General features: G+C 45.3%; 119 protein-coding genes (2 of these 119 cut by a window edge). 61 read left to right on the top strand and 58 right to left on the bottom strand.

From position 1 onward, the window contains the following. Window positions 1-124: the 5' end (the start) of an exonuclease domain-containing protein gene (locus AZI86_RS03235; RefSeq protein ID WP_061835033.1), read on the bottom strand. It extends 704 nt beyond the left edge of the window; the window shows 124 of its 828 coding nt (coding positions 1-124); its start codon is at window positions 122-124; its stop codon lies off the left edge, out of view. A 110-nt stretch (window positions 125-234) separates the two neighbouring features. On the opposite strand from AZI86_RS03235, the gene AZI86_RS03240 reads away from it, so the two are divergent. Beyond that, complete coding sequence (locus AZI86_RS03240) at window positions 235-918, top strand: TorF family putative porin (protein WP_061833660.1); 684 nt, start codon at window positions 235-237, stop codon at window positions 916-918. On the opposite strand, the gene AZI86_RS03245 is transcribed toward AZI86_RS03240, so the two are convergent. Next, window positions 890-1,870: a flagellar motor protein MotB gene (locus tag AZI86_RS03245; protein ID WP_061833661.1), complete on the bottom strand. Its 981-nt coding sequence runs from the start codon at window positions 1,868-1,870 to the stop codon at window positions 890-892. The two genes, AZI86_RS03240 and AZI86_RS03245, sit on opposite strands and share 29 nt — an antisense overlap. A 64-nt stretch (window positions 1,871-1,934) precedes the next feature. Next, window positions 1,935-2,801 carry a flagellar motor stator protein MotA gene (gene motA, locus AZI86_RS03250; RefSeq protein ID WP_081111765.1) on the bottom strand — a complete coding sequence of 289 codons (867 nt, stop codon included), beginning with the start codon at window positions 2,799-2,801 and terminating at the stop codon, window positions 1,935-1,937. Between the two features lie 125 nt (window positions 2,802-2,926). Here motA and AZI86_RS03255 point away from each other — a divergent pair, with 125 nt between their 5' ends. Further along, a complete protein-coding gene (locus tag AZI86_RS03255) occupies window positions 2,927-4,738 on the top strand; it encodes a protein-disulfide reductase DsbD family protein (protein ID WP_061833662.1) in 1,812 nt (603 codons plus the stop codon). Window positions 4,739-4,794: 56 nt separating this feature from the next. Here the strand turns inward: AZI86_RS03255 and AZI86_RS03260 are convergent, their stop codons facing one another. Next, on the bottom strand, window positions 4,795-5,295 hold the full coding sequence (locus AZI86_RS03260; protein ID WP_061833663.1) for a hypothetical protein: 501 nt from the start codon (window positions 5,293-5,295) through the stop codon (window positions 4,795-4,797). Window positions 5,296-5,401: 106 nt separating this feature from the next. Between AZI86_RS03260 and AZI86_RS03265 the strand changes: the two genes are divergently transcribed. The 9 genes from AZI86_RS03265 to rfaE2 all read left to right on the top strand — a co-directional run bounded on the left by AZI86_RS03265 (window position 5,402) and on the right by rfaE2 (window position 12,304). Then, the gene (locus AZI86_RS03265) at window positions 5,402-6,466 is read left to right on the top strand and encodes a hypothetical protein (RefSeq protein WP_061835035.1); all 1,065 of its coding nucleotides are present in this window, start codon (window positions 5,402-5,404) and stop codon (window positions 6,464-6,466) included. Next, window positions 6,421-7,299 (top strand): pseudouridine synthase, encoded by an 879-nt coding sequence (locus AZI86_RS03270; RefSeq protein ID WP_061833664.1) that lies wholly within the window; start codon window positions 6,421-6,423, stop codon window positions 7,297-7,299. The genes AZI86_RS03265 and AZI86_RS03270 overlap by 46 nt, the downstream gene beginning before the upstream one ends. Beyond that, complete coding sequence (locus AZI86_RS03275) at window positions 7,299-8,189, top strand: DMT family transporter (protein WP_061833665.1); 891 nt, start codon at window positions 7,299-7,301, stop codon at window positions 8,187-8,189. Before AZI86_RS03270 ends, AZI86_RS03275 begins: the two co-directional genes overlap by 1 nt. Before the next feature lie 68 nt (window positions 8,190-8,257). After that, entirely contained in the window at window positions 8,258-8,554 is a 297-nt protein-coding gene (locus AZI86_RS03280; protein WP_253715649.1) for a hypothetical protein, read from the top strand. A 136-nt stretch (window positions 8,555-8,690) separates the two neighbouring features. Next, complete coding sequence (locus AZI86_RS03285; RefSeq protein WP_061833667.1) at window positions 8,691-9,362, top strand: hypothetical protein; 672 nt, start codon at window positions 8,691-8,693, stop codon at window positions 9,360-9,362. Further along, window positions 9,355-10,251 (top strand): 50S ribosomal protein L11 methyltransferase, encoded by an 897-nt coding sequence (locus AZI86_RS03290; protein ID WP_061833668.1) that lies wholly within the window; start codon window positions 9,355-9,357, stop codon window positions 10,249-10,251. Before AZI86_RS03285 ends, AZI86_RS03290 begins: the two co-directional genes overlap by 8 nt. Next, window positions 10,248-11,018 carry an RsmE family RNA methyltransferase gene (locus tag AZI86_RS03295; protein WP_061833669.1) on the top strand — a complete coding sequence of 257 codons (771 nt, stop codon included), beginning with the start codon at window positions 10,248-10,250 and terminating at the stop codon, window positions 11,016-11,018. Before AZI86_RS03290 ends, AZI86_RS03295 begins: the two co-directional genes overlap by 4 nt. Window positions 11,019-11,030: 12 nt before the next feature. Beyond that, window positions 11,031-11,828 (top strand): RDD family protein, encoded by a 798-nt coding sequence (locus AZI86_RS03300; protein ID WP_061833670.1) that lies wholly within the window; start codon window positions 11,031-11,033, stop codon window positions 11,826-11,828. A 5-nt stretch (window positions 11,829-11,833) separates the two neighbouring features. After that, window positions 11,834-12,304, top strand: coding sequence for a D-glycero-beta-D-manno-heptose 1-phosphate adenylyltransferase (gene rfaE2 / locus AZI86_RS03305; RefSeq protein ID WP_061833671.1), 471 nt, complete (start codon window positions 11,834-11,836; stop codon window positions 12,302-12,304). On the opposite strand, the gene AZI86_RS03310 is transcribed toward rfaE2, so the two are convergent. From AZI86_RS03310 to AZI86_RS03340, 7 genes are all read right to left on the bottom strand, one after another. Continuing rightward, window positions 12,305-13,039 (bottom strand): hypothetical protein, encoded by a 735-nt coding sequence (locus AZI86_RS03310; RefSeq protein ID WP_157684611.1) that lies wholly within the window; start codon window positions 13,037-13,039, stop codon window positions 12,305-12,307. A gap of 41 nt (window positions 13,040-13,080) precedes the next feature. Then, window positions 13,081-14,142, bottom strand: a complete 1,062-nt coding sequence (locus AZI86_RS03315) for a hypothetical protein (RefSeq protein WP_061833673.1) — start codon at window positions 14,140-14,142, stop codon at window positions 13,081-13,083. A 172-nt stretch (window positions 14,143-14,314) separates the two neighbouring features. Next, complete coding sequence (locus tag AZI86_RS03320) at window positions 14,315-14,686, bottom strand: YkgJ family cysteine cluster protein (RefSeq protein WP_061833674.1); 372 nt, start codon at window positions 14,684-14,686, stop codon at window positions 14,315-14,317. An 11-nt stretch (window positions 14,687-14,697) separates the two neighbouring features. Further along, on the bottom strand, window positions 14,698-15,837 hold the full coding sequence (locus AZI86_RS03325; protein WP_061833675.1) for a polysaccharide deacetylase family protein: 1,140 nt from the start codon (window positions 15,835-15,837) through the stop codon (window positions 14,698-14,700). A gap of 7 nt (window positions 15,838-15,844) precedes the next feature. Beyond that, window positions 15,845-17,266 carry a hypothetical protein gene (locus AZI86_RS03330; RefSeq protein ID WP_096000874.1) on the bottom strand — a complete coding sequence of 474 codons (1,422 nt, stop codon included), beginning with the start codon at window positions 17,264-17,266 and terminating at the stop codon, window positions 15,845-15,847. Between the two features lie 120 nt (window positions 17,267-17,386). After that, a complete protein-coding gene (locus tag AZI86_RS03335; protein ID WP_061833676.1) occupies window positions 17,387-18,685 on the bottom strand; it encodes an O-antigen ligase family protein in 1,299 nt (432 codons plus the stop codon). Window positions 18,686-18,687: 2 nt separating this feature from the next. Then, on the bottom strand, window positions 18,688-19,239 hold the full coding sequence (locus tag AZI86_RS03340; RefSeq protein ID WP_061833677.1) for an SLBB domain-containing protein: 552 nt from the start codon (window positions 19,237-19,239) through the stop codon (window positions 18,688-18,690). A gap of 102 nt (window positions 19,240-19,341) precedes the next feature. Between AZI86_RS03340 and AZI86_RS03345 the strand changes: the two genes are divergently transcribed. Next, window positions 19,342-20,334, top strand: coding sequence for a hypothetical protein (locus AZI86_RS03345; RefSeq protein WP_253715651.1), 993 nt, complete (start codon window positions 19,342-19,344; stop codon window positions 20,332-20,334). Here the strand turns inward: AZI86_RS03345 and AZI86_RS03350 are convergent, their stop codons facing one another. Beyond that, the gene (locus tag AZI86_RS03350) at window positions 20,335-21,357 is read right to left on the bottom strand and encodes a hypothetical protein (RefSeq protein WP_061833679.1); all 1,023 of its coding nucleotides are present in this window, start codon (window positions 21,355-21,357) and stop codon (window positions 20,335-20,337) included. 153 nt (window positions 21,358-21,510) lie between these two features. Here AZI86_RS03350 and AZI86_RS03355 point away from each other — a divergent pair, with 153 nt between their 5' ends. Beyond that, window positions 21,511-22,794, top strand: coding sequence for an Hsp70 family protein (locus AZI86_RS03355; RefSeq protein WP_061833680.1), 1,284 nt, complete (start codon window positions 21,511-21,513; stop codon window positions 22,792-22,794). On the opposite strand, the gene AZI86_RS03360 is transcribed toward AZI86_RS03355, so the two are convergent. From AZI86_RS03360 to folD, 4 genes are read right to left on the bottom strand one after another with little or no spacing between them, the layout of a single operon-like run. Continuing rightward, the gene (locus AZI86_RS03360; RefSeq protein WP_061833681.1) at window positions 22,791-24,092 is read right to left on the bottom strand and encodes a class I SAM-dependent rRNA methyltransferase; all 1,302 of its coding nucleotides are present in this window, start codon (window positions 24,090-24,092) and stop codon (window positions 22,791-22,793) included. The two genes, AZI86_RS03355 and AZI86_RS03360, sit on opposite strands and share 4 nt — an antisense overlap. A gap of 5 nt (window positions 24,093-24,097) precedes the next feature. Then, the gene (locus AZI86_RS03365; RefSeq protein ID WP_061833682.1) at window positions 24,098-25,192 is read right to left on the bottom strand and encodes an esterase-like activity of phytase family protein; all 1,095 of its coding nucleotides are present in this window, start codon (window positions 25,190-25,192) and stop codon (window positions 24,098-24,100) included. 1 nt (window position 25,193) lies between these two features. After that, the gene (locus AZI86_RS03370; RefSeq protein ID WP_061833683.1) at window positions 25,194-26,234 is read right to left on the bottom strand and encodes an aromatic ring-hydroxylating oxygenase subunit alpha; all 1,041 of its coding nucleotides are present in this window, start codon (window positions 26,232-26,234) and stop codon (window positions 25,194-25,196) included. A gap of 22 nt (window positions 26,235-26,256) precedes the next feature. Continuing rightward, window positions 26,257-27,117 (bottom strand): bifunctional methylenetetrahydrofolate dehydrogenase/methenyltetrahydrofolate cyclohydrolase FolD, encoded by an 861-nt coding sequence (gene folD, locus AZI86_RS03375; protein ID WP_061833684.1) that lies wholly within the window; start codon window positions 27,115-27,117, stop codon window positions 26,257-26,259. 191 nt (window positions 27,118-27,308) lie between these two features. On the opposite strand from folD, the gene AZI86_RS03380 reads away from it, so the two are divergent. The 7 genes from AZI86_RS03380 (at window position 27,309) to AZI86_RS03405 (ending at window position 30,537) form a co-directional block, all read left to right on the top strand. After that, a complete protein-coding gene (locus tag AZI86_RS03380) occupies window positions 27,309-27,590 on the top strand; it encodes a hypothetical protein (RefSeq protein ID WP_061833685.1) in 282 nt (93 codons plus the stop codon). 119 nt (window positions 27,591-27,709) lie between these two features. Beyond that, window positions 27,710-27,979 carry a Flp family type IVb pilin gene (locus AZI86_RS03385; RefSeq protein ID WP_061833686.1) on the top strand — a complete coding sequence of 90 codons (270 nt, stop codon included), beginning with the start codon at window positions 27,710-27,712 and terminating at the stop codon, window positions 27,977-27,979. Window positions 27,980-27,981: 2 nt separating this feature from the next. Then, window positions 27,982-28,326 carry a hypothetical protein gene (locus tag AZI86_RS03390; RefSeq protein WP_061833687.1) on the top strand — a complete coding sequence of 115 codons (345 nt, stop codon included), beginning with the start codon at window positions 27,982-27,984 and terminating at the stop codon, window positions 28,324-28,326. A 12-nt stretch (window positions 28,327-28,338) separates the two neighbouring features. Further along, window positions 28,339-29,070: a hypothetical protein gene (locus AZI86_RS03395; RefSeq protein ID WP_061833688.1), complete on the top strand. Its 732-nt coding sequence runs from the start codon at window positions 28,339-28,341 to the stop codon at window positions 29,068-29,070. Next, complete coding sequence (locus AZI86_RS19310; protein WP_172797985.1) at window positions 29,064-29,201, top strand: hypothetical protein; 138 nt, start codon at window positions 29,064-29,066, stop codon at window positions 29,199-29,201. Before AZI86_RS03395 ends, AZI86_RS19310 begins: the two co-directional genes overlap by 7 nt. Window positions 29,202-29,220: 19 nt before the next feature. Beyond that, complete coding sequence (locus AZI86_RS03400) at window positions 29,221-29,649, top strand: hypothetical protein (RefSeq protein WP_253715660.1); 429 nt, start codon at window positions 29,221-29,223, stop codon at window positions 29,647-29,649. Between the two features lie 9 nt (window positions 29,650-29,658). After that, window positions 29,659-30,537 carry a hypothetical protein gene (locus tag AZI86_RS03405; RefSeq protein WP_061833689.1) on the top strand — a complete coding sequence of 293 codons (879 nt, stop codon included), beginning with the start codon at window positions 29,659-29,661 and terminating at the stop codon, window positions 30,535-30,537. Here the strand turns inward: AZI86_RS03405 and AZI86_RS03410 are convergent. Both AZI86_RS03410 and AZI86_RS03415 read right to left on the bottom strand, forming a co-directional pair. Then, entirely contained in the window at window positions 30,526-31,788 is a 1,263-nt protein-coding gene (locus AZI86_RS03410) for an amidohydrolase (RefSeq protein ID WP_061833690.1), read from the bottom strand. The two genes, AZI86_RS03405 and AZI86_RS03410, sit on opposite strands and share 12 nt — an antisense overlap. Window positions 31,789-31,842: 54 nt before the next feature. Further along, window positions 31,843-33,831 (bottom strand): hypothetical protein, encoded by a 1,989-nt coding sequence (locus AZI86_RS03415; protein WP_061833691.1) that lies wholly within the window; start codon window positions 33,829-33,831, stop codon window positions 31,843-31,845. Window positions 33,832-34,050: 219 nt separating this feature from the next. Here AZI86_RS03415 and AZI86_RS03420 point away from each other — a divergent pair, with 219 nt between their 5' ends. From AZI86_RS03420 to AZI86_RS03430, 3 genes are all read left to right on the top strand, one after another. After that, a complete protein-coding gene (locus AZI86_RS03420) occupies window positions 34,051-35,157 on the top strand; it encodes a hybrid sensor histidine kinase/response regulator (protein WP_061835038.1) in 1,107 nt (368 codons plus the stop codon). A 75-nt stretch (window positions 35,158-35,232) separates the two neighbouring features. Further along, window positions 35,233-36,534: a pilus assembly protein gene (locus tag AZI86_RS03425; RefSeq protein WP_061833692.1), complete on the top strand. Its 1,302-nt coding sequence runs from the start codon at window positions 35,233-35,235 to the stop codon at window positions 36,532-36,534. Beyond that, on the top strand, window positions 36,531-37,652 hold the full coding sequence (locus AZI86_RS03430; RefSeq protein ID WP_061833693.1) for a CpaF family protein: 1,122 nt from the start codon (window positions 36,531-36,533) through the stop codon (window positions 37,650-37,652). The genes AZI86_RS03425 and AZI86_RS03430 overlap by 4 nt, the downstream gene beginning before the upstream one ends. Here the strand turns inward: AZI86_RS03430 and AZI86_RS03435 are convergent. Then, on the bottom strand, window positions 37,649-38,350 hold the full coding sequence (locus tag AZI86_RS03435; RefSeq protein ID WP_081111767.1) for a rhomboid family intramembrane serine protease: 702 nt from the start codon (window positions 38,348-38,350) through the stop codon (window positions 37,649-37,651). The two genes, AZI86_RS03430 and AZI86_RS03435, sit on opposite strands and share 4 nt — an antisense overlap. An 80-nt stretch (window positions 38,351-38,430) precedes the next feature. Next, a complete protein-coding gene (locus AZI86_RS03440) occupies window positions 38,431-38,874 on the bottom strand; it encodes a hypothetical protein (RefSeq protein WP_061833694.1) in 444 nt (147 codons plus the stop codon). 135 nt (window positions 38,875-39,009) lie between these two features. Here AZI86_RS03440 and AZI86_RS03445 point away from each other — a divergent pair, with 135 nt between their 5' ends. Continuing rightward, on the top strand, window positions 39,010-40,206 hold the full coding sequence (locus tag AZI86_RS03445) for a lactonase family protein (protein WP_081111768.1): 1,197 nt from the start codon (window positions 39,010-39,012) through the stop codon (window positions 40,204-40,206). Between the two features lie 3 nt (window positions 40,207-40,209). Here the strand turns inward: AZI86_RS03445 and AZI86_RS03450 are convergent, their stop codons facing one another. After that, window positions 40,210-40,980 (bottom strand): DUF1266 domain-containing protein, encoded by a 771-nt coding sequence (locus AZI86_RS03450; RefSeq protein WP_061833696.1) that lies wholly within the window; start codon window positions 40,978-40,980, stop codon window positions 40,210-40,212. 86 nt (window positions 40,981-41,066) lie between these two features. On the opposite strand from AZI86_RS03450, the gene AZI86_RS03455 reads away from it, so the two are divergent. Further along, a complete protein-coding gene (locus tag AZI86_RS03455) occupies window positions 41,067-41,723 on the top strand; it encodes a DUF4097 family beta strand repeat-containing protein (RefSeq protein WP_061833697.1) in 657 nt (218 codons plus the stop codon). Here the strand turns inward: AZI86_RS03455 and aspS are convergent. Then, a complete protein-coding gene (gene aspS, locus AZI86_RS03460; protein ID WP_061833698.1) occupies window positions 41,720-43,543 on the bottom strand; it encodes an aspartate--tRNA ligase in 1,824 nt (607 codons plus the stop codon). The two genes, AZI86_RS03455 and aspS, sit on opposite strands and share 4 nt — an antisense overlap. Before the next feature lie 173 nt (window positions 43,544-43,716). On the opposite strand from aspS, the gene AZI86_RS03465 reads away from it, so the two are divergent. Together AZI86_RS03465 and AZI86_RS03470 are read left to right on the top strand one after the other, a co-directional pair. After that, window positions 43,717-44,022: a polyhydroxyalkanoic acid system family protein gene (locus AZI86_RS03465; protein ID WP_061833699.1), complete on the top strand. Its 306-nt coding sequence runs from the start codon at window positions 43,717-43,719 to the stop codon at window positions 44,020-44,022. 9 nt (window positions 44,023-44,031) lie between these two features. Then, entirely contained in the window at window positions 44,032-45,147 is a 1,116-nt protein-coding gene (locus AZI86_RS03470) for a sigma-70 family RNA polymerase sigma factor (RefSeq protein WP_061833700.1), read from the top strand. Here the strand turns inward: AZI86_RS03470 and AZI86_RS03475 are convergent. The 14 genes from AZI86_RS03475 to AZI86_RS03540 form a co-directional block, all read right to left on the bottom strand. After that, window positions 45,144-45,677: a type II toxin-antitoxin system RelE family toxin gene (locus AZI86_RS03475; protein ID WP_061833701.1), complete on the bottom strand. Its 534-nt coding sequence runs from the start codon at window positions 45,675-45,677 to the stop codon at window positions 45,144-45,146. The genes AZI86_RS03470 and AZI86_RS03475 overlap by 4 nt on opposite strands. Beyond that, on the bottom strand, window positions 45,667-46,629 hold the full coding sequence (locus AZI86_RS03480; protein ID WP_061833702.1) for a hypothetical protein: 963 nt from the start codon (window positions 46,627-46,629) through the stop codon (window positions 45,667-45,669). The genes AZI86_RS03475 and AZI86_RS03480 overlap by 11 nt, the downstream gene beginning before the upstream one ends. A 5-nt stretch (window positions 46,630-46,634) precedes the next feature. Further along, window positions 46,635-47,420, bottom strand: coding sequence for a FliA/WhiG family RNA polymerase sigma factor (locus AZI86_RS03485; protein ID WP_061833703.1), 786 nt, complete (start codon window positions 47,418-47,420; stop codon window positions 46,635-46,637). Between the two features lie 61 nt (window positions 47,421-47,481). Beyond that, window positions 47,482-48,312, bottom strand: coding sequence for a MinD/ParA family protein (locus tag AZI86_RS03490; protein ID WP_061833704.1), 831 nt, complete (start codon window positions 48,310-48,312; stop codon window positions 47,482-47,484). Beyond that, window positions 48,309-49,751 (bottom strand): flagellar biosynthesis protein FlhF, encoded by a 1,443-nt coding sequence (flhF, locus tag AZI86_RS03495; protein WP_061833705.1) that lies wholly within the window; start codon window positions 49,749-49,751, stop codon window positions 48,309-48,311. The genes AZI86_RS03490 and flhF overlap by 4 nt, the downstream gene beginning before the upstream one ends. Continuing rightward, on the bottom strand, window positions 49,741-51,840 hold the full coding sequence (gene flhA, locus AZI86_RS03500) for a flagellar biosynthesis protein FlhA (protein ID WP_061833706.1): 2,100 nt from the start codon (window positions 51,838-51,840) through the stop codon (window positions 49,741-49,743). The genes flhF and flhA overlap by 11 nt, the downstream gene beginning before the upstream one ends. Next, window positions 51,840-52,901 (bottom strand): flagellar biosynthesis protein FlhB, encoded by a 1,062-nt coding sequence (gene flhB, locus AZI86_RS03505; RefSeq protein ID WP_061833707.1) that lies wholly within the window; start codon window positions 52,899-52,901, stop codon window positions 51,840-51,842. Before flhB ends, flhA begins: the two co-directional genes overlap by 1 nt. Window positions 52,902-52,930: 29 nt before the next feature. Beyond that, a complete protein-coding gene (fliR, locus tag AZI86_RS03510; RefSeq protein WP_061833708.1) occupies window positions 52,931-53,710 on the bottom strand; it encodes a flagellar biosynthetic protein FliR in 780 nt (259 codons plus the stop codon). A 1-nt stretch (window position 53,711) separates the two neighbouring features. Then, the gene (gene fliQ, locus AZI86_RS03515; protein WP_061833709.1) at window positions 53,712-53,984 is read right to left on the bottom strand and encodes a flagellar biosynthesis protein FliQ; all 273 of its coding nucleotides are present in this window, start codon (window positions 53,982-53,984) and stop codon (window positions 53,712-53,714) included. Between the two features lie 9 nt (window positions 53,985-53,993). Then, window positions 53,994-54,743: a flagellar type III secretion system pore protein FliP gene (gene fliP / locus AZI86_RS03520; RefSeq protein ID WP_061835039.1), complete on the bottom strand. Its 750-nt coding sequence runs from the start codon at window positions 54,741-54,743 to the stop codon at window positions 53,994-53,996. Window positions 54,744-54,751: 8 nt separating this feature from the next. Continuing rightward, the gene (locus tag AZI86_RS03525; protein WP_061833710.1) at window positions 54,752-55,438 is read right to left on the bottom strand and encodes a FliO/MopB family protein; all 687 of its coding nucleotides are present in this window, start codon (window positions 55,436-55,438) and stop codon (window positions 54,752-54,754) included. 11 nt (window positions 55,439-55,449) lie between these two features. Next, a complete protein-coding gene (gene fliN, locus AZI86_RS03530; RefSeq protein ID WP_061833711.1) occupies window positions 55,450-55,830 on the bottom strand; it encodes a flagellar motor switch protein FliN in 381 nt (126 codons plus the stop codon). Window positions 55,831-55,843: 13 nt separating this feature from the next. Continuing rightward, window positions 55,844-56,845, bottom strand: coding sequence for a flagellar motor switch protein FliM (gene fliM, locus AZI86_RS03535; protein WP_061833712.1), 1,002 nt, complete (start codon window positions 56,843-56,845; stop codon window positions 55,844-55,846). Window positions 56,846-56,854: 9 nt separating this feature from the next. Continuing rightward, window positions 56,855-57,388: a flagellar basal body-associated FliL family protein gene (locus tag AZI86_RS03540; protein WP_061833713.1), complete on the bottom strand. Its 534-nt coding sequence runs from the start codon at window positions 57,386-57,388 to the stop codon at window positions 56,855-56,857. A gap of 239 nt (window positions 57,389-57,627) precedes the next feature. Here AZI86_RS03540 and AZI86_RS03545 point away from each other — a divergent pair, with 239 nt between their 5' ends. Next, window positions 57,628-58,941: a flavin monoamine oxidase family protein gene (locus AZI86_RS03545; RefSeq protein ID WP_061833714.1), complete on the top strand. Its 1,314-nt coding sequence runs from the start codon at window positions 57,628-57,630 to the stop codon at window positions 58,939-58,941. A gap of 4 nt (window positions 58,942-58,945) precedes the next feature. On the opposite strand, the gene AZI86_RS03550 is transcribed toward AZI86_RS03545, so the two are convergent. After that, window positions 58,946-59,335, bottom strand: coding sequence for an MAPEG family protein (locus AZI86_RS03550; RefSeq protein ID WP_061833715.1), 390 nt, complete (start codon window positions 59,333-59,335; stop codon window positions 58,946-58,948). Between the two features lie 111 nt (window positions 59,336-59,446). Here AZI86_RS03550 and AZI86_RS03555 point away from each other — a divergent pair, with 111 nt between their 5' ends. Further along, complete coding sequence (locus AZI86_RS03555; RefSeq protein WP_061833716.1) at window positions 59,447-59,971, top strand: DUF4142 domain-containing protein; 525 nt, start codon at window positions 59,447-59,449, stop codon at window positions 59,969-59,971. Window positions 59,972-60,048: 77 nt separating this feature from the next. Here the strand turns inward: AZI86_RS03555 and AZI86_RS03560 are convergent, their stop codons facing one another. Then, complete coding sequence (locus tag AZI86_RS03560) at window positions 60,049-61,074, bottom strand: HNH endonuclease (RefSeq protein WP_061833717.1); 1,026 nt, start codon at window positions 61,072-61,074, stop codon at window positions 60,049-60,051. 375 nt (window positions 61,075-61,449) lie between these two features. Between AZI86_RS03560 and AZI86_RS03565 the strand changes: the two genes are divergently transcribed. Beyond that, entirely contained in the window at window positions 61,450-62,487 is a 1,038-nt protein-coding gene (locus AZI86_RS03565) for a S66 peptidase family protein (RefSeq protein WP_061833718.1), read from the top strand. 4 nt (window positions 62,488-62,491) lie between these two features. Here AZI86_RS03565 and AZI86_RS03570 read toward each other — a convergent pair whose 3' ends face one another. Continuing rightward, window positions 62,492-63,343, bottom strand: coding sequence for an inositol monophosphatase family protein (locus tag AZI86_RS03570; RefSeq protein WP_061833719.1), 852 nt, complete (start codon window positions 63,341-63,343; stop codon window positions 62,492-62,494). A 121-nt stretch (window positions 63,344-63,464) separates the two neighbouring features. Between AZI86_RS03570 and AZI86_RS03575 the strand changes: the two genes are divergently transcribed. From AZI86_RS03575 to AZI86_RS03585, 3 genes are all read left to right on the top strand, one after another. Beyond that, window positions 63,465-64,298, top strand: coding sequence for an SPOR domain-containing protein (locus AZI86_RS03575; RefSeq protein WP_253715671.1), 834 nt, complete (start codon window positions 63,465-63,467; stop codon window positions 64,296-64,298). A 150-nt stretch (window positions 64,299-64,448) separates the two neighbouring features. After that, a complete protein-coding gene (locus AZI86_RS03580) occupies window positions 64,449-65,171 on the top strand; it encodes a hypothetical protein (RefSeq protein WP_061833721.1) in 723 nt (240 codons plus the stop codon). Then, window positions 65,161-66,909, top strand: coding sequence for a LamG domain-containing protein (locus AZI86_RS03585; RefSeq protein WP_061833722.1), 1,749 nt, complete (start codon window positions 65,161-65,163; stop codon window positions 66,907-66,909). The genes AZI86_RS03580 and AZI86_RS03585 overlap by 11 nt, the downstream gene beginning before the upstream one ends. Here the strand turns inward: AZI86_RS03585 and AZI86_RS03590 are convergent. From AZI86_RS03590 to AZI86_RS03600, 3 genes are all read right to left on the bottom strand, one after another. Continuing rightward, on the bottom strand, window positions 66,887-67,894 hold the full coding sequence (locus AZI86_RS03590) for a pectin acetylesterase-family hydrolase (RefSeq protein WP_061833723.1): 1,008 nt from the start codon (window positions 67,892-67,894) through the stop codon (window positions 66,887-66,889). The genes AZI86_RS03585 and AZI86_RS03590 overlap by 23 nt on opposite strands. A gap of 84 nt (window positions 67,895-67,978) precedes the next feature. Beyond that, window positions 67,979-68,563 (bottom strand): hypothetical protein, encoded by a 585-nt coding sequence (locus AZI86_RS03595; protein ID WP_061833724.1) that lies wholly within the window; start codon window positions 68,561-68,563, stop codon window positions 67,979-67,981. Then, complete coding sequence (locus tag AZI86_RS03600; RefSeq protein ID WP_157684612.1) at window positions 68,560-69,909, bottom strand: hypothetical protein; 1,350 nt, start codon at window positions 69,907-69,909, stop codon at window positions 68,560-68,562. The genes AZI86_RS03595 and AZI86_RS03600 overlap by 4 nt, the downstream gene beginning before the upstream one ends. Window positions 69,910-70,094: 185 nt before the next feature. On the opposite strand from AZI86_RS03600, the gene AZI86_RS03605 reads away from it, so the two are divergent. Together AZI86_RS03605 and AZI86_RS03610 are read left to right on the top strand one after the other, a co-directional pair. Beyond that, window positions 70,095-72,401, top strand: a complete 2,307-nt coding sequence (locus AZI86_RS03605) for an ATP-dependent helicase (RefSeq protein ID WP_061833726.1) — start codon at window positions 70,095-70,097, stop codon at window positions 72,399-72,401. Window positions 72,402-72,488: 87 nt separating this feature from the next. Continuing rightward, window positions 72,489-72,932, top strand: a complete 444-nt coding sequence (locus AZI86_RS03610; protein ID WP_061833727.1) for a hypothetical protein — start codon at window positions 72,489-72,491, stop codon at window positions 72,930-72,932. 35 nt (window positions 72,933-72,967) lie between these two features. Here AZI86_RS03610 and AZI86_RS03615 read toward each other — a convergent pair whose 3' ends face one another. Further along, complete coding sequence (locus tag AZI86_RS03615) at window positions 72,968-73,801, bottom strand: flagellin (RefSeq protein WP_061833728.1); 834 nt, start codon at window positions 73,799-73,801, stop codon at window positions 72,968-72,970. Window positions 73,802-73,905: 104 nt separating this feature from the next. Then, window positions 73,906-75,183 (bottom strand): KamA family radical SAM protein, encoded by a 1,278-nt coding sequence (locus AZI86_RS03620; RefSeq protein WP_081111772.1) that lies wholly within the window; start codon window positions 75,181-75,183, stop codon window positions 73,906-73,908. Window positions 75,184-75,416: 233 nt separating this feature from the next. Between AZI86_RS03620 and AZI86_RS03625 the strand changes: the two genes are divergently transcribed. Further along, a complete protein-coding gene (locus AZI86_RS03625; RefSeq protein ID WP_061833729.1) occupies window positions 75,417-76,850 on the top strand; it encodes a hypothetical protein in 1,434 nt (477 codons plus the stop codon). A 246-nt stretch (window positions 76,851-77,096) separates the two neighbouring features. Here AZI86_RS03625 and AZI86_RS03630 read toward each other — a convergent pair whose 3' ends face one another. Beyond that, window positions 77,097-78,479 (bottom strand): hypothetical protein, encoded by a 1,383-nt coding sequence (locus AZI86_RS03630; RefSeq protein WP_061833730.1) that lies wholly within the window; start codon window positions 78,477-78,479, stop codon window positions 77,097-77,099. A gap of 10 nt (window positions 78,480-78,489) precedes the next feature. Further along, a complete protein-coding gene (locus tag AZI86_RS18970; protein WP_081111773.1) occupies window positions 78,490-79,062 on the bottom strand; it encodes a co-chaperone GroES in 573 nt (190 codons plus the stop codon). 87 nt (window positions 79,063-79,149) lie between these two features. On the opposite strand from AZI86_RS18970, the gene AZI86_RS03640 reads away from it, so the two are divergent. After that, on the top strand, window positions 79,150-81,441 hold the full coding sequence (locus AZI86_RS03640) for a transglycosylase domain-containing protein (protein WP_253715673.1): 2,292 nt from the start codon (window positions 79,150-79,152) through the stop codon (window positions 81,439-81,441). Here the strand turns inward: AZI86_RS03640 and AZI86_RS03645 are convergent. The 3 genes from AZI86_RS03645 to AZI86_RS03655 are packed head-to-tail and all read right to left on the bottom strand — an operon-like array spanning window position 81,438 to window position 84,229. Then, on the bottom strand, window positions 81,438-82,418 hold the full coding sequence (locus AZI86_RS03645) for an MBL fold metallo-hydrolase (RefSeq protein ID WP_061833732.1): 981 nt from the start codon (window positions 82,416-82,418) through the stop codon (window positions 81,438-81,440). The genes AZI86_RS03640 and AZI86_RS03645 overlap by 4 nt on opposite strands. A 54-nt stretch (window positions 82,419-82,472) precedes the next feature. Continuing rightward, on the bottom strand, window positions 82,473-82,706 hold the full coding sequence (locus AZI86_RS03650; protein ID WP_157684613.1) for a 2Fe-2S iron-sulfur cluster binding domain-containing protein: 234 nt from the start codon (window positions 82,704-82,706) through the stop codon (window positions 82,473-82,475). Window positions 82,707-82,714: 8 nt separating this feature from the next. Continuing rightward, a complete protein-coding gene (locus AZI86_RS03655; protein ID WP_157684614.1) occupies window positions 82,715-84,229 on the bottom strand; it encodes a sensor histidine kinase in 1,515 nt (504 codons plus the stop codon). Window positions 84,230-85,110: 881 nt separating this feature from the next. Between AZI86_RS03655 and AZI86_RS03660 the strand changes: the two genes are divergently transcribed. The 3 genes from AZI86_RS03660 to AZI86_RS03670 all read left to right on the top strand — a co-directional run bounded on the left by AZI86_RS03660 (window position 85,111) and on the right by AZI86_RS03670 (window position 89,894). Continuing rightward, window positions 85,111-86,388, top strand: a complete 1,278-nt coding sequence (locus AZI86_RS03660; RefSeq protein WP_061835042.1) for a radical SAM/SPASM domain-containing protein — start codon at window positions 85,111-85,113, stop codon at window positions 86,386-86,388. Window positions 86,389-86,512: 124 nt separating this feature from the next. Further along, a complete protein-coding gene (locus AZI86_RS03665) occupies window positions 86,513-88,381 on the top strand; it encodes a CHASE2 and HATPase_c domain-containing protein (RefSeq protein WP_253715675.1) in 1,869 nt (622 codons plus the stop codon). Further along, entirely contained in the window at window positions 88,374-89,894 is a 1,521-nt protein-coding gene (locus AZI86_RS03670; protein WP_061833735.1) for a sigma-54-dependent transcriptional regulator, read from the top strand. The genes AZI86_RS03665 and AZI86_RS03670 overlap by 8 nt, the downstream gene beginning before the upstream one ends. An 87-nt stretch (window positions 89,895-89,981) precedes the next feature. Here the strand turns inward: AZI86_RS03670 and AZI86_RS19155 are convergent, their stop codons facing one another. Next, window positions 89,982-90,143 (bottom strand): hypothetical protein, encoded by a 162-nt coding sequence (locus AZI86_RS19155; protein ID WP_157684615.1) that lies wholly within the window; start codon window positions 90,141-90,143, stop codon window positions 89,982-89,984. Here AZI86_RS19155 and AZI86_RS03675 point away from each other — a divergent pair. Together AZI86_RS03675 and lspA are read left to right on the top strand one after the other, a co-directional pair. Beyond that, complete coding sequence (locus AZI86_RS03675) at window positions 90,134-90,652, top strand: hypothetical protein (RefSeq protein WP_253715678.1); 519 nt, start codon at window positions 90,134-90,136, stop codon at window positions 90,650-90,652. The genes AZI86_RS19155 and AZI86_RS03675 overlap by 10 nt on opposite strands. A gap of 28 nt (window positions 90,653-90,680) precedes the next feature. Further along, window positions 90,681-91,187, top strand: coding sequence for a signal peptidase II (gene lspA, locus AZI86_RS03680; protein ID WP_061833737.1), 507 nt, complete (start codon window positions 90,681-90,683; stop codon window positions 91,185-91,187). A 12-nt stretch (window positions 91,188-91,199) separates the two neighbouring features. On the opposite strand, the gene AZI86_RS03685 is transcribed toward lspA, so the two are convergent. Both AZI86_RS03685 and AZI86_RS03690 read right to left on the bottom strand, forming a co-directional pair. Beyond that, the gene (locus tag AZI86_RS03685) at window positions 91,200-91,736 is read right to left on the bottom strand and encodes a response regulator transcription factor (RefSeq protein WP_061833738.1); all 537 of its coding nucleotides are present in this window, start codon (window positions 91,734-91,736) and stop codon (window positions 91,200-91,202) included. A gap of 9 nt (window positions 91,737-91,745) precedes the next feature. After that, window positions 91,746-92,960, bottom strand: coding sequence for a sensor histidine kinase (locus tag AZI86_RS03690; protein ID WP_061833739.1), 1,215 nt, complete (start codon window positions 92,958-92,960; stop codon window positions 91,746-91,748). 144 nt (window positions 92,961-93,104) lie between these two features. On the opposite strand from AZI86_RS03690, the gene AZI86_RS03695 reads away from it, so the two are divergent. The 6 genes from AZI86_RS03695 to AZI86_RS03720 are packed head-to-tail and all read left to right on the top strand — an operon-like array spanning window position 93,105 to window position 97,623. Beyond that, window positions 93,105-93,695, top strand: a complete 591-nt coding sequence (locus AZI86_RS03695; RefSeq protein WP_061833740.1) for a hypothetical protein — start codon at window positions 93,105-93,107, stop codon at window positions 93,693-93,695. A gap of 11 nt (window positions 93,696-93,706) precedes the next feature. Beyond that, window positions 93,707-94,315 (top strand): hypothetical protein, encoded by a 609-nt coding sequence (locus AZI86_RS03700; RefSeq protein ID WP_061833741.1) that lies wholly within the window; start codon window positions 93,707-93,709, stop codon window positions 94,313-94,315. Then, complete coding sequence (locus AZI86_RS03705) at window positions 94,312-95,364, top strand: hypothetical protein (protein WP_061833742.1); 1,053 nt, start codon at window positions 94,312-94,314, stop codon at window positions 95,362-95,364. Before AZI86_RS03700 ends, AZI86_RS03705 begins: the two co-directional genes overlap by 4 nt. Before the next feature lie 8 nt (window positions 95,365-95,372). Continuing rightward, complete coding sequence (locus tag AZI86_RS03710) at window positions 95,373-96,245, top strand: metal ABC transporter substrate-binding protein (RefSeq protein WP_061833743.1); 873 nt, start codon at window positions 95,373-95,375, stop codon at window positions 96,243-96,245. Beyond that, window positions 96,242-96,814, top strand: coding sequence for an ATP-binding cassette domain-containing protein (locus AZI86_RS03715; protein WP_061833744.1), 573 nt, complete (start codon window positions 96,242-96,244; stop codon window positions 96,812-96,814). The genes AZI86_RS03710 and AZI86_RS03715 overlap by 4 nt, the downstream gene beginning before the upstream one ends. Continuing rightward, window positions 96,811-97,623, top strand: a complete 813-nt coding sequence (locus AZI86_RS03720) for a metal ABC transporter permease (RefSeq protein WP_061833745.1) — start codon at window positions 96,811-96,813, stop codon at window positions 97,621-97,623. Before AZI86_RS03715 ends, AZI86_RS03720 begins: the two co-directional genes overlap by 4 nt. Here AZI86_RS03720 and AZI86_RS03725 read toward each other — a convergent pair. Then, a complete protein-coding gene (locus AZI86_RS03725) occupies window positions 97,608-99,038 on the bottom strand; it encodes a cyclic nucleotide-binding domain-containing protein (protein WP_061833746.1) in 1,431 nt (476 codons plus the stop codon). The two genes, AZI86_RS03720 and AZI86_RS03725, sit on opposite strands and share 16 nt — an antisense overlap. 104 nt (window positions 99,039-99,142) lie before the next feature. Here AZI86_RS03725 and AZI86_RS03730 point away from each other — a divergent pair, with 104 nt between their 5' ends. The 12 genes from AZI86_RS03730 (at window position 99,143) to AZI86_RS03785 (ending at window position 108,885) form a co-directional block, all read left to right on the top strand. Further along, on the top strand, window positions 99,143-99,877 hold the full coding sequence (locus AZI86_RS03730; RefSeq protein ID WP_061833747.1) for a prolipoprotein diacylglyceryl transferase: 735 nt from the start codon (window positions 99,143-99,145) through the stop codon (window positions 99,875-99,877). Window positions 99,878-100,020: 143 nt separating this feature from the next. Next, the gene (locus AZI86_RS03735) at window positions 100,021-100,746 is read left to right on the top strand and encodes a hypothetical protein (RefSeq protein ID WP_061833748.1); all 726 of its coding nucleotides are present in this window, start codon (window positions 100,021-100,023) and stop codon (window positions 100,744-100,746) included. A 72-nt stretch (window positions 100,747-100,818) separates the two neighbouring features. Continuing rightward, window positions 100,819-101,049: a DNA gyrase inhibitor YacG gene (locus AZI86_RS03740; RefSeq protein WP_061833749.1), complete on the top strand. Its 231-nt coding sequence runs from the start codon at window positions 100,819-100,821 to the stop codon at window positions 101,047-101,049. A 140-nt stretch (window positions 101,050-101,189) separates the two neighbouring features. Next, window positions 101,190-101,462 (top strand): HU family DNA-binding protein, encoded by a 273-nt coding sequence (locus tag AZI86_RS03745; protein WP_061833750.1) that lies wholly within the window; start codon window positions 101,190-101,192, stop codon window positions 101,460-101,462. 103 nt (window positions 101,463-101,565) lie between these two features. Next, the gene (pfkA, locus tag AZI86_RS03750) at window positions 101,566-102,555 is read left to right on the top strand and encodes a 6-phosphofructokinase (protein WP_081111774.1); all 990 of its coding nucleotides are present in this window, start codon (window positions 101,566-101,568) and stop codon (window positions 102,553-102,555) included. Window positions 102,556-102,679: 124 nt separating this feature from the next. Further along, the gene (locus AZI86_RS03755) at window positions 102,680-103,801 is read left to right on the top strand and encodes an ABC transporter substrate-binding protein (protein WP_061833751.1); all 1,122 of its coding nucleotides are present in this window, start codon (window positions 102,680-102,682) and stop codon (window positions 103,799-103,801) included. 16 nt (window positions 103,802-103,817) lie between these two features. Continuing rightward, a complete protein-coding gene (locus AZI86_RS03760; protein WP_061833752.1) occupies window positions 103,818-104,720 on the top strand; it encodes a branched-chain amino acid ABC transporter permease in 903 nt (300 codons plus the stop codon). After that, window positions 104,720-105,691 (top strand): branched-chain amino acid ABC transporter permease, encoded by a 972-nt coding sequence (locus tag AZI86_RS03765; protein WP_061833753.1) that lies wholly within the window; start codon window positions 104,720-104,722, stop codon window positions 105,689-105,691. The genes AZI86_RS03760 and AZI86_RS03765 overlap by 1 nt, the downstream gene beginning before the upstream one ends. Next, complete coding sequence (locus AZI86_RS03770) at window positions 105,672-106,448, top strand: ABC transporter ATP-binding protein (RefSeq protein WP_061833754.1); 777 nt, start codon at window positions 105,672-105,674, stop codon at window positions 106,446-106,448. Before AZI86_RS03765 ends, AZI86_RS03770 begins: the two co-directional genes overlap by 20 nt. Continuing rightward, entirely contained in the window at window positions 106,445-107,152 is a 708-nt protein-coding gene (locus AZI86_RS03775; RefSeq protein ID WP_061833755.1) for an ABC transporter ATP-binding protein, read from the top strand. The genes AZI86_RS03770 and AZI86_RS03775 overlap by 4 nt, the downstream gene beginning before the upstream one ends. Then, window positions 107,149-107,868 (top strand): DUF3750 domain-containing protein, encoded by a 720-nt coding sequence (locus tag AZI86_RS03780; RefSeq protein ID WP_061833756.1) that lies wholly within the window; start codon window positions 107,149-107,151, stop codon window positions 107,866-107,868. The genes AZI86_RS03775 and AZI86_RS03780 overlap by 4 nt, the downstream gene beginning before the upstream one ends. An 84-nt stretch (window positions 107,869-107,952) precedes the next feature. Beyond that, window positions 107,953-108,885 carry a hypothetical protein gene (locus AZI86_RS03785; protein WP_061833757.1) on the top strand — a complete coding sequence of 311 codons (933 nt, stop codon included), beginning with the start codon at window positions 107,953-107,955 and terminating at the stop codon, window positions 108,883-108,885. On the opposite strand, the gene AZI86_RS03790 is transcribed toward AZI86_RS03785, so the two are convergent. Together AZI86_RS03790 and AZI86_RS03795 are read right to left on the bottom strand one after the other, a co-directional pair. Next, window positions 108,882-110,237: a sensor histidine kinase gene (locus tag AZI86_RS03790; RefSeq protein WP_061833758.1), complete on the bottom strand. Its 1,356-nt coding sequence runs from the start codon at window positions 110,235-110,237 to the stop codon at window positions 108,882-108,884. The genes AZI86_RS03785 and AZI86_RS03790 overlap by 4 nt on opposite strands. Next, window positions 110,227-110,907 (bottom strand): response regulator transcription factor, encoded by a 681-nt coding sequence (locus AZI86_RS03795; RefSeq protein WP_061833759.1) that lies wholly within the window; start codon window positions 110,905-110,907, stop codon window positions 110,227-110,229. The genes AZI86_RS03790 and AZI86_RS03795 overlap by 11 nt, the downstream gene beginning before the upstream one ends. Before the next feature lie 152 nt (window positions 110,908-111,059). Here AZI86_RS03795 and AZI86_RS19160 point away from each other — a divergent pair, with 152 nt between their 5' ends. Next, entirely contained in the window at window positions 111,060-111,230 is a 171-nt protein-coding gene (locus AZI86_RS19160; RefSeq protein WP_157684616.1) for a hypothetical protein, read from the top strand. Window positions 111,231-111,313: 83 nt separating this feature from the next. Here the strand turns inward: AZI86_RS19160 and AZI86_RS03800 are convergent, their stop codons facing one another. The 3 genes from AZI86_RS03800 to AZI86_RS03810 form a co-directional block, all read right to left on the bottom strand. Then, window positions 111,314-112,726: a sensor histidine kinase gene (locus AZI86_RS03800; protein WP_061833760.1), complete on the bottom strand. Its 1,413-nt coding sequence runs from the start codon at window positions 112,724-112,726 to the stop codon at window positions 111,314-111,316. Next, complete coding sequence (locus AZI86_RS03805; RefSeq protein WP_061833761.1) at window positions 112,707-113,381, bottom strand: response regulator; 675 nt, start codon at window positions 113,379-113,381, stop codon at window positions 112,707-112,709. Before AZI86_RS03805 ends, AZI86_RS03800 begins: the two co-directional genes overlap by 20 nt. 243 nt (window positions 113,382-113,624) lie before the next feature. Continuing rightward, a protein-coding gene (locus tag AZI86_RS03810; protein WP_061833762.1) for a flagellar hook protein FlgE crosses the window boundary here: on the bottom strand, window positions 113,625-114,314 show its 3' portion. The gene runs 594 nt beyond the window's last position; the window shows 690 of its 1,284 coding nt (coding positions 595-1,284); its start codon lies beyond the right edge, outside the window; it ends in the stop codon at window positions 113,625-113,627.

The following is a 114,314-nucleotide window of genomic DNA, read 5'->3' on the forward strand; positions in this document are numbered from 1 at the left end:
CTTGTCCTTGAAACCATTTTACCGCCCCAAATTCCACGACATCATGACCAATGGGATAAGCTCCACTGGTTTCCGTATCGAAAGCGACAAAGGAATATTGATTTAACGGCAGATCTAGATTCATAGAGACGACAGAATACATTGTTCTTCGCTTTTGGTCCAGTTCCCCGCCCCCGATCCTCGTGATTTCTTTGTTTTTCAGGGCGCGGTAGTTCACAATAAAGCGAACTATCTATGCGAAGATACATTGCTTTTATCTCTATTCTAATTTCATCATGGTCCGCCCTAGGGGCTGAAACCAATTCACCCACATTTGCACTAACCGGTGATGTAACCCTGACATCTCATTATGTAGAGAACGGATTGTCCCAATCCGACAAGTCCCCCGCATTGCAAGGATCCTTCTGGTTTAACTTCGGGCCGCAATTTCGACTCGGACTTTGGGGGTCGAACACCAACTATCCGGGCAGCGATGATCATTTTAATCTGCGTGGCATGGCGGAAATCAAAGTGGCCTTTTCGCAAACAAGCCACATGGCCGTTTCGTACCAACAAAGCCAGTTTTACAACGGCGGCGAGCATAACGGGAACATCTTAGGCTTGCACGTGGGTTTTATGACCGACTATCGAATCTCTTACGAAAGCATGAGTAACTGGGAGGCCACAGAAGCTCGCTCCGCTCGCGTGGGCTTTGGTCGCACGTTCAACGTTTTTAGTACTTGGAAATGGGATAACGAAATCGGTTACAACGATCCGAAAGCTTTAAACTTCAATCCCTATTTTGATGCTAAGACAGCGATTGGTACAAAATGGAGTGTAATCTATTTTGAAGGCGCCCTTACCGGAACCAGCGAAAGTTCCCAGTTTGATGGCGCCGGAGATTTCTTTTTTATTCTGAGTGCGAAGACGGATCTTTAATTCCCGTCTCTTCTTTTAAATGCTCATCCACTTGTCGCTTCAACGCTTCGCCTTGAGTTTCTTTTGCTGACGGAGCTGATGCTTTTTTACGATTGCTGACTTGATTCACGAAATTGTCATACACCGACATATCTACTCGAGAAGGCCCAAACAAAGCATCTAACTTACGCGGCTTACGTCCGTCGGAAGTGATTTCCTTCTGAGAAATTTTAATACGGATGAAGCCCACAAGCTTGGCCGGATCAATCTCTCCACGCTTTTCTTTGACGTTAATACCACCATCTACGGTGACAGTATTACTTTCAAGAGAAGCCAAGATCTTATTTCTTACGATATCAAAACGCTCGGACGCTACTTTATTCGCTGACATCACACTGCTGTCCGGAACCGCTTGCACGAAAAGTCCGGAAGTGATTTTAATATCTGCATCTTTAAGTCCCGTTGTAACACCTTTGATTTTATCCATCACCGACACGAATTTTGAATTCGGTTGAGCACTGCCTCTTTCAAAAAGCATGTAATCCGGAATATCAAAATCAAATCCATCCGGAGTGACAACGACGTTTTTCGCCACGTCGGTCATCTTGTCTGCCATATAAGCCGCCACCACTTTTGTCGACCCCATGTCTAACAAATTTGGCGTTTTATCCGCAGGCTCCATAAAGCTTTGGAACGCTTTTAGTGGCTCATTTAAAAGATCCAAGAAAAGTTTTTCTAAGGTGATTTCAGTCCCGAAGTTATAAAAGTTGTATTCAATAATTGACGGTGTCGAGAAATAATCAGAAACAGCTTTTTTTGTTTCTTCAGATTGTCCAACGATCCACATGACCAGGAAGAATGCCATCAAGGCGGTCATGAAGTCGGCAAGAGCCACCTTCCAGGAACCCCCGTGACCACCGCCTCCAGAGACGATGATCTTTTTAATGACGATTGTTTGTTTCTTCTCTGCCATATTTCCTCAATAATTCAGTTCAGCCTGCGCGCCGTCCGGCGCTCCGGCATCCTCGCCGCGGGCGTTAAGCTGCCTTTTTAATTTCTTTCGTGGCTTTATCTACTTCAGCAAATGTGGGTCTTTCTTCTGGCATGATCGAGCGGCGTGCGTACTCAACACACACGATCGGAGGTGCCCCCCGTTGCAACGCTACGAGTGCAGCTTTAATACAACCTAAGTAACGACCTTCTGCTTCGATATCTGCCGCAATTTTTGTCGCCGTAGGTTCAATCAAACCGTAGGCGCAAAATACCCCTAACATCGTTCCCACAAGGGCATGGGCAACGTATTCCCCGATGACTTCCGTACCGGCCGTCAAAACACCCATCGTCTTAACGATACCAAGAACGGCGGCAACGATCCCTAGCCCCGGGAACCCCCCGGCAACCGCGGCAATCGCATGTTGGGCTAGATGTTCTTCGGCGTGAATACCTTTGATATCCGCATCCAATAAATCATCAACGTCATAGGGGGAAAGTTCTGCCGACAAAGTCACCTTCATCGTGTCGCAAAGAAAATCCACCGCGTGATGGTTATGCATGAAACTTGGATACGCTTTAAAGATTTCAGACTTTTCTGGTTCCTCAACGTGTTTCTCGATACCTTGAGGGCCTTCTTTACGAAATGCTTGGAACAACTGGAAAAGCATTTGTAGAAGCTCAATATAATCTTTTTTCTGAGGACCCTTCGCCGTCATCGCCTTGATGGAGAGTTTAAATCCCATCTTAACGATCTTCATTGGATTGGCGATCACATAACCACCGAAGGCCGATCCCCCGATGATGACCATTTCTAGTACGGCAGCTTCGATGATGACGCCCATTTTACCGTGACCGGCAATGTAGCCCCCGAAAACTGTCGCAAATACGATAATAATACCGACAAAACCCATATTGTTGTTCCTCTTCAGTTCCTCTATCGGATCTCATTGTGGTAACATTGAGTCATGGGTGAAAGAACTTGGCAAAAGTCGAGAGTAAGACTAACTAAGAACTTCGACTTAGATGAAGGATCAGCATGAATTTCGGGCGCGTTATCATCTTAATTATCAGCTTATTGGTTTTCACTAGCCCTAAGGCTTGGTCGCAAGTTCCCAACACCCGCGTGAATGAGAAAGACCCTCTCATCGCCAATCTTCAGGTCTTTCCGCAAGACTGGGCCCCGGGGCAAGGCGGCAGCATTAAAATTGAAATGACACTGCCCGATGGTTTCCATGCTTATGAAGATCAGTTTCGCGTCGTTATTTTAGAGCCCGATGGATTTCAAGTGGCTCCTTTTAAGATCGAGCCGCTCAAAAAATGGTATGATAAATTCTCGAAAAAAGATCGCACGGGAATTGAAAAGAAAGCCACTCTCACCGCGCATATTGAGGCTCCGAATCGTTTTTTAAAAAAATATAAAAGCTTAAAAATCGAACTCACTTACCAAGCTTGCTCCGAACAGTTCTGTCTGTTCCCGACTTCAAAAATCATCGATGCCCCCATCACGGTGAGCCCGGTTGAAGGCGAGATGCAAATCACCGCGGCCCCGGAAGTGACCCACACGCCGACGACCTCGTTTTTTGGCAGCGAAAATTTTAACAAGTATTTAGGTTCTAGCATTTTTGCGGGGCTTATCTTTGTTTTCTTTGCCGGGTTATTTACCAGTTTCACCCCTTGTATCTTCCCCATGATTCCCATCACTTTGGCGGTCTTAGGCAATCATTCGCAGAATAAATCACGTCTGCAAAATTTTATTACGTCGCTGATTTATGTTTTGGGTATTGCTACGACCTATTCCATCTTAGGCCTGATAGCGGCTTCAACCGGGGGACTGTTTGGTGCAAGCCTCGGCAGTCCGATCGTTTTATCGGTGGTGTGTGTGATTTTCTTAGCGATGGCTTTAAGCATGTACGGCCTCTTTGAAATTCAAGTGCCGGCTTTTATTCGCAATCGTTTGGGGCGCACATCGCAAAAACAGAACTTGGGTGGCGCTTACCTGACCGGTATGTTTGCCGGTATTGTCGCCAGCCCTTGCGTGGGACCAGTTCTGGTGGCCATTTTGACTTACGTGGCTTCGACCCAAAATAAATTCTTAGGTTTTATCTATCTGTTCACGTATGCCTTGGGTTTGGGTCTGATCTTTATTGCCTTGGGACTTTCAAATCAATTGATGAAGTCGTTGCCTAGATCTGGCGCTTGGATGAATGGATCTAAATTTATTTTGGGCAGTTTGATGATGGTGGCATTTTATTACTATCTCAATCTTCTTTTGCCAGAAAGATTCTTTGATTTGGCCCTGGGGTTGGGCTTGATCGTGATCGCCAGCGTGTTTGGCGCCTTCTTACCAAATAAGGCTTCAATGTTCGATCATGTTCGCAAAGGCTTAATGCAAGCCGTCCTTATTGTCGGCATCGGACACCTGGTGTTTTCGGCCTTTGATCTGCGACCCTACATGCGCAGCCGCATGATGGCCGCCGACAGTCTTAACAAAATTCAAAAATTAGATTGGAAAGATTATTCCGACGAAGCCCTGGCGGAAGCCGCGAAACTGGGAAAACCCGTCATTATCGATTTTTGGGCTGAATGGTGCATGGCTTGTCACGAGATGGAAGAAAAAACTTTCACCGATGCTCGCGTACAGGCTTTGGCCGGCAAATATGTTTTATTGAAATTCGATGCAACTCAAGATTCAGAGATGCTCAAAAAACTGCGCAAGAAATACCGTATTCAAGGTTTACCAACCATTTTATTTTTTAATCCTCACGGTGTGTGGATCGATGCTTTGACGCTCACTGAATTTGAAAAAGCCGATGCTTTTGTGAAGCGCATGGAAAAAGCGGGTCAGTAAAAATAAAAAGGCTTCGTCAAAAACGAAGCCTTTTTATTTTAATTCAGCTTAAAAAACTACAAACGCTTCAGACGTGCGATTTCCATTTTGGCTTCATTCAAAGCCGCTTGGCTGGCTATCATTTGCGCTTCTTTTTCCGCCAACAATTTTTGCAGATGATTCATGCGCACTTCAAAACTTTTTACGATGTTGTTGTGGCGATCCACCATTTCTTGCACTTTAAGATCAAGAGCGCGACGTTCGTTAACCTTCGCGGACAACATAGAAATTTTTTGACCCGCTTCTGTCGCAAGGCCGTTGTGGCTTTGTTCTAAGCGAGTTAAAAGAGAAGCCTGTTTTTCAAATTTTACGTTGGACGTTTTAATCCATTCGTTGACTGAGCCTACGATCTTTTCCAACTGGTTATGAAGATTCTGGTTCTGAGAACGCAGCTCGAAAATCTGGCGATCGGTGTTAAGATAGTTTGAATTATTGCCTAGATTCGCAGCAGCATCGGCTGGGGAACTTTTAACGACCTTCTTTTCGCCAAACAATTCCGGATTCAGTTCTTTTTGCATAATGACCCCTTCCGTGGACTTCAAAAAAATTCTCTCCAAAACAGTATATTTTCTCTGGACTAAAAATTCAAATGTTCATACTTTAGCGGCGAAGGAAGGATTTCACGTGCTTAAAGTTGGACAACTCATAAAATTTGTAGCTCAACTCAATCCGCAGAACACTCCAACGCGTCTTTCCTTTTATAATTTCCTGAATGGCTTCCCACATCCTGACGACGAATTATCCTCTGAATTAATCGAAATGTTTTTTGCCTATTGCATGGATTATCCGCACTGGGCTTCGAATAAACAGCAGGTCGGTTCTGAAGTTCAATTTTTGTTAGAGCATTTTAATAGTTTCTATCAGCAGAAATTTGATCTCAGCTCCATTCGTTTTCCGCAAACCCAACAGCTCATCGAAATCGAACATTTGGCTGATTTCGTGGATACCGTGACATCCTACGTTAAGACGCTATGCGGCGAAAAAGACAAATTCCGGGTCCTCCCGGATCAGAACAAGCGTGTTGTCGTCATTGTTTTGCGCGAAGACCGCAGCCTTGAGGTCCGCAGTTTCGACAAAAAATTTGTTATCCGTCACGGAAAACTGGAGCCTTTACGTAAAGATCTTGTTCTTTACTATACACCCGACTTGGAACTAAGCCCGGAGCACACCCATAAGCTTGAGGTCGCTCCCTACATCACTGGGCAATTTACAATTCTGAATGACCGAGTGAACGGCTGCCTTTTGCGTGGCTACGTTTTCCAAAAGCTTCAGGAATTTAAAAACGAACCTTTGCAAGAGCAAACGCGCCTTTTGTTCCCCATTAAGCGCCTAGAACAATTCTTCGTCGACCGCCGATCAGATCCCTATTATCAGGATTTGATCAGCCAGCTTGAGCGCACAACAGCCTTGGTTCAACAAGGTGACTCTGAGGCCTCAAATTGGTCTTCGATCGTCTTAAATAAGGCCGAAACGGCCTTAGATAATGTCTTTTTGGGAGATAAACTCATGACTCTTTTAGTGCGTGATTTACGTCATGCCCTTGGAGAATCTACCCTACGCAAGAAAATCTCCTCTTCTGAGCTCTCTAGTGATATGTTGTCGGTTCAATTACCAGTTCAACCGAATACTGAGGCTGATGAAGAATGTCTGAAAATAACTCCACTCAAAGGGTACGACTTAACAAACTAATCGCGGATAGCGGACTGGCGTCTCGTCGCCATGCAGATCGCATGATCGAAGAGGGCCAAGTCACCGTTAATGGCAAACGCGTGTACGAATTAGGCATCAAAGTTGATCCTCAAAATGACCGTATCGTGGTCGATGGTAAAGCTCTTCGCAAAGCCCTGACTCAAAAACTTTATGTGATCTTAAATAAACCTAAAGGCGTCTTAACAACGATGGATGATCCTCACAATCGTCCGACGGTGGCTGAATATCTTGCCGGCGTCCCGGGCCGCGTGTTCCCTGTGGGGCGTCTGGACTGGGATTCTGAAGGCATGTTGATTTTGACAAACGACGGTGACTTCGCCAACAAGGTCATGCATCCGAAAGCCGAAGTTACCAAAACTTATTTAGTGAAATTAGATGGCAAACCCGAAGCACACCATATAGAAAAACTAAAAAAAGGCGTTTCGATCGTCGGTGGTCGCGTGTCGGCTCGTCATATTGAAAAAGTAAAAAAATCAGGCGATAAAAAATCTGATAAATACGAATGGTATAAAATCATCATCACTGAGGGTAAAAACCGTCAGATTCGTCAGATGTTTGCCAAAGTAGGTTTTGACGTTTTAAAACTGCAACGTGTGGCGATTGGTCGTTTGCGTATGGCCGCTTTAAAACCGGGTGAACTTGTTTTCGTTAATGAAGCCGCGATTGAGCGTGTCTTCTTGGCGGACAATCCCGATGAGTTAAAAACAAAGCGTACTTACAAAGGACGCGCGCCGGAACAAAAAAACGTACAGAAGAAATCTGCCAACAAAAAACCAGCTAGCAAAAAGCTGTTCAAATCTAAAGACGAATAATGATGAACCCAAGGCTTCGCGGCACCATTGAAATTTCAATTGCCAGCGCCTGTTTTGGGTTTTTAGGTATTTTCGGCAAATGGGCCTTTCAAAATGGCCTTTCCGTCGGCGAACTTCTTTCTTATCGCTTCACTCTAGCCGCGCTTTTAATTTGGATCTTCCTTCTTTTATTCCGTCCTCAATGGGTGCGATTAAGCTTCAAGCAAACCGCCATCGCCGCACTCTTGGGAATTTTCGGTTACGCATTTTTTTCGACCCTTTATTTCGAAGCCGTTCAGGGCTTAAGCGTCACTCTTGCAGCCCTTTTGCTTTACACCTATCCATTTTGGGTGAATATCTTTTCCCACGCATTTACGCATGACAAAATTTCTCGCAAAGAAGCCTTATGTTTGGTGATGGCATCGATCGGTTTGGTCTTACTGCTCTGGGGTCACATCGAAGTTCACAACGCTTGGGCAATTTTAATGGGACTGGGGTCGGCGATCAGCTATGCCGTGTATGTGATGTTATCAGGTCGATTGCAAAAAACGGTAAGACCCGTTTCTTCGGCCCTTTATGTCATCACATTCGGTGCGTTGGCCTTGGCCCTTTTCCATCAACCCCCGTTTGGACAAATTCGTAATCTGACCGAAGTTCAGGCTAGCTCCATTATTGGTTTAGCGGTCATTTGTACCGTGATTCCTTTGATCTTAGAATTAGCTGCGCTTCAAAAACTGCGCAGTAAAGAAGTGGCTTTATTAATGATGATCGAACCGATCACGGCCGCTTTGATGGGCGCCATGATCTTTCATGAGTCTTTGAGCCTGCGCCAATTAGCGGGCGCCCTTTTAATCGCCATCGCTTTATTCCTGAATACGACCGCGAAATCCCTGTCTCAAACCGAGACTTAAATCTGCGTAACGCCACCTAAATATCCCGAAGAATTATTCCGATAAGTAGAGCATCTCGGAGGTTGTTCGTGAAAAGACTACTCATTCTGTCCGTTCTGGTATTGAGCACGGGTTGTTCTATGGAGGCATCTCTAGAGTCTCTGACCGATGTCGTCGAGACATTTTTAGATCCCGCAAAAACCACAGGTTTAGTTTCTGGCTCTACCCAAACGGGTACTGCGACTTGCGTATCGGGTCCTTGTGATGGCGTCACTTATCAAGTTCAAAGTACAGTGGGTAACTATATGTCTGGTATCGAACAAGGTACGACCGACAATTCTTATAAAGTATATAGTTCCGTTCAAGGTGCCATCGTTTCTCAATAATTGATATTCTTATACCTAGGTCCAGAGCTGCTTTAGCTCCGGACCGCAGGTCCTGCGCTCTGCGGCCGTCCGGCCCTAAAGTTTCAAAATAAGACAGCCGATAGAGCATTCAGACAAACCAAGGAAAGGTTTTCTTATGACACTTCTATTAACGCTGTTGTTAGGCTTCACGATGAAGTCCCACGCGCAAGACATGTCGGTCGTAGATGTTCGACGGAATATCACCATGTCAGAGACAGACACTGTTTATAAAGACTTCTATATAAACGCAGGTCCTTCTTCCGGCTTAAAGAAAAACTTGGTCGTCACGGCGGTTCGCAAAGTGAATATTCGCGATGCCAGTGGGGCTAATGCCGTCGGCGAAATCCTTGTTCCGGTGGGACAATTAAAAGTGATTGCGATTTACGACCGCGTGGCCGTAGCCCGTGAGTTCACCCTGCTTTCACGCGACGAATTACCCATGCTTGAACAAAGTGGCATTATGAGCGGTGATCGTATCGATCTTAAAGGTTCTTTCATCGACACTTCAAAACCCAAAAAACGCAATGTCAGTGCCGCCGAAGCCAACTCGCCGGTGATTGGGATTGCCATTTCTACACCGACTCCGGGCACCGCTCCGGCCACGGCCCCCGCCATGGCGGCCGAAGAAATCGATGCTCCAGCAAGTATGCTCACACCAAACCCTGTAGTTTCTGCAAACGCAGCGGCCGAAAAAGTATTAGCTCCGGCGGCGTCCAAAGCCCCTCAGGCCGCTACGGAAACTCTTGAAAAAACGGCGGATTCTGGTAACACCTCACTCCATGAGTGAGAATAATTATTTCCGTGTTCGTTTAAGCCAAGTTCCCGCTGAACTTGAAGACATCATCACCACACACTGTTTCGAATCAGGAGCTTCCGGCGTGACGGAGGCTCTTATTTTTACACAGCCTGATCTGACTTATGATCCGCAAATTTTGAACGTCCGCAATCACGAGATGGACGTTTTTTTTCCCGAAAATCCCCCTAAAGACTTCTTTGACGGCTTGACCGGCATCAATGCATTGATTCGCTGGAATATCTATGAAGAAGAAAACAAAGACTGGCTTGAAGAATGGAAGAAAGGCTTTAAACCTTTCAAATTGATTGGCGACTTCTGGGTTGTGCCTTCTTGGTTGCAACCACCTCCAGAATGCAAACATGCCATTTACATTGATCCGGGAATGGCCTTTGGGACCGGCACCCATGCGACCACTCAAATGATGGCCTTCTTTATTCATAAGCTCGCGGAAAAATATAAAAACAATATCGCCGATTGGGCCATGCTTGACGTGGGCACGGGCACAGCGATCTTAGCGATGCTGGCGCAAATGAGCGGCATGGGTCTTGTTGCCGGGATTGAAATTGATCCGGAAGCTCGCCGTGTGGCACGTGAAAATGTGAAACTGAACAAACTGCCAGAAATCGACATTCCAGAATCACAGCTTGAAGATATTCGCGAGCAATATGACCTGGTGGTCGCCAACATCATCGACGGTGTTTTGATTAATATTAAAAAAGATCTGATGCGCGTTTTAAAACCGGGTGGACATATGTTACTCACTGGAATTTTAGAAGAGCGTGATGATCATTTCTTTGAAAAATTCATCGAAGGCTCAGGCCTTACCGTCATTCGCCGCATTGAAAAAGACGAATGGGTTGGGTACTGGGTTCAGTCATGAGACGTTACTGGATTGAGAAAAAAGATCTCTTCCAAAGCCAAGTGAATTTCACGGGCGACGTCTTTCATCATATCTTTGATGTGTGTCGCCAAGAAGTGGGCTCTAAGTTTGAAGTTCTGACCGAAGACTCAAAGGCCTACTTTGTTGAAGTCACTTCTGTGACTAAAAAAAATGCCACCGCTCAAATTTTAGAAGAGCGCGTGATACCCACTTTAAAAGAACCACGCATTCATTTACTGCTTTCTATCTCACGCTTTCCGGTCATGGATGCGGTGATGGAAAAAGCGGTCGAGCTGGGTGTTTTTAGAATTCATCCATTTTTTTCTGAGTTCAGCTTCCTACGTAAGGGCGAAAAACTTTCTGACAACAAGCTCGAACGTTGGGATAAGATTGTTCGCTCGGCCACCCAGCAATCCGGGCGGGGCGATTTAATGAAAATTGAGTCGCCAATTCATTTTGATGATATCGCTGGACTGATTAACCGAAATCAGGGGCACGCGGGTCTATTTGCATACGAGGGAAGTGACCAAATCCCGACTCTCGGCATCAAAGATTATGTCACGAAAATCAAATCTGCTTATCCGGAAGGCATTCGTGATCTCTGGATCATCGTCGGGAGCGAAGGTGGTTTTTCCCAGAAGGAAGTCCAGCGCTTTACAGACCTAGGCCTAGATCCAGTCACCTTGGGACCTCAGGTTTTGCGAGTTGAAACGGCTTGCATGGCCTTAGTATCAGTCCTAAAGTATGACTTTGATCTGATGTCTTAAAAAGGAGAAGGAATGGATCCCTTCGAAGAATTTGAGTTTAAGCCCCTCACGGATGGTCTAGGTTTTCACAAAAAGAAACCGGCAGCCAACAATGCGGCCGCAATGACTTCAATCGAAGAAACCAACCCGAAAGCAGATCCTTTTGCGAAAAATTCCCTAAAAACCAAAGGTCTTGAATTATTGGAAGAGCCAGGTGCAGACCCACTTCGTCCACCACTCCCTCGTAAAGGTCGCACTCCATTGCCAACCGCTCCAGGAAACTTAACTGAAGTCGGCGGTGATGGTTCTGCGGCCGTTGACGAAATTCTTAAGACGTTGCAAAAAAACCGCCGTCTTGATTTCGAAACACCGAAAGAAAAAATCTCTCAAACAACGCCTAAGCTTGAACTGAAAAAATCGGTATGGAGTTTTTCAGCCGCTATTTTAGATGCGATGTTAGTGGTTGCGGCCTCGTTGCTTTGCATGATCGTAGTTTTAGTAGCAACGAAAGCGGATCTTATCGGGAATCTTTCTAATCCTGATGGTCAAGGCATGCTTTATCTATCGCTGTTTAGCGTCTTTGCGGGTGTGTGCTTTATTTACCTTGTGGGCAATCGTGTTTTTGTCGGCTGCACTCCGGGTGAATGGGCCTTTGATCAATGTGTGGGTAAACCGGAAGAGCTCAATACCAGCTCTTACACTTTATCCGTCCTTGCGAGATCTTTACTTGTGATCGCGACAGGATTTATCACCCTACCAATTTTGTCTGTTTTGATGAATAAAGACATCGCCGGAAATATCACTGGCGCACGTCTGTTTAAGAAAGCTTAGTTTTCATGGGCCAAGTTCTTAGTCAGGATCAAATCCCATCTGCCTTGGCTCCTCTTCGTGCGCAAAATAAAAAAATTGTCTTCACCAATGGCGTCTTTGATCTTCTGCATGTGGGTCATGTTCGCTATCTTCAAGAAGCGAGCCGCTTGGGCGATGCTTTATTTATTGGGGTGAATGCCGATGCTAGCGTGAAGCGCCTTAAAGGCCCCACTCGTCCTATTCAAAATGAAAATGACCGTGCAGAGATCTTAGCTGCTTTAGGTGCGGTGGCTTTCACATGTATCTTTACTGAAGACACTCCGGCGAATCTGATTGAAATGGTTCGCCCTGATATCTTAGTCAAAGGTGGCGACTGGAAAATCGAAACTATTGTGGGCGCACCTTTTGTAATGTCTTATGGCGGCAAGGTCATGTCATTGCAATTTGTCGATGGCAAATCGACGACGAAAATTATTGAAAAATCTCAACTAGATTAATTAAAAACGAACGCCCAGCTTTCCGCTGTAAACGGTGTCGGTATAACGATCGACTTCCATGGCAAAGAATACTTTCGCAAAAGCGACATTAATACCAAATACGGAATGCACGTCATTGCGCGATTGTTCACGTGTTTCCTGGTCATCGGTGATACCGCTGGCCCCGCCAATGAATTTACCCACGGCGCGGATCGTACCACCACCTGCATAAATCGCGACGTTATCCATGGTCACGGTCGCGACCAGATCTCCCCCGAAAGTAGAGATATTCACTAAGTTTGAAAAATTCGCCGCCCCACCATACACGATCGTTGAAAGACTCAAAGGGAAAAAGCTAAATTCGTAAAATCCCCAGCGCACCTGCGCCCCGAAGTTTTGAAAATCGCGCCCCTGCACAGCCGGAGTAAAATACACGTAAGTATCGAAGTTATAGTAAATCCCCTTACCCAACGTCAGCGTGTAGTAATTGAATTCCCCTTTGTCTTTGGTCCCATCCCCTAAGACGGATAAATCTTCTAAAGGAATGAACTCGGTCGTCAGACCGATCTCCAAACCCTTGTAGCCACCCAATGGATAGGGATTATTGAGAATTTTTGAAGAAGAACCAAATCCAAGGATTTCAAGCGCACGGCCTTGATCCGTTTGACTCAAGTTTCTTGGCAATGAGTCCAAAGCTTCGGACGCCATCGGCAAAAAGAGCGCTATAAAAATAAAAATAGTCCTGACTGAAAACATCAGAACTATTTTGGCTTATTGGAGCTTTGGCTGTCCAGGAATTACAGTGACGCTACTGTGCTTTGCGGAAGTTGAGCGAGTGCATTAACCGCGATAGCTCTGATCGCTGCATCTGAGCTGTCTGCTAACTTGGCGAAAATATCATGAAACTGACCGTAACCAGACACCGAGTTCGTCGCTACGTTGCCGCGGGAAGTACGTGGGTCTGTCGATACCGGAGTTGTGCCATTTTTAGCATTTTGATATCCCTCAAGAATAACATCTGTCGCCATGGTCACGCTTGCTAAGTCGTTTGACTGTATAACGGCAGCTAAAATATTTAAGCGTCCTGAAGTCGCATAAGACTTAAGATATGATAAAGCACCGCTTTGTACTTCAGCAGGAAACTGTTCGTAATGCTGAGTCGTCACCATGAAACCTTGTGTGTTGTAGAAAGCTTTCGCCGCCACTAATCCCAATTTTTGAGTCTCAGTGTTATTGGATTTATAAAGACCATCCACAATACGATAGTATGTTTCAGCATCAACTTCTTTGCTTGAAAATGCTGCGATCAATTTTGATACATTGGCTGCCGTTGGTTCCGCCATCAACAGGGCGTACCACTGGTCACCAGACATGCCGTCAGCCTTATCACCTTTTCCATCAGCCGCTGCCGCCGCATTATTACCACCGTTATTTGCATAAGCCGCGCGAGCATTGCCCGCACCAAAGAATCCATCATCAGCCCATTTTTTTGTTGGGTTGCCTTCAACCGTGTTTACGCTAACTTTAGGCTTTTTAGCTTCTTCCGCTTTTTTAGCCACGGCCTTCGCCGCCGCTTTAGCAGCCGCGGCCGCCTGAGCTTTTTTAGCTTCTTCGGCCTTTTTCTTTTCTTCGGCTTTCTTTTTAGCAAAAGGATTGGTGTAAGAACGATCGACTTCGCGATCGCCTAAATCAAATAACGAAGCCAAAAAGGATTTCTTAATACGTGGCATTTCGTATGTGATGTCACCGCTTAAGATGGCGTTCTGTACAGGAGTCTTTAGGACATAACCCAGTCCACCAATCATGGTGATTGATAGTGCGAAGATCGCGATTTCGAGTTTTCTGTCTGTGAAGCCCATGTTAGCCTCCTGTTTCTTGATATAATCAAGAGCAGGGCTTGTGCCAGCCTAACTCGAATACAATGAATTTGTGCCTATTCCACTCTGAGACAAGGACAATCTTGCGCGTGCCAATGTATAAAAAACCGACAGTCCCTCTCTGAGACCGGGGGTTTTGCCCTCTGAAAAGGCCTTATTTTCCGGGGCAAAAACCGGGACGCGGCCCAATGGCAGGAAACTGGCGACACGTATCGGGACGCTTTTCATAAACGGTGCAAAGACGGGTTTTTGAGTCGAGATAAAGACAGTCACGATTGGCTTTTTGGGTGAGCATAAAAAGCTCCGTGCCCTGACGGTACGAAGTAATGATCCCTTCCCGAGTCAGGCGCTTGGCCACCTTTTTCACACTGCCCGCGGCCTCGTCTTCCGTCACCACCCCCAAACGGATCAAGTCAGACAAACGGATTTCCACGGGCATTGTACAACAACTGCCCGAGCACCCCTGGCATAATCCATTTTTATAAGGCCTCCACGTGGATGGCCGATCAACGTCAGCGTATTTCATGAGCGGGGATCTTACGGCTGATTGGGTTTACGCACAAGCTTGCTGTTATAGCGCGACTGTAAATCGGCGGGCTGAAGCAAAACAATGTTATAACCGCGGCTATAAACCTCTTTTAAAAACTGAGGCATAATCTCCGCCGTGCGGCGCTGGATATCATGGAAAAGGATAATTCCGCGTCCCGCACGTGCTACTTCCGATAAAGCTTTATTTAGAAGCTGCTCATTTGAAGTCGCGCGCCAGTCTTCACTATCCATATTCCACGCAAACTCACCCACCTGGCTGGTTTTTAAAAAGTCTTTTAACTGAGGTGAGGCTTCGCCATACGGAAAGCGGAAGAAAGGGTCTACCCAACCCAAAATACCGTGAATCACCTGATGAGCACCGCGGATCTCATTGGTCGCTTCCTCAAATGTTAACATATGGCCGTTTTTGCTTTGGCAAATCGCGTTTGAAGCCAAACACGCATGACTCATAGAATGCGAGCCGATCGAATGACCCTCGGCCGCAATCTTCTTAACGATTTGGGGATTCACTAAAGCGTTCTTACCTTGATTAAAGAAAATCGCTTTCGCATTTACTTCTTTTAAGGATTTCAAAATGCTTTCAGTGTGTTCGTTGCTGGGCCCATCATCAAAGGTCAGGACGATTTCTTTTGGAGCCACATCTCCTGACCACGCAAAGTATCCCATCGATGTATCGCGTTTTTGAATATTGTCAGGAAAGCGGAAACCCGCTGACCAATCCTTTTGTGCTACGTTGACCGTCAGGCCTGCGCGCTCCGATACGTAGTGGTCGTCCAATTTTTTTTGTAAAGCTTGTTTACACGGCGCCACTAAATATTGATTTTCAGATTTCTTTATTTCATTTTCAAAAAGTGTCAGCTCTAATGCCGAAAGACTTGAAAGGCCAGCGCAAATTTTTGCGCTCATGTCTTGTTCAGAAATTTCGCCATTTTTAACAGCCGCATTCCATTTTTCAAAAAGGATTTCGGGATTAGAAGGCGAACTTTCCCATTCTAAGAGGTTGGTGGCCGAGTGATTGTCGAGCACAGCTTGTTTCACGTTTTGGGAAACTTCGAAATTATTTTGGCAAGCCGCCAGGGTGCTAGCGGCCAAGACGCTGACTCCGAACTTAAGAAGTGCGTTTTTCATCGGGTACCTACTGTGTTACGTCTGTCCCCTGCCCAACGTTAAGAACATTCCAAGCAACACTTGAAGATTGCTCGGCCCCCTGTTCGGTTTCTTTTTTTGCTTCTGGTTTTTTCAAACTGAACTTAATCTTAGAATTCTCGATGATCACGCGCGGATCTACCGAATGATTATCAAAGATAACCAAGTTGCGGGAAGCTTGCGCCGTCACCACATGTGGGTTCCACAAATAACGGAAATAAATTAATAAAGAGCCAATAAATTGACTGAACAACAATGACAAAAGACCCAAGCTTAATAGACCAATTTGCGGTGCCGTGGTTTCCCAGCGAGCCCGTTCGATCACTTCAAAACGCGTATCAATCGAAAGTTTTTGCGCATCGAGCTTCGCAAGGCCCGAACTCAACTCTTTATATCGGTTGAATTCAAGTTCTGATTTCTTTTTCAGGTCTTCAACCATGGCTGCTTCAAATGGTAAAGACTTCGATTCTTTTTTAAGACGGTCAATCGAAGCTTGTACTTGCCCCAGCTTTTCTTGCAAAAGGCTGTTTTCAATTTTTAAAGCTTCGATACGTCCGCCCACACCGTAAAGGGAACTTTCCCTTTGGCCGGTCCGGCCATTGTTGAGGTATTCAATCATACGACGATTTTCAGAAATCTTAAGTTTGATTTCATTTGCACGAACCAAAAGATCTGAAACGTAATCACCCATTTTGCTGGCTGAAGCCAATGGCAAGACGTTACCGTCTTTGTTTTGCATTTCTGCAAGTTGTTTGCTGAAAGAAACTAGCTTTTGATCTGCATCTTCTTTTTGCTTCGCCATGAAATCTTCAACACGTTGGATTTCATCCAGCTCGCGCTGCTTTAGTTTTTCCGCCGCTAATTCAGAAGCCGCATTTGAAATAAATAATGACATCGCCTTATTCGGTGTTACCGCCGAAACTTTGATTTCAAAATCAGAATCCAATTGAACTTTCGTCCAACGATTCAACTGCTGAAACAAAGCCACCTTTTGTTCCGGGGTCGAAGCGTCATTCAAAAACTTTTCTTTAAAAACGTCGAAGCCTTCACGCTCTTCCATCGTAATTTTTGAACTTGCGCCACATTCTTCCAAACGCTGTAAAAGTGCTTCGTAAAACTCGCGCGTTTTTAGATACTCAATGTGTTTTGTTAAAAGACTGTTCCCCTTTTTTGACTCTTGTACTGATTTAGAAAGGCCAAAAAATTGGCTCGAGAATGCTTGCAGTGTTGAGTTCTGGGAATCGTTAATCACGATAGTGGACGAAGCAATAAACGGAACTTTTACGACGTAAACGGCTACACTTAAACCGAAAAGGCCCAAAGCAAAAACCAAAAACATACGCCAGTGTGACATATATAGTTTGATAATTTCACCTAATGTGAGTTCAGGCTCGATATGTTGATCGTTCATGAAAAAGATCCTCTCCAACGCTCGGTAGCGGTAAAGCATTGGTTTTGCCACTGATTTGTACCATTGACCCGTGTTTAATATGTAATGAGGATTAATACTTTGAAATTACTTCCGGGTTGTTCAATTTTTTGTCAGAGTCTGGTTTTGAATGGATCTTAAGGTGCTAGCCGCCACAAAACCGAAAACCATCCAATACATTCGGTCGGCCATCCCGCCAATCGACAAATGGACGTGATAGATCACCAAGATGGGGATGTGGGCCAACAAATAAATCGCAATCTGGCGCTTGGATATATCGGAAACCATAAGGGTTTTTAAAGCGCCAATAGTCATTATAAGAAGCGCAAAGCCACTTAAAGCTAAGAATGGCCACCCACCTATAACCCCGGCCGAAATGAAAATATTGTGAGGGTCTTTCATAGCATTATAGTTTGAGACGTCAACGTCGTTCCCGGCAGCGAATTTAGAAAGCAAACCATGGCCAAGCCACGGCTCCTCCATAAAAATTTCACTGCCCCGTTCGACCTCTTCCCATCTGGAAGCCACGCCGTCTTGGGCTTCTCGGTTTCCTAAGGAATTTTGTCCGGTAGCAATCCCTTGGGCAAATTCATAAACCGTCGGACCAAAAAAAAGGGTGAAAGTCACAAACAATGAAATGAAAGCAAATTTAAAAATACGCCCCTGATTGGATTGGGTTTTATGCATGATCATCGTCACCACAAAAGCCAACAACGCCGCCGCCGCCGAGGACCGAGTCCCCGTTAAAACCACAGCGACAAAGCTCGTAAAAATAATCAATGCATTCCAAATCTTATGTTTCGATTTGGTTTCAACTAAAAAAGTTCCTAGCGAAAAAACAAAAGCGATGGTCGCACAAGTCACCATGTGCGGAATATGTTTAAAGATGCCAATGAAGCGTCCCCCTTTAAAAACAGCTCCCGGCGCGACCAATAACAAAGCGAGCGAAATTAAAACTAGAGTGCCGGACCATCTTTGCACAAAACGCACAAAGTCTTCGGGGCTCCATAGGCTGGGAATGGCAACTCCATAAACCATGATCATGAAGATGGCCATGCCCGCCGCCCCCAACTGCAAGATGGTAGACTCTTGGGTGTTAACAAAGTGCGTTTGTAGAACCGTCTGTACAGAAAGGGTTAAGGTCAGCAAAAATAAAAAAAGCTTATAAAAAGGACTGAGCGAATAGCGATCGCGCACTTTCAAGAAAAGTAAAAGCAGCGGCACGCCGAAAAGCACACATAAAAAAACATTCACCACCGGATGCAGACCGGCCTGGAATAAGATGAACGAAAAATTTCGCGGGACCGGCAAAAAGCTTCCCAACGAAATCTTGGCAATAAAGATCATCGCGACCAGGGCTTTTATCAAAAATAAAATACGTCCGTCGCGAGCTTTGATCATTCTTATTTTCTTGAGTTGTTATCGATAAGGATGGCGGTCAAGGCAATACTTAAAATCATCGAAACCACCGTGATTCCCCGAGCTGTTTCATTGCTGACCCATGAAGTTCTGGGCGGAACATAGATAAAATCATCTTGTTGCAGTTTAAGATTGCGAGCGCCCCCGTATTTGATCAGCTTTTCGGCATCGATTTCAAAAGCGCCTTGGTATTCATTGATGGCTTTAGATTCCAGATTTGCCCAAGTTTTAGGCTCCATCTTGCGCACAAGAATCTCACCCAGGTCGCCCCCACTGGTTGTTCCCCCCGCCAAGGTGATCAACTTTAGAAGATCCGTGTTCGCCGGGATATAATAGATACCGGGACGGCCTACGGCCCCTAAAAGCTGCACATTGATCATGGATTCTTTGGGCGAAGATCGGTAAATGTATTCAGCGGACTGCTGCGGAGGCTTGATGTCGTTTAGCAGCCCAATATCTTGTGCCTGAGCCGTGGTGAGGCAGGTCATCATTGCGAATACAAAGGCCATGGTTAATCGTAAAAACTTAACGAACATTAGGAACCTCCAACAAATACCTCTACTGGACCTAAATCGAGAGCGGGTCGTCGTCAATAAATTTCGATGACTTGACTTCAGTCTGTGCTCACAATGGAGTCTATGACGAGTTCTTCTTCTGATCACGAAAAACTTTTTGATGAAATCTGCAGTAAACTTAATGAACTAAGCACTCATGGGTCTGGGGATGGTTTACCACCTCAACCTAAGTATGAGCAGATGCAAGTTCAAATGAAAAAATTCCATTCGGAGCTTCAAGGCTCTCAGGAAGTCCTACTAGAGAAAATTAAAACTCTAGAGAACGTTTCTTACGGGCCTGAAACGTTGGACTCGCAGCTAAAACAGCTCGCCGACCAGCTTTCAGCGGAACGTGCGAACAATACCAAACTTAGCACCGACCTTGCTAAGTCTTTAGAGCTGAGCTTACAGCTTCAACTTGAAATTCAAGGTCTTAAGGGCCGAGCTTTGCAAATGCAAAACGAAGAAAAAAAGTACAGCCAGGCTCTTTTTGATAAAACACGCGTATTGCAACGTGATCTTGATCTGAATCACGCCCTTAAAGAAGAAACGGCGATGGAGTTGGCAAAAGCCAAACACGCTTTCGCCAAAGAACAAGAACTTTGGGAACAACAACGTGATGTTTTTGAAGCAGACATCCAGGCTTTGAAAACACAAAAGTTCGATTTAGAGCAAGTTCTAGAAGAAACGCGCTCCACTTTGGCGGAACGCGAGGTCACAATCAGTTCATTGAATGAAGAGATCGAAAAGATCTCAACTGCATTTAACGAGGTTGAAACGTCCGCGGCGAAACAAAATGATGTTCTTAAAAATCTTATGAGTGTGGCTGAAACTAAGATCATTGAAATGAAATTGGCCTTAGATAAAAAATCTTTAGAAGCGCAAGACTATTACAGTCACTTGCAACAAGCTTTGACTCACCTAGGTGTTTTGAAGCAGGAAAATGCGGCTTTAAAAGAGTACGTGGCAAAATTGAACTATTACCACCAACAAACTCAGCAGGCCCAACAAGCCCAAATGGCGGTGGCGCACATGGCTCAGGCCCAAGCACAAGCTCAGGCCATTCCTCAGACTTAATTATTTTCTTGGAAGCTTCGGAAAGGCGCGATGACGTAAAACTTGTTGCGCCGTTTTTCCCTTCACTTTGTAGTAAGGGATGTTCGTTTTCACATCCCCCAAACCCATTTTCGTAAATGGATTTTTAGAATCTTTCCACGCCATCATGCCGGAAAAGAAATCAAAACGGCCCGTACCGGTAACTCCACGACCACGATCACGGATCACAAAGTAACCTGAGTGTTTTGATCCATCCGGCAGCTCCATGCCGACAACGCCCGGAATGTAAATAACTTGTCCTGGCTCATAAAGACTTAAATCCGCCGCTAAAGTATAAAACGGATCTAAACAGGCATTTTCGACGCCGAATCCATACTTGCAACTGTCTTTGATTTCAAAGAAACGGTCTTGGCCATTTCGAGCGCCTAGTACGTTAAAAGAACGCGTCACACCATCTTGAACAATGGCGCAAGATCCTTGCAAGCCACATTCTTTGGCCGTCTTTTCGCAAACTTTTAAAAGCTCTTTCCCGCCCGAAGCATGCATCATCGTGTCCTTTTCACACTTTGACTCGTCTTCGTTAAACACCGGAAAATAATAGATCGTAGGCTTTAAACGTCCCGGACCGGTGAAATCCGATTTTTCCGCCTCTGCTTTGGCCACGGGTTTTTCACTATCTTCTTTTTCTTCAGTGGGTTTCGCCACCCGAGATGTTTTTTTAGAAGGATCTCTTTCCGTTTTTGGTTTTACGGTCTCTTGTTTTTCAACTTCTTTATCATTGGAATTTTGCTCCACTTTCGGCTGTTCGGCAGTTTTATTTTCCGCAACAGTAGACTCTTGCACAGGAGCATTTTCAGCGGCTTGATCCGCGGCTTCTTCTTGGTCAGAAAACTGCCAAGGTCCACCGTCAGGAATCACCGAGTGTTCCGAAGCACTTCGCTCATTAGATTGCGATGGAAGAGCTTGAAATCCCTTGCTACACGCCACAGAACATAACAATAAGATTGCGATCAGTCCTTTCGAGTATGTATTCCGGGCTTTCATGGGATTCTCCTTTTTTAAGAATCTTCGAACGGCAGAATAACAGAATGTTTCCACAATGAAGGTCCCAAAGACCAGGTCTTGAAAAGAAGCTAAAAGAGGTGCCGTTAAAGGGCCTTTATTGAGAAGCGTGACAATATTTGCTAAGGTTTTGAAATGGCTACAGACACGATCCTCTCTATAGACTTTGGCACAAGCAATTCCCTGGTCGGCGCTCATCATGAAGGACGTCGTTATGAAGCTTTGCCTATTGATCCGATGGCCGCTGATCCTACAATGATGAGGACTCTTCTGTTTTTCCCCCATCCCGATCTTTGTTATTATGGTTCGGAAGCCATTTCCCAGTACATAGAACAAGACATGGAAGGACGCCTTTTTAGGTCGTTCAAATCCCATCTGCCCAACAAAAACTATCTGGGAACCATGCTGAATAATCGCATTCTGACCCTTGAAAGCTTGGTGGGAGTTTTTCTTTTAGAGCTAAAAAAACGGGCAGAGAAAATCTTGAACACCAAGATAGAAAAAGCCGTGATTGGAAAACCTGCACGCTATTCGATGGATTCCGTGGCTGATGGTTTTGCTCTTCATCGTATGCAAAAAGCCGCGGCTTTCGCCGGCTTTAAAGACGTGCAATTCGTGCCAGAACCTTTGGCCGCCGCTTTTGATTATCGCCGCAGTTTGAAGTCCGAAAAGATTGTCCTCATTGGTGACTTCGGCGGTGGTACATCGGACTTCACGGTGATTCGCTTACGCCCCGAGGGCTTTAAAAAAGAAGATGTGCTAGCCATCGATGGTTGTCCCCTTGCCGGTGACGCGCTAGACAGCGTTTTTATGAGCCATCGCCTCAGTGATTATTTTGGAGCAAAATCCCGATATCGCCTGCCGATGGGAAGCAATGTTTTAACGATGCCCTTAGCCGTCACTCAACGCCTGAATCATCCTGCTCACATTGTGCATCTTAAAGAAAAAGAAACTTACGAATTCATTCGCGAAGTAAAGAAATGCTCGCTAACGCAAAAAGATGCCGACGCCGTGGAACGACTGTTTGTGCTGATCGAAGATCAACAGATCTTTCCCTTTTTCGAATCAATTGAAAAAACCAAACGGGCACTTTCACAAGAACCGCAGACCGAATTCAAATTTAATTATCCGGGATTAGAGCTGACCGAACCGTTTACCATCGCACAATTCATCGAATGGTCCTCGCAAACAAAAGAAAAAATCTTTTCCGCTCTGGACCGCTGCCTAGAAACTGCGGGTCTAAAAACCGAGGATGTTGATCTGGTTTGTTTAACCGGCGGAACCGCCAAAGTGCCCTTTATCCAGAACGAGCTAGAAACCCGTTTTGGAAAAAATCGCCTGCAAACTCAAAGTCACTTTCACTCGGTTCTTTCAGGATTAACAGAATCGGCCAACTTTTGGTCCCAAGGCGTTCTTTAAACGTAGTGAACGTACATCTTTAAATAGAAACCCTCTGGAAACTGCATCAATGTCGGATGATCCGCGGCATGCCCACCACGCAGAACACTTCTGATTTCTGAGTGATTGCGGAGGGCCGCTTTTCTGATAGCATCGCGGAACTCTTCTTCTTCTAACAAACCCGAACAAGAACACGAGGCCACAAAGCCGTTCTTTTTTACGACACGGAAAGCCTGAGTGTTCATTTTCACGTAAGCATGTTTACCAATGGGAATATCTTTTTTGGATTTAATAAACGCCGGAGGATCGGCAATCACGATGTCGTAATGAGAAGCCGCTAACTGGGTGAGTCCTTCAGAAACATCCATTTCATGAACGATAACATTCGCGCCTTCACGTTCTGCGTTCTTTTTAGCAAAAGCCAATGCGGACTTAGAAACGTCGACGATCGAAACTTCAACATCAAATCCAAGGTGTCTTAATGCACGGGTGATCTGAGTCGACCAATGCCCGACGTAACAGCATAGATCTAAAACACGAAGGGTGCGCTTTTCTTGGGTTTTTGCCCAATTCTTAAAAAGATTCACCGCTAAATAAATATTGTGCGTTTGATCTAAAAAGAATCCGGTTTTTTGACCCTCTTTAAGATCACAGCTCATCGAAATCAAACCGTCGTCACCGGCCGCATTGAGCAGGATTTCAATATCACTGAGATCCATACCTTCAATGTCTTTGACCGTTTTGGGCTCTTCGACATTAAGGCCCTCAAGTTTACGAATATTGACGTCATTCCGAATAACCACCGCACTGTCTTGCCAAGCAAAGCTCGACAAACCTCGCTTGTGCGCTTTTTCAATCAAGCCTTTAAAGAAAGTTTCGGCTTCTTTTAAGGCTTCATTCATTCCGGCAGTCACTAACTGCGCGGCAAAGACCTGAGCCTGTTTGCCATTTTGGCGAACCAGGTAATAATCTAAAACCAAACCCGGAATGTAGTCAGATTCACCGAAAGCTAAGCGGAAACTGCCGCGAAAGCCCGCCGCTTTACGCACTTGCCACGCGTTTAAAATCTTATTCTGCAAAAAATCAAAACCCGTCGGTTGTTCTTCTTGGCTATTAAAACTTAAAGCACGAAACGCAATTAAAGAATGAGGATTCCCGTAACCGCGAGCCAAAAATTGACCTTTTGCATCTTGCAATTCGATCGGAGTTCCCGGAATCAAGCCCTTAGGGCTTTGTGAAAGTTCATTTGAAAACACCCACGGGTGCCCGCTGCGAATGCGCTTATCAGCACCTTGACGTAAACGCCATACAGTCATCATAAAAGTTATTCCCCTTCAACGGCGAACACGATCAGTTCCGTGATTTGTGTTTTGCTAAAATTATTATCTGACATCACCAGCAAAGTTTTTCGACCATCAGGTAAAATCGGTCCCCAAGCCAGTGCTTCAAAATTATCCACGGGCTTGTCTTTGCGTTGAGTTTTTAAATCCAGTTCAAAATCAATCAACTTCGTCTTTGTCGCCGGCGTCACTTTGGCGGGAACTAACTTTTCCATGCCGCTGATATCCGTCGCCTTAGAAAAATCAGCCAAGTAGATACCGATACTTGAAGTCCAAATTTTCTTAGGACTGATCTTCGCCCCCCGCTCCATCACCAAAATCTTGGTATCTGAAACGGCCAAAATTTCCGAAACCCCGCGGAAAATTTCTTTAGGCAGATTGTCCGTCATAAGCGCATCAATCTTATATGCGTATTCGGCGGTGACTTTAAACTTTTCACCTTTTTCGTATTTGATAATACGAATGAAATCACCCTTGTCTTCTTCGTTGGCAACCACATCTTGCTGCAAAGCTTTTTCAATGCCGGCAAAAACAAACTTCCCGTCAGGGCTTGCCGTCAAACCTTCAAAAGAAGCGTTGTTCTGCACGCCTTTAGTTTGCTTCCCCGTTTCTTCCGGCAAGAACTTGTCGGGGACCGGAAGATCTAAAAGCCATTTACCGGTGGCATCGATGTGAAAGATGCGCGACATCTCTCGCGGTTTAGCGTCGTTATTGCCTTCAGATGAAATTAAAAAAGTTCCGTCAAATAAACGAACCAAGCCTTCCGGATCAAGTCCCGGCTTTTTGCCATCTTTAAGTGGCAATCCCGACAACTCATGAACGGATTTGGGATCTAGCGTGATTTTCTTTTTATCAAGTTTCAGGGTAAACGCATAAAATCGTTCGTTGTTGATGCGCCCCTTGTCGTCGGACAAAGCATACAAAACACCGTCATGATACGCGATTCCCGAAAGACCGCCGATTTCAGTTTTTGCAAACTTGGTTCCGGTCTTAATCGCAGTCTCTCCAATGTACTCTAACTTCATCGCTTGCGCGGCATGCGCAAGTGTCAGAATCACAAAACAAACCAAGAACTTCATACTAGCTTCTCCAGCGAAGTTCGGTTTCTTTAACGGGATGATTGAAAGGACGTTTCGCTTCAAGACTATCATGGAATTCCGTTTTTAAAGCATAATACCATTTAGCTTGAGTATCGGCGTCTTTAATCAGCATCAGGCTTGGATCATATTGCAAACCCACCTGTTGCTTAGTGACCGCATCCATATCTTGCCCCAAGAATGTTTTAGAAAAGCTATTAATGGCCGGCTTCAGCAAGCTTAACCAAGGAATATTCCAGTAAGCCAATTGCGTGACTCGCGTGTTTTTATCATCCACCGGAGTTAATGCCGTGTAGGAATAAAAATGGCGAGTGCCGACTTCGATATGCTCAACACGGATACACGGCAAAGTGAAAGTAATCTCAGTGGTGGGTGCTCCGCCCAAAATTTTATAAGCTTTCGAGTTTTTTGAAGGCTGGTGGCGCACCATTTGAAATCCATAATCGACCGGCGCAAATTTTTTACGCTTTTCTAACATGGTTTTTTCTGAACGCCAGAACCAGCTTTTGTGCACGTAAGGCCCGTGAGCAGGATCCATCAATCCGATGACCGCATGGTCCACGTGACATGGAAAGTTCACGACCTGGCAGATATTTGGTTTTACATTCGCCGGAAAAGCTTCCATCACCGGAATTTTGGGAGCTAAAGAAACATCATAATCTTTATCGCCGACAAAAACCCAGATCAGACCTTGAGCTTCATGAACAGGATATGAACGGACTTTGATTTTGTTAGGATTTAAATCCTGACCCGGGCACAGCGAAGGAATTTCGGTACACATGCCGGAACCATCAAATTTCCAACCGTGGTAAGGGCACTCGATTGTATTTTCAACCACGCGCCCAAAGCTAAATGGAATACCACGGTGAGGACAGATATCGCGAATGGCGGAAGCTTTGCCTTCTTTATCACGAAAGAACACGATCGGCTCATTGAGGATTTTTCTTGATTGAGGTTTGTTACCAACAAGCTCGTGGCTTGGCAATCCCACATACCAAACATTTTTTAAAAAACCCGTGTACATAAATCTTAAATCCTAACGATTTCTAGTTTTTTAAACTCGCGCGTTTTTCTGCAAGCTCGCAAGTATTTTCAATCAGGGTGGCAATAGTCATCGGACCCACACCACCTGGAACTGGAGTGGCGGCTTTCACCCATCCTTCAAGTTCTTCGTAGCGAACATCGCCACACAGCTTTCCGCCAGGTCCCGCGCGGTGCATGCCCACATCGATGACGATAGCGTCCTTTTTGAAATCGTCTTTTCCTAACATGCGCGCACGTCCGGCGGCAACAACCACAAGATCTGCATTTAAAGTGTATTCCGAAAGATTCTTTGTTTTAGAGTGGCACAAAGTCACTGTGGCATTGGCTTCGGTCAAGAGCTGCGCCATAGGCTTTCCTACGATATTACTGCGGCCCACGACAACGGCCTTCATGCCTTCGACTGAAATTTTATAATGGCGTAAAATCTTCATGACTCCTTCGGGAGTGCAGGGCTTAACAAAAGGTTTGCCAGCAAAAAAGTATCCTAAGGAAGCATAAGTGAGTCCATCGGCGTCTTTCTCTGAAGCGACCAGACTTAACACCTCATCAGCACTTAAATGTGGTGGCAAAGGGAACTGCACCAAAATACCATCCACGTGATCATCCGCATTTAGACTGCGAATCATCAACGTTAATTCTGCTTGGGAAATATCCGCCGGAAGTTCATGCAACGTGGACGTCATGCCCACGGCCTCACAGGCAATTTTTTTATTTTTTACGTACACGTGACTTGCTGGATCGTCGCCAACTATGACGACGGACAAATGAGGAGCTCTCCCGTATTTTTGCGTGAACGCCTGAACACGCGGGACCAAAGATGAACGCACTTCGCCAGCCACTTCTTTACCATTAAGAACGAGCATGCAAGACCTCCCCATTTTTTGAGCCTTCAATCTGAGCCATTTGCCGAAGAAATTCAATAATTTAGTTGGCTTTTGTGTGCGGCAAAAACAGAGCTTTTACCCTTGTTTTTACGGCTTCCAACCCTATTTTATTCTTGCCTCGGCGTACCCGCCCGTTGTACAAACCCTTTAAAACATAGGGGATTTTCTAAATGGCTGAAAAAGTTAAGCTTTCCAAAGACGGCAGTTCCATTGATTTCGTTCAGTCCGACAACCTTCCAACGTCCCTAAAAAAATTCCGTCAAAGCCCCGAGATCGAAGGGTTCTATCGTTTTATCTTTGAAAATGACTTACAAAAAGAAGCATACGAAATCCTAGATCGTATTATTTTGCAGCGTAAAGCCAAAAAAGCCGATGCTAAAAAAGAAGCGCAAGCGGCCGCTAAAGAAGAAAAAGCCGCAGCCAAAGCTGCGACTAAAGGTAAAAAGAAATAAGCTTTTTTCCGAAAATTAATTTTTAAATAAAAAAAGGTCCGCTCTACGGACCTTTTTTTTATTTAAAATCTCCTTAAGCCTCCCCCGGCATTTGCACCCGTCGCCGCGCTGGAGGAACTATGAAAAAAAAATTAATTAAAAACCAATCCGGCCAAGGCTTAGTTGAATATCTTATCATCGTGGCCATTGTCGCCGTGGGCAGCATCGCCGTCATCAAAGCCGTTGGCGGAAATATCAACGTGCAATTTGCTAACGTCGCGCAAGCATTGGGTGGCAAAGAGTCTCGCAAAAAAGACGCTCACGAAGTTACTGAGACGATGTACAAAAAAAGAGACTTCGGCAGCTTCTTTGAAGGCGCCGTAAACTCGAAGTCCAATAAAGATCAGTAACCGTGAAATTGAATCGAAAGGGGCAAGGCTTGGTGGAAACTGTGCTAAGCCTGCCCTTAGTTATTTTGGTTGTGACCGGTATTGTGATCTTACTTCACCGTTCGCTGATTTTTCATATCGCCGATTACCAGGCGCATGAAGCTTTGATCTGCAGCCAAAGTGAAAGCACTCACTTTTGCGAACAAGAACTTCAAAATCGTTTGCGTAAAATTCTTTTATCGGGATCAACCTCTTCAGCGCTGATTACAAGATCCCTGCGGGGTGGCAACCAAGTTACCGTCACCATCCTTCTTAACCATGGGTGGAAAGATATCAGTCCACCGATTGAAATTAAAAAATCCCTTTAAAAGGACTTAGTCATGATTCGTAATCAAAAAGGTTTTGCGCTGGTCATGACGATGGCGTTGCTGCCCGCTCTTATCGCAGGATTCTTTCTTGCTTGGGCCGCCGTTGGATTTATCCAACAAGATTTAGCGCTTAAACATGCTTGCCGAGATCAGGGAATTACTGGACAGAAAAATGCAGGTGTCCTGTTAGAAAGACTTTTGAAATTAAATCCCGAAGCAGAAAATCTAAAAAGAAAACAGGCTCGTTTAAAAGTACAAATCGCAGCCGCCTTAGCTAAAGGAAATTTTCCACTGGCGGCCTCCCTGCGATCCCAACTATTCCTTGTCGATGCATCACGTTTACAGCTGGATATCAAACAACGCGGTCTTATCCATGAAAGCAATCGCGCGCTTTTCACGGCTCACAATCGCGGACGTGCCCAGATTCAGAAAAATCTCCAAGCCACGTCTTCGGTTTTTCTTCAGCTTAAACTTAAGAACATCCGCGGAAGTGCTCCGCAATTGGCGGTCCGTCCGGATTATCCGGACATCGCTCCGACATACAGCACCGTGTCCAACTTTTCGACCCAACAAGCCTTGGCGCACGAATGGCATTATAGCGCCGCGGTCGGTACACCGTTTTCGTATTTTCTTCCCGGAGAATTTGAATTTAAAAAAGCCTGTGCCGTCAGTTTAAAAAAGGAGCTTGTTAAATGGTCGCCGCAAATAATAAGGGGCAACTTCTCGTGGAAGTCGGTGTGGTAATACTGCTGATCGCATTGGTCGCCTTTGCCGCCTTGAATGAACTTAGCCAAAATCAAAAACCTTTTAAAAAATATCAATTCACCCGCGAGGATTCCCGTGCCCAAAAATATTCCGGCTCTAATAAAAAATAATCTGCTAATCATTGCCTTTGTGTTGTTCGGGCCAATTGCTTATTTTTCTCAAAGCTCCCCAGAAGAAAAAGAAGTCCCAACAAGTTTTGCTCTTCCGGAAGTCAAATCCGCTGACACCTTTATTCCGCGTGGTTTTGTCTTAGTCCCCATCGAGATGGCCAATGCCGAATCGCTTTCTTCTTTAGTGGGCGATGTTGGCGGCGTGGTGGATTTATATTTAGCAACCACCGATCGTCAAAAAGGCGGTCAAAAGGTTGGTTCGCGTTTAAAACTCTTACGCGCGCCTTTAAATCCTCAGCAGTATGCCGTCTTAGTAAAGGACAGTGAAAGTTCACGCATCTTACAACACCCAGGCCCTTTTGTGGCCGTCGTGCAAAACCCAGAAACCCGTGGCGCCGAAGTCACTACCAATGGTCCTTCGCGCGTCAAAATTGATTACCAAAACTAGAGGTCACTTATGAAAACTTGGATCTATGTCACGATTTTATTTTTAAGTTCGCTGTCTTCCGCAGAAACCGTTTTGGTCCGAGCCCCCTCATCTTCTCCATTTGCCTATGAGCTTTTCCTAAAACAGAAGCCTCAATTTATTTCTTATGTCGAATACCAACACCGAAAATTACAAACTCAAGGAAAACAAGAGGAAAAGATTTTCGCTTTGGCAGATTCGTTTCAAAGTTCTCCGGAATTAACTTTGATGCATCTCAAAGGCCTGCAAGCGGAAGCCCCTTGGACTTTGATGAGTTTGCGTTTTACTCGCGACCTCATCGAAAAATCTCTGCCCACGGCGAATGGAAATTTGCGCCGTGAATTGCAAAGCCTTTACTGTAAAACTGCCGTACTAATAAACGAAGGCCCGCTGGCGACAAACTGTCCAACACAATATATTTCGTTAGATATTTTAAGAAAGAAGTTTCCCAAAGCCGACAAAGTTCTTATCGAAACTTTAGGGTTTAGTTTGGCCGACCCCGCGAACCCCGTGATTGCCGCCCAGATGCGCTATCATTGGACATTTCTTTCTAACTCGGGAAAAGCCGTCACTTTCTATGGAACTTATGAACAGCTTTTTCAACAAAGTTTTACCTTCGCGGACAGTGTGAATGGAACTTGTGAGGGATTTACCACTGATTTTGACGATCTGACGGTGCAATCAAGTTCTCAAGTTTATTTTTCAGATACCTGTTTAAAAGGAAGTGCTCTTCCGGAAGGCTCAAAAACCAGTTGGATAAAAGAAGACCGCACGTGGTGGGTCGCGGCAGGCTTGGTGGTTTTAGGGGGCCTTGCTTATTCTTTAAAAGATAAAAAAGTGTCTATCACCGCGCCGGGATTAAAGTTCTAATCTGCGCCCGTCGAAAACGATTTCTTTAACGATGCCGTCTTCGATCACTGAATAAGAATCCGCAAAGTTTTTATCTGGATGAGAGTGTATAACCGCAATGTCGCCCGTGAATTTTTTAATTCCGGCAGCAACACTTTCATCTAAGGCTTTTTTATTGCGCCAAAAAGAGGGCGGCTCAACCGGAGCATCGCAACCAAAGGACATCGGAATCTGAGCATTCTTTAATGCTTCCCACGGAAAAACATAACGATATAAGTCGGACAATTTTTCTTTCAACCACACCTGATCGCTAAGCCAGTGACAGGGTTGCATATGACAACGCACATGCAAAGGCTTCATCATTTGAATGGTTTCTGGACGAAGAATTTGGGCGTGCTCTAAATTCAAACGTCCCACCGCCCCTGCCGCGGATATTTTACGAGCTAACGCCACCATATCATGGGCCGCTTGATCACCAATGACGTGCACCGAAAATTCTAACCCTGCCGCCCAAGTTTTTTTGATAACCTCTTCCACTTGCTCTAAAGGCCAAAGCGCCGAGCCTTGGCCTTCACTTGTTTTTCCGTAATAAGGTTTTGAAAGATAGGCCGTCTGCGATCCTAAAGTACCATCGTAAAAAAGCTTAATACCTTTCATGCGTAGGTACGAAGTCTCTGCTTTTTTTGCTTGTAAGCATAAGGCCAACATGTGATCTAAATCGTTCAAATCGTGAGTCGTATAGTTTTCCTCTAACGCTACGGTCAGCTCTTTTGAATCTGACATTTCGACTAAAAGATTCCACAAGGACTCTGAACACGTTAGATCACGCACATGCGTGAAGCCGCCTTTGTTATATTCTTTGCAGGCAGATAGGATGTGCGCGCGTTGTTGGGTTTTGGTGTAATTCGGCAACTGGTCCCAGGCGCGCAAGTGATCCTTTTCGATTAAAATTCCATTTTCAGATTGAATACCGAAATACTCTAATGCTTTCGAATTCACCCATGAACGATGTCCATCTTTACGTGCAAAGAAAACCGCACGATTTGGAAATAGCTTATCTAAAAGATCTTTATGGGGAGGTGTGGGCCAGTGTTTTTCATTCCAGCCAAATCCCACCAGCCATTCTCCCCGCAAAAATGCCGGGTTGTTTTCATCGACGGAGGCCAGGTCTTCCGCTTTTTGAAGCGAGCCTAAATGCAAACCCGAAGCGAACTGCCCTGTTGCAAGAAAATGTCCGTGGCTATCGTAAAGACGTGGGATCTTATAAAGCATAAGACCCTCTGTTTTAGCAGAGGGTCTTCGTATTTTTAAGTTATTTCTATGATTTTATCGAGCGGCTGGCAATCCGCCAGTACCTGTATTGATTCCAGACCCTGTAGAGCCTGGGATTGTTGAAAGGCCGCCTCCGATATAGCTGCCTCCACCAATACCGCCGCCAAGTCCGCCACCGATAGATCCACCGATGACACCACCGCCGTATTGAACTTGTTGGATGCGATATAAAAGCCCGTAAAGTTCTTGTTGAAGGCTAGCCACAACTTGCTGACGTTGCATTTGTTGTTGAACGTATTGCTGTTGTTGCTGCATGTACATTTGGTATTGCTGCAATTGCATTTGCATCATTTGTTGTTGCATGCCCATGCCGCCAATTTGCATTCCCATTCCTGGCATACCCATTCCGGCCAAGCCCATGCCCATACCCGGCATTCCCATTCCTGCCATGCCCATTCCCGGGATTGCACTTAGACCGCCGGCCATACCCATACCAGGATATCCCATGCCCATTCCTGGGTAGCCCATACCAGCCATACCCATACCTGGATAGCCCATGCCACCGGCCATACCCATACCTGGATAGCCCATGCCACCAGCCATGCCTAAACCACCGAATGCACCCATACCTGGGTAACCCATTCCAGCCATGCCCATTCCAGGATAACCCATGCCACCGGCCATACCCATACCTGGATAGCCCATGCCTGCCATGCCTAAACCACCAAATGCGCCCATGCCGGGGTAACCCATGCCGCCACCCATTCCTGGGAAGCCCATACCCATACCGCCGCCCATTCCGCCGAATGGACCCGCCATACCCCAAGGACCCATGCCTGGGTTGTACATACCGCCGCCCATTCCTGGGAAGCCTAAGCCCGCCATGCCATAAGGGTTGCCCCACATGCCAGCACCGTTCATACCACCGTAAGGACCCATCATTCCGTAAGGTCCACCATTATTTCCAGCACAACCGAAACCACCTTGGCCAATACCGCCACCCATGGCTCCGTAAATTCCGCTGCCGCCACCAACAACTTGGCCCATGCCCGTTGCGATCGCGCCTAATCCGTATCCGTAACCTTGAGCAGCCCAAGGATCCGTCGGCCATCCAATATTGGCATTGGCATTCGCAACCATTTTATTCGTTTTGTAACCCGCATACATCGACACCAAACCAAGACCGACGTTACCAACAACGGAAGCCCAGTCTGTTTGTGGTCGTTGATATTGGTACGAGTTGCCTTGAACCAAACAGTCTAAGCAAACGCCACCTTCAAGCTGTTCACGTCTTCTTTCCGCCGCTTCATCTCGCGCTTCTTGAAGCGCCATACGTTTATCTTCTTTGTATTCGTCGATATTTGCTTCTAAGTTTTCGATTTCCGTCTGAAGTTTTTGAGCAATGTAATTGTTGCGACGATATTCGGTGATTGCTTTTGTACAGTTCACCGGAGTTCCACGTCCAACTCGCACTCCACGACCGCCGTCACCACGTAAACTACTACATACGAATTCTTTATTTAGATCCCCGCGATCACGGCAAACGCGGCCCCACGTATCGGCATCAATGCCGTCATGAGTTTGCTTGCCGGCGTTGCTATCGATTCTTTGTCCACCTTGGGAGCCGCTAGCAACCACGCCGTCTTCTTCATCAACGGGAGTTGGGGCATCATTAGGACGACGATTTGGAATATAGTCTGCATATTCATGACAGCTAAATGCATTGTCCATGTGATTGAAAAGAGCATCAGTGTACTGGCCATCAACGGCTCTTTCGATTTCAGAACGAGAGCGCTTCACTTTAGTTTCGACACGTTTTAATTCAGATTTTTTCTTGTTAAGTTCTCGCTTAGTTTCTTCGATCGCTTGTTGCGCTTCACGAACGGCATCTAAATCGCTCGTTGCTCCTTGAGCAGCACCGTAGTCATACGGACAAGCTTGCATACCACCGTAAACACCCGCGCCCCACATTTGAGCTTGAGCTCCAACTGCAATACTCATCACGATTGTGAAGGGCACTACAATTCGCATCCATAACTTCATAAACGATCTCCCTGATAGGAAATAGACTTTATCATTAGTAATATCGTCAGGGAGAGAGACGGACTTGACTCATTCTTGAGCAAAAGTGTTGAAAGATTATTGAAACTAGACTTAAGTCGCCTTAAGAATCGTCCGTCTTTCCCGCTATCATCCATGACAAGCAACTAGCCCGTGCAAAATCCTTTGCACAGCTCTTTTTCAAATCCTACACTAGCTTACATGACGAAGCACACAATACTTTGTGTTGATGATGAAATAGATAATGTTGATGCGCTAGAAAGGCTCTTCCGCAAGAGGTTTACTGTCCTAAAGGCCACCTCAGGTAAGCAAGCATTAGCACTTCTCGACGAACATCCAGGCCCTGTGGCCTTGATCATCACCGACCAGCGCATGCCTGAAATGACCGGTGTCGAGTTTTTAGAAAAAACTCTGAATTCTCATCCTGATACAACTCGCATTCTTCTTACCGGCTACACGGATTTAGAATCCGTGATCACCGCCGTGAACAAGGGACAGATCTTTCGCTATTTAACGAAGCCTTGGGACCCGGTGGATCTTGCTAACACGGTCGATCACGCAATTGAAAGATTTGTTTTAGGCAAAGAACTAAAACAAAAAAATGCGGAACTCGCCAAAGCCTTAGAAGAGCTTAAAAGCTTGGACGTCGCAAAATCCAACTTCATGATCTTGATTAATCACGAATTAAAAACTCCTCTGACGTCAATTTTAAGTTTTGCGGCTTTGCTAGCAGAGTCTAACTTGGCTGACGAAGATAAATTGATGGTTCAACGAATCAACAAAAGTGCCGATCGCCTAAAAACTTTGGTGGACGACGTTTTACTTATCGTTCGCGCCGAAACCAATCAGCTTAAAATCGACAAACAAAGCACGGCCTTTGTTCGTTTTGATGATGGACTTAGCAAAGACGTTCAAGACTTGGTTCATAAAAAAAGTCAGAAGATCACGAGCCAACTTTTGCCCGTGCATGTCGAGGCCGATGTGCGACTCATTAAACAAGTGATGTTGCGGTTGATTCACAATGCCGCAAAATTTGGGGCCGAGGGAAGCGATATTTTAGTAGCCACCGAACAGCACGGAAATAGTCTGCGCTTTATGGTCACCAACCAGGGGCCCCAATTACCGACTTCGGTGATGGAAAAAATTGCCAAGCCTTTTTATATTGATGAAGACGTCATGTACCATTCCACCGGACTAGGGCTGGGACTCACTATTTGTCAGTCTATTTTGAAAGCGCACGGTTCACAGATTCAATTTAAAAACACTGGTGATGGTGTGATGGTGTATTTCGATCTTCCGACCACTTAATGTCCGGAAGTCGATCATCAATTGCTCGTCGGTTAAAAACTGATATCGACACTATATTGCAAGAGTGGCTTTCCCATGAAAATCGCTCTTCTTTTTTTCACCAGCCTATTCCTTCATCTTCCGCTTCTGGCGGCAGAAAAAAATATCACTCTTTCGTTGGGCGAATCGCACAGGATTCCTTTACGGGGAGCGCCCTCCATATGGATTCAGAACCGCCATATCATTAAAGCCGACGGTGTGGGCTCCCAGCTGGTGTTAAAAGCCCAAAATGAAGGGCGCACCACTTTAAAAATTGCTAATGAAGTTTACGAGATCCAAGTCTTGCATCCCCTTAAAACCAACTCGCTTGACGGATTTCAAAATTTTTTAAAAGGTATTGTCGGGCTTTCAGTGCAGGTGAAAGATGGCGACTTGCAACTAAAAGGCACCCTCTATCGCCTCCAAGACTGGGTGCGCGTCGCCGACTTTGCCCGAGCTCAACGTATTTCTTATCAAATGTATTCCGAAATTCCCGCGGCTTTGCGAGAGCAAATACAAACTTATTTTTCTGACAGATTGGCGACGGCCAAGCTGCCACCGCAGACCCTCATTTTCGATTCTCGCCCCGAAATCCGGATCAAATCATCAGAACTTTCGGCAAAAAAATATGAACAAATATTTTCTCCCTTCGGAATACAGGTGATTCATGATGACTCCAGCATCTCCATCGAACCCACTGTCAAAGTGGAGATCACCGTGGCCGAAGTCAGAAAGAGTCTTTCACGAAAATGGGGCGTTTCTTGGCCTTCAACTTACGCGGCGACGGTTTTACCCAACGGATCATGGAGCCATAACGGTCTGCAATTACAACTCAACGGAGTTGAAGAAAGCGGAGACGCCAGAATTTTAGCATCCCCTAACCTGTTATGCCGAAGCGGGCAGGAGGCTGAGTTTTTGGCCGGCGGAGAGTTTCCGATAAAGGTGGTTGGGTATAGAACTGAAAGTGTTATGTGGCGTCGCTATGGTATTTCCTTAAAAGTAAAACCGCGCGCCGATGCCTCCGGCAGAATCAGTTTATCTTTAGAAACCGAAGTCACTTCGCTTGATGGAGCTTCAAAAGTTGAAGATGTGCCGGGCTTACGCATCAACAAAGTTTCCAGTCATTTTGATCTTACCAAACCACAGACTATCGCCTTATCGGGCCTTATCACCCACGAGGACGCCAACAGCTCTTCGGGTTTGCCGTGGATTTCAAAAATACCGGTCTTGGGCGGACTTTTTTCAAGTAAAGACTTCCAGGAGCGTCGTTCTGAATTGGTGATCTTTGTTCGACCCACTATCGTCAAAGAACAGCCCGAAGAAAGTCAGCTTGCTCATTTAAAAGAAGGTCCGCGATGAATTTAGAAGTCAAAGCTATCTATGATCGTTTGCAAGATGAAATTTCCAAACTGCCTTTAAATGAATTCTTGCTGTCGCCAGAAGAAGAACAAAGTTTACGGTCACAAAAAATTGAGGGGTTGATTCAAAAGCATATCAACTTAGTACCTCCGCAAATTCAAAAACGTCTGCGCGATGAATTGGACTTTTGGGGGCCGCTGCAAGAGCCCATGGCTGATGAATCTATCAGCGAGATTATTGTGAATGGACCTCAATCCATTTGGCTGGAGCGCCAAGGGAAGCTGGAAAGACACACGGACTTCTTTTTTTCAGATTTGAGTTTTCGCAATTGCATGGATCGTCTGTGCCATGAGGCCCGCACTCATTTGACTGTTGAAAATCCCTTCTCCGAAGGACGTTTTCGGGAATTTCGCGTGACTTTGATTGGGACCGAACTCACTGGGTCCGACATGCATCTGTCGTTACGTCGGCATCCTAAAAATCCGTGGACCTTTGAAAGACTTCAGCAGCATCAATGGTGTTCTCCCCAGATGTTGCCACTCTTCCAAAAGATCATCACGGAACGAAAGAATTTTTTAGTCATTGGCCCCACGGGGTCAGGAAAGACTTCTGTGTTAAATTCGTTTTTAGGTCTTTTACCGGCGCAAGAACGTGTCGTGGTGATTGAAGATACTTCTGAAATTGCCCTGCCCAATCAAGCCAGCATGAAACTTCTCACCCGCGATGATCCCCAAGGAATTTTATCTTCCATTGATCAGACGCAGCTTTTAAAACGCTCTTTGCGTTTGCGCCCCGATCGATTGGTGATGGGGGAAGTGCGCGGAGCTGAAGCCAAAGACTTTTTAATGGCTCTGGCCACCGGCCACGCCGGAAGCTTTGGAACCTTGCATGCACAAAATGCCGCCCAAGCGCTTATCCGTTTAGAAATGCTCATTCAAATGGGTGCCGCTCAATGGGGTTTATCAGCCATTCGCCGTTTGATTCAACTTTCGTTAGATTACGTGATTGTGGCGGGACGAAATTCTAATGGCCAAAGAGAACTGCAAGGCATTTATCGTCTTTGCTCTTTAGAAGATCACGGATTCTTGCTTGAAGCCGTGACGGAAAAAGACTTTTAAATTCGCGGCGGCCCTAAAGGGGTCGCTTCTTCATCGATATCGCTTCGAAATACGACTTCGTCTTCCTCAGGCTCTTCGACTTTCACGATGGCTTTTAAAAAGGTATCGCGTCGGAAATAATAATAAGCACCACCGCTTAATAAACCGACGATAAAACCGACGAAGTGAGCTCCATAGCTGATTTGCGGATCAAAAGCCGTCGACGGCATAAAGACGGCTAAGGCCACCCCCAGCACCCGCAGAATTCTTTGAGTCACAGTGCGCTGCTGATCCAATAAAAGATACAACACTAACCACGCCCCACCCATCCAATAGACCACGCCCGACATCCCAATCAAGCGGATATCGCCATGATATTGCGAAACCACGATGGCGTTAATCAGTCCACCCATAGCTAATGCCAACGTCGGGAATAACCACGCACCAAAATAGCCTGAAAGAAAATATCCTAAGATAAAGTATAAAAGAGAATTTGAAATCAAATGACCAAAATCTGCGTGGGCGAAAAGTGTCGTCCAAAGGCGCCAGAAATCTTTTTGTATGAATACTTCAGAATAAGAGGCCGGCATCCACGAAGCGGCAGAAAGAGTATCCGTCCAATAAAAGACGCTGCCCAAATATAAAATAGCTGTCGACCAAACGGCAATGAACCACGCCGATTTTGAGGGCTTTTGTGTGAGCCACGTCGCCGTGATCATAAATAACTCCGCTTCTCAAAAAAAGGGCCCCTAAGAAGAGCCCTCATCAATTTGAGTTCACGCGGAAATAAGTCAAGACCTTAGACTGCATTATTGTCTGAGATCTCTTTTAAAGGAGCCTGAGTGGGTTTTAGCTCTTTTTCGACAAAGAATAGACCATCTAAGTCGTTGGTCGACTTCAAGGTCTCTTCAGACTTCGTCATGCCGCCGTCCACGCGAGCTTCGGTTTTAGGGTTTGAGAAGAACTTTTTATTTAGCTCGTCCACCACTTTCAACTTTTTAGCTTCTGTTGGATTCTTATAAACAGGCGCATCCGGGGTTGCGATCTCCGCCGGGCCTTCTAAGGCCGTCGCTGCTTTTTTGAATTCTTCAAGCTGCTTGCTAAAAGCCACTCGATCGCCCAATGAATTTTTTCCCATCGGACGACCTAAAGCAGGTGCTCCAGGGCGAGCGGGTTGAGAGACGCTCACGTCCGCAATTTGCGTTCGTGCACTTGCTGGGATAATGCCGCTGATCTTTTCCATTCCACACCTCCGTGTGTGTTGGTATTTGAAAGCCATCCATGGCCGTCCAAAGATGTATCGGAATAATACGATTCAACTTGAGATGCTTTCGGTTTTTCTGGGTGTAAGTCCAGTAAAACGGGTACCCTAAAACTAATGAAACTTCAGATCCTGGCATGGACCGCAATGGCGGGTCTTTCTCTATTTGCATTTCAAAACTGCGGCGGCGGGTTTGAAGCCATTCCTGGTACGACACTCTCTTCATCTCTTGGGAATTCTGATCTAAGCAACGAAACTTCCAATCCGTCCCCTGCACCCGTACGCACCACGTTTTTCTTTGGCCGCTCTGCCGGCATTGATGGTATCGAGCTCAACTCGCAAACAAGTCAGGTCACTGAACTTGGCAGCAGCGTTTTTCAAGGCAGTCATGTTGGATGGTTCGGGTTTGATGAGAGCACGAAAACTCTGCTAGCGGCCGAAGAGGGAACTAGTCGGCGTCTGCAGACTTATACCTATAATACAAATTCACAAACTTTAACCAGCCGAGATCTATTTGCCATTGCGGCTTCAACGGTGCATTTAACTCTGCTTAAAACTGTTCAAGAGGTTTTTCTATTTGGGTCTTCTTATGACCAAGGACGTTTAGATTCATATAAGTTAAACAACGACTTAACCACGATCGAAAATGCTCAGAATATTTCTTTCGGCTCCTCCGCCAAGGCCCATTCCAGCGCCTTTGATCCGCGCCGTAATTTATTATTTGTGGCGACGTTGGGTTTAAATAGAATCTCGATATATCGATTTGATCGTATTAACGGTCTTACGGCTGCGGGGCAAGTCACCGTCAATGCGCCCAGGACTGTCGTTTACGACTCCACCTATGACAAACTTTATGTAGCGACCGAGGCGAGTTCTGGCAACAGCGCTATTTACGCCTATGCCATCATTGAAAATAATGGCAGCTATTCGTTGAGCAATGTGGGTTCAGTTTCAATGCCGTTGCGAGGGGCCGATTTAAAAGTCAATCACGCGTTTGGGTATGTAATGGCTACGGCTCGACAAAGTGGACAAGAAGCTATTTGGGGAATGCCGGTCACCGAGCAAGGTGTTCAGGATCATTTACGCCCGAACTTTAGCATTCCTATTTCACAAGTTGAACCACGATCCTTAGAACTTTCCGCGGACGGACGCTTTGCGATTGTTGCTATGAATTCGTCGGGAAGCGCAAATGTTCTGGTATACGCCTTAAACTTTACAAACGACAAAAGCTTTCTTTCAAGTCAGATTATATGGTCAAAGCGATTTGGAAACTATGGGATCGTTTCCTCTATCGCGATACCCGCAAATCAATAAGCCTTAGTTCCACTCAAAAAATTGCCAAGGACTTGCGGGATGACCTAAAAGGCGTTCACAAATCGTTTTAACTGCCGGATCATCACTGCCTGACCAGAAGGTGCGGCCGATAAGAAAGCTTTGCGCGAATTCCATCCAGTTGCCGAAATGACCTTCGGTGATAGGTGCCAGCTTTAAAATCTCAGCCCAGGTTTCGTTGTCATCTAAATAGCCTGCGATAAAAGACAGACGGGCTAAATGCACGTAGCGAGCGGCATCCCACGCCAAGATGCCAGAGTCTTTAAGATATTTGTGAGTTCGCTGCATCCAGTGAGCGAGCTTCTGATAATCTTCATCACCCATTTGCATGTCCTGGCTTTCTTCAAGATCAAAGCTGAAAACCTTTTTGAACTTTTCTAACGCCGACGGGTCAATCTCTCCTTCCGCAGAAATACAAGATCTTAATACATTGAATTTGGTGCGATGGCCTTGGGTACGAATATTTTCTAAGGCGCTTAATGCGGATTTTTGATCTTTGACTCCCCAGAACTCCTCAAGGATGCCAATGCAATCCCCTTTTATCTGGGGGCCATAATTCATATCTAGCCGGAAAAAATATTCCCCGATTTCATTAATAACGTGTTCTTTGGCGTCATCAGTAAGCTCTTTGCCTTCTTCCAAATCAGACCCGACAACTTGAAACACCTCATCAAGAACTTGATTTTCCTCGACAAAAGCGGCACCCAAGCACATCAACTTCTTTTCCAAGTTTGTTTCTGGCAAAATTCGCTGCATAGGGTCTCCCTTTTTTATATTCAATTACTTTTCAGCCCCACAATCAATGATATATGTTCTTAGGGACCGCCGTACTTTAGGATCGCATGTTAAAAAAAATCTTTCTTACATTCATCGCACTTTTTTTCATACTTTTTGGATCTTTGATCTTGATGATGGGCTATGTCTTTAACAATCCTGAAAAAGTCTTCACGGCTTTTAGCTCGATGACCGAAAAATTCATGGACGCTCAAGACTATGAAGAGCACGAAGAGTTCTTTATCCAAGGCATTGAAACACTGAAGATTTCGACGCAAGCCGTGGATTTGAATGTGCAGACTTATGAAGGGTCTTCGCTAAAAATTTCACTGCACGGCAAAGTCCCTCGCTTTGATTCTGGGCCTTATATTTTACAGACGCCGGAACAGAACGGACTTCTTGTGGAATTATACGAGCCCCAAGCCAGTCAATGGATTCAGTTTAATGTAAATGGACAAGAATATACCAAGGAGTCAGATTCACGCCTGCAGGCGGATATTTACGTTCCGCAGTCCTATAAAAAGACCTTAAATATTTCTAGCAAGGACGGCTCCGTCACGTTGAAATTACCCGAAACCGCAATTTACGAAACCGATCTAAAATCGGCCTCAGGTGAAATCACCAACGAACTTAAAGAAAAACCCACTTCCAACATTAATCCGCAGGAAGTGGGCCGAATTGAAGTCTCTACTGACAAGGGATCTATTACCCTTCAGCCGCTTTAGGCTTGTTGGTTCTTTTTAAGATCCTCTAGATTTTTTTCGGCCACCGCACTTAAACGCACGCCGACTTCGGTCAACTGATCACGATTCACTTCACTTGGGCAGTCTGCCATCAAGTCTGAAGCTTTCGCCGTTTTCGGGAAAGCGATCACTTCACGAATCGCATCTGTTCCACAAAGAAGCATAACCAGACGGTCCATACCCCAAGCAATACCCCCGTGCGGAGGTGCGCCGTACTTCAAGGCATCTAACAAGAATCCAAACTTCGCTTGCTGTTCTTCAGGGCCCATTCCTAAAAGACGGAACATGGCTTGTTGAAGTTCACTGCGATAGATACGGATACTTCCGCCACCCATTTCATAACCGTTACAAACCAAGTCGTAGGCTTTCGCCAGCATTTGGCCGTAAGAAGATTCTTTGCCGTCGATAAGATCTTGCTGAAACTCATCTTTCGGTGTCGTAAACGGATGGTGACGAGACACCCAACGCTTTTCATCTGGAGAATACTCAAACGCCGGGAAGTCGACGACCCACAAGAATTTATCTTTGCTGGTGTCGATCAGGTTTAATTCTTTTCCAAGATGTAAACGCAAAGTTGAAAGAGCAGCACAAGCTGGATCAAAATCATCGGCAATAACAAGAGCACAGTCCCCGCTTGTGGCCCCAACAGCTTTAAAGATCTCGCCCAATTTTTCTGGACTAAAGAATTTAGAAACTGGCGACGTAAACGAGCCGTCGGCTTCAGATTTGATCCAAACCAACCCCTTAGCTCCGGCGCGCTTCGCGATATCGGTGAGCTTATCGAACTGTCCGCGGGAATAGCTCCCGCCCTTAGGAACAGCAATACCTCTGACGATTCCTGCACGGGCTATCACATCATCAAAAACTTTAAATCCTGAACCCGTTACGATGGATTTAAGATCTTTGATCTCCATCCCGAAACGCGTGTCCGGTTTATCAATGCCGTATCTGTCCATGGCTTCTTGATAAGACATGCGCGGGATAGGCCCCACTTCAACGCCTTTGATCTCTTTCCAGATCATGCGAAGCATTTTTTCATTCACTTCCATGATGTCTTCTTGATCGATGAAAGACATCTCCATGTCGATCTGCGAAAACTCTGGCTGGCGGTCCGCACGCAAATCTTCGTCACGGAAGCAACGCGCGATTTGGAAATAACGGTCATAACCAGAAACCATCAATAGCTGCTTTAAAATCTGAGGTGACTGTGGAAGGGCATAAAAAGTCCCTTGATTCACACGCGAAGGAACCAAATAGTCACGCGCGCCTTCGGGCGTTGATTTAAATAAGATCGGCGTTTCAACCTCAAGGAAGCCGTTGTCCGACAAAAACTTACGCACCAGCTGCGCCACTTTGTGACGAGTGATCAAGTGATTTGTCAAACGTGGCGAACGCAAGTCCAAATAGCGATACTTCAATCGCAAAGTTTCATTAACGTTTTCGTCATCAACCTGGAATGGTGGAACCGCCGCTTCATTTAAAACTTCGCAGCGCAAGGCTTCGATTTCAATTTCGCCGGTCGCAATTTTAGAGTTCTTCATTCCATCCGGACGCGCACGCACGATGCCCTCAACGGCGATGACAAATTCTCCACGCAAGTTTTTGGCCGACGAAGTTTCAGCTTTGCTGGGATCAAGAACAACTTGGACGATCCCTTCGCGGTCACGAAGATCGATGAAAACTAAGCTTCCGTGATCTCGGCGAACATCCACCCATCCCATAAGGACGACTTTTTGTCCCGCCGCAGAGGCGTTTAGTTTTCCGCAATAGTGTGTTCTTTTGAGCTCTTTCACAAATTTCATGGATTTTCCTACCGAGTTAAAGGCAGGCTCTAGACTGTCATATTGCGACAAAACAGTCAAAAAGCATCTTCTTATGATTTCCATAAGGACCAGACGAGGGAACTTCCCTAAACAAATTCGTGACCGTCGTGACACGGATGATATAATCAAGCCTTGTTAGAAAGGACTTACACATGCCTAAATTTACGATTGATCATCAAAGCAACCATAACGCCGAAGAAGCTTACAAAAAGATTAAAGAGTTCCTTGAAACCGATCAGGATATTCGACGCTTCGACCCAAAGCTTCAATGCTCTTTTGACGATAAATCTAAGTCCGCAGCGATGAAGGGCTCCCAATTTAAAGCGGATATGGCTATTGCCAGCGCTGGCGCAGGCAGTAAAGTCTCTGTCACGGTGGATCTGCCGTTGATGCTGACTCCGTTCAAGGGTAAAGTTCAAGAAACTTTGCAAAAAAAACTGGCGAAGTATTTAGGCTAAGCTGATCTCATGGCAAAAAAAACCACCTCTAAAACTACAAAAACATCGGTTAAAAAGCCGGTAGCTAATTCGGTAGCAAAGAAGCCCGTTGAAAAAAAGGCTTCTGGTGGTGCTGTGCCTAAAGTTAAGCCTAAAAGCGTAGTGGCGGAAATCGTTGAGGCTTCACATCCTGAAGAAATCAATCCCTCTGTCGAAGCTGACAAAGCCTATGCCGTCAGCTCCGAGGAACTCGAAATCGATGATTCACCCGTCGAGGAATCCAAGGCTTTAGCTGTCAGCGATACCAACAAAAGTATCGCCTCGACCGATCCTCTAGCCATGTACTTAAACGAAATTCGCCGCTATAAAGTTTTAAGTCGCGAAGAAGAAATGGCGTTGGCCAAAAAATATTTTGAATCCAAAGATCCGCACGCCGCGGAAGCCCTGGTCAAATCCAACTTGCGCTTCGTCGTAAAGGTGGCCGCAGATTATTCGAAATTCGGAGCTAAGATGATCGACCTTATCCAAGAAGGTAATGTCGGGCTGATGCATGCAGTTCGCGAATTTAATCCTTACAAAGGAGCACGCTTAATCACTTACGCCGTCTGGTGGATTCGTGGTTATATACAAGAGTATCTTATGCGCCAGTATTCCATGGTGCGTATTGGAACAACTCAGAATCAGCGCAAATTATTTTATCAACTACAAAAAGAAAAAGACGCTTTAGATGCCATGGGTATCGAGCCCAACGCCGCCCTTATCAGCAGTCGTTTGGGTATTCCCGAAGATGAAGTGCGCGATATGGCCATGCGTATGTCAGGCCGTGATGTCAGCCTAGATCGTCCCGTGGATGACGAAGGCACAACAAGTCTTGGTGATTTGCAAAAAAGTCGCGATGATGAGCCTTTGGATGAAAATCTCGCACGCTTAGAGCAGCTGGAAATATTAAGAGAGAAAATTGAAGAGATTCGGCCTGAACTTTCAGAGCGCGAACTGATCATCTTGGATGAGCGCATCTTGAATGACGATCCATTGACGTTGCAAGAGATCGGCGAAAAACACGGGATTACTCGCGAAGCCGTTCGTCAGATGGAAGCGCGCGTTCTTAAAAAAATCAAAGCCAAGATGGATGAAGCGGCTGATTAGTTGCCGTGAATTTGACCTTTGTTAACCCGTCGAATGCTGAACTCTGTATCCGTCATATCAAATAAAACTCGATAACCATCATTGAGTCTTACGCTATAGGCGTGCTCGCCGAATTGGGTCAGTCTTTCAAAGTGATAGCGACCGGGGTTGTTGCGGACTTCCGAGACGCCGCCGGGTTTGATCATAGACGCCGTAAATTCGTCAACTTTAGCACGCAAATTCGGGGGCAAATGCGCGATTTCTTTTTCCGCCTTGCGATCAACTTTTAAAGACAAAGATTTCGCCGGGGATTTACTAGTAACTCCTTGAGCGGCATTACCCTCACCAGATTCTTGGTGCCCATACTTTCTTAAAAGATCACTGACAGCCTTGGGATCTTCCGTAGAAGGAAGTTTTGAGTACTCTTCCCAAAAAGCGGCGTTGTTAGCTATCTTGGGATCTTTTAGCGCTGCTTCAAGAGCACATTCACGCGCTTGAAGCGTCCCGGAAAAACTAAGAATAAAGAAAAGAACTAAAAACTTAAAGCGCACAGCTCATCGCCTCTCGTGCCAAGACAGAGCCATCAGGGATTTTTAATCCCTTGTTTCTTAACTCCAATCCCTGCACAACGGTCTTTAAGCCCGCTTTGATCTTTAATAATAATGACGGCAAGAGCTTTGCTAAACCTGCTAATGCCCCTGCACCCACCAATCCCTGGGCCGCATCGCCAAGGACTTGGCCGGCGATGGTACAGGCGATAGCCGCTTTTTCTTCACTTGGAAGACTTTGGAAAGCCGCAAAGGCTTCCTTAAGTTCCGAATTTATATTCATCACAAAGTTTTTAAGTTCCACGAAGGACTGCTTGGTTTCTGCCCACAGTTTTCCGGGTTCGGTAGCCAATCGCTTAAAAAAACTTAAGGTCGAACTGACACTGCCCGTAAATCCACTGAGGGCATCTGTTCCGCACTTTCCGATCGCTCTTAAAATAGAATCCGATTCTAAAGAGTCCGCAGTTTTACCCACACGATTCTGTGGACCAGTCATGCAGGTCACGGCATGAGCTTGCGGCAAGAGCCAACTGAACTTCGCCGATACATCTGAGGATGTGATCCAGGGTTTTGCAGCCTCTTTAAATTCACCCTTCGTCATATCCATACCCATAAGCATGTAATAAGTTTCTTCCACTTTAAAATGCAGAACTTGAACGCCTAAGCCCTCATCAGTGATGACTTTACCTAGCATCGTATCCGGAACTTGCAATCCTGACTTTAAAATCATGCTAGATTGCCATTGATGAGAAACAAAGGCCCGATCAAACGTAAATCCTGCCGTCGTTAGATTAAGGTCACTGATTGAGTGAAACCCATTGGCCGAAAGCATTTGGCTAATTTTATAGATTTGCAGCGACGAGGGGTTTAATAAAGAAGCCTGGTCGATCTTGTATTCAAAAGACCAGGCAGTAAAGCTAAGAAAGGTGGAAACGTACAATACTAGGAACTTCATCGGTATTAAGCGACTTCAAGTTCCCCTGCTCCAATGGTTGCTGCCAATTTCGCGCGAAGGCGAGTGACCGCTTGAGCATGAAGCTGTGATACACGGGACTCTGTCACGCGAAGAACTTGACCGATCTCTTTAAGATTGAGGTCCTCGTAGTAATACAATGAAAGCACCAAACGTTGTCGCTCAGGTAATTCTTCAATGGCTTGCGCGACAACTTCTTTGATGTTTTTAACGTTCAATTGATTGAACGGAGAGTTCGTGCGTGAACCTTCCAAGATATCCATGATGGATTTTTTGTCCGTGTTACTGAACGACGTCGCCTGATCGATGGGCAGCAAGCTCACCGGGCGCACTTGATTTACCAGATCATGAAATTCATCAATCGAGACATTCAATGCTTTAGCCACTTCTTCATCCGTTGGTGTACGGCCCAAATCGGCTTCTAATTGCACCATGGTTTTATCCAGAAGCTTAGCTTTATCACGGATCGAACGTGGTACCCAGTCTTGAGCACGTAATTCATCCAAGATCGCTCCGCGGATACGGAACTCAGCATAAGTTTTAAATTTATTATCACGAGAAGAATCGTATTTCTCGATAGCGTCCATCAAACCGATGACACCGGCAGAGATCAAATCATCCAACTCAATATTCGACGGCAAACGCACGGCGATTTTCTGAGCGATAAATTTAATTAACGGCGCATATTCGCGGATCAGATCATCCTTCTGATTCGTAGCTATCTTACGTGGCTCTTCCTTGTACTTTTTCAACAACGCCGCATTTTTACTCATCAAAATTTCCCTCTTAAAACAATGTTAGCAAACAGGCTATCGAGCTGAAAGTCCAATTCTCCTAAGCAAATCCAACGACCTGATCCCAGAACATCTGCATTCCGCCTTGGGACTCGATGTGCTTGGAAGTCTTATCGATTTGCATGGAGATCTGACGAATGGCTTTCGCCGATTCCGCTCCCGGTTCATGTCTTGAAATGAGACGCTGATTTTGTGTTGCTTTTTTCAAAACAACGTCATTGGGTACCGAGCCCCAGTAGTCCAGACCAATGTATAGAAACTTATTCACCACATCGTTAAATCGTTGGTACAAGCCTAAACCCTCTTGTTCATCGCGCACTTGATTGCAGATGATCGAGAAGTGATTCACTTTGTGGGTTTTATTTAGAACTTTAATTAAAGCATAAGCATCCGCAAAACTAGATGGATCCGGGGTGATCACCACCGACACTGTTTGCGCGGCGGAGTTCAGAAACAGGACGTTTTCTGCAATTCCAGGCGCAGTATCAATCAACAAGAAATCAAATCCCAATGGCAAGCTGCTGACCGCTTCAACCATCGCTCTTCGTTCGAAGTTATTCATGTGATTGAACTCAACCACTCCGCTGCCACCCGGGATTAAGAAGACGTCTTTTGCGACTTCCAATAGGATGTCTTTCATCTCTTTACGACCAGCTAAAATGTCGTGAATATTTCCGTTGGTTTTAACCCCAAACATAATATCCACATTGGCCATTCCCAGGTCGCCATCTAAAATCAGCACTTTCTTGCCTTTTTGGGCGAGGTTCAAAGCAAGGTTTGATACCAATGTCGTCTTACCGACCCCTCCCTTACCGGAAGTGATGCTAATAGTGCGTGTGCGATACATCTCAAAAGAATTCAATCTTCTCATATGGCTTCAGAATCCTGTTGCTTAAATTGAGTGATCTTAAAAATTAAATCTAATAAACGCTCTTTGGTCGCATACTCGAAGTCTTCCGGCACGCGTGGACCTATACCGAACGAGTGCAATGGAATGTCAAAACGCTTCATAAAGTTGTAAATGGTCCCGTGCTGAGTCGATTCATCAAGCCCCGTAAAGATCGCATCTTTGTAGCCTAGCACGGAATAACGACGACCTAGTTCTGTCGCATCGGCGTCTTTGGCATTGGTTGAAAGTACCAAATGAATATTTGGGTTTAACGCTGCCGGTGGAAGCAAGCTCTTTAGCATATGAATTTCTTCATTGTTTTTCAAAGACAAGCCTGTGTAGTCAACCAGAACGGCGTCGACATTGGCAAGATAGCGCATCAAGTTTGTCCAATCTTGCTGTGAACGAATCACCGAAAACGGGACGTTCAAAATTTGCGCGTAAATCTTCATTTGGTCAGCCGCGCCCACCTTAAAGGTGTCCGTCGTAAAAAGCGCGATACGCTTGCCTTCACGAACAACCATTTGGCTGGCCATTTTGATCAAAGCCGAGGTTTTACCACTGCCCGCCGGCCCGACGAAGCAATGAATTTTTCCGTGCGTCGGGTTTTGTACTATTTTGGTGTTATCCAAAACGTGACGAGCCACCCATGCTTCTACTAAGGATTTATTTTTCAATTTCAATGCCGGCAAAGTTTCTTGTGCCGTCGTCAAGAATTCCGCCGCAATTTCCGGCGCCATACCCGCTTTCGTCAATTTTTCATAAACAAAGCTTAGGTCATAGTTAATACCGTAATCTGCGCCGGGGTGAGAGCCCATGAAAGATTGCGGCATCGTTTGGAATTGTGAGATTACTTGCTTCAAGCTCGCGATTTCACTTCTTAAAGCCAGAACTTCTTCATTTTCACCCACCGGAGCACGATGAACTTTCGCCGCAACCGGAGTCGGAGCTTTTTTTGAAACGGCCGCTGGCTGCGCCCCGAAAGTGTCTTGAGCTTGGAATGCATTCAAGGCTCTCTGAGCGGCAGTACGCACGCGCTCTTCGGCGACTTGTTTCTGACGAGCTTGTTCGGCTTCGTCTTCGATATCGATATAGCGACGTTGCGTGATGGAGGTTGTGGCACTTTGCGCTTTATGCACATGCTTATCCACCATCTTCTGGATCAACTCTTTTTGTTGACGCGCCGGAATCTGTTTAAATTTTTGCAGGTCTTGTTCGCGTAATTTGCTTTCGGCGAATTTCTTTTTTTGCAAAGTCTCTTCCGAGACGGCCGCTGTGATTTCCACGCTGCCTTCGCCGACTAAGCCATAACTTTTATTATTGTCGCGAGCCGACAAGATAATCGCATCCGGCCCAAGTTGGGTTTTCACCATCTCTAAAGCCTCTTTCATTGTACGTGCTTCAAACTTCTTAACCTGCATGGCTCATCTCCACAAGTGCTACCGCCTGTACGTCCGCATCTGAACTCAACTCGTTATGCGAAAGGACAACCAATTGAGGAATAAAACGGGACGTTAATTTATATAAATGGCGACGTGACGTCGGGCTGGTCAGCAAGATCGGCTGACTAGCAACTTCCGGGTGGTTTTCCACGGTACGGGCAATTTCGTTAATCAAACGATGGGCCGTCGTGGGATCCATCACCAACTGAACTCCTTGTTCTGTTTGCAACAACGAGTTCGCGATCAATTCCTCAATATGAGGATGTAATGTCATAACAGGGATATTACCCATTTCGGTTGTGTACTTCGCCGTGATACCACGAGCCAGTCCGCGACGAACTTGTTCCGTCAACGCTTCGACGTCCTTGGTGCGCGGAGCTTCGTCAGCCAATGTTTCAAAGATCGTCAATAGATCACGGATAGAAACTTGTTCCTTAAGAAGGCTTTGCATAACTCGCACCACAGATCCCAAGGGCAGAAGATCTGGGATAAGCTCTTCGACCACTTTCGGGTGAGATTTTTTGAAGTTTTCAATTAACGTCGAAGCCTCTTGGCGACCTAACAATTCATGGGCATGTGAACGAACGATCTCTGTCAAATGCGTCGCCATGACTGTTGGCAAGTCCACCACCGTGTAACCCGCAAGTTCTGCATCTTCTTTACGTGACGGAGAAATCCAGATCGCATCCAAACCAAATGCCGGTTCTTTGGTTGCAATACCGTCGATTCTTTCAGAGACGTTCCCTGGATCCATTGCCAACAGCGAATCAGAACGCAACGTCCCCCCGCCCACACGATTTCCTTTGATCATCACGCGGTATTCACCCGGCGCCAATTGCAAGTTGTCGCGGATGTGGATACTTGGAACTACGATTCCCAGATCCAAAGCAAACTGCTTACGGATACTGACGATACGCTCAAGCAAGTCACCGCTTTGATCAGATTCAACGATATTGATAAGTCCGTAACCAACTTCCAATTCAACCATATCAAGTGGAAGCATCGTTTCGATGTTTTCTTTTTTTGGTGCGGCCAATGCTGTTTCAGAAGCCTTTTTCTCATCCGCAGCTTTTTCCGCACGCGCTTTATTAATAATCCAAGCCGTTCCGCACAACACCGCCCCCATGAAAAGAAATGGAATTGTCGGTAACCCTGGAACTAAACCCATCAGGATCAAAACGCCGCCCGAGATCATGACTGCGCGAGGTTTAACAAAAAGTTGTCCCGTGACTTCTTCACCCACGTCTTTGTCTGAATTTGAAGTACGAGTCACGATGATACCGGCCGCGGTAGAGATCACTAGAGCCGGAATCTGCGCTAATAAACCATCACCGATCGTCAACATCGTATAGTACTTAGCGGCCGTGCTCATATCCAAACCTTTTTGGATTACACCGATCGCCAAACCACCCAAGATATTGATCATCGTAATAATAATACCGGCAATAGCGTCACCACGAACGAATTTCGAGGCACCATCCATAGCTCCGTAAAAGTCTGCTTCGCCTTCGATTTGCTTACGGCGTTTACGAGCTTCCGCTTCTGTGATGTGACCCGAGTTCAATTCGGCATCAATCGACATTTGCTTACCAGGCATCGCATCCAAGGTGAAACGAGCTGCCACTTCCGCCACGCGGCCAGAACCTTTTGTGATAACCATGAAGTTAATGACCATCAAGATGATGAACATTACAAAACCGATCACATAGTTTCCGCCGACAACGAAGTTCGCAAAAGATGCGATAACTTCGCCGGCAGCTCTTTCCCCCTCATGCCCATGTGTCAGAATTAAACGTGTCGTTGCCACGTTCAAAGAAAGCCGGAACAAAGTTGTCATCAAAAGTAGAGACGGGAAAGATGTAAAATCAAGAGCACGGTCCGTATAAATACTAACCAAAAGGATCAAAATGCTTAGAGCCAAAGAAAATGTTAACGAAATGTCCAACATGATCGGCGGAAGTGGAATGATCATGACCGCTAAAACTGAAAGCAATCCAAAAGCGATCAGAAGATCTGTATTCTTCGTCAGCTTATCGAATCTTTTCATGAACTGAAAAACTTGATCCATTATCTTTTCTTCCTACGCAAACGGTAAACATATGAAAGCACTTCCGCCACCGCGACAAAGAGCTCTCGAGGAATAACTTGTCCAATTTTTAAAGTTTTAAAGATCGTTCGTGCCAGTGGTTTATTTTCCACGATCGGAATGTTGTTTTCACGAGCGATTTCTTTGATTTTCTCTGCAATCAAATCCGCACCCATCGCGACGATTTGTGGAGCCGGAAGATTGTCAGAATATTTTAATACTACGGCAATATGAGTGGGATTGGTGATCACCACGTCAGCAGTGGGAACGTCGGCCATCATACGCTTACTTGCCATTTCGCGCTGAATACGGCGAATGCGAGACTTGATCATCGGATCACCCTCGCGTTGCTTATGTTCTTCTTTGACCTCTTGTTTGGTCATCATCATTTTCTTCTCTAGATCCCATCTTTGATAGAAATAATCTGCTCCGGCAATCACGAGCATCACGCCGCCGACCCCTCCTAAGAGCTTCACCACCACCGTGCCTAAGTACACGATGATTTGTTCAATCGAGAACGTAATCATGTAGGGAATTTTTGCGACTTCGCCGCGCAATAGGAAATAAAGTACGATTCCCACTGCCCCCATTTTCAAAATTGATTTCAAGGCTTCAACGACAGCTCTTAAGCTGAAGATGCGCTTGAAACCTTCCACCGGGCTGAGCTTTTCAAAGTTCGGCGAAAGCGCGTCTTCCACTTGTAAGAAACCCACTTGCATGATTGATGAAGCCACACCAAGCACACCCGCAATTCCCAAAACAGGTGCCATCAGAATACCAGCTTTTCCGGCACAAAATGTTAAAGCTTCCATGAAGTTTCCTTCACGAACCATCTGGACCATGTCTTGACCAAAGGAGTACTGAAATACTTCAAAGATATGCTGAAAAAAGAACCGGCCCAAAGCATAGATGCCACCGGCCGATGCTAATAGCACCACCGCAGATCCCAACTCTTTGGTATGGGCCACGTTGCCGCGCTTACGGAATTCTTCCCGCCTCGCGTCCGTCGCCTGTTCTGTCTTTTCGCCGTTCTCTTCTGACACTTAAGTTCCTTCCTAGAACTCGGGCCCCGCTATAACGCTTTCATCACTTGAAATAATTTATCTGCAGTGAGTTCCGCGATACCAGTCATCTCTGCAATTAGTAATGGCAAACATAAAAATACCACCGCCATGCCCAGCATGATGGTAACCGGCATACTTGTAACCAGGACGTTGATCTGGGGCACTGCTCGACCCAAGATACCCATTGCTAAATTGGCTAAAAAGATAGTGACAAGGACGGGCGCACACATCTTGATCGCCATCAACATCACCGTTTGTCCATACACGGCCATCTCTGCAAAAGCCCCTGTTTTTAAAGCCAAAGAACTTACCGGAACCAACTCGTAACTCTGCGCGATTCCGCTTAGAAGCATATGATGCCCATTGATTGCTAAGAAAATTAAAGTACCAAGAGTTGAATAGAATTGATCGATGGTATTACCGTGAGTCCCCATCATTGGATTGTAAAGTTGAGCAGAGCTCAAACCCACAGAAAGCGCCACCAAATCCCCTGTCATTGTGACAGCAAAGAAGAACAGACGGGTTAAAAATCCCAACGAAAGTCCTACAATCAATTCCCGAGCCGCTAAGCTTATGATTTCACCCGAAATCAATGAATAATCGACATTCCCCGTACGCACGGTGGGGAATAAAACCACCGCCATTACGATGGACAATAAAACTTTTACCGGAGTATTAATCGATGGAGAGCCAAAGATCGCCGACGAAACCACAAAGGCGATCATGCGCAGAAGCACCAGCGCGAACAAAAGAATTTGTGCTTCAGTCATGGCATTCCAGTTAATCACTTTACTCCCTAACCATCACGGCAATGTTTTCAAACAGATTCACGGTATATGAGCTCATCACATCCATCATCCATGGCCCTGCTAAAACGAAAACCAACGCGACCACGATCATTTTTGGAATGAACGTCAAAGTCGCCTCATTGATCTGAGTCAAAGCTTGAAAAATACTAACCGCTAAGCCGACCACCAGGGTGCTGATCAATAGCGGTGCGGCTAACATAGCCGTTGTTCTTAAAGCGTCTTGTCCTAAACGGATCACTAATTCGTCAGTCATTTATCACCTCTAGCCGAAACTCTTAACCATAGAGCCGATTAAAAGACCCCAGCCATCAACTAATACAAAAAGCATAATTTTAAACGGAAGCGAGATCACCACTGGCGGAAGCATCATCATACCCATCGCCATCAAAACGCTGGATGCCACGATATCGATCACCAAGAATGGAAGGAAAATAATAAAACCAATAATGAATGACGTCTTAAGTTCAGAAACCACAAACGCCGGAACCAAAACCATCGTTGGCACATCCGCACGTGTTTTTGGAGTTCCAACTTTAGAAAGCTTCACGAACAACGCCAAATCAGATTCGCGTGTTTGGCTGAACATGAATTTACGCAAAGGAGCGAGTGTATTTTCTAAGGCAACTTCTTGTGAAATCGTTCCTTTAAGATAAGGCTGAATGCCTTTTTCATTCATCTCATTAAATGCCGGTTGCATCACAAAGAAAGTCAGGAATAAAGCCAAACCCACCAACAATTGATTCGGCGGCATTTGCTGTACGCCCATGGCTTGGCGCAAAAAGGAAAGAACGATGATGATACGGGTAAAACCCGTCATCATGATCAAGATCGCCGGCGCCAAAGTTAGCACCGTCATAACTAAAATCAATTTGACGGCGGCCACCACATCATTAGGGTTGTCCGTCGTCTTAAAGCCCAGATTTAATTGCGGCAAAGTTACTTGCGCGAAGGCATTAGAACTTGCCAACAAAATCAGAGGAAGAAGCAAAAGACTCCAAAGAGTCCAATTCATTTTTCTCACTAAAGAGACCTCATACCCTTAAGGCGTTTAGAAACAATGTCTTTAATACCGCTAATTGCAAATTCTTCGTCTGCATCCAGCTCATTGGCCGCCGCCGAACGTTTATTCGCTTTAGGCTTCTGAACTTCTTGTTCTTCGTCTTCTTGAATATCCATCCCACCAAGAACACGACCAAAGTTACGGGGTGCCTCCTCAGGAACTTCGTCATCCATCAACGATAAATTCTTGATCATCGAAATATTATGATCCGTGACACCAATAAGAATGGACTCACCCGCCACACGGATGATCGCCAAGCTTTTCTTTGGGCCCAAGTAATGCTGTTGCAAAACTTTGATTTGCGTTTGGTGCTTTGCTGATTGCGGGACTTTGTACTTTCTTAAGAAGAAAAAAGCACCAACACCCACCAAACCTAAAATTGAAATCGTGAAGAGAATACGGAAAACGCTGCTCTCTTCACCGGCTGCTTTTTTGGGGCCATCCAAATTCAAAGGAATTTCTGACTCTTTACGATTGTCCTTTGCCGGTGGCAAGGTAGGGGACGCTTGCTCAGCCACGGCAGAGGCTTCAGTATTATCAACGGCGGTCAATCCCACAGAAGCTTCGTCGGCATTGGTTACCGCTGCTTCTTGCGAAAAAGCCGAAGAGCAGGAAATCACGAATAAGATGGATAACAACCAGCGCATCTAAGGACCTCTTACTTTAATTGTTCCACACGCTCAGCGGGTGAAATGATGTCAGTTAAACGAACACCGAATTTTTCATTGACGACCACGGCTTCACCGCGAGCAATCAACTTATCATTGACGTAAACTTCCATGGGCTCACCAGCCAGTTTATTCAATTCAATGACACTCCCTTGAGTCAGATTCAAAAGCTCACTCACCGGCATTTTGGTACGACCCAATTCAACGGAAACTTTTAAAGGAATATCTAAGATCATTCCCAGGTTGCGGTCTTGATGGGCCGGGAGGGCTGCGGATTTTTTCGCCGCACTACCGCCACCGCCGCCTTCAGCCGCGCCCGAAGCTTCCGCAACGAGTTGGTCTGCCAAATTATCTAAAGTATCGTCACCCATTAATGTCTCCCCCCTACTTTTGCACCGGACGAGTCACTTGGACTGCCACAGTTCCATGATGTATGCCGTAGTAACCTTTAAATTTCTTAACGCCTTCAATATTCACATCAAGTTCGCCCGAAGCGTCCTGATCTAACGGAATGACGTCCCCGACTTTCAAACTCATCATATCGCGCAGTTTGATTTCGGTTTCGCCCAGATTGATTTTGATTTCTAAATCTGTTTCTAAAAGCTGTTCTTGAATGATCGCCGTCCAAAGTTTTTTGTCGGTTTGATCCGTTTCAACTTGGAAACCTGTTTGTAGTTTTTGTTTGATCGGCTCGATTGTCGCATAAGGAATAACAATTGAAATTGTTCCCGTCGCATTTTCAAGCTCAACGTCGAACGTTGAGGCGATAACAACGTCAGTTGGCGGCACGATACCGACGAACTGAGGATTCACCTCGGTACGCACAAATGAACAACCAATTTTTTCAATCGAAGCCCAAGCGGCTTCAAGATCGTTGATCGCGAGGCCCACAACTTTTTGTACGATAGAAAGTTCGATCGGCGTAAAATCCTTCCCGTCAATTTTAGTGTAAGGACGATCCGCGCCACCGAAGAAACTATCAACCAAGGCGTAGGCTAATTTACTTTCAATAACGAAAAGAGCCGAACCACGCAAGTTACCGAAGCGCAAAACCGACATGCACGTGGGCATCGGTAAAGTGTTGATAAATTCTCCGAATTTTAAAAATTCAGTCGAGGTCAGCGTGATCGAAGCGATCTTACGAAGAGCCGAGGACAATGATACGCGGAATGCACGCATGAATTTTTCGTAGATAACTTCAAGCTGTGGCAAGCGACCGCGAATGATACGATCTTGACTGGTCAAATCGTAAGACACGATCTTACGGTCTTCAACTTTACCTACGGATTGTGACTCTGCCTTGGGAGCATCCGAGGAAGCAACATCACCGTCGGAAACCGCCGCTAAGAGAGCATCAACTTCGCTTTGGGACAGAACTTGATTCATAACCCTGCCTTAGTTGTAGATAAACTCTGTGAAGAACACGTTTGAAATCTTCCCTTGAACCAGGAAAGAATTAATAGTGTCTTTAATTTCATTTCTTAAATTATCTTTGCCTTCACGCGTATCCACTTGCTCCTGAGTTTTAGAAGACAAGATGATAATAATGATATCGCGAATTTGCGGTTTACGCTTCTCGATCTCATCTAATACATGCTCGCCCTGGACCTCAAGCTCCATGCTGACACTTGCCACTTTACGGCCTTTAGAACCGGCCAAATTGACAATGAATTTTTCTAAGGGAACGACCTTCCCCATGACTTCTTTTTCTTCCGTGGCTTCATGATGTTGAGCCGCGGCTTCACCTTTGATGACTTGTTCGATTTTAGGTTCGGCGGCTTCTTTCTTCTTGCCCGAATAGAGCATGAACCCAACACCTGCTACGACGAGCATATTGATCACCGCTAACGCGATCAAAAGTATAGGCTTTTGTCCAGATCCACCACTTGGCGCTGCTGCTTCCGGTGCTGCTGCTTCTTTCTCCGCCACTATTCATCCTCCATGATGAAGAACCACAGATTGGTCCTTACAAAATTGAAAGCAACAGCAATGCCAACAGGACCTCCGTCGAGCGTCAAAGTCTGCGGTCCAACATATTTGAGCTCAGGCAATTTTTGCCGACCCCGCAAACATTTGCCGGGTAGAATTTCTCTGACAGTAGTCAAACTTTTGGCATTGGGATTTGACTCCCACTTAAAAAAAACCCGACGATAAGCGAGGAGAATCCAATGAAATCCTCACACTGTTTTGACGTCGTGATCGTCGGCGCCGGAGCTTCAGGTTTGTCATGCGCCGCCCATTTACTAAAGCAAAATGTCGACCTGATGGTCCTGGAGGCAAGGCCCCGCATTGGAGGCCGGGTTTTCACTCAAGGCTCACCTCACCCTTCCATTCCCATTGAGTTAGGGGCGGAGTTCATTCATGCAGCCTCACCTCTTGTTTTGGATCTTTTAAAGAAGACGGGCCACGATTTTTATGATGCTCAGTTTGAACAGCTCTTTTTGAAAAACGGAAAGCTGATTGAGCAAAAAGATTTCTGGGACCGATTTGAAAAAGTATTAGCCTTGCCGGACAGTGAACGAAAGACCGACCGTTCGATGGCAGATTTTTTAAAGGCTCATAAAGCCATCCCGAAAGACATGCGAGATCTTTTAATTGGATACATTGAAGGCTTTCAAGCCGCCGACATAAATCTGATTGGTGAAAAGGCGTTCGCGGAATCCGAGAAAGATAAACGCGATCTGAATGGCAATAACGATTTTCGTATTGTGGGTGGCTACTGCGATGTTCTCCAGGGACTTATGCAGAATTCACTTAAGAAAAAGATCGCTCTTGAACATCCTGTTACTCAAATTAATTGGAATAAAAAACAGATAGAGATCATCTGCACTCTTCCGTCGGGACGGCGTCGTCATATTCACGCAAAACAAGTCGTGCTGGCAGTGCCACTAGCCGTCTTGCAGGGGCAGCATAAAAAATCACAGATTGAGTTTAAACCGGAAATCCCCGAACTTCTTCCGGCACTTTCACATCTGCACGTCGGTCATGTGCAAAGACTGGTGTTTATTTTTAAAACCCGCTTTTGGGAAAACCTCTCCGAAAAAAATCCGGTGTGCTTTTTAAGAGCGCCCCATAACATGTATTTTTCCACGTGGTGGACTTTAAGCCCCTTACGTGCTCCTTACCTGATCGCTTGGCAGGGAGGACCCATGGCGCAAGAACTTTCGAACATGTCGGACAACGCCCGTATCGAAAAAGCGCTGCAAACCTTGTCAAAAATCACCAATAGATCCTTGGCTTTCTTAAAAAAAGAAGTGTCCTCCGTTCATCAACACAACTGGTCTAAAGATCCCTACGCCATGGGCGCTTACACTTACACCGGCATAGAAAACCAAGATTATAAACCTAAAACGTATCCGCATTTTCATGGCTTCTTATGGCTGACCGGAGAAGCCTTTGCCAAAGCGGATGGCCAAGGCACTGTGCATGGAGCTTTAGAGCATGGTTTTGAAATCGCACAAAAGATTTTACAAGCACTTTAGAAAACTAAAGCAAACTGCATAGAACCATCACTAAACCGATCAAACTCGCACCCCAAATCAACGTGCGCAATCCCGTAATGCCCGCTGCATACACGAAGAAGTAAAGCACACGGGAGTAGAAGTAAAGCTGAGATCCCCAATAAGAAAGTGATGTTCCTTTTTGCAAAAATAGAACGGCAAAAATCGCCACGATAAAAATTGGAAACGTCTCCATAAAGTTACGATAGGATCGATCGACTCTTCCGGCCATTCCTGTCAGTGGAGGCCGCGAAGACTCACGAGAGCTTAAATTCCATTTCAGTCCGCGTTGCATTGTTGAAAGATGCGCGGCCGCCAATAACTGTACTAAACCTAATATGGACGCAAATATTAACATTTGAATTTCTACTATCATGGGCCCTCCAAAGCTCTTTTGTATATTTGCAGGTAAATAGCTTGGGCTTGCAAGAAGCATTTAGTCCCCGTGATCATACACAGAGATTTTTAAAAACAAAAAGGAGACTTTATGAAATCATTAAAATTAGCAGCATTGCCTTTGGTTCTTTCCGCGTTCATGTTCGGTGGCTTCGCCCACGCGGCAAATCTTTCAGACCAAGAGGTTGGCGAAATTCTCAAAACCGTGAACGACGCTGAAATCGACGCTGCCAAAGCCGCGAAGTCACGCGCCAGCAATAGCGAAGTAAAAACATTCGCTAAAGACATGGAAAATGCCCACGAAAACAACAACAAAGAAGCCAAAAAAGTTTTCAAAAAAGCAGATATCGATCCTAAAAATAACGATATCGCTAAAAACCTTAAAAAAGATGCCAAAGATAAATTGGCAGAGCTAAAAAAGAAAAAAGGCTCTGACTTTGATAAAGCCTATATCGAAAACCAAATCATGATGCACCAACAGGTTTTGAATGACTTGGAACAAAAATACATCCCGGCCACACAAAACTCAGATTTCCGTGCGTTCTTAGAAACTACAAAAACTCACGTGCAGGAGCATTTGTCTAAGGCTCAGCAGATTCAATCGACTTTGAAGTAGTTGACTTTAAAACGTCGCCTGCTGTGACCGCATTTCGCAGCAGAAAACCCATTGATTTTCGAAAGCCCACCTCTACTTTAGAAGTGGGCCTTTTCTTTAAGCTGAATTCCCATCTTACTTGCCATAAATAGATTATGCGTGCGGCAAAGAACTCTTAAGTTATCCTGGTGATTTGACCCGCCCAATGATACAGGAACAATATGATCAATTTGCAGTTGATATCTGGAGCGACAGCGTTCATTTGAATTAGGATTCACATATTCACAACAACCCTCCGAATTTCTTAAAAGTTCGCGTCGAGTTCGAATAGAAATTGCTTTTCTTAGATTCCGCCTCGTAGCGATGACTCCTTGAGTTGAAATGGATTTTCGAAGTGTGATTGGCGGCAACTCTAAATCTTGGGGTTCTTTCGACATGGCCGATGGCTTGTCCTTACCGATAAGAAGCACTTCTTTTTTAACCAAGTTATTTTCTTTCATAGCTGCTCTTGATTCGTTCTTCTGATTGAACTTTTTCGCCAAAGTCGCGATGATATGCGCCCATGAGCCTTCATGACAAACATGAGAGAGATTGTTTCTTGCATTTTCCAATTCCTTAAACTGCTCGGCCGATAAAGTAATTTCAATTCGAACCGAGTCGTCGGCTTGGGGTCGAAGCGCTTCTTGATCTCTTACTGGCAAATTAAATTCTTTAGCCAGGACGGCGTCCGTCTGAAAAGAATTTCTATTTTCTAACTTTCCTAGAACCTCCAAAGTTATGGAAGGAGAAATACTTGTCCCGTTATTCTGCGCCTCCTTAAGACATTTCTGCACTTTCGTAAGCTGAGAAAGATGCAGGCTTCCAGATTCAATTTTATCAGCAACTTCGGGCAACTGCTTTAAAAGCCGGGCCGATTGCAAACGACGATAAGCCGCCGCTTCGGAATATCCTAACCCACGCGTCAGGTAAGTGTACATCCCATCATATCCCAGCTCAGCGTAAATCTGACGTTCTTCAATTTCTAAAATGTGCACCAGAATTAAATGCGTAATTTTTCTTTCGGTCCGCACAAGGTTTTGCATGCGACCCACTAGGTCCTGGTTCGAAATATTTCTTAGATCCATAAATTTCTCCTACGAAAAGGACCATATCATGGGTTTTAAAAAAGAGTTTTTGAAACATTTTAAGAACGCAGGGATCAGGCAGAGACCTCATTTTTATCAAGCTTAATAAGCTCAGAAATGTTCTATACGAAACCTAAATTCACAGAACACGGTCCTTCGTGAAAAATTTTATTTATTTCGACCTGACCTAAAATAAAGAATCAAAAATCATGGCAAACAAATTCGACATTACAAATAACTATTGCCGCTATGCGCCCGCGTAGCGAGGGTGATCCCTTCGCCCGGGCAACGATAAGAAGTCCTTTCTAGACATTTTTATTTTTTCGTCCCAAGATGAACTTCATAAATTACACACTAACCACCCGAGGATATGTAATGTCCCAAACCCTTATTTCTCCAAAACGTTTGAAATTCGGAGATACTATTGGTGTCTTCACTCCTTCTTCTCCCGCTTACAATGCAAATCCTGAACTTTTCGAAAATGGGCTTCGCACGCTAAAAAATCTGGGTTTCAACATCAAGCTAGGTTCTTTGACTAACAAAAGAGCCTCCCAAGGCTACCGCTCAGGCTCTGGAGAAGAACGGGCCAAAGAATTCATGGAGCTTATCAAGGATCCGGATGTCGACGCTTTGGTGGCCACTATCGGCGGATATAATTCAAGTAGCATGATTCCCTTTCTGGATTATTCGGCAATCAAGGAAGAACGCAAACCTATCTGCGGATACTCAGATGTCACTTCACTTCATTTGGCGATTATGAAATTTGCGGGCTTAAGAACCTACTATGGACCGGCGGTGATGTGTTGGTTTGGTGATTGGCCTTCAGGCATTGAAGAAAGTAACAAGTGGTTCTTAGATGCCTTGATGAACCACGAGTCCGGGACAAGAGATATTAATCAACCAAAAAGATGGAGCAACCATTCAAGAGATTGGGGCAACGGAGACTGGAAAAAACTGCCAAGAGAGTGGCAGGAAAATCGTGGATGGAAAGTCCTTCAAGAGGGCACCGCGACCGCACCGATCATAGCCGCGAACTTGAATACACTCACCAGTGCGGCGGGCACTAAATATTGGCCGGACCTCAAAGGTAAGATTCTTTTAATTGAAGAAATGGACGCTCCTTTGATGAAGGAAGAAAGATCCTTACGCCAGCTCTCTTTAATCGGGGCCTTCGATGAGTTAGCAGGTTTAATTATTTCAAAACCAGAATTTTTTAGCACGGATGGTGCGGCTTTTACTTACGACGACCTGATTATAGATATCGTGGGAAAAAGAACATACCCAATTATTTCTAACTTTGATTGCGGGCACACCGTGCCGATGATCACTATTCCTCAAGGAGTAAGGACTCACCTAAAGGCTGAGACGACTGAAGTGAAATTTCAGTTCATCGAACCAGCTTTTTCGGCTTAAGAATTTACTGCGTCTGCGCATCCAAGTGATTTTTTAAAACCCCTTGCACGGCCTTCACCACATTCGCATTCCCCGCGACGATCGAATTCTTATACGGATGATATTCTTCACCACGATAAGTTTGCACAATGCCCCCCGCCTCACGCACGAGTAAGATGCCGGCCGCTGCATCCCATGGCTGAATATTTCTTTCCCAGTAACCATCAAACACGCCACGCGCTACTTGCGCTAAATCATAAGCGGCAGCCCCTGGTCTGCGAACTCCGCGACACTTGCGAACCATCTCATCAAAGATTTTCAATTGCTCGGCAATCACGTGTTCGTGTTCCGAAACAAAGCCTGTGGCTAAAAATGATTTATCCAACGAAGAGGCGTTACTGACTTTCAAAGGACGACCATTCACAAACGCCCCTTCACCACGAATCGCGGTGTATGTTTCTTTCAGTATTGGCACGTCAATCACGGCCAATTGAATCTGCCCATTGATTTCTAACGCTAAGCTGATGCAGAAAATCGGAAAGCGATGAATATAATTTGTCGTCCCATCTAAAGGATCCACAATCCAGCGTCCCACTTTTTGTGCGGGCTCTGCCTGGACTTTGGCCCCAGGAGCATGAGATCCCGCGAAGGTTTCCTCGCCCAAGAACTCAAACTCCGGAAAATTTTTCTTAAGATGCTCTGCGATGACTCGTTCTGATTCTTTGTCGGCTTCGCTCACTAGACCGGCTTGGAATTTTTCTTCAACATGCTCTAAGTTGCCGAAATAATTGAGAAGGACCTCTCTGCCCAGGCTGACGGCTTTGATGGCCTGACCTAAGACCTGCTTCCAATCCCTTGAATTTACGCTGTTTTCCACGGATTTCCTTTCCCGGATGACCTACGTATCATTGACCAGTTCCGGGACTTAAAGCTAACATAAAGAGAGGACCAAAGGAAGGGTCCTTGAGGGTTGGATATAATCTATGAGGATTGAAAAGATGAGTTCACAAACGGATGCGTTCTTAAAGCTGGGGTTGTTTTTCTTTATTGCTTTGTTGTCGTTTTCTATCGGCACCTTTGTCGGAAAGAAGTTCAGTGACAATCAACATCAGCTTGCTGCTTTAGAGCCACAAAAAAATTCTCATGGCGAAGGTCATGGTGATGCTCACGCAGAACGTGGTGTCGCTTCGACATCTCCTTCTGAACACCGCTCTGGCGCGATGACTGACGAAGAAATTGCTAAGCTTGCTGAAGAATTCGTTGCTGACGATACTGTACCAGCGACAACAACGGCGGGTCATGATGCTCACGGGGCTGCGAAAGACGCGCACGGTGCGCCCGCAGCAGCAACTGATGCTCATGGTACACCGGCGGCAGAGGCCCATGGTGCTGTAAAAGCAGAGCCCGCTAAAGATGCTCACGGTGGTGGCCATGCCGAAGCAACCGCTCCGTCACACGCTTCTGAGGCTGCAAAAAATGTGGCGCAAGGTAAAGCTCCAACAGCTCCCGAAACTCAAGCTCCTGCAAAAAAAGTAATTAAGGAAGAGCGTCTTCCTTCTTCACTTCCTAAAGATGTAGCTCAATACGCTGTGGGAAAATTCACAGTCCAAGTGGCTGCTTACCCGCAGGAAGCGGAAGCTCAAAAAATGGCTTCAGATTTGAAAACCAAAGGTTACAGCGCTTTTTATATTCCCGCGAATGTTAAAGGCACAACCTATTACCGTGTAAGTGTCGGTCAGTTTGCGACTCAAAAAGAAGCAACTTCTTACCGCGCAGAGTTCTTAGCGAAATCTAAAATGGGTTCCGCAATCGTTCAAAAAATCTCAGAATAGTCTAGCTTCTTCCGCCGCAGTTCTTGCGGCGGGCCTTCAGATCCTTTCCAGCTATCTCTTTTTACCGAACGCTCGCTATCGCCGAGCACTACGTGGTCCTAATCCTTTACGGCCATTGTGAGCATCCCTTCAGCATGTCAATAATCAGATATGAGGATTTTTTTCTATCTGACTGTTTCTGTACTTTTCGTTTTGCCTGTCAGTGCGCAAGAAGGCACACCCATTTCAAAAACAACATGGGAATTTGGATTTGAAGGGGGGGCCTCATCCCGACAAATCAAAGCTCAGGATCGTGTCACACAAGGACGTGGAGAGTTTAATTCAGGCGCCCTTCCTCATAGCACCATCACCTTGGGATACGCATTCACAGAGTCGTTTAAATCCGCAATTCTTGGATCTTTCCAACAAAATGAGTTCCAGGACGTCAGCGAAGCTCAAGCCACCCAAAGACCCGATGCGACCAACGAATACGAACTGCGTTTACGTCGTTCAATTTCAAATTTAGCCGAGGTGCGCTTCGGATTTGGGTCCCAAAAGAGATTGTTTTCGCGTGCCGAAAACTTTAATCAATTTGTCTTTGATGATGCCAACGTGATGTTTTGGGGTGTCGGCGTCGAAGGGGCCTTTGTCATCGACAACAATATGCTCTTGGGCGCAATGGTCGACTTTAGAAGCTTGGGCTCAAGCAACACCCATGGTTATGCCATTGAAGAAGGATCAGAGGTTAAATCCAGTGTTTTTGCTAAAAAACGTCTGCACGATCTTTGGTGGATGGCCAAAATATTTTATAACTTCAGCGATCAAAATTCATTACTCGTAAAACAAACAGAAAAACAAACAGGTATTTCACTTGGAGTGACATATGTTTACTAAAACATGGTGCGTTTCGGTTCTATGGGGAATTTTTATTCTTAATACTGGCTGCTCCTTGGGTTTTTTTGCCTCATCGGTGGACAGTAGCTATCAACCGGGACTAGAAGCCCCGGGGGATTTTACAAAAACTTGGACGGTAGGTTCCGGAACTTCGGGTGAATTTACTATGGTCGGCGATGCCCTTTCCTACACCGCGAACTCTGCCGAACTTATTCCCATCGGTTCGGACTATAACAATACCGCTATCGGATTTGGTTCCGGCACAAAATCAGACACTGACTGGAATGGCACCAATGCACTAGAGTTAAACGCCGCTGGTAAAACTGCTAAGACCGGAACATTTATTTCTCGAGTCTTTGCCGCAAACTCAAGTCTGAATTGGACAAAGTTAGAATGGATTTCAGGAGTTCCTGCCGGCAAACCTTATCCCAATAATAAAGCCATAGAAACAGCTTATGACGCTGATAACATCGACATGAGCGGAAATATTTTATTACTGCACATGGATGAAACATCATGGAGTGGCGCTGCGGGTGAGGTGATTGATTCTTCAGGCAATGGTAATCACGGCCTGGCGACGGGAGTTAGCACCACTACTAACGGACATTTTGCTCACGCCGGAAATTTCAGTGCTGGCTCCGGACAGTATATTGAAATCGCGGATACCGGGAACTTTAATATCACCACCACTTTGACTGTTGAAGCTTGGGTGTATCCGCAATTTATCGCGGGTGACGAAACCAAATATTTCGGCATTGTCACCAAACGTAATGACTATACCGATTTTAACTTCGCCATCTCTTACATGACTTTTGGTCTTCCTTACCCAACTTTGAATATCGATTTCCGTCAAGAAGACGAATCAGACACATCTCGCTTTAACACCGGCATTGCCTTAAATAACAACGAGTGGGCCCACATCGTGATGACTTTTGATCAAGGCGTCACCGGAGAACGCTTAAAAGTTTATGTCAATGGAGTGCTTGTGACCGGAACGCCAGGATCTGGCGCCGGCGGCACCTTGCACATTAAACCAGGAGCCTTTCCATTAAGAGTGGGAATGTTAGACAATACATTCACCGAAACTTTTAGAGGAAAAATCGATGAGGTGGCAATGTATAATCGTGTGCTTTCGGAAAGTGAAGTTCAAGCGCGCTATCGCCGCGGAAGCAATCGTTTAAAATTTCAGGTGCAAACTTGCGCAACGCCGGCGGCCTGCAATGGCACTTTCTTAGGACCTGATGGCACGGCCGCGACTTATTACACGGAAGCTGCGCAATACGATATCGCTGCGCTGACCTCAATAAATTTAACAGGCGTTTCAGGCAATAACTTCCGTTACAAAGTGACGATGGAAAATGATGAGGGGACGTTAACGCCACTTTTAAAATCTGTGGCCGTAACCCCCGTTACTTACAGTGTCGCTAAACCCAACATTGCCGCGCAAAATGGTGTGACTTATAAAAAGCTCACTTCTTTTGCCGCAATCACATCGGGAGCAGGTGTCGTAAAGTTTCAATTGGTAAAAGAGGGTTCTGCTTATTATTGGAATGGAACAAGCTGGGCTTCGGCAACAACCAGCAGTCATACAAACACGGCTTCTGAAATCAATGCCCACATCGCGGCCTTTCCTTCATTCGCCGGAACAGGAAGTTTGCGCTTTAAAGCCTTTTTTGAATCTGATGACGGGACGGCGAAATCAAGTCTGACTTCCGTCACCGTGGGAGGAGCAAGATAGATTTTTCAGTATAAACGCGAACCGTAAAATTCCACGCCGTTTCACCTTCCATACTGCGCATATCACCGGTGTAGGGATTTAATAAAAACGTATGACCGGGGTTATCCGCGATCCAGGTAGAAACATTTTTAAAACCTTTCGCCACTTGCCCAATGCCTTCAGGGCCTAACACCAGCTTGCGATGTTCGTTGGGCGTGATTCCCCCAAATACGGCGGACATCACAAGGTCCCGAGTCGACTGAAGAATGGCAATATTCCACGTCAGCAATTTATTAAAAACTGATCCCATGCGAGGCGCAATCATGCCGTCATCTAATGAATATTCAAAACCGGCACGCCCCATATAATTTTTGAAATCTTGATTCATTTGATTTGAAAATTTATGCCAAAAGTTTTTTCCAAAATGAAGACCCGGGCTATCACTTATCAAGGTTTTTTGCGCAGTGAAAGGAACATATTCGGCAATATTCTTCGCATGGACAAAAGCTCCAATGGCTCCTGCAGATGCTCCCCACACCACTAAGTCTTGAACGCTAGAAAATGAAATCAAAGAGTTTCGATAAAGATACTCTAAAGCGAGCACCACATTTTGATAACCATAGTGATAAAGAGGAATTCCTGAACGATAGGTTGCGACGTGAAAGTTCGCAAAGACATCTCCGGTACAATAAGGAAAATAAATCATTGAGTGATGCGCCCAAGGATTAGATTCATCTTCCGACGAAAATAAATCCGCCGTCGGATCGGTGCGCAAGGGTTCAAGTCGCGTTAACGCCGTCTGTCCGTAACAGGAAAGATCATTCCAACAAACGCCACCGGCCATAAATTCAACGACCAGCTTGTCTGCATCTTTATAATCTAAAAAGACGCTGTAAGCTTCGCCATTTCCACAAAACGCTCCTGGGATTTCAATCTTTTGCCAAGAGCGGGCCCAGGCAGAGCTAAAAAATATTAAACTTAGAAAGGATAAAACAATCGATCTCATGCGATTCATTGTCGCGCTGAAATCCACAGAGCGGTTGATTTCGGTTAACTTACAAAAGATTTTCTGCTTAGAGACACTGGACCTTTAAAAAATTAAACCCACACCCAGACGGAAGACCGCGCTCCACATCGGATTGGGATCAAGGTCTGAACCGGTAAATCCTCGGCCCTCCGCGGCGGCCACAATCAAAAATGCGGGAGTGAGCTTCACGGAATATTCCACGCCCCCCGAAAGCCCCGTCATAAACGTCCATCTTCCAGTATCAACGCGAGATGTTCCCATAAAAACTGTAGTCACCGTTTCTTGATAAGCTCCCGCAGCGAGCCCACCGTAAAGTTGCACCGTGTGAGTATTGTCTCCGAACGTCCAAGCCAAAGCGTGCAGACGAAACCAAGCAAGATATTCCGCATGCTGTCGCTCAAAGGCCGAAGTAGGATTCCCCGAAGTCTCCGTGAAATACACATGCTCTAGCAGCACACTAAAACGAGAACGCTGATAGCTAATGGCATAGTTCATTGGACTGCGGTTGACCATGTCTTGATTGGAAGCCCGCTCATAGCGCATTTCAGAATTCAAAAGATATCCACGCACAACATCAGCACGCGCTTCGCTCAAAAACGAACACAAAGACACCAAAACCGAAAGTGCAAAGAAAAAGATCAATCTCATTGGGTGAGACCTTTAATATCGGGATCTACCCTTGGTCCGATCTCAATTCTCTTTTCATGAAAAGTCCATTGCCCTTGATTCTCTTGGCATTCAGTGACATTGCGCGACCCACCATTTCTGGAATCATTAATTAAATTTGCGAGATACTGACACTCCTCTTGAGTGGCTAATTGGGTATTTTTAGCGAAACTTTCAACAAAAGTTTGTCCCGTGAATATTTTTGTTTCTGATTGCGAAAGCTCTTCACGCAAAGAAGGCAGCATTTTTATGATCACCTTCGCCACATCTTTACGAGCTTGTAGAGGTTCAACAGCACGAGCTTTCGCGTACACTTCCGTGTAGACCTTAATAGCGCGAGAAAACTGCGTCCCTAAAACATAGACATAGCCGCTGATTTGATTGGTAAAATCAAAATTCTTATCACCAGATCTTTCATTATAACGTCTATTAAGTTCACCGCGAATGCTGACGTCGCTGGATAAAAACGTCTGATTACGTGATACCTTTAAAGTTCTTCCGGTTTCTCCCGGTAACGAGTGCACGATGAAATCAGGATCGCCAGTGTACATCCATCCCCAGAAATCCGCCAAGCCTTCGTTCAGACCGCGGGTGATTGCAACGTGATAAAAATAGTTCATCTCACTTGATGAAAGCGTAGGCCCCACCGGCTGAATGCGCGAGGCTTCAACATCTGAGATTTGACCAAAATCTTCACCAAATGTATCGGCAATCTCTTTGCCATGAACATTCGTCGCGGCATCTTTGATAACCAACTTATAAAATAAAGAATGGAAATGTTCATGAGCTAAGACTCCGCCGTTAACAGCCAGCGGAAGCTCTTTGCCAGTGTAAGGAACCACCAAAATGGAGTCCGTTTTTCCTTCGTAAAAAGCATTGTTACGAGTGCTCCCCGCAACGCGAACGGCAATACCCACGTCGCGAGGCCACTTGTTTACGCCTCCCGCACCAAGCTCTTCATCTAAGGCCGCAAGTTTTTGCATATGAGCATATATAGTGACCATCTGCATGGTGGTTTCGTCGGTGGGAACATAGACCCCATCGCTGTTTAAAACAAAACGAGTTTTTGGAGACATGCCTTCTAGGTGATTGTTACGAACTCGCGGCGAAAAGAAGAACTTAACAAACTTACCCGCCAACGTCGAAAGATCGTCCAGGGCTAAGAGCTCCGTGATCCCCATCGAATAGCTGCCGCCTTCAGAAGGCATTGCCGTCATCACCCGGACATTACCAGATACAGCCTTAATACCCTCAGTCGAGGGACCACATGCCGTCAATGACATGGAAATCAAAATTGCTGCTGTGATCCGGCTAAAAACGCGCTTCACAAAGTCCTCTCAACACACTATAAACGGGAGTGCTCTCTCATACAGATAACGTAATGCGTTATAGTTGTAATGGAAAATAACGAAAAACTCAATGAAAACTTAGAGATAGACAAAGTTTGTCAGTCTCACCAAATGTTCGACAGTGCGAGTTTTCGTGGCCTTTTTTTGACCCAAAGGATGCCTGGATGGATGTGCTTGATTTCGTTACCAAAAATTTGAATCCTTCGCAGAAAGACGCCGTAGAAACTTTGGAAGGGCCTTTGCTTATCTTAGCCGGCGCCGGTTCAGGCAAAACCCGGGTGTTGACCCATCGGATGGCGAACATCATCGGGCAAGGTGTTGCGGCCCCCGATGAAATCTTGTGCGTGACCTTCACCAATAAAGCCGCCAAAGAGATGGAACATCGGATTTATAAGATCCTGGCCGACATGGGCGCGCGCGTGCATTCCCAGCTTTGGATTAACACCTTTCACAGTTTTTGTGTCAGAGTTTTAAGACAGCATTTAACTCTTTTAGATTATAAACCTTTTTTTGGTATTTACGATTCTTCCGATCAATTAAGTCAGATCAAAAAAGTCATGACGGCCTTGGATATCAACGACAAGATGTATCCGGCTAAAAACTTTCAAGGCGCTATTAGCCGAGCTAAAATGCTGGGACTAAATCCCGATGCTTTTGAGAAAGAGCGAAAAAACTCTCGTCACTTTGCCGATGCTAAAACCATTGAAGTTTATAAGTTGTACGAGAAAGAAATGAAAAAGGCGAACAGTCTTGATTTCGATGATTTACTTTTAAAGACTTATGAACTGTTCCGTATGTATCCGGATGTTTTGCAGATGTATCAAGAAAAGTTCAAATACATCATGGTGGATGAGTATCAAGATACCAATCACATTCAATATCTGATCGTGCAGATGCTAGCCCAAGCTCATCGCAACCTGTGCGTGGTGGGTGACGAAGACCAATCCATTTACAGCTGGCGTGGGGCGGATATTAAAAACATTTTGGACTTTGAAAAGGACTTCCGCGAAGCCAAGGTCGTAAAGTTAGAAGAAAATTATCGTTCTTCGGGCAATATCGTGGGTGCAGCGACCGCCGTTATTAAAAACAATTCAGAACGTAAAGATAAAACGTTATTCACCTCAAACCCTGCAGGGGATAAAATCCAAGTTCGCGAAGAACGTAATGAATACGATGAAGCAAAGTTTGTCGCCAAAACCATTCAAACGATGATGAATGAAGGCGAAGGGTCTTACAATGACTACGCCATCTTTTATCGCACCAATGCCCAGTCCCGTGTTTTAGAGGAACAATTAAGAACTCTTTCTATCCCTTATCGCCTTGTTGGCGGTGTTCGCTTCTATGAACGCATGGAAATCAAAGACATGCTTTCTTACATGAAGCTCGCAATCAATCCGGCGGATGATGTCGCGTTTAAGCGCGTGATCAATGTGCCGGCGCGCGGGATCGGTAAAACGACGGTCGAGAAAATTGAAGAGTTCGCCTTTCAACAAAATTTAAGCATGATGCAAGCAGCCCTTAAAGCCTGCGAAGAGCGTGTTTTTAACGCCGGCACCACGGGCAAAGTTCGTCGGTTCGTGGAGCTTATGGGCAATCTTCAAGAGCTGGCGCTAAAACATCCTTTGGTGGAATTCTATCCGATTGTTTTAGACATGACCGAATATCTTGTGGCTCTTAAAAAAGATGAATCACCGGAATCTTTGGCTCGTATCGACAACTTAGAAGAGCTCGACAATGCGATTGTTCAATTTGCCAAGGAGCGCGGTGAAGAAGGGACGCTGACCAGTTTCCTTGAAGAAATGGCGCTGGTCAGCGACGTGGATTCATTAAACCAAGAGCAGAATTCAGTCACGATGATGACCTTGCATATCTCTAAAGGCTTGGAATATCCGTATGTCTTTGTGGTGGGCTTAGAAGAAAATCTTTTCCCAAGCGCGCGCAGCCTTGGTGATGGAGACACTGAAGAAGATGTGCAGGAAGAACGTCGCTTAGCTTACGTCGGCATGACTCGCGCCCGCCAGAAGCTGTGGCTCACTTACGCAAAAATGCGCCGCGTGTGGGGGCAAGAACAATTCAATCCGCAATCTCGATTTATTAAAGAGATTCCCCAAGAATACATTGAATTTAAAACCGCGGCGGCAGACGCCCCCCGCTTTATGGCGAAATACGGATCCAGCTCTTATGATTCCGATGAAACCTGGGGACGCCCCCAATGGGGCGCCACCAGCGGCTCGCGCAACAAGCCTCGGTCTTATGAAGATGAAAGCCAAAGCTTTCCGGATTATGACGATGCTCCGGCATCCAGTGGCGGTGGCTTTAGCAAAGGAATGCGCGTGCGCCACCCCACCTTTGGCGCCGGCACGGTTTATGCGACCGAAGGAGAAGGTGAGAACTTTAAGGTCAGCGTGATGTTCACCGACAACACCGTTAAAAAATTCGTCGTCAAATACGCGCGCTTAGAAAAAATCTAAGCGCTTGCCGAAAACCAGACGTGGTCAAAGTCTTGATCACGTCGTCTTGGACTGCCCCACTTTAAACCCCATTGCTAGGGTTTAAGTATGCAGATGAAAACTCTTTTATTATCCGTTTTATTTGTTATTTCTTCTTCCACATCTTTTGCCGCTAAAAATCAGCAAGTTCATGAAAGTGAAGTCAAATTCAGTTATTCTTCGGCTGATGGCGAGTTCACTTTAAAATGCACTCATTACTTGCACGAACCCATTATGCACGATTTTGATGTTTGGTGTGGCAAAGGCACCAAATATTTAAGAACTTTCCGGGTTCACTTTTTGGCACGCCAACACGAAAAACCTCAATTAGGTAAAAACTCTTTAGAAGTCTTGTATTGGGTGATTGATCGCGATCAAGACATGACCCGCAAATTTTCATCCGGAAGCACTTGGATAAATTTTAAAAATCAATCCGACATCGAGCGCTTGAATTTCAGCCAAGGTGTGGAAAACGACTATGCGTTTTTAAGCGTTGAGTACACGCCCCAATAAAAAAGACCCGGCTAGAAAAAGCCGGGCAAAAAGATCTATCCGATTAGTTTTAAGGCCAATTGATTAGACTGGTTGGCTTGAGCTAAAACTGATGTACCTGCTTGTTGCAAAATATTATTTCGAATCATTTCGCTGGAAACGGCGGCAATATCAGCATCCCGAATACGACTGTTCGCGGCCGATAAGTTTTCCGATGTCACACCTAAGTTATCAGATGTTGACGTCAAACGATTTTGCAAAGCCCCTAAATACGCACGCGTTCCGCTGACGGAGGTCTGCGCATCATCTAACTTCGCCAAGGCCTCTTGGGCACCTTCTTTGGTTGAATAATCAATCCCCGAAAGTCCTAAAGCATCTAAGGTGGCTTGGTGAGAACCCGCATCAAAACTAATACGATCCGCAAAGGCATCATTACCAATACCGACTTGGAAATCAAACATCGGAGCAGAGCCATCCAACAGCTTCGTCGTTCCCCAGGTTGTGGATTTGGCGATACGTTGAATTTCTTCTTTTAATTGCACGACTTCTTTATTGAGCATGCCGCGCTCTTTTTCACCAACCGTGTCCGAAGCGGCTTGAATGCCCAATTCACGAAGGCGAACCACGATATTGCCGATTTCATTCAAACCACCTTCGGCTGTTTGAACCATGGAAATACCATCATTAGCATTACGCTGTGCTTGATTGGCAGAACGAATCTGAGCTTTCAATCCTTCTGAAATTGCAAGACCCGCGGCATCGTCTGCGGCTTTGTTAATTCTACTCCCTGAAGCTAATTTCGCCATCGAATCATTGATAGCGCGTTGTGAGCCGACCAAATTTCTTTGAGCATTGATGGCGGCCATGTTTGTTGTAATTCTCATTCCCATTGTCTTAACCTCAATACCTATTTCGGGAATTGGCTTTCCAACTTCACTCGACGTAAGAACGAATTTTTAGAAATTATTGAAAAGGCTTGTAGCGCTTTGAGAAATCAAATTTTTTTCGAATTTTTTAGGTCATTCCACTCACATTCGTAAGCGGAGGCATCAGGTTTACGAATCTGATTTTCTGGTGGGCTGATGTACTGTGCTTCCACGCCATCCCATCCTACATAATTGCGCACTCTTCCATCTTGAGACACTTGGAAGTTCGGAACTAAATAAGTTTTGCCGCCACCGTTAGGAATATCCACGGAAAGATTCGGCATCGCCAATCCAGACAAATGCCCCCACAATTCTTTTTGAATTTCTAACGAGTCTTCAATAGATGTGCGTAAATGATCCGTGCCCATGGAAGGATCGCACTGAAACATATAGTAAGGTTTTACGCGCAAGTACACTAGTCTTCGGTTCAGGGCCTGTATCAATGCTGGATGATTATTGATTCCGTTTAAAAGAACCATTTGATTCATCACCGGGATTCCGTTGTCCACCAAGCGTTCTAAAGCCTCAACGGCTTCGGAGGTCAGCTCGTCCGGATGATTAAAATGAGACATCAAATACACCGGCTTATTTTTTTTGATGATCTTCACCAAGTCATCCGTCACCCGCATCGGGCACACCACCGGCATGCGCGAACCAATGCGAATGATTTCAATGTGATCAATACGGCGCAGATCACTTAAGACGCGATCTAACTGTCCGTCACTCACCGTCAACGGATCTCCGCCAGACAAAATCACTTCGCGCAAACCGGTGTGTTTACGAATATAGCTGATCGCCATTTCGTATTCTTCATTGCGGATGAAGGCTTGCTCTTGTCCCGTGAAATGTTTGCGCGTGCAAAAACGGCAATAAACACTGCAAATATCGGTGATCAAAAAAAGGGCGCGATCAGAATAGCGATGGATAATTCGGGGCGCGGGATTGTTCTTTTTTTCACCCAAAGGATCCAGCATCTGCTGATGTCCTTCGGCCATTTCATAGCGATGGGGCATTAAGATCTTACGGATCGAATCGCTTTTAGAGTTATTCGCAACACCCGCGTAATAAGGTGTCGTGCGCACGTTAAAAAGCTCTTTGCCTTGCTGGAACGCCAACAACTCATCTTTGGTTAATTCGAAATGTTGAGAGAAGTCATCTTGAGTTTTAAGCGAATGGCGAAGCTGCCAGGTCCAATTATTCCAATCGGCAGCATCGATATTTTCAGGTTTAAAACTAGAGAGAAAGTGGAACTTCATCGAGGGAGTTATGTATGAATCACGCTCAATAGGCAAGATAGCATTTAAAAAGTGACCGAAAACGTCGTTATTAGGGGTTCTGCTTTTCATACCCACCAAACACCATAAGTATCTGAATTTAAAGAATTTTTAAACAATATCAGAGTGAAACACCAGAAGTTCGACAAGGCCCCTCTTGGCCTCCGCCTTTTCTCAACATGAGAACTCATAAAAAATCCGCGAAGTTAGCCCTGAATTTTCAAATACCCCTGTTTGGCCCGGCCTTCGCTTTACATCTAAGTAGGAAAAAAGGGCCGGGATGCGCCCATTAACTAGGAGGACTTATGAAAACCTTTATCCCCAATAATAAGTGGGTCATGACAGCAGCACTGCTTGCCGTCTTGGGCCTGAATTTTTCTTACAACGATAAGACAAGCCGCGAAGGCTTCTCTGCGGAATTTGCTTCTTCAGAAATGAAAGAAGGCGAAATCGTCACGGAAAGTGGTGATCTTATTAAAATTCCGTATATCAAGGGTGAGGGTGATCAAGTCACTGCCTTAGTTAAAAGAAATGCGGAAGGAAAATTCTGCTTAGAATGTAAAGTAGAGGCGATTACATTAACTAGCAAAAACTTCGGCGACATCAGCAAACTCAATGTCGATTTAATGAAGCATATTAAAGACAATCTTTCAGTTGTTCCAAAACCTTCAGAAAAAGATGAAGTCCAAGCTGGTGGCGAAGAAGACGACAAAGTCATCGCAAGCGGCATTTTGGATATCAAAGTTTTAGATGTGTGCGAAAAGAAAAAATCGAACTCTGATAAGCTAAAATGCTTCTCTAACAACTTCGTTTCGGCATTAAAAAATAATGCTAAAAAAATCTCGGACAAAGAAGCTTTAGAATTTTACGAACAGCACATCGCAGGGCTCCTTGAAGACCAAGTCGAAGAATCTCGTGAAGCGGCCAAAGAGCTAGCGCGCGCTCGCGCTCCAAAAAGACACGCCGGTTTTGATGAAATCGACATGTTGTTGGATGGAGACTCTGATTCAGACTCAGCAGTTGACGGCGATCCTGAAGAGTTGATGGACGTAGCTAAAGATGCTATCCGCAAACTTCATGAAGGCATTCCGTCGATCCGTGAAGGCAAAGATAAAACTCGTCGTTTTGCCGATCTTCGCGCCAAAATCATCGACACCGAAAAAACCATCGTCGCTCAGTATGCTAGAGAGATTAAAAAGGCGATGCAAAAAGCAGAAAACAATCGCAACTCTGCAAACTATATTGCATACCTTGAAGAAGCAGCGACATTAAACCGCAACCTTCCCGAAGTGATTCAAGGCTTAGGCACAACAACAAGCTCCGCCTTACGCACAGCCATTAGCAACGAATACATCCGTTCGGGCGAAGCAAGAGCTCAATACGATGCGTACCTACTAAGTTCTGGCAATGTTCAAAACAGCATCAACGCTTTCATGAATCAGTGGGCCGCAACAGGCCGCCTACCGAACACAGGCGTTGACGCTTTTAATGGTGCAGATTTGAGTTCTCGCCTTAACGGCACCGCCAACCGCGGAGTCGTAGGTTCAACCCCATCGGCTGCAATCTCAACAAGACTGGGCTTGAACACACTAAACTCAAGCTCAACAACCACGTTGCAGGATCCAGTAGCAACAGCAAACAACGGTATTGAATTCGGAGCCTTGACTCAGCTTACAGAAGAAAACCGCATCCTAAGAGATCAATTGCGCTCACAAATCATGCTACAACGCGGCCAATAACCAAAGCCAAAAAAAATATAAGTAACTCCAACGGACCCAGGAAGGGTCCGTTTCCTGCATTCCAAATCCCGAAGAACTCCTTCGGAATTTTTTATTTTTTGCAATGAGGCCTTACACTTAGACCGTACTTCGCAAGAAAGAAAAAAAATCCCCGAGGGATTTCTCCCTCGGGGCCCTGCTCACCACCAAACAAAATGTCGTAAATTAAGTCATCAAGCTGTCGTACAAGTAGCAATCGTGCTGTTATCAAAAGCTGATGGCGGCTTTAGATGCAAATCCATAATTAAAGCTGGTCTCTAAACCATCAGCGCCGTTTTTAAATGCGGCACCAGGAGCCAGAAGACCCAATTGATTTACCCACTGAATGCGTTCACTCGGTTTGTAAACCACTTCTATATCCCATTCTAGGCCTAGATCTTTTGATGAATCAACAGAGTTTTTCACCGTGTTCATCAATTGTCCGTAAATCAAGGTATTACGAACATCCACACGCTCATTCCATGCATAGTTCACTGAAGGCGCAAAATACATCACGTTGCTGATCGCTTCGTCATCGGCAGAGTTGCCTACGCTTAAGTTTGTCGTGTCTTTCATGTAGTTTGTGCCCAAGAAATCTCTTTGGCCTAAACGATGATTGAATAACAACATCGCCACGTCATAGTTACGATTGAAAGAGAATGTGCCAAAGTCTGTGGAATTTCCATCGTCCCCTGTTGCCACACCCATTTTTAATTTCCAATCCCATTTAGATTCACCACGAGGGATATAAAGCTCAGTCGCGATACCATAGCCGTTCATTTTCACCGAGTTCGCGCCTGAAGTAACACCTGTTTCACCAGAGGCAAAACCCGCTTCTAATTTGAAGCCAAACGCATCAAAGTCACGACCGAAAGCAAAGTTCGTGCGTTGCACGCTCATGTCATTATTGAATCCATCACCATCATAGTCGGTTGCATTTTTGTAGCCCAACACTGATTTAGCACCTTTTGTGTTTTCAACAAAAACACCTAACATCGTGCGGTTGGCTTCACTTTTGTACTGCAACTGCGCGCCCATCGTCGTCAGCGTTCCGCCTTGACCGAAATCGCTGGATTGCTTGCGGCCCAAGATCGGCATAAAGAACCAGTCACCCACAACAATTTTATAAGCAACCATGTCACGCGTATCATAGAAGTGATCAAATGCCCCCGTACCCGCGCTGTAAGTCATACCAAGACCAAATTCAAAAGGCGCACGACCGACAATCAATGAGCCGTATTCTTGATTCACGTTAAGGTATAACTGAGAGACTTTAAGTTGGCTGGAGCCTTGATTGTTCGACGCTGCGGGCCCCTCTGAGTTCAAGTTAAGTCCCCAGATTTCACCCATTTGCGTGTTGCTATAAGCATAGCTGTTTAAAACATCAAAGCGTGAAATAACATTCACACCGTCAGCCGCAATGATCTTGGGGCTTAAATAAAGTGAATTCAAACCATAGGCTTTACGGCCACCAGGAGTTCCTAAAGTTGGACGGTCCACTTCGGTCCATTCAAAACGGTAACCACCGCTCCAATCCAATGTCATGGCTTGAGCCGCACTCGACATCAACGCGACGGAAAGGCCTAAGGCTTTCAAAAGATTTTTATTCATGTTCTTTCCTTTATTTTGAGACCACACCCAAAACATCGCCCTCGCGGAGGATGATCAGATTTTGATTTTGAATTGTAATTTTTGTGCCCGCGAATTCAGAGAAAACAATTTTATCGCCTACTTTAACGTCCATCGGACGAACATGGCCTTTTTTGCCTAAATGTCCTCGACCGACAGCGACCACGTGACCTTGCAAGTTTCCAGAAACATCCGCCACGGTGTCTGGAATGTACAATCCACCCGCCGTCATCTTTTCTGCGCCCGCCGTTTGAATAATCAACCGATCATCCAAGGGCGTCACAAAGTTACTAAGATCCACGATCTTTTCAGATTTCGAGGTCGCAACAGTGGGTGCGCTCGATTTCCCCTTCGCGGGAGCCGCTTTTTTCACCGGCGTCTTGGCCTTAGCTTTTGATTTTGTAATGGTTTTTTTAGCAGCCGTTTTTTTTGCGGGAGCTTTCGCGGCCTTTTTCGATTTTGCGGAAACTTTTTTTGTAGATTTCGTTACAGGTTTTTTTGAAACAGTCTTTTTAGCGACTTTTTTAACGTTGGACTTTTTTGCAGAAGCTTTCTTCTTAGCCACAACCTCTTCCTTTCAAAACAGGTAGCCTCCGAGAAACTTTCGTACTACGCTTGTTCTTATATGTTGCGACCCAGATTAAAGACCATTTTGAAATCTTTTACAATCCTTGTGACGCTTGTGATCATCTTTGGGCTTGGCATTGCGGCCTATGCTTACTATGCGCTCGGCAAAGAACTGAACGAAAAATTAGAATCAAAAAAGTTCATCGTGCCGACAGAGTATTACGCCGCTCCGCCCACTTTTTTCACTCACAGTTTGATCAAAGTTGCAGACGTCGAAAAGCAATTGCTGCGTCAAAACTATCGCCGTCGTGACTATGACCAACGTCTCTTACCTGGGGACTATTTCATTGCTGATCGCGAACAGTGCGCAGCCCGTCTTCAAGTGGGCTTGCGGGAAAATCAAGAATCTTGCATCGGCTGGGTGACCCTAGAAACGCAGACTCGAGACGTGGACAGCTCCATTCAAGTTTTAGTGGTACAAAACGACGGACTGATCTCACAAATCTTTAAAGGCGCCCCGTTCGTGGAAGTCCCCGAAGCCAACAGTGAAGCACCGCTGCTTGCTCAATATATTGGCATCGAACCTTTGATGCAAAAGACAGTGACCTTGGGTGAGGTTCCACCGACATGTTCTAACGCGATCATGTCGATTGAAGATGCCCAATTTTTGGAACATAGCGGAGTCAGCCTCAAAGGTATTTTTCGCGCCGTTTTAAAGAACATTTCTGCAGGCAGGAAAGCCCAAGGGGGCAGCACGATCACTCAACAACTGGTAAAAAACTACTTCCTGACCTCTGAAAGAACCTTGAAACGTAAAGCTCAAGAATTCGTCATGTCGATTCTTTTAGAATCACGATTTTCTAAGGACCAAATTCTTGAAACGTATTTGAACGTCATTTACATGGGACAAAACGGCGCCTTTCAGGTGCGCGGCTATGGCTCGGCCGCCCGCTTCTATTTTAGCAAAGAACTTGTGGATCTAAATTTAAGTGAATGCGCCTTACTTGCCGCGATCGTCAACAGCCCTGGCCGATTTAATCCGTTTAAAAATCCTGAAAATGCAGAACGTCGTCGTCATGCCGTTTTAGAAAAAATGTTGGGCTTGCAATTTATTTCTCAAGAAGATTTTAATGAAGCCGACAAAAATCCGCTGCCAAGCGCAACCCGCACGCTGGCATCAGAAACCGCGCCGTACTATCTAGATGCCGTTCGTAAGCAATTAGAAGCGCAAGGCATTAGTGCTGATGGGTTAAAGATTTACACGGCCCTGGATTTAGAGGCCCAAGAAGTTGCGCAAGAATCTTTACGTAATCACTTGGACAACTTAGAAAAAAACAATAAATACATCAAAGGCCTTAAAGAAAAAAAGAACAGTCTTGAAGGAAGCATTTTAGTTGGCAATAATACCACCGGCCTTGTCAGTGTCGTGGTGGGTGGTCGCAATTATCGTATGACTCAGTTTAATCGTGCGATTGACGGGCATCGACAAATTGGTTCGGTGATGAAACCTTTCGTTTACCTGACAGCCTTATTGAATAACACCCCAGAGGGTCAGCCCTATACGCCCATCACCTTATTGAACGATGAAAAATTCACTTACAAATACGAAGGGCAAGCTTGGTCGCCGGACAATTACGGCAAAGCTTATTTCGGCTCCGTCCCCATGTTTTACGCATTAAAAAATTCTTTAAATGCGGCCACTGCCTCGTTAGGACTGCAAGTCGGATTGGGTAATATCATCGATATCACTCATGAAGCTGGAGTGACTTCTCAGTTGCGATCCTTCCCCGCCATGACCTTGGGTGCTTTCGAAATGTATCCACGTGAAGTTCTGCAAAGTTATATGACCTTAGCGAACATGGGAAAAAGACAAAATCTATCTTTCATCCGTCGCGCCGTAGATTCTGACGGAAAAGAAATCTTTGTCCATCAACCGGCACCGACCCAAGCCATTGATGCCGCGGCCACCGCAAGCTTGGTCAGCATGATGAAACAAACTGTCCTTTCCGGAACGGCCCGTTCAATCACACTGAATGGATTTTTCAATCCGGCAGCGGGAAAAACCGGAACGACCAGTGACAATCGCGATGCTTGGTTTGCGGGCTTCACACCTTATCTAACAACGGTTGTCTGGGTGGGTTATGACAACAACACCCCACACAAGTTAACCGGATCAAACGGGGCTGTTCCGGTTTGGACTCAGTTTATGAAAAAAATGGGAACGCGCTTTCCCGCCGAAGATTTCCCATGGCCAGAAAACACCAAGAAGGTCGTTTTGGATCAAGACACCTTACAGTCTTTAAATGCTTTTAAAGAAGGTGATCCGACTTCGGTCGAACTGATTTTTGATGCTGCGAAAGTACCAAGCGGGTTTTAGAGATAAATCTCTAATCCCTCGTGGGCGAAATCCCATTTAACAGAACTTAGCTTTTGATCTTTTTGCGAAGCAAACTTTTCACGCGATTCGTAATACTCACGCGTTTGACGTTTTAATTCTAAAACTTGTTCAACCCTTGCACCTGGATCATGATGGGCAAAAAGCACAGTTTTAATATTTTCTCTTAAGGCAATATCAAGCCCGACTTGCGCGGCACTGTGACCCCAATTAGCTTTTTCGGCGAGCTCTGGCAACGTGTACTGCGCATCGAAATACATCAAGTCAATATTCTGATACAACGGCAAATCTTCAGCCAGCTCTTCGCGAGTCACGCGCGTGCATTCCGTATCCACGCAATGAGCATAGGCCTTACCACCGTTTTCAACTTTCAATCCCCAACAAGGATCTGGATGATCTAATTGATAGGGAGTGATGGTCATGTCTTCAAGCTGGTATGGTTTGCGCGGTTCCAAGACATGAAAAAAAACTTTGGATTTAAGTTGTTCAAAGGGAACAGGAAAATAGGGCTTGGCAAAAACCCCACGAATCAGTTTTTCGAGCTCCGGCTGCACCCCATAATAATGAACTTCACAACCTGGAATAAAATGCGGCGTGAAAAATGGCAAACCGATCACATGATCCCAATGGAAGTGAGTCATAAAAATATGGAAAGGACCTTTAGATCGACCCGTGGTTCCCTTCATGATGGCTTCGCTTAAGTTGCGAATGCCACTGCCACCATCGATGATCAGTTGAGCTTGAGGGCTTTGGATTTCCACGCACGTTGTCGCCACACCATAGCCCCCGACAAGCGGTGTTTCCATGCTTTGCAGGTACTTCGCAATCTGTGATGGTTCACGATAACCGGAACTAAAGAAATTCCTTAGAATCCCTTCGATATGATATGACCATTCCTGCGGTGGTGGTGCCGAGGGCAAAGACCCGCGAACTCCCCAAAATTTTACGACTAGCGACATATTTCAACTAGAATACTTGTGTTTAGAGACACGAATCAATTCATATTGTTCGGTCTAGCCTTTGTTGTAATCAACAACAAGATCCTCAAGCGCCCCCATAGACGATGGTACAGTCTGGCACGTCAGACGATGCTTCCCATTTACCAAAGCTCGACAACTTTCACAGTGACCTTCCATGCAAGAATACGGCGGAGCCATGCCCGCCATTAGCGCCAGGTCCAGTAAAGTCCGGCCCTCTTCCGATTCGATCTCTTTATTTTCGTTCCCCACGATGATTTTAATTTTCACAATTTGTCCTAGGGTTTTGCCAGATTTTCGATCGAATTTATTAAACGCCATTTTTCGACAAGCTGAACTCCGTAAGAATCGGCAATCTTTTGAATTTCAGTATGATCTATAATTGTGGAAAATAAAAGGACTCGCCCAAGGCCACTGCCGTTTATAAGTTCCAAAAAGTCAAATGCAGTGTTTTCACCATCTTCAAAAGAGATATCCACCAGTACCAGCGGCTCAGATCCTGTCCACTTCCGCAGCATCTCTCTGCCCTCGTTCAAATTAGAGATAGATAATGCTTGCACGTCCGGGACGGATGCCAATAATGCCCCAACATCACTATTTCGCTCTAACACCCAAACATTGTCAGCTAGTTCAACCACAAAGGGCCTTAGCTCTTTCGGCATCGATATGATGAAGGCCGTTTTTTCCTCCGTATCCAAAGCCACCGAGCCTCCATAGCTTTCAACTTCTTTTCGAACTTGATAAAGACCCAAACCGGTACCGGCCTCTTTCCCAAAGGTCGCTCTCTCCTGAAACAATTTCTTCCTAACTTCGTCAGGGATTTGAGGTCCATTATTGGCGATGATCACCTGAACTGATTCATCAAAGGATCTAATACGAATACTGACTTCAGTTCCCCCAGCCTCTATGGCGTTGTTAAGGATGTTTGAAATTGAGCGCTGCAAACTATAAAAAGGAATTTGCACCCCAAAAAAACCGTCATCCGCAATATGAAACAAAACTTGAGGGTAAATCTGACGATATGATGCAATTAACTCTTTTAAAACCTCTAATACATTTACCACTGGTAAAATTTTTTCTGACTTTTCGTTTCTATAAGCCTTCAGCGTATCGTCCGCGATATGGCGCACTCGAGCTGCAGACTCCACAATCAATGATCCAACTTCAGGTTCGACACGCCCCTTCAAATACTCGGATGCGATTTGCAGAGCCATTATCGGACCACGTAAGTCATGGGATACCTTAGCCGCAATTTTCATTAAAACCTCGGCCTCGGCCACCTTTAAGGCGAATTTCATCTTTACTTTTTCTCGTTCGGCTTTTTTTTGAAAAGCGATTTTTTCGGCATCGGAACGGCGAAGATAATTGATTAGAATGACAGGAATTCCAACGTATTGAATCAACAGCTGGACTACTAAAATTCTAGAAAAATCAAAATTCACATTGGTGAAATAAAAGGTCAGCAGCCCCATGAGAAACTCAATGGGAATAATCAAAAATGAAAGTATAATATATTTTTTAGGAGACTGCTGAAGGATCATTAGAAGAGATAAATTGCAAAAGCAAAATATAAATATCCAGAAAATATTCGCTGTCCGTGAAGGCTCGTGAACGTATTCACGATCCTTCAGATTTGCGTAAACATTTAATAAATAAGAGCCGTAGGAAAAATATTCGTTAGTGGATTTATCTTCTTCGTAACCAAACCGCGCATAGGGATGCTTAATGGTTCCTGTGTAGTTATCTCGGGTCGTAAGAATCACGATCTTGGATGCAACATCTTCTTTCTTCACTTTTGAAAGAGGGATTTCAGGGACAGAGGGCGGATAATAAAATCGCAAGTTTACTTGCTTGGTGTCATAGACGGTTAAGATTCCAGATCCCAAGCCTTCATCCGCGTTGAACATTGGGATTACCGAGTTAAATTTCAAAAGATCGGTATCGTATCTAGGCCCCGTATCCATAGCCAAAACAAAACGGCGGGTCTTGTAATCGTAAGGGGGGAGGGAGGCATCCACCGTGTGTTTCAGAACTAAGTTTTTAGGACTCTCCTTAAATTTTGATTGCGCAAACGATCCGTCTTCTCCCCACTTCGAGTAAAGATAAAAATGGGGATAAGACTCAATTATTTCCTCCAACAACCCAACATCACGGATCTCCACAGCCTTGACTGCGAGAAGAAGCAGACTCGGTTCCCAAGCCGAAATTTTGCGGATATTTGCAATCAAATCCTCGACGGCGAGGGTTTCTTTATTATTTTTCAGCTCTGAAATATCGATGGAAACGATATCACTTCTTTTGTAGGTCGGAGAGGTCAGATAATTTCGCAGGTCTAAAAAAAGCGCATCTAGATAGCTTAGGCGCACCGCTGAGATAAGAAGGGACACCACAACTGCGGTAGCCAAAGAAACAATAAGCTTCACTCCCCATGTTCGAACAATACTGATCATGCCATCCTATCGGATTATACCCAATATCATTAAGATCTAGTTTATCCCTATAACTGTCTTCAAGCCTGACGCTCCGTGAAATAGTTTCCTTTTGCACCTAGGCTTCCCAGAGTTAGGCGCGAAAAGCACCAGCTCCCATCATGCATCTTATTGATTTTACTAGATTATTTTTAAGAATAATTCATCCCACATTGGAACACTAGTTGCATAAAACCCAAGTTGCTATGGAACAACGACGTTTTAAAGACATTGTAGCATTCAAAGAAGGACAAAATGCTCCCATGGCTTTCCACGCCCGAAATTTGGAAGTAGCCGAGATCTCTGAAGAGCTTTGGAACCAGCTTGAAAATGGCAGCGATGCTTCCTTGCAGGCCCAAATTGAAGCTTGGGAACTTGAAAACAGTCCAGAAGTTTTGCGCGGAAAAAGCACGCGCAACATTCGCCAGCTTATCTTGAACGTCACCCAAATTTGCAATCTGAAATGTACTTATTGTGCCGCCGGTGGCGATGGCTCTTATGGCTCACCACAAACCAGAATCAATGTTGAAAAAACTTTGCCACAAATTAAATTTTTCCTAGAAAGAATTGCGGAAGGCGAAACCTTCAAAATTCAATTCTTAGGTGGCGAGCCGTTGCTTTATCCAGATGGCATTCAAGAAATCGGCAACTACGTTCGTATGATCGCGGCGGAAAGAAATATCACGGCTCAATTCGGTATTGTGACAAACGGAACACTGATCACGGATCGAGCTTTGGAAGTTTTAACTAGTTTGAACATGGGCGTGACCGTCAGTATCGACGGGCCCGCCGAAATCAACGATCGCATGCGTCCCGCTAAAAACGGACAAGGCAGCACCGCAATGACTTTAGCCGGTCTTAAAAAATTAGCGGCGGTAAAATCGTCTTTACGCCACTTAGGCGTTCACGGTGTCTTTAACACCGAAAATACAGACTTGGTGGCGGCTTTTGAGTTTTATAGATCTTTAAATGTCGACAGTTATGAATTCACCTTCGCGGTGGATGAAAACGATGATGACAGCAATCGCTTATTTGTTGAACAAATGAACTTGGTCGCGAAAAAAGCATATGCCGAAGACGGCGAACAAGGACTTAGAAAAATCAGTCTGTTTGAAAAGTATTTCGATGCTTTAGATAAGCAACAACAGACAGAAAATCACTGTGGCGCGGGAAAATCGTTTTTGATGATCGACGCACGCAACGGTGTATTCACATGTCCTTGGGATGTGAATGATAAATCAGAAAAAGTGGGCCAAGGCACCATCATTAATGATTCACAGCTTGAGGAGTATGCGGCACCACTTATTGAAAAGAACAATTGCGGCAACTGCTGGGCACGTTTTATGTGCGGTGGCGGCTGCATGTTCATTCATAAGCAAGCAACTGGGAATAAACATAAAAAAGACGGCCAATTCTGCTATAGAACCCGCAGTTTGGTCGCAACGGCATTAAAATATTATAAACATAGCAGGATCGCTAGTTAGGAAAAGTATATGGAAGGAAAAAAACGTATGAATAAAAATCATATCAAAAAAGTGAAACCAAAGAAGGACGTCCCACAAAAAGATCCTGGAGCGGACCAAGGCTGCGTACCAGTAAGATAGGTTGATGGAAAATCAAGACTCACTTAGCATCCTTAAAAAGCGCAATTATAAAGCGCTCGGCTTACAACTGCTTGTAAGCCTGGGGATCTCTTTGATTCTTGCACAGATAGATTTGCAGTATGTCGAAAGCTATCTGTACGACCTTCGCGTTCGCAGTAAAGTTATAAACACAACCACCAGCAATATCGAGCTGGTGTACGTCACCCCGGATACAATTCAAAAGCTGACTGGATTTCCGGGGGCCGCAAGTCAAGGAACGCTGATTAGCAAAATTTTGGCAGCAGGTCCCAAGGCCATTGTCCTTGATTATGACCTTCAGTCTGCTGCAGGCTCCGAGGCTGATAAAAAAGCTTTAGAAAATCTGATTGCCAGCAATTCATCTATTTTTGTCGCTGGTAAATCCACTCCGTTTAAGGGCGAAGAAAGCGAGCTGTTTTTAAAAGCTCCTTTTGAAAAAATCCGCCTGACGCCTTCGCCTCGCACGACGGATTCCGTGAACTTTGCTAAAGACGGCGTTACCCGTCGCATGCTTTTGACCTATCAAGGTCGAAAGATGCTCTCATTGCAATTAGCAGAGCTCTACAATCCAGAGATCAAAAGCCTTAACGCCATTCGTGGTCGTTTTGAGTTTTATGGAACAGATCAGGCGTATGTCGACTTTAACAAAGCCGGCAGCTATCCTTCCACCGCGTTTGAAAACGTGCTAGGTGAAAATTTTGATCCAAGTCAATACAAAGACAAAATCGTTTTTGTCGGTACGGATTTAAATTTAGATCCGGACGACTATATAAGCAGTCCCTTTGACCGCAAAGTAACAGCGATGACGCGTATTGAATACCAAGCTAATAGCATCGACACACTTATTAAGAACTCAGCCCCCGTTAAAGTCAGCACCTATGTAAATTGGTTTTTTATTTTTTTAGCTTCGATCCTGACGTTGCATGTGGTTTTGAATTTAAAGCCGACGAAGGGGCTTTTGATCCTGGTTTCTACTCTAGCGGGATTTATTCTTTTTTGTACCATGGCTTACTGGGCCTTCCGTTTATGGCTGCCGATGTCGGGGCCCTTGCTTTCGATATTTTTGTGTTATTACTTCTTTATCCCCTATCGTTTGATCATCGAAAATCGTCGCAGCTGGGAGTACTATCAAAAGAACAAACTTTTAAGCCAAGTGGAAGAGCTTAAAACGAACTTCATTTCAATGATGTCTCATGATTTAAAAACGCCGATTGCACGCATTCAAGGCATGTCGGACGTTATTATTGCTGACGGCAATCCCCTAAGCAGCCAACAGCGCGAAGCCGTGGATACGATCAAACATTCCTCGGACGATCTTTTAAAATTTATCACCGCGATCTTAAACTACGGGAAGATCGAATCTCAAGGCGTGCAACTTCACTTGCAAAGCCGTGACATTAATAATCTGCTTCAAGAAGTCATCCGTAAGCATGAGTTCTTAGCCAAAGTAAAACGCATTCAAATCGTTTCGGAACTGGAACCTATGTTCCCAGTTCCGGTGGATGCCGAGCTAATGAAGCAGGTCTTTTCAAACTTGGTGGAAAATGCCATCAAGTACAGCCCTGAAGACACGAAAATCATGGTTTCCAGCGAAGAAAGTGCGACCAAAGTAGTCGTGCAAGTCGCTGATCAGGGGCCAGGTATTCCTCAGGACGAACTAGCAAATGTATTTATGAAGTTTTTCCGTTCAAAAAACGCCAAAAGCTCTCCTATCAAGGGTTCGGGGCTGGGCTTGTATCTGGCAAAGTATTTTACGGAGCTTCACCATGGGACGATTATTGTAGAATCTTCCCATGGTCAGGGGGCCACATTTACGGTAGAACTACCGATGGAACAAGGGGGCAGTCATGCTTAAGGTGTTGGTTGTTGATGACGATCAGGGCTTAAGAATTTCAGTAAAAACCGCGCTTACGGTCACGCAAAGATTTGCGGTTGATGAAGCTTTCGACGGCGTGAACGCCTTAGAAAAAATCAAAGCCAGCGAAACCAAGTATGATCTAGTGATTCTTGATGTCGACATGCCTCGCATGAATGGCCTTGAAGCTTTACGCCAGATCAAAGAATTTGATCCCGGCATTATCGCAATCATCATGACCGCTCACGCAACTCTGAATGACGCCATTCAAGCCGTGAAAGATGGTGCTTATAATTATCTGCCAAAACCGGTGGCCGGTGATGATTTATTGCAACTTATCGATAAAGCCGTGAATGCGCACAACTTGATTTCAAATATTGCGGCGTCAGCGCCCGTGATGGTTGAAGCGGGTCGCAAAATCATCGGTAATACTTCGCAAATGCAAAAGGTCTTCAACATCATTCACCGCCTGGCGAAGGTTGAAACCCCGGTTCTTATTCGTGGTGCTTCGGGTACTGGTAAAGAACTTGTGGCAAAAGCCATTCACTACAATTCCGCTCGCAAAGATGAAAAGTTTGTGGCGATCAACTGCTCTGCAATCCCAGAAAATCTTTTTGAATCAGAACTTTTCGGTCACGAAAAAGGTTCTTTCACGGGTGCCGATCAACGTAAAATTGGTAAATTCCAATTCGCCGAAGGCGGAACTTTATTCTTAGATGAAGTGGGCGATATGCCGCAATTGATGCAAGTTAAAATCTTGCGTGTGCTACAAGAAAAAGTATTTACTCCCGTGGGTTCAAATCGTGAATTCCCAACGAATGTTCGTATCATCGCGGCGACAAATCGTCCGTTAGAAGATATGATCAAAGCCGGCTCTTTCCGTGAAGACTTATTTTATCGTTTGAATGTCGTGCCTATTTTCTTGCCTGCTTTGGCAGAACGCAAAGATGATATGGAACATATGGTGAATATATTCATCAAAAAATTCAACGGGACTCACGGAAAACGTATCAATGGGATTGCTCCCGACGCGATGTCTGTTTTGAAAAAACACACATGGCCAGGGAACATCCGTGAACTTGAAAACGTGATCGAGCACTGCTTTGTTCTTGAAACTTCCAACATCATCACCATCGCTTCGTTGCCTGAATCATTGCTTTTAGCAACCGGCACGAACTTAATCGAAGTGATGGCTGAACAAAATGCACAAGACGTGGCTTCAGCGGGTATTACGGCGGTTTCCCAGGCTCATTCATTGGGTGATGATAGTGATGAGGATGCCGATTTAGATTCTGCAGATGATGGCGATGAAACCCCAGTTGGCTTTAGCGGCAACCCGGGACTTGATTTCAACGCCCAAAAAGAAGCGTTTGAAAAAGAATTTATCATCAAAGCGCTTAAGACTTTCCGCGGACGCATCAACCAAACGGCTTTGCATGCGAACATTCCAAAGAAAACTCTTTTACGTAAGATCGAAAAATACGGCATCAATGCCAAAGACTATGTGAACTAATATGTCGACCTTAAAGGCCCCTTTTCAGGGGCCTTTTTCGTTTTGCAAGAAAAACCACCTTCATTTTTTTCATTTTTCGCGTTGCCTCTAGTTTCCAAATCCCCAAATCACCCCAATATCTAGAGTTGCATAAATATTGAGCACAACTTTGTTAGGATTTTGTGAGGGAGCCGCATTGACTGGCTTTCCGGGAGTCGGTAATTTCATCAGCTCACCCTTAAGGATACTTTGAGATGACCATGAACCCATTGCCTCCCCAGGCATATACGAAAGACATTTTGCTAAAAGCCTATCAATGGCTGATGTTGCAAAATTCTTCTATCAAGGAGATGGCGACGACGCCGGACATCCTGGTCAGCTTGTACCTTAAGACCACGCGTGATGGTGAACACGCTTTAGATCGTCCCAGCATTCAAAATTTCAAAAATGAGTTGCGCAGTTTAGCTGGAATGATGGGCGAATTAGATCGTCCACCACAAGCCGCCCCAGTGACGGCACCTAGCATGCCTTCACCTGCACCTGCACCCGCACCGGCCCCGACGCGAATGATGCCTCCGATTATTGAAACTCCCCCGATGACCGCAACCCCCACCGCAGCAGCCACGATTCGCAAAGCGGACCTTTTAGAGCAGCTGGATTCTTGCAGCCGCACTATGATTCATGAAGTCAAAGAAGAGTTCAATCTCAGTTCCGACGTAGAAGCCTTACGAATGTTGATCAAAGTGGGTTATACGCGCTCTAAAAACCTTTTGTCTTAGGCCTTTTTCTAAGTATACTGGCGCCGCTATGAAGAAAAAATACATCTGGCTTTTACTGACCTCAGGACTTCTTATTGCTTTAGATCAAGTCACTAAAGCTTATGTCCACACACATTTTCACTTGGGCGAGTCAGTTCCGGTGATTACAAATTTCTTCAACTTCACCTATGTGCGCAACTTTGGCGCGGCATTTGGTTTTTTGGCGGAAAGTCATCCTCAATTCCGCGAGATGTTCTTTCTTGCGATGCCACCCATTGCTTTGATTATCATCTTAGGAATTTTGCGTTCCGTAAAAGAAGATGACACCAAACAGATTTTGGCTTTGTCTTCGATCTTTGGCGGTGCCATCGGAAACTATATTGATCGTTTGCGCTTCCGTTACGTGATCGACTTCTTAGACTTCCATCTTTACAACCGTTGGAGCTGGCCCGCCTTTAACATCGCCGACATGGCGATCGTAGGTGGTGTTTGCTTGTTGTTAATTTTGATGATGATAGAAAAGAAAAAAGAAAAAGAAGTTTCTAAAGGCGCCTAAACGGCGCCTTTTTTATTTGTTCGGAATGTTCTTACGCAGTTTGCGCTGCAAGCTTTGACGATGCAGTCCTAATTTCTTGGCCGCTTGAGTGATGTTGCCATCGGAAGTTTGCAAAACATAGTCGATATACTCTCGCTCCATGCGAGCCAAGGAAATTTCTTGTTCCGGCACGGGTTCTATTTCTGAAGCATCGTTTTCTAAAAAGGCTTTTAAAATCATTTCAACGGTCACCGGCTTGCTGATAAAATTATGCGCGCCCAGTTGCATGGCCTTCACTGCAGAAGCCACGCTGCCAAAGCCACTCATCATCACAATTTTTACTTGGGGAAAATGAGACTTTAGCTGTCGTAAAAATTCCAAACTATTTTCTGAACCTACGCGCAAGTCTAGCAACGCCCAATCGGCAGACTGAACTTGAGCGATTTCGGGGACATTAGAAAATGCTTGCACCTGCACACCTCGCTCTTGCATTTCCTCGGTCAAAACTTCGCGCAGGCCTTTGTCGTCTTCGACAAGCAATAGGTTTTTGCTTTTTACTTCTAGTACCATCGTCTTCTCCTAATCTTCTAAAGGCAGACGAATCTGCGCCGTCGCGCCTTTTCCAGAGGAGTTATTAAAAATCTTAAACTCGCCGCCACTGGCTTGGGCCATCATAGATGCGGAATAAAGCCCTAAACCATTGCCATCTACTTTGCTAGTAACAAAGGGCTCCCCCAAACGGGACAAGATTTCTTCAGACAATCCCGTGCCTCGATCGGTCACTTCTAAATAAGCCCAGCTGTTGTCTTTATAAAGACGCAAATAGACGGTCGCCGTATCAGCCAATGCCTCTTGAGCATTATTTAAAAGATCAAAAAAGGTGTGCGAAAACGAAAGAACCTGCAAGCGACAAGGCATACTTTCGTTCATGATCATTTTTTCTACCACTGCGGTCGGATTTTCTTTTTCCCACACTTTAAGCAAGTCCGGAACCAAGCGTTCCAATTCTACATTCTGTAACTCTGCTTGGGACGAACGAGAAAAAACGGAAGCCATATGTTCAAACACACTCACGCATTCATCTAAAGAAACCTTTGCCTTTTCAAACTCTTCGCGAGATGTGTCGATGCCTTCAAGTTTTCTTAAGCCTCGCTCCATACGCAGTTTTAAAGAATTCATCGGTGTGGCTAACTGATGCGAAAATCCTGCTGTTAACGCCCCCAAGGCTTTAAGACGATCGGCTTGATGTTGACGATCTTGTAAAACGCGAATGCGCTCTTCATTTTTCGCTAACAAACGGGAAAAATAATGACTGACAAACCACGAAGCCCCCACCAGGACCCACTGTGAAAGAAAGTTTAAAAACAATTCCGAATCATCCGTGCCTAACGTAGTTTGCGCATCAAGATAGGTCTCGTATTGAAGAATTCCTAAAAGACCCAAAACCGTCAGACCAAAAATGGGCGAAGTTTTTTGTCGTAAAAGCATACCGCCTAAGAAAGCATGGATACATAAAATACTGATAAAGGGATTGTTGGCTGAACCACTTACAAACAGCAACCCCGCTGCCGCCAACAGATCTATATAAAGATTGATTAGGATGTGCTTTTGGCGTGTAGGGCCTTCTTTAGGCCACAAGCCTTGGGCAATAACATTAAAAAGTGCCAGCAGAACGATGACGGCAATAAAATAAAGAATATTGCGCTTGGGAAGAAAACCCCAATACAGCAGGGGAAGAATCCCTAAGCACATAGAAACAATAGCAATCCAGCGGAATCGAATTAAGCCAGGCATGAGTCCTTGTAACCTGGGGCCGGCAAAAGCCGCAAGGTTCTTTATGCCCTGCAACCTTAAGATGCGTTTTCATTTCATTTTCTAGATGCAAATTACTTGCATTTAAAAAATCACGTGTTAAAAGCCCCTTATAAGGAGCTAAAAATGAAAACTTTCATTGCATTACTAGTGGTGCTGTCGCCTGTTTTAGGATGGACTCACGAAAATCATTCCCCTGTTTCTGATATTATCAATAAATCCCCGGTGTCTTTGGCCACGGTCGCGGCTTTGACTGATTTTCATGACGCAAACTTAGGAGCTGTGTGGGGATGGAACTCACAACTGGCGCAAGATGACGTCACCAGCAATATCCTTCATATCGACTCAACAGCTGCCGCAGCCGTAGCAAAATATGACTGTCACTTTCACAGTCATGGCTCAGAAAATGAAGCCCACTGCCATAATGAAGGCGTCGCCTCATCATCATTAGCTGCACCCTCTTCTGTGCATTTTTCGACTGAAGATCTTGTGACCGCTTTGACGAGCGCGCTCGATATTTTTAATCGCAAAGTGTCTGCCGTTGAAAACTTAACCGCGATCAAAACATGGCAATCGGCAGAGCAAATTTTTGTTCACTTAAATTATCAAGCAGGCACCTCTAACGGCGTTTCTTACTACATGTGCCACATTCACCACGGAGCCGAAATTGACTGTCATCGCAGTCTAAATCCCGGCCCCCAAGAGCCTGTATTTTAAGAAGGTTTTTTATGAAGTTATTTATTTTGATCTTCAGTGTATTGACGTTAAGTGCTTGTGGCGGCGGATACAACCCCGACAAAGCCGTTAAAGAAAATGCCCGCACCGTGGGAGCCTCCACTTATGAGGAACTTTCGGCCTCCAAGTGGCGCATGACGGATTTGCTTAAAGATATTTCATCAGGCGCTAACTTTGAAGTCACCTTTACACTGGCCGATAATGGAAGCGTCACCGTGCATACTTTTGCAAATTCCGCTTTAGGTGACGGCGTGAATATTCAATTTACGCGAATAGCCTCTGCTCTGAATGTGACGGTTAGCGCGGGCACTCAAGTCCAAGACTGGAGCAGCTATTTTTCAAATGTGGACGCCAGTCAGCCCATGACGTTCACTTTTGACGTTCATAACAATGAACGCCCCGCGCATGTTTTAGTTTGGCAGGGTCCAAAAAATGCTAGCCTGAACCATCGCAACACCCTTTATAATAGCGCCGAAGACAGTGTGGATTTAGGATTTGCAGGTTCCCCCGGGAACGGCACCTCAAGATACTGGGGAATTTCTTTTACCGACGCTGATATAACCAACGCTTTGAGTTCCACACCTCAGGAGACGCACGAATGAAATCTTGGATCATATTTAGTTTTTTTATTTCTACTTCCGCTTTGGCGCAAGTCAGCTTACAGAACATTCAAACCTCTGCCGCCATTGATATCACCGCGCCCCTCAGTTTTGATAATAGCGAGGATAACAAGCTTGATATACGCTCGGCGGAATTGGTTTTTTTCGGACCTCTAGATCCAACCTTTGATGCAGTTATCAATCTTGCGGCCCACAATGAGGACGGGGAATACCATGCCGAGCTTCACGAAGCCTACATTGGCTCAAGCAAACTGATTCCTTCATCTCGCTTTCGCGCCGGAAAATTCTTTTTAGGTGTCGGTCGGCTAAATCAATTCCATCAACATGATTGGGCCTTTATCAGTCCACCAAAAGTTCAAACAGAGTTTTTTGATGAAGAAGGTGTCGCTGACTCCGGAGGAGAGTTTTCTACATTGCTGCCAACGGATTCTTATTGGGATATCACTGTGGGCGTCACCAATGGATACACTTGGGGACATGCCCATGACGCGGGTAAAAAGCCACAAGTTCCCGTTCATTATATTCATCCGGTGAATTTCGTCGACTTGGGAGAGGCTGGAGCCATTCAATGGGGCCTAAATTATTTAGGTCGCACCGATGCTGATTCCGTGCAAACGCAGCTTTACGGATTGGATTTTACCTACAAAAAGACAGAAGGAAAAACCTTAGAACGCCTTTTTCAATCAGAAATCTGGATGCAAATTCAATCCAGCCCCAATATGGATCGCACCGAAAAAATGGGCGCCTATTTCTTTCCACAAATGGCGGTCAGTGAACGTCAGTTTGTTGGAATCCGTTTAGATGCTTTCTCTGAACTTTCGCGGACTTTTGTGTCAGATGGTTCTAAGCAAGACAATTTAGAATATGGTTTTGTACCTACTTATACGTTTAAAAATAGCGAATTTTCTTTGTTCCGCGCCGCTTACGGTTATAACGTTCAAACCTTTAAAGGCGAAGACGACGTGCGCGAACAAAAAATCGAATTTCAATTTGTGGCGATCTTAGGGGCCCATCCCGCCCATTCTTTCTAGAGGTTTTTATGAAACTATTTGTTTTATCTTTTGTATTTTTCGCTTTCGCGGCTCAAGCAAAAATTAAAGTCGTTACCACGACAGCGGATGTGGCGGAGGTCGTCTCCGCCATCGGCGGCGATGCCGTTGAGGTACAAACTCTTTTGCGTGGAAGCGAGGATCCGCATTATGCCGAAGCTCGTCCGGACTATATCTTAAAAGTGAACCGCGCCGACATCGTCTGCTCTCAAGGTTTAGGATTAGAAGTGGGCTGGCTGCCCAAAGTTCTTAGCAAATCCGGAAACGCAAAAATTCAAGAAGGCGGACGCGGCTATTGCGTTTTAGGGAAAGCCGTTAAACCCATTGATGTCCCCACTGGTGTGATCAATCGCTCCATGGGGGACGTTCATCCTGAGGGAAATCCTCATTTTAATTTATCTTTGGTAAAATTGGCTGAATCTGGCGAAGAAGTGGTGCGTGTTCTCAGCGCTGAGGATCCGGAAAAAGCATCTGAGTTTCAGAAAAATTATGATTCATTAAAAAAACGTCTGTCGAACCTACAAGCAGAGTTAGCAAAAACCGTAAAAAAGAAAAAGGTGATGGAATACCACAAAGAATTCACTTACTTCTTTGATTCATACGGTTTGGAATCAGCGGGTTCCTTAGAAGAAAAACCCGGCATGCCGCCATCGGCAACACGTATTGCGCTAGTAGCTAAACAAGCCAAGGAAAACAAAGTCGTAGTTCTTTTTGCTTCACCCTCAGCTCCGCATAAAACACTGGAAAGATTCACCGAGCTTTCGGGCATTCCTACAGTCACCGTGCCCTCCTACGTTTCGACATCAGGGGACGCAAAGTCTGTTGAAGCCTTACAGAAACTGTTGATAAACTCGATTCCATGAAAAAGGTTCTTTTAGAAACGCATCGACTTCGCCCCGTGAGTTCTGAGGGGTTATTTCTATCCCCGGCTTTGGATATCAAAATGACCACGGGGGATGTCGTATTTCTAAATGGCGATAACGGTTCAGGCAAAAGCACGCTCTTAAAAACGATCTTAGGCCTTCATAAAAAATATGAAGGTCGCTTTTCGTTCACTTTGCCTGCCCAACAGGTTCAATATCTGCCTCAGCTGGGCAATTTAAGTTTTCATCTGCCGCTCACCTTGCTTGATGTTTTAGATGGCGCAGCGACCAATCATCTTTTACTCCAAGGACTAGATCTAAAAAAGAAATGGAACACGGCTAGCGGCGGTGAAAGACAAAAGGTTCTTTTAGCGGCGATTTTAGCGCGGGAGCCGCGCTTTCTTATTTTGGATGAACCTTTTAATCACGTGGATAAAGATTCCGCTTTAGTGTTAGAAAAAGCCTTATCTGATTATTTTTTCAAGAACCAAGAAAGTGCGCTTTTAATGGTTTCACATCGACCGGTCACAAATCTTTTTGCGGGCTCGTTGCAGGTGGATTTAAAATGAGTTCATTTTTAGAGCTCTTAAGCATTTACAAGTGGTCGCTTCCGGCAAGTGTGTTTGCGGCGGGCGTTTTATCTTTAATCGGTGCACAGTGGACCGCACGTGGGCAAAGCGCGCAGATATTTGTTTTAAGCCAAGGCTCTTCACTGGGTGTGGTTTTAGGGTTGGCGCTGAATATTATTTTCGGCACCGATCTGCATGCTCTGAATCTTGTTCTAGGATTTTCTTTGGGATGGTTGACGTTGCTATTTTCACATCGCTTAACCCAAGGACGATCCGATCGCAATCATATCTATTTGACTCTATTCGTTTTATTTTTGGCTTTGACCTACATGCTCACGTCGATGACTCCGGCGCTGGAATCCCATATGGCGGCGGCTTATTTCGGCGACTTGGCCGTAATGAGCGATTTGGCCGGACAGATTGTGGGTGTGATTGCCCTACTGGCATTGGCTTTTATTTTAAAAAACTGGAAGATCTTATCATTATCTTCTTTTCAGCTTTCAAACTCGAGCCTGATTCATCGCCAGCCTAAAAACACGGCTTTTGAAATGCTGACTTTGCTCGTGACGGCCGCGGCCGTGCAGAACATGGGCTATCTTTTTACAATTGGCTCTTTGTTTATCGGTACAAGTTTCGCGGCTCACAGCAGCCGGGATTTAAAATCTTACACTCAACGAATGCTTTTTATTTCGGTGAGTGGGAGTCTTTTAGGTTTTGTGATTTCACTCTTATCCACGAACCTTCCCACCGTCCCTTGTGTGATCCTGGGACAGGTCGTGATGGGATTAATGACTTACGTAAAGAAATAGTGGAACGAGGGCTGAGCTTCTTTTTTCTGTCCATCAACGTTAAATAGGCAAATCACTTCCGTGCGCACCCCTTTTTTAACGTTAAATACCGTAAGATCCGCATTTTCGATAATCTGATGCAAGCCTCGGCCCGCGCCGCCTTTGCCTTCATTCAAAGATCCGGCCACGCCACCGTAACAGCTTAAAAGATAATTCACGACGATATCTTTGGTTAATCCACCAAATGGGTCGCGCACCGCGACGGCTAACAATACTCCATCACTTGCAAAAGAAAGTTGAGATTGATGGTGAGTGGCCAGCGTGATTTCTTCTTTACGAGAAAGATGGTTGTACATCGACTTCCCACTTCCATCCACCGGCGCATCATAAATAGCATTCATCAGCATTTCTTCAAGTACGGTGTTCACACGATCTAAAACAGAGTTGCGAACGCCCATTTTCTTAAAGTACGCAAAGACGTCTTCGCGCAAAGCTTCACGTTCAGTGGATTTAACCACCGGACGGCTTTGAACTTCGACTCCCCAGGTAAGGTATTTCTCAACACCGAAAAGGTCGTTATTTAACAATTTACTTAAAGCCGTAAGAACATAGCGGATGGTGGCATTGCGATCGTCCGCTTCGCGGGAAATGATATTTTTAACGAAGCGATTGCTTTCTAAGACCGAGATATTACCTTGTACATTCTTACTGGTCAGCAAAACCCCGAACGGTGAAAGATTGTTCTCTTGGACTTCCTTCAGAACGTCAACACAGGCTTCTTCGGCCAGAACGATGTCGTATTTATGTTCTTTCAGGTAAGCAAATCCCGTTGCCGAATCCTGGGCGATATCCAAGTGAACTCCGGTCCCGCCCAAAGCCATACGAATTGGAAGCTGCTGTTTTTTATCCGGCTCTACTAATAGAACGCGTCCCCCACCACTTTTTTCAATGGCATGCTGAGCTTCGTGCAATTCACGATTTAGAATTTCAAAGAGCCGAGCTTTTTCGTTTGTACGTACCAAACGTTCAGTCAAGATAAAGCAATAGATCTGAAAAAGCAGAGCTTGAAAATGATCTTTATCTTTTGGGTGCACATGACCAAAATCTTCCGAACGAAGGACAAAACAGTCTAGGTCTTCAATCGCCTTCACCGAGGTCGAAGTCAGGTTGGAAGTGATGACGCTCATTTCACCGAACACCTCACCCATTTGATCTAACTCGATAAGTTTTTCTCCACCGAGCGAAACTTCAACCTTCCCTGAACGCAGAAAATACAGTGCGGTGTTTTTTTTGCCTTCTTGTAAAAGCCACGATCCTTTAGGAAAAGATTCACAGTGAATCATTGTGGCCACTTGCAACAAGAGGTCCTTATTGAACGAGGTAAAGAATGAGTATTTACCAATTTCCTTGGCAATTTCCGCAGGATGCATCTTCATACAAACATTATGTAGTTAGATCGCCGGACTTGACTAGAATGCAGTTGAATAATTACCAGAATCCTAGAAAATTAAGTCCATCGTCGGTATCGAGGGAGGAGACCTTGTATCCATCAATAAATCTCTCTGAACATGTGTCCGTGCCTACTTACTACCTCGTGATCAGCCTGGCCGTTTGTATTTCACTCGTTTGGATCACTCGCCGCGCGGACAAAAATGATTTCAATCAACGGAAAGTGCTCGACCTTAGTCTGATAATTATGGCCGCAGGGTTCTTAGGCGGACGTCTTTTTCACATTCTTTATGAAGAACCTACTTATTATTTCCAAGACCCCGTCCAAATGCTCGCATTTTGGAATGGTGGATTCGTCTTTTACGGTGGCGTTTTATTGGCGGCCCCAGCTGCTCTTTTTTATTTGTACAAAACAGATCGCGAAAACATCCCGCCCTATTTAGACCTTTTTGCTCCGGTATTGGCTGTTACCTACGCGATAGGACGCGGAGCTTGTTTGCTGGCAGGATGTTGTTATGGAAAATACTGCGAACTTCCATGGGCCGTGAGTGGTCGTCATCCCACCCAAGCTTATTCCGCTCTTTGGGAAATCGGTGTGGTCTTTATATTATTGGGATTAGAAAAGCAGAATAAAAGACCGGGATTTATTTTCTATTTGTGGATGATCTTGCACGGCCTGGGTCGACTGATGATGGAGGCTTTTCGCGATGACTTCCGCGGACCTCATTGGGGCCTGTCAGTTTCGAGCTGGATCAGCGTATTCATTATCTCCATAGGGGTTTTTCTCATTTTGAGACGCCCCAAAAATACCAGCAAAGCTAAGTAGCTACATACCATGAAGTGACGGAAAACGGCGGTCCCCATGAAAAATGTAAACATTTTTAAATCCCCAATTCTTCCTTACTTTATTTGAACACCACCTCTGTTTGGCACGAGTCCTGAAATAGACCCTTATTGAAGAGGTGTCTTATGAAAAAACTGGTCATAACATTCATCGCGCTGTACTCAGCGTTCGCATTGACGGCTTGTCCTGATGGCGGCGGTGGCGGAACGACAATGATTCCGACGTGTCCGGCCACGCATGTTTTTGATTCCAATCAAAACGCATGTATTCCTATAAATGGAAGCGGCATCGTCACACCTAATAATGGACCAGTCAGATATTACGACTTCAATCGTCGTTTCCAACAATCTGGTTGGGGTGTTCAACAACAGCAAGGCGATATGCAAATCGTAAACCGCGATGCTTACAAATCTTTCCTTAAAGAATCGATGGCGGTTTGTGATCGCCTTATTCACGGTTATGATGCTTGGCTTGCACGATGTGACTCGTGGACTTCGGGCTCTTTTGAATTGGCTGTACAGATCGGTCAAAACTTGCGTCCATTCTTAAGCTTCACCGCATACCCAGCTCCAAGTTACTTTCAGGGATACCTCAGTATCGGTGTTCATGGTGGCGGTATGATTTTCAATCCGCTAGTTCTTTCATCTGATACGACTTTCAGTTTGATCAACAATAGCAAAGGTTTTGAAATCCGCGCTTACGGTTCTTACATGAATGGTGGCGGTTTACGTCTGATCCAAATCCAAGTTCACCAAGGCACTTTGGCGGACGGATATTTAAACTACGAGCTTTGGTACCCGTACAACGGCCATGCAACGAAGATTGCAACCGGCAAATTGAAACGCTTCTAAGCTATTTTAACAAGGCGCAGGAAATTTCTTGCGCCTCTTGCCCTTCCAAAAACTCTCCTCCATTCTCTGACCATGACAGAAAATTCCAAACCCCGCGAAATCAAATGTCCCAAATGTGGGAAACTCACCGTTTACTCCTCTGAAAACGCCTTTCGACCTTTTTGTTCTGAACGCTGCAAAACCAATGATCTGGGTGCATGGGCTGATGAAAGTTACCGCATTCCGGTCGCGCCTTCTTCAAGTGATTCTTTAAGTGTTGGCCTTGATGATGACGATTGGGATGACTCCGAAAGCCGCCACTAGAGTCGTTTTCATATTTTGCTATTGACGAACATGTGATTTTGCATTTTCATGAGCAAGTCATTGGATGACGAAGAACGATCATCAAGATTTTTTATTACAACGAAATGACACATACACGTGTCGAAAAAAGAGGAGTTCAAATGAACAAAGCTCAACTAATCGAAAAAATCGCTACTGAAACTAAAGTTTCTAAAGCTCAAGCTGAAAACATCCTTGATTGCGCTGTTGAAAACATCAAAAAAGCAGTTAAAAAAGGTGACGATGTTAAACTTGTTGGCTTCGGTACTTTCACTAAAGCTAAACGTAAAGCTCGCACTGGTCGCAACCCACAAACTGGTAAAGCGATCAAAATCCCAGCTGCATGGGCTCCGAAATTCCGCGCTGGCGCTGAATTCAAAGCTATGGTTAAGTAATCTCCTTACAGAGAATTGCTACTTAGCGAAAAAACCCACGATACAAATCGTGGGTTTTTTTTTGGCCCTTTTCTTTGCCTGCTCCTCGTAGTAGCCTTGGTCCATGGCAAGTTTCTCTAAAAAAATCAAAAGAATCGGCGTCTACACCAGTGGTGGTGACGCTCCCGGAATGAATGCGGCCATTCGCGCTGTCGTTCGCGTCAGTATCGCACAAAATCTAGAAGTGTACGGAATTACCGCAGGGTATCTGGGCATGCTAGAAAATGAAATGAACCCTCTGCAACTTCGCGATATGGCCAATATTATTCAGCGCGGAGGTACAATTTTAAAAACCGCCCGTTCGACTGAAATGATGAAACCCGAAGGTCGCACAAAGGCGGCTACCAATTTAAAAAACCTAGGCATTGATGCTTTAGTTTGTATTGGCGGAGACGGATCTTTCCGTGGAGCGCATGCTTTATGGGAAGAACACCAAATTCCTATCGTCGGTGTTCCTGGAACTATCGATAATGATATTTTTGGCAGCGACAAAACCATCGGATTTGACACCGCGGTGAACACGGCGTTGGAAGCCATCGACCGCATTCGGGATACCGCCGCTTCTCACGATCGTCTTTTCATCGTGGAGGTGATGGGTCGCAACTCAGGGTTCATCGCTTCTTACGTCGGACTTGCCGGTGGTGCGGAGGAAATTTTCACGCCAGAAAATGTGGCTTCCGTAGATAAATCTATCGAGAGAATCAAAGAATCCATTCGTCGCGGAAAAACCAGCAGCATTTTGATCACTGCCGAAGGTCAAAAACCAGGTCGCGCTTACGACTTGGCCGATGCTATTCGTAAAAAATCTGGAATGGACGCCAAAGTCTGCATCTTGGGTCATCAACAACGCGGGGGATCTCCAACCGCAGCAGATCGTATTTTAGCCAGTCGCATGGGCGCTGCCGCCGTAGACGCCCTTATGCATGGTCAATGTGATATCATGATCGGCACTGAGGGTGAAAGATTGGTACAAGTTCCTTTGGACTTAGTCACGAAGAACGAAAAGAAAACCCAAATGGATTTGCTATCGCTCGCGTCAGTTCTTGCTACTTAAGCGGCCGGGCCGGCAGAGCGGAGCGGCGAAAGCCATGAAGCTGAAGCAGCTTTAACTTGACCTCATTTCTAGATGCTTGAATTCTAAGGGATATCTTTAGACAAAGCATAAGAAATGAGGATCCATGAAACGTCTACTTGTTAGCCTTCTTGTTGTGTTGCCGCTTCTTTCGGGCTGCACAAAAAAAACCAACGAAATTCTTATCGGGGAATACGACTCTCTGACCGGCAGTGATGCGACTTTTGGTCTTAGCACCAACAAGGGCGTACGTATGGCGTTTGATGAAGTGAATGATGCTGGGGGTATCAAAGGAAAAAAACTTTCTTTGATCACTCTTGATGACCAAGGAAAAAATGAAGAAGCGGCCGCGGCCGTGACTCGTTTGATTACGCAAAACAACGTGGTCGCCATCATCGGTGGCGTTGCCAGCGGACGCTCAAAAGCAGCGGCTCCCATCGCGCAATCTCATAAAATTCCTTTTGTCTCCCCTGCATCGACAAACCCCGATGTGACAAAAATCGGTGATCATGTTTTCCGTGTCTGCTTTATTGATCCTTTCCAAGGCTTCGTGATGGCGAAGTTTGCGACAGAAAACTTGAAGATTAAAAAAGTCGCCATCTTACGCGACGTCAAAAATGATTACAGCGTTGGCTTGGCAGATGTTTTTAATACTGAATTTAAAAAATCCGGTGGCGAAATCGTGGCAGATCTAAGCTATCAAGCCGGTGATATTGATTTCAAAGCTCAGTTGACTCAAATTCGCTCTAAAAACCCAGAGGCTATTTACGTTCCGGGCTATTACACCGAAGTTGGCTTGATCGCCCAACAAGCTCGTCAGCTGGGTATCAAAGCTCCTTTGATGGGTGGTGACGGATGGGACAGCGAAAAGTTATTTGAAATCGGTAAGCAAGCTATCAACGGAAGCTATTACTCAAATCACTACACGACGGAATCGACAGATCCAGCGGTGACAGAGTTCGTAAAGAAATTCAAAGCGAAATACAATGAGACTCCAGATGCATTGGCAGCTTTAGGTTATGATGCTGCAAAAATCTTGATCGCGGCTTTAGAACGTTCTGCAGACTTGTCATCTAAATCAATCCGTGATGAACTGGCTAAGACTAAAGATTTCGGCGGCGTTACTGGAAAAATCACTTTGAACGAAAATCGCGATGCAACGAAGAGTGCCGTGGTTATTCAAGTGGACGGTAATGCTCGTAAGTACATGACTACGATCACTCCATAAAGGAAGTACACGACGCATGCAGGATTTCATTCAACATATAATCAACGGCATCAGTCTTGGCTCCATTTACGCTCTGATCGCCCTTGGTTACACCATGGTGTATGGAATCCTGAAAATGATCAACTTCGCCCATGCCGACGTTTATATGATCGGCGCTTTTGTCGCCTACTATGCGGCACGCCTCATGGGGCTTGAAACCAGCCCCGGTGTTTTCACTTTAATTCTATTGTTAGTGGTGGCGATGTTCTTTTGCAGTCTTTTGGGACTGACCATTGAACGCTTCGCTTATCGTCCTTTACGTAAAGCTCCAAAATTAAATATTCTGATCACGGCCATCGGGGTGAGCTTGTTTCTTCAATACTCTGCCCAAGTTGTTTTTGGTGCCGATCCCAAAGTTTTCCCCGAAGTTATGAATGATTTTGTCTTGTTTAGCATCGGCGCTATTGAAATTAAATCTTTTGATGTCACCGTCCTTATCGTCAGCGTTCTGGCAATGCTGGCTTTGCAGTTTTTAATTTTTAAAACCAAGTTAGGTAAAGCCATGCGCGCCGTCAGCGCGAATTCTTCTGTGGCAAGCTTGATGGGTGTAAACCCGGATAAAATCATCGCCTTTACTTTCGTCGTCGGTTCTTGCTTAGCGGCCATCGGCAGTATTCTGGTGGGAATGAAATATCCTAAGATCGACCCCTTAATGGGCATGATGATTGGGATGAAGGCCTTTGTCGCCGCTGTCCTCGGAGGCATCGGCAATGTAGGCGGCGCTGTTTTAGGAGCCTTGATCATGGGTCTGTCTGAAGAAATGGTGGTCGCTTATATTTCTAGTACATACCGCGATGCCTTCGCATTCGGGATATTGATTGTGATCTTAATCTTCCGTCCGGCTGGCATCTTGGGCAAATACACGGTGGAGAAAGTCTAATGAAGGCTTTTAAAAATCCACTTTTAAGTTTACTTGCCCTGATCGCCGTTGGTTTTGTTTTTAGTTTCGGATTTAATTCATACATTCAGTTGATCGTGCTATTTGCGGCCGTGAACTGTTTACTGGCGATGAGTTTAAATCTGGTCAATGGTTACACCGGACAATTTTCATTAGGCCATGCCGGATTTATGGCTATCGGCGCCTACTTTACTGCTTATGCCAGCACAAAGTGGAACTTCATGCCGGAATCATTAAGATTTGTAGAATTCTTTTTATTTGCGATCGGTGCCGGGCTCATGGCGGCGGTGGCGGGGTTTTTGGTGGGCTTACCTTCATTGCGTTTAAAAGGTGACTATCTGGCCATTGTCACTTTGGGATTTGGTGAAATCATCCGCGTGACCTTATTAAACATGGATTTCTTAGGGGGACCTCGGGGTTATTCGGGAATTCCAAGCTTTGGCTCTTTTATCTATTCTTTTAGTTTCGCTTCCGTTTGGTTGTTGATCTGCTTTTTTGCGATTTGGCGCGTGATGCATTCCACTTATGGCCGCGGTTTTTTGAGCGTGCGTGAAGATGAAATCGCGGCAGAAAGCATGGGGATCAACACCACGCGCATGAAAGTGCGTGCCTTTGTGATGTCGAGTTTTTTTGCTGGCGTGGCGGGTGCCTTATATGCTCACTTCACTAATTTCATCAGTCCGTCGTCATTCACCTTCTTGCAAAGTGTAAATGCCGTGATCATGGTCGTTTTGGGCGGCATGGGATCAATGACAGGATCGATTGTCGCGGCCATCTTAATCACGGCTTTACCGGAGGCTCTTCGTCCATTACAGGACTTAACCGGCGTCGATCTGCGCATGGTGATTTATTCTTTAGCTTTGATTTTAGTGATGATCTTAAGACCTAAAGGTATTTTTGGTGAAAGCGAAATCACAGATTTGTGGAGGAAATATGTCCGACGCTCTTCTTGAGGCTCGTGGAATCACCATGCAGTTCGGCGGCCTTAAGGCTGTTGATAATTTGGAATTTAAAATCAATAAAGGTCAGTTAGTTGGTCTTATCGGCCCGAATGGGGCCGGCAAAACCACCGTCTTTAATATGCTGACCGGGGTTTATCAACCTACCAGAGGTGAAGTTTTTTTATGTGGTAAATCTTTAAAGGGTGTAAAGCCTTACGAGATTTCTCATCGAGGCATGACCCGCACCTTTCAGAATATTCGCCTGTTTAAAGGTCTTTCGGTTTTGGACAATGTATTGATCGCCGGTCATCAGCATATGCATTACAGCCTCGTCGACGTGCTTTTACAGACTAAGAAATATCATCAAGCAGAAATGGATTTGCGCGACAAAGCGATGGATCTTTTAAAGATCTTTCATTTAGATCATAAGGCGCATGAATCAGCTTCAGCCCTACCTTACGGAGAACAGCGCAAGCTTGAAATCGTGCGAGCATTAGCCACTAATCCTAAAATTATATTATTAGATGAGCCCGCGGCCGGTATGAACCATTCCGAAACTCATCACCTCATGGACACGATCGCCCATATCCGGGAGAACTTTAAATTAACTGTCTTATTGATCGAGCATGATATGAAGCTGGTCATGGGAATCTGTGAAAACATCATTGTTCTTGATCACGGGGTAAAAATCGAAGAAGGCGCGGCCGAAAAAATTCAAGCATCGCAAAAAGTGATCGAAGCTTATTTGGGTGTGGAGGAAGCTCCATGAGTTTATTGCAAGTTGAAAACTTAGAAGTTTTTTACGGAGCCATTCACGCTTTAAAAGGTGTGAGCTTTAACGTGGAAAAAGGCGAAGTGGTTTCTTTGATTGGTGCTAATGGCGCGGGGAAAAGCACGACCTTAAGAGCCTTGTCGGGGCTGGTTCCTTGCCGCGGGAAGATTTCTTTTCGTGGCAACGATTTGCTGATCGTACCTTCTTATAAACGAGTGACCTTAGGGATTGCCCAATCCCCCGAAGGACGCGGCGTATTTCCGCAAATGAGTGTTTTAGAAAATCTCGAAATGGGCGCCTATCATCGTCAAGACAAAGCCCAGATTAAAGACGACTTAGAAATGTGCTTTGGACTTTTCCCGCGCCTTAAAGAGCGCGTGTGGCAAATGGCCGGAACACTTTCTGGAGGCGAACAACAAATGCTTGCCATCAGTCGTGCTTTGATGTCTCGTCCAGAGCTTTTACTTTTAGATGAGCCTTCTTTGGGTTTAGCTCCCCTGATTGTCGCGCAGATTTTTGAGATTGTGAAAAAATTAAACCAAGAAGGTATGACCGTTCTTTTGGTGGAACAAAATGCCCGCATGGCTTTAAAGATCTCTCACCGCGCATATGTCTTAGAAACAGGCCGCGTGGTAATGCAAGACTCTGCACAAAATCTTTTAAACAACGACGAAGTTCGCAAAAGTTATCTGGGAATATGAAATTCTTAAGCACTCTTCTGCTCGCCCTTTTCGGAAATTTTGCTCAAGCTCAAGACTGGCGCACGGCTGATCGCAGCAGTGCGGGTATTGCTCCCTCACCCCAAGATGAAAAACGTGCGGTGGTGCAAATTTATGCCGCGCGCACGGTGGGCTGGAAGGGCCACTTTGGTGTTCATACTTGGATTGCGATCAAAGAAAAAGATGCGGATTTTTATGAAACTTTTCAGGTGATCGGCTACCGGGCCCGCCGCGGTCTTGATGTCGTGGTGGTGCAAGAATCTATTCCTGACGGAAGATGGTTTGGGGCGATGCCTGAATTGTTGCGCGATTTGCGCGGCCCAGGCGCAGAAAGTGCCATTCCAAAAATTCGGGAAGCGGCTAAGTCCTATCCTTATCAAAAAGATTACCGTGTCTGGCCGGGGCCAAACTCGAACAGTTTTGTGTCTTATATCATTCGCCGCACCCCAGAGATTGGAGTAGAACTGCCGGCCAATGCCGTCGGGAAAGATTGGATCAATAAAGGCTCTTTATTCGGCGTTTCGGAAACACGCACGGGCTTTCAATTTTCTGTCTTTGGTCTTTTGGGCTTTACGCTCGGATTAGGTGACGGCATAGAAGTCAATATCCTGGGTATGAGCTTAGGCGTCGACTTTTTCCGACCGGCTTTAAAGCTTCCAATGGTGGGGCGTATTGGTTTTCAAGATAAACCCCTTTAAAATCCTGTCGCGATACCGCAGCAACACATTGTTGCGGTGACAACTCCCCTCCCATTGCCGAAACTTCTGGGCGGAGGAGTCCTTATGAAGTTTTTCTTTTTATTAGTTTCCCTGGTAGCCGCGACCAGCACGGCTTTCGCTCAAGATTCAGAAATCATTCGTGCGAAACTTGAATCGCAAAAAAAATGCGGCAGCTTTGTCGATTTTGATGAGAATAATCTGTATATGGGTTTTGGCGGGGTCACGGGCTCCTTAAAAATTCTTTCTTTGTCTGAAGATAAAGAAATAGTTTTACCAACCACCGGTTCGCCACTGGGACTTGTGACCCATGGCGGGCACACTTTTGTTCTGACTTCCTCTACCGTGGAGGAATGGAACACCACTGAACAAAAAAAGGTCAGCGAAGCTGAAACTTATGCCCTAGGTCACCCCAAAGCTTACATGGAGCACGCGCAAGGATGGGCCCAGTATCAGGATAAAATGATCATCGCCCACGGTCGTTTGGGTATTTCGATTTATGATCTGACTAAAAAACGTCTGGTGAATCAATTCCGTCTTTTGCGAGAACAAATGCCTTTAGAGTCTATGGCAATGGATGTAAGCGTCGAGGGTCGCTATGCGTATATTGTGATGGATAATTTTTCTTTGGTCAGACCTCCGGCGCCGCCTCCGTTCCGTGGCATTATCACTCTTGATTTAGAAACAAATAAAATTATCTCTCAGGGATCGATTTTAGATCCCGGCGTAACTTCGGTTTGGTCTTCACCCCATGGATTGATTGTCAGCTATGGTGGATCTGCATTTTGGACCTTTGATCTTGTAAACGGCAAAGTTGCCGAAGACCCCACTTATTTGCGTCATCGCTTTCCTTACAAAGGTCATCCGTCAGGTCGTGGCAGCATGGATCAGAAATATTTCTATACTTGTTATTTGATGGCCCCGGAATATCCGGGTGAAAATGGCGGACGTTACAAAAATGTTCCGACGGCTTTAGAGCGAGTTAAATTAGGATTCTAAGTCGAAGCTTCCGCAATCACTGGAGGGAATTGGACTTTAAACTCCGTCCCTTCAGAGTTTTTGAATTCATATTGCCAACCATACAGATCGCAGATCGTCTTAATCCAGGCTAGCCCCAGACCAATTCCCTTTTTCTTTTGCGTACTTTTGTTAAACGGTGATCCGATGCGAGTTAAAACCTCTGGTGGAATTCCTTCACCATGATCCCTAATCGTCAAAATACTATCGGCAAAAGAAACTTCGACGTCTCCTTCGGAATATTTTAAGGCATTACTAAGAGTGTTCGTTAATAATTGATCCAGATGCAAAGGGTTGGACAGCACTTGAAAGCTTTGAGCTTGATTCACCTTGATCCGCGGTCCGTAAATTTTTTGTAGATTATTTAAAATAGGAGACAGGACTTCTTCAACATTAACAACATACAAATTGCCCGGAATTTTTTGGCTTGTCAGTTCGGCCCAATCTAAAAAACTCGAAACTGTCAGCGAGATCTTATCAATGTTCGCTTGAACCTCTTGCACTGATCTTGTTTCTACACCGTACTTTTCAGAGATCACTTCAAAGTCACGGTTCACGATTGTCAACGGAGTCTTGAGTTCGTGGGCCATTTGGAAAGTCCAAGATTTCATAAACTTTCGACTGATGTTGATCTTATCAACCATCTCTGCCAAAACGCGGACCAGTTGACGAAATTCATCTTTTTCGTTGCGACCAAAAAAGCGGCCTTCTTTTTTAAGCCTTTCCGGAGGCACGGGAACTTCGGAGTTATCTTCTAAGGCTTTGGTCGCTAAATTTAAATATCGCGAAAGATTTCGAATCGGCGAAAAAAGATAGGCCGATAAAAACCAGGTGAATATCAAGATCACAAAAAGAATAACAAAAATCGCGACCACCGTGCGATTATTCACGAAAGTTAGCGAGATAAAACTTTTATCGACAATCGCGCCCACCTGCAAAGTACGGTTCTGAAAGCGTGGAAGCTTTAAATTCAAGGCGCGAATAAAGTGATCTTCTGTTTGCACCGTCACCCATTGCGGATCTTGCGGAATCTGAGTTTCTAAAAGAGTCACGTTTTCCGTCGAAAAAAGAATTTCCCCCGCTCGGCGCACAACAAAGAATTTTCCCAGTCGATTGGGCCCGAGCTCTTCAGAAATCATTTCGTCGGCTTCATCGTCATCATAGGTTTTGAGCTCTGAAAGCTTCGATTCCACGATGGAGGTCGCCGACTGGCGAATTTGATCGTCTAAAAAGGCCAACCGCTCTGTGCGGAAATAGGTCAGTAAAATTCCCGCCACGGAAAAGGCCGTCACTAATAATACCAGCAGAGAGATAAAAAAGAACTTACGTCTCAAGCCAGTACCCCACGTTGCGCATGTTTTTAATATTGATCTGCGCCTTGTGACCTTCAAGCTTACGACGAAGATTATTGATGGTGGCCTCAACCACCTTAGATTCGACCTCATTAGAAGATTGCCAAATTTGTTCTAAAATTAAGTCCTTCGGAAAAATCTTTCCCGGATTGGACGCGAACATCATCAGGACTTGAAATTCTTTTTGCGATAAAGAAACGTCCACGCTGCCATCCACCTTCACGGAACGATCCTCTTTGTCCAAGATTACGTTGGCGATCTGCAGCTGCGCACCTTCACCATAAAGTTTTTTTCGTCGAACCAAGGCATTTATACGCGCAATCAATTCCACGGCCGAAAAAGGTTTGGCGATATAGTCATCGGCTCCTGCATCCAGGGCTTTGGCTTTTTCAAAAGCCGTATCAATCGCGGAAACAATCAAAAGTCTAGAATCCGCAAACACTGTTTTAAGATGAGCCACCTGGGATAACGAATCTGATCCATTTAAGATGCGATCTAAAATGATAACATGAGGATAGAAAGCTTTCGTCTTTACAAACTGCTGTAAAGACTCAAGCGAAGTCGCGGACTTGACCGTGTGGCCATTTCCCTCCGTCAGAATGATCATCTGTTTCAAAATTTCTGGTTCATCGTCTACGATCAGCAAATTCATCTTGCGTATAAAGATGGCACAAATAAGTCCGGATCGCAAAAAATCATCTCGGAAAAGACATAGTTAAAAGAATTTTTATTTTCGTCCATTGAGAGAACAGGGCCCAGTGCCTAACATGAGAATCGACATGTGATCATAAAAAGGAGTATCTCATGCGTTTATCAGTTATGGTTCTTTCAGCTGTTCTTCTTGTCAGCCCACTTACTTTTGCTGGTGGTGGTAAATCCCAATACAAAAAATTGGCGAAACAATGCCGTCAAGAAGGTGTGGCTAAAGCTGACATCAAAAAATGTGTCAAAGAAAAACAAGCAGCTAATAAATAGTTTTAGGAAACCTGACAACGTTGAACTCGACGCAAACGATCGTTGTCCCATCCGTTTAAGCCCCGATTTTATCGGGGCTTTTTTTAAGACATCTTTTGCAAAAGAACTTCGAACTCTGTCCCTTTGCCATCTTTGACCGGACTGCGCACAGACACCTTGCCATCGTGGGCTTCCACCACCGCTTTGACAAACGTGAGGCCTAAGCCCATGCCATATTCCGAACGGCTTTTATCGCTGCGATAAAGCTTTTGCCAGATCATTGAGTGCTCTTCACCCGCAATGCCCGGGCCGGTATCAGTCACTCGCAAGATGACATTTTCAGTTTGGTTGATTGTCTGAATCGTCACTTCACCCCCGTCCGGAGTGTATTTGTGAGCGTTGTCTAAAAGATTGGCAATCACCCGACTGATAAGGCGGGCATCGACCATCGCCCAATCATTGGAATCAAGTTTCAAGGTGACCTTGGTGTTTTTTTCTTCAAAAGCCATCTCATAAAGATCCATGATTTCGCGAACTAAATCACTGATGTATTTCTTTTCAAGCTTGAGCTTACGACTGCGGTTCTCCGCCTCGGTAATATCGGTGAGAACTTGTAAGAAACTAAGAATTTTATCCGAGTTTTCATAACAGCTTTGCAGAGCTTCGCGGTAAGACTCGACATCTCCCTCGGCCATCAATGCCAGTTCCGCACGCCCCCGTAAACGTGTCACCGGAGTGCGAATATCATGAGCCAAATGATCAAAAGCTTCTTTAAGTCCGTTGACCAGACTTTCAATTTTATCCAACATGCGATTGCAAAGAACCTTAAGCTCTTCCAACTCGTCATCATTTCCGGTCACGGGAACACGCGTGGATAACGATCCGCTTTCAATTTTTTTCATCGACACGATCAACTCACGAACTGGAATCAATGTGCGGCTTGAAAGAAACAGCCCCCCGACAAAACCGATCAAAGCCACCGGTAACAACATCCACCAAAACATCTCGCGGATATTATTTAAAGGCTCTGAAAAGTTATCCATATTGCGCGCCAATACCAAACGAGTTTCGTCAGGCAACGTCATCCCGGCCACAATCAAAGATTCAAAATCCGCCGATTTTTCAGTGACAAAGTCAAAGTGCTGCTCTTTTTGATTGATGGATTCCATTTTTAAGTTTTCTAAATCGACTCTTAAAGGCACCTGCGGTTCATGAATGGCCAAGGTATCCGCGCGAGGCGAAACCACCATTAATAAAACGCCAGAATCTTGTAAAAACTGAAGAGAACTACCATAGGTTGCTTCAAACTTTTCCAAACCATGGGTTTGAAGCAGCGGCATGATTTCTTCAAGCTTCGTGCTTAAAGCCGCCTGCTCTTGCTTAATGAAGCCTTGGCGGATTTGAATGTAAAGGTAACTGAAAATGACGGTACAACCTAAAATCAGCACCAAAGAATACGCGAGCGTTAATTTGGTGCTGATTCGAAAGAGCGTCGGCTTAAGACGACTTAAGAACATAGCCTACGCCTCTGACTGTATAGATTAGGCGTGTAGGGAAATCTTTTTCCAATTTATTGCGCAAACGGCAGACAAGAACGTCGACCACATTTGTTTGCGGATCGAAGTCGTAATTCCAAACTTCTTTAAGAATGGTCTGCTTACCGATGATTTTATTCGGATTGCTCATGAATAAATCCAGCAACACAAACTCCCGCTCTTGCAGGTCCAATTTGCGGCCCGCACGAACAACGTCACGGTTCAAGCGGTTTAGCTTCAAATCTTGGAATACCAATTGAGTCACTTCTGAAGTTTTTTGCGCGCGCTTTAATAGATTTTTGACCCGGATTTGAAGCTCTGCCATCGCAAATGGTTTAGTCAAATAATCATCACCGCCCATGCTGAGACCTTTAAGACGGTCATCCAGTTCGCGCAATGCACTCAAGATAAGGATTGGCGTCTGAACTTCTTTTTCGCGAAGAGATTTTGCAAATGTGTAACCATCCATCTCTGGAAGCATCAAATCCAATACGATGATGTCGTAATTGTTTGTCAAAGCACGCTCATAAGCGCGTCGACCATTCGACTCAACTTCAACTTCGCCTTCTAATTCGCCAAGGCCCTGTTTTACGATTGTTGCGATTTCGTTATCGTCTTCAACTACTAAGCATCTCATAACATCATCCTCTGTAACGTAGCTTACTAATTCGTTATCTGTATTACGCGAACGTCAGCATATACCAGGTTTGTTTCTAAACAAAAGGCGCAAATTTGAAGACGGGCCTGATTTTGCCGCAAATTACATACATTTAATCGAATCAAACATGAGGAAGTTCTAATAGTCGACCCGGTGCAAAAAAACAGGCCCCCGGGTCAAGGAGCCTGTTTCGACATGGTTTAGTTTAGCTTAAAGAGAAGATTATCGTTTAAGTTGGATAACCTCGTTTAAAAGTTCATCTGTCGTCGTGATTGTCTTCGCATTGGCTTGGAAGCCACGTTGATTTTGGATCATATTTACGAACTCCGTCGCAAGGTCGACCGTTGAACGCTCTAAAGATTTCGCGAAAAGTTTACCGCGACCAGCAGCACCTGGACCACCCATTGAAGCCGCACCAGAATCACGAGATTCTTTCAAACGGTTGTTACCGACTTTGAACATCGCTTCCGGATTTTCGAACTTCGCAAGAGCAATTTGTGCCAAATCCGCCGCTTGTCCGTTTGAGTAAACTGCCGTTAAGATACCGTCGTCATTGAATGACAAACCCGTGATCGTACCAGCCGCCGCACCATCTTGATTCCAAGAGATAAGGTCTGAGTTCTTACCGTACTGTTTAGTACCATCCAAACCTTTACCACCCTCAGCAATCGCATCACCGAAGTTGATTTTAACTTGTTGACCTTGAAGAGCGCCGCCTTTGAAGTTGAAGTTACTTTCAGACAACTCTTGAGATTCCAATTTACCATCAACTGTAAATTTCAATTTACCCGCACACGCTTGAGACATCATGCCTTCTTCGCCGCCAGTCATTTCTTTACCGTCAACAAGGCCTTTGAATTCCCACTCGCGGTCTGCCGTCTTATTGAAGAAGAAGCTGACCAAGTGTTTGTT

Origin of the sequence: Bdellovibrio bacteriovorus (assembly GCF_001592735.1) — a bacterium.
Classification (GTDB): domain Bacteria; phylum Bdellovibrionota; class Bdellovibrionia; order Bdellovibrionales; family Bdellovibrionaceae; genus Bdellovibrio; species Bdellovibrio bacteriovorus_D.

Bases quoted from the DNA above. Each gene is read 5' to 3' on its own strand.
- AZI86_RS03765 (WP_061833753.1), top strand. From the start codon at position 104,720: ATGAAGGCTTTTAAAAATCCACTTTTAAGTTTACTTGCCCTGATCGCC.
- AZI86_RS03745 (WP_061833750.1), top strand. From the start codon at position 101,190: ATGAACAAAGCTCAACTAATCGAAAAAATCGCTACTGAAACTAAAGTT.
- motA (WP_081111765.1), bottom strand. From the start codon at position 2,801: ATGGGTTTTGTCGGTATTATTATCGTATTTGCGACAGTTTTCGGGGGC.
- aspS (WP_061833698.1), bottom strand. From the start codon at position 43,543: ATGAAATTTGTGAAAGAGCTCAAAAGAACACACTATTGCGGAAAACTA.
- AZI86_RS03605 (WP_061833726.1), top strand. From the start codon at position 70,095: ATGGATGTGCTTGATTTCGTTACCAAAAATTTGAATCCTTCGCAGAAA.
- fliM (WP_061833712.1), bottom strand. From the start codon at position 56,845: ATGAATCAAGTTCTGTCCCAAAGCGAAGTTGATGCTCTCTTAGCGGCG.
- AZI86_RS03725 (WP_061833746.1), bottom strand. From the start codon at position 99,038: ATGAAGATGCATCCTGCGGAAATTGCCAAGGAAATTGGTAAATACTCA.
- AZI86_RS03690 (WP_061833739.1), bottom strand. From the start codon at position 92,960: ATGCCTGGCTTAATTCGATTCCGCTGGATTGCTATTGTTTCTATGTGC.
- AZI86_RS03665 (WP_253715675.1), top strand. From the start codon at position 86,513: ATGGAAAATCAAGACTCACTTAGCATCCTTAAAAAGCGCAATTATAAA.
- AZI86_RS03395 (WP_061833688.1), top strand. From the start codon at position 28,339: ATGATTCGTAATCAAAAAGGTTTTGCGCTGGTCATGACGATGGCGTTG.
- AZI86_RS03615 (WP_061833728.1), bottom strand. From the start codon at position 73,801: ATGGGAATGAGAATTACAACAAACATGGCCGCCATCAATGCTCAAAGA.
- AZI86_RS03795 (WP_061833759.1), bottom strand. From the start codon at position 110,907: ATGAATTTGCTGATCGTAGACGATGAACCAGAAATTTTGAAACAGATG.
- AZI86_RS03435 (WP_081111767.1), bottom strand. From the start codon at position 38,350: ATGATCACGGCGACGTGGCTCACACAAAAGCCCTCAAAATCGGCGTGG.
- AZI86_RS03670 (WP_061833735.1), top strand. From the start codon at position 88,374: ATGCTTAAGGTGTTGGTTGTTGATGACGATCAGGGCTTAAGAATTTCA.
- AZI86_RS03360 (WP_061833681.1), bottom strand. From the start codon at position 24,092: ATGATGACTGTATGGCGTTTACGTCAAGGTGCTGATAAGCGCATTCGC.
- fliN (WP_061833711.1), bottom strand. From the start codon at position 55,830: ATGGGTGACGATACTTTAGATAATTTGGCAGACCAACTCGTTGCGGAA.
- AZI86_RS03785 (WP_061833757.1), top strand. From the start codon at position 107,953: ATGAAGTTTTTCTTTTTATTAGTTTCCCTGGTAGCCGCGACCAGCACG.
- fliQ (WP_061833709.1), bottom strand. From the start codon at position 53,984: ATGACTGACGAATTAGTGATCCGTTTAGGACAAGACGCTTTAAGAACA.
- AZI86_RS03240 (WP_061833660.1), top strand. From the start codon at position 235: ATGCGAAGATACATTGCTTTTATCTCTATTCTAATTTCATCATGGTCC.
- AZI86_RS03630 (WP_061833730.1), bottom strand. From the start codon at position 78,479: ATGAATAAAAATCTTTTGAAAGCCTTAGGCCTTTCCGTCGCGTTGATG.
- AZI86_RS03415 (WP_061833691.1), bottom strand. From the start codon at position 33,831: ATGAAGTTATGGATGCGAATTGTAGTGCCCTTCACAATCGTGATGAGT.
- AZI86_RS03485 (WP_061833703.1), bottom strand. From the start codon at position 47,420: ATGAGTAAAAATGCGGCGTTGTTGAAAAAGTACAAGGAAGAGCCACGT.
- AZI86_RS03660 (WP_061835042.1), top strand. From the start codon at position 85,111: ATGGAACAACGACGTTTTAAAGACATTGTAGCATTCAAAGAAGGACAA.
- AZI86_RS03405 (WP_061833689.1), top strand. From the start codon at position 29,659: ATGAAAACTTGGATCTATGTCACGATTTTATTTTTAAGTTCGCTGTCT.
- AZI86_RS03430 (WP_061833693.1), top strand. From the start codon at position 36,531: ATGAATTTAGAAGTCAAAGCTATCTATGATCGTTTGCAAGATGAAATT.
- AZI86_RS03455 (WP_061833697.1), top strand. From the start codon at position 41,067: ATGTTAAAAAAAATCTTTCTTACATTCATCGCACTTTTTTTCATACTT.
- AZI86_RS03335 (WP_061833676.1), bottom strand. From the start codon at position 18,685: ATGATCAAAGCTCGCGACGGACGTATTTTATTTTTGATAAAAGCCCTG.
- AZI86_RS03695 (WP_061833740.1), top strand. From the start codon at position 93,105: ATGAAAACTTTCATTGCATTACTAGTGGTGCTGTCGCCTGTTTTAGGA.
- AZI86_RS03440 (WP_061833694.1), bottom strand. From the start codon at position 38,874: ATGGAAAAGATCAGCGGCATTATCCCAGCAAGTGCACGAACGCAAATT.
- AZI86_RS03380 (WP_061833685.1), top strand. From the start codon at position 27,309: ATGGCTGAAAAAGTTAAGCTTTCCAAAGACGGCAGTTCCATTGATTTC.
- AZI86_RS03445 (WP_081111768.1), top strand. From the start codon at position 39,010: ATGAAACTTCAGATCCTGGCATGGACCGCAATGGCGGGTCTTTCTCTA.
- lspA (WP_061833737.1), top strand. From the start codon at position 90,681: ATGAAGAAAAAATACATCTGGCTTTTACTGACCTCAGGACTTCTTATT.
- AZI86_RS03275 (WP_061833665.1), top strand. From the start codon at position 7,299: ATGATGAACCCAAGGCTTCGCGGCACCATTGAAATTTCAATTGCCAGC.
- flhA (WP_061833706.1), bottom strand. From the start codon at position 51,840: ATGGATCAAGTTTTTCAGTTCATGAAAAGATTCGATAAGCTGACGAAG.
- AZI86_RS03625 (WP_061833729.1), top strand. From the start codon at position 75,417: ATGAAAACCTTTATCCCCAATAATAAGTGGGTCATGACAGCAGCACTG.
- AZI86_RS03245 (WP_061833661.1), bottom strand. From the start codon at position 1,870: ATGGCAGAGAAGAAACAAACAATCGTCATTAAAAAGATCATCGTCTCT.
- AZI86_RS03720 (WP_061833745.1), top strand. From the start codon at position 96,811: ATGAGTTCATTTTTAGAGCTCTTAAGCATTTACAAGTGGTCGCTTCCG.
- AZI86_RS03710 (WP_061833743.1), top strand. From the start codon at position 95,373: ATGAAACTATTTGTTTTATCTTTTGTATTTTTCGCTTTCGCGGCTCAA.
- AZI86_RS03675 (WP_253715678.1), top strand. From the start codon at position 90,134: ATGAACCCATTGCCTCCCCAGGCATATACGAAAGACATTTTGCTAAAA.
- AZI86_RS03565 (WP_061833718.1), top strand. From the start codon at position 61,450: ATGTCCCAAACCCTTATTTCTCCAAAACGTTTGAAATTCGGAGATACT.
- AZI86_RS03580 (WP_061833721.1), top strand. From the start codon at position 64,449: ATGAGGATTTTTTTCTATCTGACTGTTTCTGTACTTTTCGTTTTGCCT.
- flhF (WP_061833705.1), bottom strand. From the start codon at position 49,751: ATGCAGGTTAAGAAGTTTGAAGCACGTACAATGAAAGAGGCTTTAGAG.
- AZI86_RS03755 (WP_061833751.1), top strand. From the start codon at position 102,680: ATGAAACGTCTACTTGTTAGCCTTCTTGTTGTGTTGCCGCTTCTTTCG.
- fliP (WP_061835039.1), bottom strand. From the start codon at position 54,743: ATGAATTGGACTCTTTGGAGTCTTTTGCTTCTTCCTCTGATTTTGTTG.
- AZI86_RS03560 (WP_061833717.1), bottom strand. From the start codon at position 61,074: ATGGATCTAAGAAATATTTCGAACCAGGACCTAGTGGGTCGCATGCAA.
- AZI86_RS03410 (WP_061833690.1), bottom strand. From the start codon at position 31,788: ATGCTTTATAAGATCCCACGTCTTTACGATAGCCACGGACATTTTCTT.
- AZI86_RS03590 (WP_061833723.1), bottom strand. From the start codon at position 67,894: ATGAGATCGATTGTTTTATCCTTTCTAAGTTTAATATTTTTTAGCTCT.
- AZI86_RS03550 (WP_061833715.1), bottom strand. From the start codon at position 59,335: ATGATAGTAGAAATTCAAATGTTAATATTTGCGTCCATATTAGGTTTA.
- AZI86_RS19155 (WP_157684615.1), bottom strand. From the start codon at position 90,143: ATGGGTTCATGGTCATCTCAAAGTATCCTTAAGGGTGAGCTGATGAAA.
- AZI86_RS03800 (WP_061833760.1), bottom strand. From the start codon at position 112,726: ATGTTCTTAAGTCGTCTTAAGCCGACGCTCTTTCGAATCAGCACCAAA.
- AZI86_RS03420 (WP_061835038.1), top strand. From the start codon at position 34,051: ATGACGAAGCACACAATACTTTGTGTTGATGATGAAATAGATAATGTT.
- AZI86_RS03770 (WP_061833754.1), top strand. From the start codon at position 105,672: ATGTCCGACGCTCTTCTTGAGGCTCGTGGAATCACCATGCAGTTCGGC.
- AZI86_RS03775 (WP_061833755.1), top strand. From the start codon at position 106,445: ATGAGTTTATTGCAAGTTGAAAACTTAGAAGTTTTTTACGGAGCCATT.
- AZI86_RS03470 (WP_061833700.1), top strand. From the start codon at position 44,032: ATGGCAAAAAAAACCACCTCTAAAACTACAAAAACATCGGTTAAAAAG.
- AZI86_RS03555 (WP_061833716.1), top strand. From the start codon at position 59,447: ATGAAATCATTAAAATTAGCAGCATTGCCTTTGGTTCTTTCCGCGTTC.
- AZI86_RS03490 (WP_061833704.1), bottom strand. From the start codon at position 48,312: ATGAGAAGATTGAATTCTTTTGAGATGTATCGCACACGCACTATTAGC.
- AZI86_RS03545 (WP_061833714.1), top strand. From the start codon at position 57,628: ATGAAATCCTCACACTGTTTTGACGTCGTGATCGTCGGCGCCGGAGCT.
- AZI86_RS03330 (WP_096000874.1), bottom strand. From the start codon at position 17,266: ATGAACGATCAACATATCGAGCCTGAACTCACATTAGGTGAAATTATC.
- AZI86_RS03685 (WP_061833738.1), bottom strand. From the start codon at position 91,736: ATGGTACTAGAAGTAAAAAGCAAAAACCTATTGCTTGTCGAAGACGAC.
- AZI86_RS03525 (WP_061833710.1), bottom strand. From the start codon at position 55,438: ATGCGCTGGTTGTTATCCATCTTATTCGTGATTTCCTGCTCTTCGGCT.
- AZI86_RS03575 (WP_253715671.1), top strand. From the start codon at position 63,465: ATGAGTTCACAAACGGATGCGTTCTTAAAGCTGGGGTTGTTTTTCTTT.
- pfkA (WP_081111774.1), top strand. From the start codon at position 101,566: ATGGCAAGTTTCTCTAAAAAAATCAAAAGAATCGGCGTCTACACCAGT.
- AZI86_RS03595 (WP_061833724.1), bottom strand. From the start codon at position 68,563: ATGAGATTGATCTTTTTCTTTGCACTTTCGGTTTTGGTGTCTTTGTGT.
- AZI86_RS03285 (WP_061833667.1), top strand. From the start codon at position 8,691: ATGACACTTCTATTAACGCTGTTGTTAGGCTTCACGATGAAGTCCCAC.
- AZI86_RS03310 (WP_157684611.1), bottom strand. From the start codon at position 13,039: ATGTTTTCAGTCAGGACTATTTTTATTTTTATAGCGCTCTTTTTGCCG.
- AZI86_RS03805 (WP_061833761.1), bottom strand. From the start codon at position 113,381: ATGAGATGCTTAGTAGTTGAAGACGATAACGAAATCGCAACAATCGTA.
- AZI86_RS03610 (WP_061833727.1), top strand. From the start codon at position 72,489: ATGCAGATGAAAACTCTTTTATTATCCGTTTTATTTGTTATTTCTTCT.
- AZI86_RS03365 (WP_061833682.1), bottom strand. From the start codon at position 25,192: ATGAAGTTCTTGGTTTGTTTTGTGATTCTGACACTTGCGCATGCCGCG.
- AZI86_RS03740 (WP_061833749.1), top strand. From the start codon at position 100,819: ATGACAGAAAATTCCAAACCCCGCGAAATCAAATGTCCCAAATGTGGG.
- folD (WP_061833684.1), bottom strand. From the start codon at position 27,117: ATGCTCGTTCTTAATGGTAAAGAAGTGGCTGGCGAAGTGCGTTCATCT.
- AZI86_RS03735 (WP_061833748.1), top strand. From the start codon at position 100,021: ATGAAAAAACTGGTCATAACATTCATCGCGCTGTACTCAGCGTTCGCA.
- AZI86_RS03260 (WP_061833663.1), bottom strand. From the start codon at position 5,295: ATGCAAAAAGAACTGAATCCGGAATTGTTTGGCGAAAAGAAGGTCGTT.
- AZI86_RS03780 (WP_061833756.1), top strand. From the start codon at position 107,149: ATGAAATTCTTAAGCACTCTTCTGCTCGCCCTTTTCGGAAATTTTGCT.
- AZI86_RS03345 (WP_253715651.1), top strand. From the start codon at position 19,342: ATGACGAGTTCTTCTTCTGATCACGAAAAACTTTTTGATGAAATCTGC.
- AZI86_RS03295 (WP_061833669.1), top strand. From the start codon at position 10,248: ATGAGACGTTACTGGATTGAGAAAAAAGATCTCTTCCAAAGCCAAGTG.
- AZI86_RS03425 (WP_061833692.1), top strand. From the start codon at position 35,233: ATGAAAATCGCTCTTCTTTTTTTCACCAGCCTATTCCTTCATCTTCCG.
- AZI86_RS03350 (WP_061833679.1), bottom strand. From the start codon at position 21,357: ATGAAAGCCCGGAATACATACTCGAAAGGACTGATCGCAATCTTATTG.
- AZI86_RS03290 (WP_061833668.1), top strand. From the start codon at position 9,355: ATGAGTGAGAATAATTATTTCCGTGTTCGTTTAAGCCAAGTTCCCGCT.
- AZI86_RS03620 (WP_081111772.1), bottom strand. From the start codon at position 75,183: ATGAAAAGCAGAACCCCTAATAACGACGTTTTCGGTCACTTTTTAAAT.
- rfaE2 (WP_061833671.1), top strand. From the start codon at position 11,834: ATGGGCCAAGTTCTTAGTCAGGATCAAATCCCATCTGCCTTGGCTCCT.
- AZI86_RS03700 (WP_061833741.1), top strand. From the start codon at position 93,707: ATGAAGTTATTTATTTTGATCTTCAGTGTATTGACGTTAAGTGCTTGT.
- AZI86_RS03645 (WP_061833732.1), bottom strand. From the start codon at position 82,418: ATGTCGCTAGTCGTAAAATTTTGGGGAGTTCGCGGGTCTTTGCCCTCG.
- AZI86_RS03255 (WP_061833662.1), top strand. From the start codon at position 2,927: ATGAATTTCGGGCGCGTTATCATCTTAATTATCAGCTTATTGGTTTTC.
- AZI86_RS03300 (WP_061833670.1), top strand. From the start codon at position 11,031: ATGGATCCCTTCGAAGAATTTGAGTTTAAGCCCCTCACGGATGGTCTA.
- AZI86_RS03320 (WP_061833674.1), bottom strand. From the start codon at position 14,686: ATGAAATACGCTGACGTTGATCGGCCATCCACGTGGAGGCCTTATAAA.
- AZI86_RS03715 (WP_061833744.1), top strand. From the start codon at position 96,242: ATGAAAAAGGTTCTTTTAGAAACGCATCGACTTCGCCCCGTGAGTTCT.
- AZI86_RS03465 (WP_061833699.1), top strand. From the start codon at position 43,717: ATGCCTAAATTTACGATTGATCATCAAAGCAACCATAACGCCGAAGAA.
- AZI86_RS03325 (WP_061833675.1), bottom strand. From the start codon at position 15,837: ATGAAAAACGCACTTCTTAAGTTCGGAGTCAGCGTCTTGGCCGCTAGC.
- AZI86_RS03315 (WP_061833673.1), bottom strand. From the start codon at position 14,142: ATGGGCTTCACAGACAGAAAACTCGAAATCGCGATCTTCGCACTATCA.
- AZI86_RS03705 (WP_061833742.1), top strand. From the start codon at position 94,312: ATGAAATCTTGGATCATATTTAGTTTTTTTATTTCTACTTCCGCTTTG.
- AZI86_RS03355 (WP_061833680.1), top strand. From the start codon at position 21,511: ATGGCTACAGACACGATCCTCTCTATAGACTTTGGCACAAGCAATTCC.
- AZI86_RS03270 (WP_061833664.1), top strand. From the start codon at position 6,421: ATGTCTGAAAATAACTCCACTCAAAGGGTACGACTTAACAAACTAATC.
- AZI86_RS03450 (WP_061833696.1), bottom strand. From the start codon at position 40,980: ATGCAGCGAATTTTGCCAGAAACAAACTTGGAAAAGAAGTTGATGTGC.
- AZI86_RS03585 (WP_061833722.1), top strand. From the start codon at position 65,161: ATGTTTACTAAAACATGGTGCGTTTCGGTTCTATGGGGAATTTTTATT.
- AZI86_RS03370 (WP_061833683.1), bottom strand. From the start codon at position 26,234: ATGTACACGGGTTTTTTAAAAAATGTTTGGTATGTGGGATTGCCAAGC.
- AZI86_RS19160 (WP_157684616.1), top strand. From the start codon at position 111,060: ATGCGTTTATCAGTTATGGTTCTTTCAGCTGTTCTTCTTGTCAGCCCA.
- AZI86_RS03385 (WP_061833686.1), top strand. From the start codon at position 27,710: ATGAAAAAAAAATTAATTAAAAACCAATCCGGCCAAGGCTTAGTTGAA.
- AZI86_RS03480 (WP_061833702.1), bottom strand. From the start codon at position 46,629: ATGAAGTTCCTAGTATTGTACGTTTCCACCTTTCTTAGCTTTACTGCC.
- AZI86_RS03340 (WP_061833677.1), bottom strand. From the start codon at position 19,239: ATGTTCGTTAAGTTTTTACGATTAACCATGGCCTTTGTATTCGCAATG.
- AZI86_RS03760 (WP_061833752.1), top strand. From the start codon at position 103,818: ATGCAGGATTTCATTCAACATATAATCAACGGCATCAGTCTTGGCTCC.